This window comes from Micromonospora sp. SCSIO 07396, from assembly GCF_053667945.1.
Genome location: NZ_CM132210.1, coordinates 398,591 through 513,575, shown reverse-complemented (window position 1 = coordinate 513,575; position 114,985 = coordinate 398,591). Strand labels below are relative to the sequence as shown.

The window sequence follows — 114,985 nt, the reverse complement described above, 5'->3', positions numbered from 1 at the left end:
GCGCGCAGAGGTGTTCGGCGTCGGCCCGGTCCAGCCCGGCGGAGGCACCGAGCAGCAGACCGTCGGCGGAGAGGACCACGGCCTGCTGGGCCGCCGGCACCCGCTCCACCAGTTCGTCGAGCAACCAGCCGAGATCGGCGTTCTGCCGTGTCGTGTGCACCACTAGGCGTCCCTCTCAGTCGCGGTCGGATCGGGCGTCGGCACCGGGCCGGCCGACGACGGGGATGCCCCGGCGTCGGACCGCCCCGGGTCGCCGCCCGCGGTCGGGGCGGGTCGGGCCGGCGGGACCGGGTGGACGCCGCTGCTGTCCAGCCGTCCCCGGGTGGTGCCGGCCTGTAGGGCCGACATCTGCCGCCGTACCTCCTCGGGGGAGCGGGTGGTGGTCGGGTCGGGGCCGACCGGCGGGCGCGGCGGACGGGCCACCGGGCCCCGGCGGCGGACCCGGCGGGGCAGGCCGTCGCCATCGACGGCGGCCTCCACCGACGAGGTACGGGCCGGGGCGAACGGCAGCACCGTCTGGTCCGGTCGCTCCCGGGTGGTCCGGGTGGTCCGCGGTCGGGGCAGGGTGGTCAGCCGGGTCACCGACGCGGCCGGACGGTCCCGGGTCGGCGGGGCGATCGGCGGCTCCTCGGTGATCAGATCGGCCGGCAGGCGCACCAGTGCGGTGAGCCCGACCGGCGTCCCGGTCCGCAGGGTGACCTGGACGCCGTGCCGGGCGGCCAGCCGCGAGACCACGAACAGGCCGAGCCGGGCGCTGTCGGCCGGGTCGAACTCGGGCGGGGTGGCCAGCCGCCGGTTGGCGTCCTCCACCGCCTGCGGCGTCATCCCGAGCCCGTGGTCGGTGATCTCGACGAGGTAGCCGTCGACGACCGGCGCCCCGGTCACCTCGACCCGACGCTCGGGCGGGGAGAAGGCGGTCGCGTTCTCGATCAGCTCGGCGAGCAGGTGGATGACGTCGGCGACGGCCCGGCCGAGCAGCCCGGCCGGCCCGACCCGGCCGATGTCCACCCGGTCGTACGCCTCGACCTCGGAGATCGCGCCGCGCAGCACGTCCAGCAGGGCGACCGGCTGCCGCCAGCCCCGGCCCGGTGCCGCCCCCGCCAGGATGACCAGGTCCTCGGCGTGCCGGCGCAGCCGGGTCGCCAGGTGGTCGACGCGGAACAGCTCGGCCAGCTCGTCCGGGTCCTCGGCGCGACGTTCCATCCGGTCGAGCACGGCGAGCTGCCGGTGCACCAGACCCTGACTGCGCCGGGCGAGGTTGAGGAAGACCTCGTTCAGCCCCCGCCGCAGCGTCACCTCGTCGATCGCCGACCGCACCGCCACCCGGCTCACCTCGGTGAACGCCCGGCCGACGTCACCGATCTCGTCCGCACCGTAGGACAGCGGCGGGGCCTCCCTGGCGACGTCGACCTGTTCGCCCCGGCGCAGCCGGGCCACCACGTCGGGCAGCCGGTGCCCGGCCAGCTCCAGCGCGGCGTTGCGCACGGCGGACAACCGGCGGGCCAGCGTCCGACCGACCCGGATGGCGACCAGCAGCGACACCCCGATCGCGACGAGGCCCAGCACCCCGGCGACGCCGAGGCGCAGCAGGATCGTGACGGCGACCGGTACGGACCGTTCGGCCAGCCCGTCGGCCTGGCTGAGTTCGAAGTCACGCAGCTCCTGCTGGACGGCCGCCTGGCTGGCCTGCCAGGCCGCCGGGTCGATCGGCGGGAGGCCGGACGGCCCGGCGCTGAGCAGCTGCTCCTGCATGGTGCGGAGCCGGACGAACGCCTCCCCCTCCACCAGCCGCTGGTAGGCGGCCCGGTCGGCGGCCGGCAGGTCGGCCACCGCCGACTCGGCGAGGAACCGTTCGTTGGCGATGGTCTGCACCAACCGCAGGTGCTCGCCCTCGGTGAACCGGCCGGCGACGAACGCCCCGGCGAGCATCGCGTCGGTCTGGCCGAGCAGTTCGCGGGAGCGGCCGACCGCGGTCAGGGCGAGTGCCTGCCGGTTCAACTCGGCGTCGGGCAGCGCCGCCGTCGCGGCGAACGCCTGGAAGGCCGAGGAGATCATGCCGCTGTACAGGCCGATGGCACCGGCCCGGTCGACCTGCCGGCGGTCGATGAACCCCCGACCGGCCGGCAACGCCTCCAGGGCGGCGCCGAGCGCGTCGAGCCGGGCGTTGAGCAGGTCACCGGCGGCGTCCCGCAGTGCGTCGCCGGCCATCATCCGACGCAGCTCGACGATCGCCTCGTCGGTGCGTCGCCGCTGGTCGGCGAGGGCGGGCAGGGTGCCGGTGCCGGCCAGTTGGATCACCGAGGCCCGCCGCTCCCGTTGCAGCTCGGCCACCACCCGCTCGCCGGGGCGGCCGAAGTCCGACAGCAGGGTCCGGGCGGCGAGCAGGTCGAGTGCCGGCCCGAAGGTCAACGTGGTGGCGAAGATCCATAGCGCCAGGAGGGCGGCCACCGGGGTGACGACCAGGGCGGTCAGCTTGGCGCGGATCGGCCAGTCGCGGGTGTCCATGAGTCCTCGCCCGGGCGGGAGTGTCGGCGGTGTCGCCGGCACCGACCGGGCGGTTCCGGCATCGATGCCGGGCACCGGCACGGCACCTCGGGCAGGATACGTAATCCTGACGCTCAGCACTACCGTGCGTCTCCCGGCGTCACCGCTGCGTCGCTGCCCCGCCCCGCCCCGGCCGGCCGGCACCTGACCTGGCCGCACCCGGGTTGATCAGGCATTGGCGGGGGCCCGCACCGACCCCGGGCCGGCCTGCGGACCGATGGAAAAATGTGACCGGATTTCCACCTGATCGGCCCCGGACGCACGTCGTGGCCCCTTCGTCCCGGTCGGGATCGGCGTGGGCGGAGGAAATTCGCCGGATCGGGATTGGTGATCAGTGCGGGGAGGGAATACCGCAGGGCGAAGGAGGAGCCATGTCGCCCACGCAGATAGTCCTACTGGTTCTCGCCGTACTGGTGGTGGCGGCGCTGGTCGCCGTGGCCGTGGTGGCCAACCGCCGACGCGCCCTGCGGTCCCGGTTCGGCCCGGAGTACGACCGGGTGGTCGCGGAGCAGGACAGCCGCAGCGCCGCCGAGCGGGAGCTGCGCGAGCGGGAGCGCCGCCACGCGGAGCTGACGCTCACCCCGCTCGGCCCGACCGAGCGGGCTCGGTACGCCGCCGCCTGGGAGGAACTCCAGGTCCGCTTCGTCGACGCGCCGGCCGAGGCCGTCGGGGACGCTGACGAACTGGTCAGCCGCCTGATCGCCGACCGGGGCTACCCGACCGGGGAGTTCGCCGAGCAGGCCGCGCACCTGTCCGTGGAGCACGCCCGCACCCTGACCCACTACCGGGAGGCGCACGAGATCCGGCTGCGCAACGAGCGTGGCGAGGCCGGCACCGAGGATCTCCGGCAGGCCGTCGTCCACTACCGCGCCCTCGTCGCCGACCTGCTCGGCGAGGAGCCGGTCGGGCAGCGCCTCCCGCAGCAGCAGCACCCGGACAGCCCGCAGGACGCCACCACCCGCTGAGGAGACACCGCCATGCGCCAGGACGAGCAGCAGTTGCCCACCGACCACTCCGAGGTCGTCCGGTCCACCCCGGTGGCGGTACCGCCGCCGGACGCGGTGGACGCCGAGCCCGTCGGCCGGCACGGCACGGCCCGCGACGACCGGGACCGCGACGGCGTCGACGACCGGGACGCCATCGACCACGACGACGACGGCATCGACGGCGACGGTTTCGACGACCGGGACGGCTTCGACAACCACGACGGCTTCGACGGCCCACGGGCCGACGACGGGTCGCCCCGTGCCCGCCCGTACCCCCGTGACGACGCCGACCTGGCGACCGACCGGGAGACGCCGGCCGGCACCGACCCGGACGGGGACCGGCGGCCGGAGTTCCACGAGCCCGCGCCGCTGCCCACCACCTTCGGGGCGGCCAGCGTGGGCGACGCGGTGGCCGCGTCGGCGCTGGCCGGTGGCCGGCCGCAGGACGAGCGGGACGCCCGGGACGAGGACCTCGCCGTGCCCGGTGACGGTGCGCCTGGGCGGACCGAACCGTTCGACGACGAGCGGGCCGACCCGACCGCGGCGGACCGGATCCACGACCGGGACCACCACTCGACCGGGACCGCCGGGGCGGACGCCGACAGGTCGACGGACGCGAACGTGCCCAGCGACGCGGCGACGCTGTTCGAGGCGGACGCCGCGCAGGGCTTCCGGGACCGTTGGCGTGACGTGCAGCTCCGGTTCGTCGACGACCCCCGGGGCGCGGCCGGCGAGGCGCAGTCGCTCGTCGAGGAGGCGATCACGGCCCTCGCCGAGGCGCTCGCCGCGCAGAAGGAGAAGCTGGGCGGCTGGCAGGGTGCCGACGAGGCCGACACCGAGCAGCTCCGGGTGGCCGTCCGGCGGTACCGCGACTTCCTGGACCGCGTGCTGGGCCGCTGAACCGCCGCGCGGACGGCCCGCCGGCTCCGGACCGGACCACCCACCACCCACCTGTGTCGACGCCCCGGCCGGGCCACTCCCGGTCGGGGCGTCGACGGTTCGCCCACCGATCCGACCCGGACCTCTGGCATGAAAACCCGCACGAGGGGTAATAGCGCGCCCGGCGAGCGCCGACGGCGCATCGGAAGGGTGGCGGACGATGGACGGTGCCGGGCTCAGACTGAACATGAACGTGCTGGATTACGGAATCCTCGCGCTCTACTTCGTCACCGTGCTCGGGGTCGGTTTCGCCGCCCGCCGGGCGATCCGCACCAGCGTCGACTTCTTCCTCTCCGGGCGTTCACTGCCCGCCTGGGTGACCGGCTTGGCCTTCGTCTCGGCCAACCTGGGCGCCCTGGAGATCATCGGGATGGCCGCCAACGGCGCGCAGTACGGCATCATGACCGTCCACTACTACTGGATCGGCGCCGTACCGGCGATGATCTTCCTGGGCATCGTGATGATGCCGTTCTACTACGGCTCCCGGGTGCGCAGCGTCCCGGAGTACCTGCGGCTGCGGTTCAACCGCCCGACCCACCTGTTGAACGCGATCAGCTTCGCGGTCGCCCAGGTGCTGATCGCCGGGGTCAACCTGTACGCGCTGGCGCTGATCATGCAGGCGCTGCTCGGCTGGCCGCTCTGGCTGGCGATCGTCGTCGGTGCGGCGATCGTGCTGGCCTACATCACCGTCGGCGGGCTCTCCGGCGCGATCTACAACGAGGTGCTCCAGTTCTTCGTCATCATCGCCGGGCTGGTGCCGATCACCGTCATCGGCCTGGTGAAGGTCGGCGGCTGGTCCGGCCTGATGGACTCGGTGCGCGACTCCAAGCTCGGCGAGGCCGGGCTGCACGCCTGGGAGGGCACCGGCAGCACCGCCAACCCGCTCGGCGCGCACTGGCTGGGCATCGTGTTCGGGCTCGGGTTCGTGCTCTCCTTCGGCTACTGGACCACCAACTTCGCCGAGGTGCAGCGGGCGCTGTCGGCCAAGAACATGAGCGCCGCCCGGCGTACGCCGATCATCGCCGCGTACCCGAAGCTGGTCATCCCGGTGGTGACCGTGATCCCCGGTCTGATCGCGCTGGTCACCGTCAAGGGACTGGGGGCCGAGTCCGGTGACCTGGTCTACAACAACGCGATTCCGCTGCTGATGCGCGACCTGCTGCCCAACGGGGTGCTCGGGATCGCGGTCACCGGCCTGGTCGCCTCGTTCATGGCCGGCATGGCGGCCAACGTCAGCGGCTTCAACACCGTCTTCACCTACGACATCTGGCAGGCGTACGTCCGCAGGGAACGCTCCGACGAGTACTACATCCGGATCGGGCGGATCGCCACCGTGGGCGGGGTGGTGGTGGGCATCGGCACCGCGTTCATCGCCGCCGGGTTCAGCAACATCATGAACTACATCCAGGCGCTGTTCTCCCTGTTCAACGCCCCACTGTTCGCCACCTTCATCATCGGCATGTTCTGGAAGCGGATGAGCGCGCTGGCCGGTTTCTGGTCGCTGCTGGCGGGCACCCTGGCCGCGCTGGCGACCTACCTGCTCTACAAGGCCGGCGTGGTGGACTTCAACTCCGACCTGGAGGAGAGCTTCTGGGGCGCGGGCATCGCCTTCGTCACGGTCGCCGTGGTCGCCGCGGTGGTCACCCCGCTGACCCGTCCCAAGCGGGCCGAGGAGTTGCAGGGTCTGGTCTACGGGATGGGTGGGATCGACCTGAAGGGCGACGTGCTCGCCGGGGACCAGGTCTGGTGGCGGTCGCCGGTGCTGCTGGGCGCGATCGCGCTGGTGCTGGCCGTGCTCTTCTACATCCCGGTCTTCTGAGGCTACATCCCGGTCTTCTGAGCCCGGTCCGTCACGAGAGGGAGGCGCAGGCGTGGACCAGCACAGCGAACGCGCGAACGACCCGCAGGTCGCCGAGACCGAGAACGAACGCAAGCGGTCCGCCGCCGCCCGGCTGTTCGACATCCGCCGGGTCATCGGTGGTATCTTCGTGGTGTACGGGGTGATCGTCGGCCTGGTCGGTCTCTTCGACTCGGCTGCCGAGATCGACAAGGCGCAGGGCGTCCGGATCAACCTGTGGGCCGGGCTGGCGATGCTGGCCTTCGGGCTGTTCATGCTGGCCTGGCAGTGGCTGCGCCCGGTGGTGCCGCCCACCACCGAGGAGGCCCGGGAGGTCTGATCCGCCCGGCATGGGGTCGCCCGGACGGGGTACCCGGGCGCGGGAAGCGTCTGGGACAGGAGGGCGGCACCATGACCGACCGTGACCCGAACCGACCGTTGGAGGAGCGCCCGGAGGTGGCCGCCGCGGTGGACGACGATTCCACCGTGCCGCGGTTCTCCCGGGGCGGCGCCGGTCCGGCCGATCCGGCTTTCGTCGCGCCGGGTGACCAGTCCGGTGGTGCGACCGAGGAGCTGATCGGTGACCCGTACGCCGCCGGCACCGGGGCCACCGGAACCGGCACCGGGGCCGGTGGGGACAACATCCGCACCGGGGCGGAGCAGCCCTGGGAACCGGAGGACCTGGTCATGGCGCGCGGGCAGGACCTGACCCCGGAGAACCTGGAGCGGGCCCGGCGTGACCTGGCCGAGATGGGTCGGGCCGCGGTGGAACGTACCGTCCCCTGAGGCCGGCGCGACAGCGGCCCGGCACACGGGTGGGCCCCCGGCCCGACCTCTCGGTCGGACCGGGGGCCCGGGTGCGCCCGCCGCGTCAGTGCCTCACTCCAGCCGCGGCGGGCTGGTTCGTCAGAGCGCCGGGTAGGCGTTCTTCATGAGCTCCTGGAACTGCGCGGAGAACCAGGCGCCGGAGATCGGAGCGTTGGGCAGCGCGCCGCTCATGCTGTTGCCGTTGCGGGCGTTACCGGTGTAGGTCGGGTCGCACATCCGGTCGAAGCCCTTGCCCTCGTTGTTCGGGATGAGGGAGCTGGAGCCGTCGGACTCACCCGGGGGCTTCACCCAGACGTAGGCGTCGATGCCCGGCTCGGGGTTGGCCTTCGGCCGCTCGCCGAGACCCGCACCGGCCTGGTTGCACCAGTTGCCGGCGTGGAACCGACGGTCGACACGGCCACCGTTGACGTAGGTGTCGACGCTGGTCGTCGCGCCCGGGCCGGTGGGCCGGGCGGTGCCGCCCCAGCCGTTACGGGAGGTGTCGATCAGCATGCCGATGTTGCTGTTGAAGCCGACCGAGATCAGCTTGGTGCGGAACGCCTGGGCGAACGACAGCTCGTCGACGTAGTAGTTCCAGTCGATCCACTTGGACTGGCGGACGGTCTGGCCGTTCACCGTGTCGGTGATCTTGACGTACGGCTCCTTCAGGGCGGAGTAGTTCGCCGTGTTGGTGATGAAGCCGTGCACGTTGTTCACGGTGCTGCCGGAGGCGACCGCGGCGGTCTTCAGGATGTCGGCGGTCGGGCCGAAGTTGGTGTCCCAACCCAGCCAGCCGTGGTGACCGGCGTCGATGTAGTTGTAGACGTTGCCGATCGGGCCCAGCTTGGCCAGGGCGTAGCCGACGCCGTTGACGTACGCGCCGTTGGCCTTCACCACGTCACACTGCACCGTGCCACCGGCGTTGCCGGAGGTGTTGGTGACCAGGTTCGGCAGCGAGTCGATCTCGATGATGTTGATGATCCGCAGGCTGGCGTACTTGGCCTGGCTCTGGATCGCGGCGATCGGGTCGATGTACTCCGACTTGTAGCGCGGCAGTTCGTCGGCGGCCAGCTCACCGTTGGAGGCGAGCGCCGAGCAGTCCCGGCCGGGCAGGTTGTAGATCACGAACTGGATGTAGCCGGCACCCTGGGCGAGGGCGGCGTCCAGGTGGTCCTTGACGCCCATCGCGCCGTTGGAGCTGCTGTCCGGCGTGCCGTTGATCGCGGCGATCCGGTCCAGCCAGACGGCGGTCGGGTTGTTGGAGACCCGGCTGCCACCGGCCTCGGCGTCCGCCTTGGCCTTCCACTCCGGGTTCACGTAGCCCTTGACCCCGGCGTAGGGGTTGTCCACCTTCTGCCCCGGCGGGGGCGTGGTGGGCGGAGGCGTCGTGGGCGGCGGGGTGGTGGGCGGCGGGGTGGTCGGCGGAGGCGTGGTGGGCGGCGGGGTGGTGGTCGGCGGCGGGGTGGTGGGCGTGACGCCACCGCAGACCACCCCGTTCAGGGTGAACGAGGTCGGCTTGGGGTTGCTGCCGCTCCACGAGCCGTTGAACCCGAGGGTGGTGCTGCCGCCGCGACCCAGCGAGCCGTTGTAGGACTCGTTGGTGGCGGTCACGTTCTGGCCGCTCTGCGACCACTTGGCCGACCAGCCCTGGGTCACCCGCTGGCTGCTGTTGGGGAAGGTGAAGCCGAGGGTCCAGTTGCTGATCGGGTCACCCACGTTGCGGATGGTGACGTTGGCGGTGAAGCCACCGGACCAGTCGTTGGTGGTGTAGTCGATGCTGCACTGGGTGGCGGCCTGCGCCGCGGTGACCGGGATGGTCACCAGCCCGCCCGCGACCAGCACGCTCGCCCCGGTGAGGGCGAACGCCCGGCGTCGGGCGGACAGACTTCTCCACAGATTCATGCCTTTTGCACTCCTTGGGCGAGACCGGCACCACGAGGGGACCGGCAAGTGGCGCGTGAGCGTCCTGGGGTACGGACGACCCCGGCGCCAACGGGACATCTCGGGGGGTGCCCGACCCGGGGGACGGGCGTGGTGGTGGTGAGCTTCACCGGCCCGCACGGACCGGTCGGCGGCGACGTCGTCCGGTGCACCGGTTGCCCTCGACCCCTGCCGTGCGCGGTGTGGCTCCCCGAACCGCGTGCAGCGATTCTTGCATGGGAGCGCTTCCATGGCAATGGCTCGATACTTCGCGGCAACCTGGCCGCAACGCCCGGATCGGCATCCGGGCCGCTACGAGCCTATCTCCGCCCAGCTCGGCCGCGAGCGCCCCGACCGCGCAGCCGGGCGGTAATCCCGACACAAGCGGCCCAGGGGCCTTATGGGTCGCATCATCGGTAAAGCCGAAAACACGAATCTTTCCCCGAATAAGTCGTGAAACCGTCTAACGTCGGTCATAGCTCGACTGTCGTCGGGCTCAGGACAACAGGGGATGGAGTGACGCAGGTCATGGCTAACAAGATGCTCGGGAAGGTTGTCGCGGGTGCCGCTCTCGGTGGCGCGTCCCTTCTGGTGTTCACGCCGGGGATCGCGTTCGCGGACGGTCACCACGACGGCGAGAGCCGGGACGGCAAGGTCTTCGCCAAGCCGCACGTCGTCAAGCCCGGCGAAGAGGTCAAGCTCATCGAGATCTGCCCGGAGGCGCAGGAACACGCCTTCGTCTGGTCCAAGGTCACCGGCAAGGTCAAACTCAGGCCCGCCGACGGCCGCGGCGAGGAACACGGCGGCTGGAAGGACGACGAGGGCCGGGACGAGGACCACGGCAAGGGCGAGGACCACGGCAAGGGCGAAGAGGGCAAGGGCGAAGGCCACGGCAAGCCCGACGAGGGCAAGGGCCCCGACGACAACGGCCCCAAGCCGCAGCCCCCGGCCGAGGGCGGCCAGCCTCCGGCGGACGGCGGTCAGCCCCCGGCGGGCGGCCAGGGCGGTGGCTTCATGGCCGCCGACCAGGGCCCGGACCACGGCGGCAAGCCCGACGAAGGCAAGGGCGAGGAACACGGCAAGCCCGACGAAGGCAAGGGCGACGAGCACGGCAAGCCCGACGAAGGCAAGGGCGACGAGCACGGCAAGCCCGACGAAGGCAAGGGCGACGAGCACGGCAAGCCCGACGAAGGCAAGGGCGACGAGCACGGCAAGCCCGACGAAGGCAAGGGCGAGGAACACGGCAAGCCCGGCGAGGAGTCCGGCGAGCACGGCTGGGACGAGGAGTCCGACGAGGGCGACTGGCAGGGCCACGAGGGCTACGGCCAGGAGGACGAGTACGGCTACGGCAAGGACGAGGGCGGCTGGGAGCACAAGCGGGACTTCGTCTACTACGGCGAGGCCAAGGTCTCCTGGGACGCCCGTCCGGGCCGGTACGAGCTGAACGGCTCGTGCGGCGAGGGCGAACTGGTCGTCCTGCCGAAGGGTCACGTCGACGGCGGTGACGGTGGGATGACCACCACCGACGCCGACCGGGGCATGGTCGCCGGCGGGGCCGGCATGATCGGCGCAGCCGCTCTCGGCGGCATCGTGCTGATGCGTCGGCGTCGGGCCGATGAGCTCGGCTGACCCGACGGCGACACGGGCCGGCGGCCGTCACGGGAGACCGTGGCGCGCCGCCGGCGCGGCCGTCGTCGTCCTCCTCGCCATGGCCGGCTCCGGCCTGATCGGCGCGTCGATCCGGACCACGCCCCCGCCCCGTCCACCGCAGCCGGCGGCCCAGGCCGCGCCGCACACCACCCCGACGGACGCCCCGGCCGGGGACACCGGGCCGGTCGACGACCCGGACGCGCAGGTCCCCGCCGACGCGAGCGTGCCGCCGGGCCCCGCCCCGCTGCCCCGCTCCGCCCCCACCACGATCCTGATTCCCAGGATCGGGGTCGACGCGGGGATCATGCCGCTGGGCACCAACCCGGACGGCACGGTCCAGGTGCCCCCGCTGGACCAGGCCCAGCAGGCCGGCTGGTACGAGCCGGGGGTCAGCCCCGGCGAGACCGGCAACGCGGTGATCGTCGGGCACGTCGACTCGGCGCAACTCGGGCCGGCGGTCTTCTTCCAGCTCGGCTCGCTCCTGCCCGGCGACACCGTCGCGGTGGCGCGGGCCGACGGCAGCACCGCCACGTTCACCGTCGACGAGGTGCGGTCGTACCCGAAGACGCAGTTCCCCACCGACCTGGTGTACGGCCCGAACGACCGTCCCGGGCTGCGGGTGGTGACCTGCGGCGGCCAGTTCGACCAGGCCGCCGGCAGCTACCAGGACAACGTGATCGTCTTCGCCACGCTGACGTCCTGAGCCGGCCCGCGACCGGCCACCACACGATCGCGCCCGTGCCGGGGGTCCCGGCACGGGCGCGATCGGCGTACGGTCAGGCGGCGGCGGACGTCCGCACCAGGGTACGGATCTGCCGTAGCAGCACCGACAGCGAGGCGAGGTCCGCCCGCGACTCGTCGAACTCCCCCATCGCCCGGTGCGCCCGGTGGATCGAGGTGGCGTTCGACTGCTCCCACTGGAGCACCCGCTCCTGCGGCGGCAGGTCACCCGGGGTGGAGTCGAGCACCTCCCCGGTGAGCGCGGCCAGCGCGGCGTACAGGTCGTAGCGCAGCGCCATCCGGGCCAACGTCTGCCAGCGGTCCTCGCGCGGCAGCAGGGAGATCTTCGACAGCAGCGAGTCCACCCGGAACCGGTCGGAGAGCACGAAGTAGACCGAGGCCACCTCGCCGACGTCGCGGCCACTGGTCCGCGCCGTCTCCACCACGTCCAGCAGACCGAAGCTGTACATCAGCCGGGTCGCCCGCCCGGCCAGCTCGGCCGGCAGCCCCCGGGCGGTCATCGCGTCGACGTGCGCCTGCAACGACTCCCGCTCGCTGCCGTGGAACCGGTCCTGGAGGTCGGGAAGCAACCGGGCCACCCCGTCGCGGAGCCGCTCGATCTCGGCGGGCACGTCGATCGGCGAGCGCCGGTTGGTCACCAGCCACCGGACGGCCCGGTCGAGCAGCCGGCGGGTGTCCAGGTAGACGCTGGTCTGCAACTCCGGCGGGACCCGGTTGTCCAGCGCCTCGACCGCGTCCCACAGCTCGCGCAGCCCGAAGACCTCCCGGACCACCACGTACGCCCGGATCACGTCGGCCGCCGACGCGGCCGTCTCCTCGACGACCCGGAACACGAACGAGATGCCGCCCCGGTTGATCGCCTCGTTGACCAGGACCGTGGTGACGATGTCCCGGCGCAGCCGGTGCTGGGCCATCCGGTCGGCGAACCGTTCGCGCATCGGCGTCGGGAAGTAGTTGACCAGGACGTCGGTCGTCCACTCCTCGTCCGCGAGCCCCTCGGCCAGGATCTCCCGCTCCAGCACGATCTTGACGTACGCGAGGAGCACCGCGAACTCCGGCGCGGTCAGCCCGGACTCGGTGCGTACCGCCAGCTCCTCGTCCGGGGGCAGCGCCTCCAGCGCCCGGTCGAGCTGGCCGGCCCGCTCCAGTTCGCTGATCATCCGGCGGTGCACCGGCAGCAGCGAGGCGGCCTGGGCCTGCGAGTTGTTGATCGCCCGTGCCTGGTCGTAGTTGTCCCGCAGCACCAGTTCGGCGACCTCGTCGGTCATCTGGGCGAGCAGTTCGTCGCGGGCGGGCACGTCCAGCGCGCCGTCGGCGACCGCCGTGTTGAGCAGGATCTTGATGTTCACCTCGTGGTCGGAGCAGTCCACCCCGGCCGCGTTGTCGATGAAGTCGGTGTAGATCCGGCCGCCGGTGGACGCGTACTCGATCCGGCCGAGCTGGGTGCAGCCCAGGTTGCCGCCCTCGCCGACGACCCGGCAGCGCAGGTTCTTGCCGTCCACCCGGATCGCGTCGTTGGACTTGTCGCCCACCTCGGCGTTGGTCTGGCTGGACGCCTTCACGTAGGTGCCGATGCCGCCGTTCCAGAACAGGTCCACCGGTGCGGTGAGGATCGCCTTCATCAGCTCCGCCGGGCTGAGCTGGGTGACGTCGTCGTCCAGGCCGATGGCCGCCCGCACCTGCGGGGTGATCGGGATCGACTTGGCCCCGCGCGGGAAGATCCCGCCACCTTCGGAGATCAGCTTCGGGTCGTAGTCCTCCCACGACGACCGGGGGAGGTCGAACAGGCGCTTGCGCTCCTGGAACGACGTCGCGGCGTCCGGGTCCGGGTCGAGGAAGATGTGCCGGTGGTCGAACGCGGCCACCAGCCGGATGTGCTCGGAGAGCAGCATCCCGTTGCCGAACACGTCGCCCGACATGTCGCCGACGCCGACCACGGTGAAGTCGGCCGTCTGGGTGTCGTGGCCCAGCTCGCGGAAGTGCCGCTTGACCGACTCCCAGGCGCCCCGGGCGGTGATGCCCATCTTCTTGTGGTCGTAGCCGGCGGAGCCGCCGGAGGCGAACGCGTCGCCCAGCCAGAAGCCCTGCGCCGCCGAGATCTGGTTGGCGATGTCGGAGAACGTGGCGGTGCCCTTGTCCGCCGCCACCACCAGGTACGGGTCGTCGGGGTCGTGCCGCACCACGTCGGTCGGCGGCACGATGTCACCGGAGACGATGTTGTCGGTGACGTCGAGCATCGCGCCGACGAACTCCTGGTAGCAGGCGACCGCCTCGTCCCGGTCCCCCGGCTTCTGCTTGAGCACGAAGCCGCCCTTGGCACCGACCGGCACGATCACCGCGTTCTTCACCATCTGCGCCTTGACCAGGCCGAGCACCTCGGTCCGGAAGTCCTCCCGCCGGTCGGACCAGCGCAGCCCGCCCCGGGCCACCGGCCCGTAGCGCAGGTGCACGCCCTCGAACCGGGGCGAGTACACGAAGATCTCGAACTTGGGCCGGGGCGCCGGCAGGTCCGGGATGGCCTGCGGGTCCAGCTTGAACGCCACGTACGGCTTGGGCCGCCCGTCGGCGCGCTTCTGGTAGAAACTGGTCCGCAGGGTGGCCTGGATCAGCGTCAGGTAGGCGCGCAGGATGCGGTCCTGGTCGAGGCTGGCCACGTCGTCCAGGGCGACGCCGATCGCGTCGACCAGCTCGGCGCTGCGTTCCCGGCGCTGCTCCGCCTCGCGCCCGTCCGGGGCGAACCGCACCTCGAACAGTTCCACCAGCAGCGCCGCGATCCGCGGGTAGGCGATGAAGGTCTGCTCCATGTACTCCTGGGAGAAGACCGCCCCGGTCTGCCGCAGGTACTTCGCGTACGCCCGCAGCACCACCACCTGCCGCCAGGTCAGGCCACCGCGCAGGACCAGCTCGTTGAAACCGTCCACCTCGGCCTCGCCCCGCCAGGCGGCGGCGAAGGCGTTCTCCACGTGCGGGCGCACCTCGGCCAGCTCCTGGTGCCCCTCGGGCAGGCGCAGCCCGAAGTCGTACAGGAAGACCCGGCCGTCGATCCGGTCCACCTCGTACGGGTGCTCGTCGACCACCCGGACGCCCAGCGAGTGCAGCACCGGCAGCACGGCGGAGAGCATCATCGGCTCGCCGTACCGGTAGACCTTGAACCGGACGTCCATCGCCTCGTCGGCCGGCTGCCCGGCCCGGGACGCCCACTGCTTGCGGAACAGGTGCATCTCCAGCTGGCCGGGCTCCTCCAGCAGCTCCAGCTTGGCCAGGTCCTTCATCGCCTCGTACGGCGTGTGGGTGTCCTTGTAGCCCTCCGGGAACGCGTCGGCGTACCTGGTGAACAGGCGCTTGGACTGCTCGTCGCCGAGCTTGCGTTCCAGCACCAGCCGGTAGTCGTCGTCCCAGAGCCGGGTGGCGTCGGCCAGCTCCTCGGCGAGCAGGTCGGCGTCGATCTCGCCGGGCGGCCGGTTGGGGTCGGTGCGGACGATGAAGTGCACCCGGGCCAGCATCGACTCGGTGACCCGGGTGGTGTAGTCCACCCCGACCCCGTTCAGCTCCCGCAGCAGGATGTCCTGCATGCGCAGCCGGTTCTGGGTGGTGAACCGGTCCCGGGGCAGATAGATCAGGCAGGAGATGAACCGCCCGTACGCGTCGCGGCGCAGGAACACCCGCAGCTGCCGGCGGCCGGCCATCCGCAGCACGCCGACCACCGCGTGGTACAGGTCGTCGGTCTTGATCTGGAACAGCTCGTCGCGCGGGTAGGTCTCCAGGATCTGGAGCAGGTCCTTGCCGGAGTGGCTGCGCTGGCTCAACCCGGAGCGGTCCAACACCTCGGCCACCTTGCGGCGGACCACCGGCAGCTCCCGCACGCTGGTCCGGTACGCCGCGGTGGAGAACAGGCCGAGGAACCGCCGTTCGCCGACCACCGCACCGGAGGAGTCGAAGATCTTGAAGCCGATGTAGTCCAGGTAGGCCGAACGGTGCACGGTGGCCCGCGAGTTGGCCTTGGTGATGATCAGCAGCCGCTTCTCCATCACCTTCTCGTGCGCCTCCGGCGTCATCGACGACAGCGCCCGCGCCTCGGGCGAGTCCGACCGCAGGATGCCCAGCCCGGTGCCGAGCACCGCCTCCAACGCCGGGCCGCCCTGCCCACCGGAGTCGACCAGCCGGTACTCCCGGTAACCGAGGAAGGTGAAGTGGTCGTGGGCCAGCCAGCGCAGCAGCTCCACCGAGTCGGTGATGTCCTTCTCCGGCACCGGCGGGCGGTCGTCCGCCGTCCGGGCCGAGGCCAGTTCGTCGGCGAGCGCCAGGGCCCGCTGGCGCATCTTCGGCCAGTCCTCGACGGCTTCCCGCACGTCGGTGAGCACCCGCTGCAACTCGCGGCGCAACTGGTCCCGCTGGTCGGCGTCGCGGACCGGATCGATCTCGATCCGCATCCAGCTCTCCACCAGGTCGCCGGCGATCGCGTCGTCCGGCTCCACGTCGGCGGAGACCTCGGTCAGCCGGCCCAGCGGCTCCCGCCGGACCACCACCAGCGGGTGGACCAGCAGGTGTACGTCGAGGTGGTGGGCGTTGAGCAGGGCGGTCACCGAGTCGACCAGGAACGGCATGTCGTCGGTGACGATCTCGACGACGGTGTGGTGCTGGTCGGCGTCGGGGGGCAGGATACGCAGCTTCAGCTCGCCCGGCACCCGCTGCTGGGCGAGGTCCCGGTGGGCCCGCGCGGCGTCGAGCATCTCCTCGGCGGTGAACCCGATCAGCTCCTCGTCCGGCGCGAACCGCCAGAACCGGCCCACCAGGGTCGCCGCGTCGTGGTCGTCACCGGCCAGCGCCACCGCCTGCGCCACCAGGCGTTCCGCGTTGGGCACCGGCTCGTCGAGTTCGGCGTCCTCCACGTCCTCGCCGAGCGCCTCCACCGGAAGGCCCAGGTCGTAGAGGGTGTCGATGCTCGAACCGGTCATCCCGGTCACGCCGGTGTCGAGTCGGCCGTAGCCGTCCCCGTCGATCGGCGGGCTGTCCCCGTCGGTCGCCGAATCGAAGCTGTCGTCCCGGCCGGTGTCGCTCTGCCGGAGGTCGGGTACCGGTTTGATCGCCGGACGCCGGTCCATCGGTGCCACTCCCCTCGACGACCCACCGCGTTGTGGGTCACTCTGCCGCCCCACCATAGGCCCTGCCGCTTCGTGCCTCGGTCGGTGGACCAGGGGTGGGACGTCCCGGTTCGAGACTCTGGCCTGGCATCCGTGGCAGATGCCCGATCGGCCGGGTGCCGAGTACCCCGCCTCGGGATGTTCATCACACCTGTGGGTCCACCACTTCGGGCCGCCCGCCGGGGCCGACCCGCTGTGGTCACGGCGGTCGGTCCACGCCCGCGTACGGCCTGGCCGGGCGGCCCCGACGACCGCGCGGGGCGGTACGGGCGGCGACGGCGTACTAGCGTGCAGGGCAGCCCGCCGTCCGGAAGGTGCAGCTCCATGCCCCTGTCGTACCCCTACCGCCACCCCGGCACGCCCCTGCGACGGGGACTCGCGGCCCTGGCCGCCACCGTGCTGGCGGCCGGCGCCCTCGTCGGCTGCTCCACCGACGACGGGCTGGCGGGCAGCGTGGACGCGTTCCTCACCGGCTGGCGCTCCGGCAATCTGGACAAGGTGGGCTTCGTCGACCCGACCGGGACGAGAGTGCCCGCCGGCACCGTCGTCGAGGAACTCAAGGCCCTCTCCGGCGACCTCGCCGCCACCCCACCCGCCCTGCGGCGCGTCGGGGAGGCAGAGGTCACCAAGAACCTCGCCACCACCACGGTCGACATCCGGTGGACGCTGCCGGGCGGGGCGGACTGGGCCTACCAGCGGCCGGTCCGGTTGCGGCAGAACGCCGGCGACGACCGGTGGCAGGTGATCTGGGAACCGCAGGTGCTGCACGAGCAACTGACCAGGGGCGACCGGTTGACGCTGCGGCGGACCGCCGCGCCCCGGGCCGGGCTGCTCGACGGCGCGGGACAGCCGATCGTGACGCCCCGGCCGGTCGTCCGGATCGGACTGCAACCCGGCGAGATCCCGGACGTCGCGGCGCTGGTGGGGCGGCTCGACGCGGCATTCCGGGCGGTCCGGCCGCCGATCAGCCCCCCGGTCGACCTGGCCGACCTGCCGCAGCGGCTCCGCGACGCCGATCCGGACGCGTTCGTCGAGGTGGTGACGTTGCGGGACGAGGCCTACCGGCAGATCCGTTCCCGGATCTACGACCTGCCGGGGACGAAGTTCCGGGCCGAGAAGCTCGACCTGGCGCCGACCAGGGAGTTCGCCCGCGCCCTGCTCGGCACGGTCGACCCGGCACAGGCCGACGACCTCGCCGCCCACCCCGACCGGTACACCAAGGGCGACCTGGTCGGCCACGGCGGCCTCCAGGGCCGCTACGACGAGCGGCTGCGCGGCACCCCCGGCACCACCGTGGAGATCCGCCGGCCCACCCCCGAGGGTGGCAGCACCGTCGTCACCGAGGCGTTCCGGCACGAGCCGGGCCCCGGCCAGCCGGTCCGCACCAGCCTCGACGTGGCCACCCAGAACGCCGCCGACGGTGCGTTGCGGGGCGAGAAGCGACGCTCGGCCCTGGTGGCGGTGCGGGTCAGCGACGGCGCGGTGCTCGCCGCCGCCAACGGCCCCGGGGCGGCCGGGGAGAACCTGGCCTTCACCGCCCAGGTGCCGCCGGGCTCCACGTTCAAGACGGTCAGCGCCCTGGCCCTGCTGGACAAGGGGGCGGTCACCCCGCAGACCATCATCGACTGTCCCAGGACCAGCGTGGTGGACGGCCGCGCGTTCAAGAACTCCGACGACTTCGTACTGGGCAAGGTGCCGTTCCGCACCGACTTCGCGAAGTCCTGCAACACCGCGTTCGTCGCGCTGGCCCCGCAACTCGGCCCGGACGGGCTGGCCGCCACCGGTCGTACCCTCGGCTTGGAGGGCTCGTGGGACCTCGGCGCGGACGTCTTCACCGGCAAGGTCTCCACCGGCGGCGGGCCGACCGAGCAGGCCGCCGCCGCGATCGGCCAGGGCACCACCGTGGTCAGCCCGCTGGCCATGGCGGGAGTGACCGCCGCCGTCGCCCGGGGCCGCTTCGAGCAGCCGAAACTGGTGCTCGACCCGGCCCCTGCCGCGCCCGCCGCGGCCGGTCCGCCGCTGCGGGCCGAGTCGGTGGCGGCGCTGAAGACGATGATGCGCGAGGTGGTCACCGCCGGGACCGCCAAGGCGTTGGCCGACGTGCCGGGTGGCCAGGTGTACGGCAAGACCGGCACCGCCGAGTACGACGACGACCCGGCGCACACCCATGCCTGGTTCGTCGGATGGCGTGGCGACGTCGCGTTCGCCGTCTTCGTCGAGCAGGGCGGATCGAGTACGGCCAGCGCCGTCCCGATCGCCGAACGCTTCCTCCGCGCCCTCCGCTGACGCCCCTCCCCCACCCGCCCTCCGGTCTCGGCGTCCGGTCTCCGGTCTCGGCGTTCGGCCCTTGCGCCCGGTCTCGCGCTCGACGGGGGCGACGTAGCGGTATCCCGGGACCACGCCACATCGGCCCCGTTGCGGGGTCAGGCGGGCCGGGGCACGGTCAGGCGACCGGTTCCTCGGCGCGGCCCGGTGCGTCGACCGGGTCGGGCCCGGCATGGTGCGGCTGGGGTGGCAGCAGCCGGGGCGCGACGGCGTCCGGGGCCACGACCGGGGCCAGCCCGGCGACGACCGTGTTGACGATCTCGGCGGCGTACGCGCCATCCGGGTCGTAGTCGGGGTCGAAGACGGTCAGCTCGACGCCCAGGCAGTGCGGGGTGTCCACCAGCCCGGCGAGCAGGATCTCCAGCTCGGCGAAGGCGATCCCGCCCGGGTCGGGGGCGTCCACGGCCGGCATCACCGCCGGGTCGAGCACGTCCACGTCGATGTGCACCCAGTAGCCGGCGCAGTCGGCCAGCTGCTCGTGCGCCCACTGGGCGCTGCGGGCGGCCCCCTCGGCGCGCAGGGCCGGCACCGGCCGGGTGATGATCCCGGCGGCCTGGAGGTCGAGCCGGTACTCGTCCTGCGCCCGGATGCCGAGCACCACCACGTCGATGTCCCGGAAGTACGGTCGACGCCCCTCGATCGCGGCCAGGTCGGCCTGCCCGCGCCCGGTCACCAGGGCGAGGTCCTCGCCGGCCGCCGCACCGACGTAGGAGGCGTTGCCGGGGTGCCGGAAGTCGGAGTGGCCGTCGACGAAGACCAGCCCGATCCGCCCGCCGACCGCCTCGCCGAGCCGGTGCATGGCCAGCGCCGAGCCGAGCAGCACCGAACAGTCCCCGCCGAGGACCAGGGGGAACTCACCCCGGTCGATGATCGCGCCGATCCGGTCGGCCAGCGCCGTCGAGTAGCCGGAGATCTCCCGGGCGTGACAGACCCCGTCGCCGGGCCGCCAGTCGCCCGGGTCGTACCGGGGGGCGGTGAGGCAGCCGGCGTCGCGGGCCCCGAGCCGGGCGAGCAGGCCGTGGTCCCGTAGCGCCCCGGGGGCCTTGCCGCAGCCGGGGACGGAGGTGGCGGTGGGTGGGCGCAGACCCAGGTTGGTCGGCGCGTCGAGGACGGCGATTCGGCGCATCACAGGCTCCCGTCCTCGATGGTCGGCGGGCCGGCCGGGTGGCCGGCCCGCGCGGTGATGTCAGGGGATCAGAACAGGGCGCTGGCCAGGGCGCGACGGGCGGAGGCCACGGCGGGGTCGTCCGGGCCGGCGATGCTGAACAGCGAGACCAGGTGTTGCCGGGCCCGGTCCCGGTCGTCACCGGCGGTCCGCCGGACCAGCCCGACCAGCCGTTCGTACGCCTGCTCGGCCATGCCGCTGAGCACCTCGATGTCGGCGGCGAGGAGCTGGGCCTCGACGTCGTCGGGGTTGGCCTGCGCGGCGGCGAGGGCGGTCTGCGGGTCGGCACCGGCGACCCGCCGGGCCACCCCGACCTGGGCCAGGCCGGCCTCGGCGGCGGCGTCCGCCGGGGACTCGGCGAGGATCTTGCGGTACGCCTGCTCGGCGGCGTCGAGGTCGCCGCTCATCAACGCGTCGTCGGCCTCGTCGAGGCGCGGGTCCTCCGGTTCGGCGACGGTGACGCCACCGGCCTTGAGCACGGCGGCGAGCCACTGACGCAGCTGTGGCTCGGGGATCACCCCGGGGAAGGCGTCGATCGGCCGCCCGCCGACCACCGCGTAGACGGTGGGGATCGCCTGGATCTGGAACATCTGCGCGATCCGGGGATTCTCCTGGACGTCGACCCGGGCCAGGACCCACTGGCCGGCGCCCTCGGCGGCCAACCGCTCCAGCACCGGGGCGAACTGGTCGCTGTCCGGGTAGCCGGCCGCGCCGAAGAAGACCACCACGGGTGTGGTCATGGACCGTTCGAGCACCCCGGACTGGATGTTCGCCTCGGTCACGTCGAGCACGGCGGCACCGCCACCTGTGGCGGGACCGCCAGGTGCGCCGGTGGGTGCACCGGTCTGGCTCGGTGTGGCGGGACGGGAACTGGCCGGGGCGGTGCCGCGCAGCGCGCTGAGGTCGACCGCGCCGCGGGTGAAGATCGACGAGGTGATCCGTGGGTCGCTCATGGTTACCTAGTCTCGCACGATCCCCACCGTCCCCGGCTCAGCCACAACGCCCACAGTTGCCACTCTCACCTCCCGTTCCTCCCCCCGCCACCCCCGCGCCCCCGCGCCCGCCCTCCACCCGGTCGATCATGGAGTTGTGGTGGGCGTAGCGCCCCATTTGTGGGGCTCTGCCATCACCACAACTCCATGATCGACGGGGGTGGGGGGTGGGGGTGGGGGGTTGGGGGTGGGGGGTGGGGGGTGGGGGGTGGGGGGTGGGGGGTGGGGGGTGGGGGTTAGAAGCGGGGGGGTTCGCGGTAGGTGCCCCATTCGGCGCGTAGGGCGTCGCAGATTTCGCCCAGGGTGGCTTCGGCGCGGACGGCGTCGAGCATGGGCGGGATCATGTTGCCGCCGGTGCGGCTGACCTCGACCATGCGGGTCACCGCCGCCGTCACCGCGGCGTCGTCACGGGCGGCCTTGCGCTCGGCGAGGACCCGACGCTGCTCCAGCTCCACCTCGTGCGAGATGCGCAGGATCTCCAACTCCTTGGCGACCGTGCCGGTGTGACAGTTGACCCCGACGATCTTCTTGTCGCCCTTCTCCAGGGCCTGCTGGTAGGTGAAGGCCGACTCGGCGATGTGGCCGGTGAACCAGCCGTCCTCGATGCCGCGCAGGATGCCGGAGGTCATCGGGCCGATCCGGTGCGGGCCGTCGCCGCCGAGCTGCCGAATCCGGGCGAAGATCTCCTCCGCCTCGGCCTCGATGGCGTCGGTGAGCGCCTCGACGTACCAGGAGCCGCCGAGCGGGTCGGCCACGTTGGTCACCCCGATCTCCTCCATCAGCACCTGCTGGGTGCGCAGGGCGATCTCGGCGGATTCGTCGGTGGGCAGGGCGAGGGTCTCGTCCAGGGCGTTGGTGTGCAGCGAGTTGGTGCCGCCGAGCACGGCCGCGAGGGCCTCCACGGCGGTGCGTACCACGTTGTTGACCGGCTGCTGCGCGGTCAGCGACACCCCGGCGGTCTGGGTGTGGAACCGCAGCCAGAGGGCCTTCTCGCTGGTCGCGCCGTAGACGTCGCGCAACCAGCGGGCCCAGATCCGGCGGGCGGCCCGGAACTTGGCGATCTCCTCGAAGAAGTCCAGGTGCGCGTCGAAGAAGAAGCTGAGCCCGGGGGCGAAGACGTTGACGTCCAGCCCGCGCGAGAGCCCCAGCTCGACGTAGCCGAACCCGTCGGCCAGGGTGTACGCCAGCTCCTGCGCGGCGGTCGCGCCGGCCTCGCGGATGTGGTAGCCGGAGACCGACAGCGGCTTGTAGCGGGGGATCTCGGCGGCACAGTACTCCATCAGGTCGCCGATCAGGCGCAGGTGCGGCTCGGGGTCGAACAGCCACTCCTTCTGCGCGATGTACTCCTTGAAGATGTCGGTCTGCAACGTGCCGTCCAGCTTGGACAGGTCGACGCCCTGCCGCTCGGCGGCGACCAGGTACATGCAGAACACCGGCACCGCCGGCCCGGAGATGGTCATCGAGGTGGTGACGCCGGCCAGGTCGATGCCGTCGAAGAGCACCTCCATGTCGGCGGCGGAGTCCACCGCCACCCCGCAGTGGCCGACCTCGCCGAGCGCCTGCGGGTCGTCGGAGTCGCGCCCCATCAGGGTCGGCATGTCGAACGCGACGGAGAGCCCACCGCCGCCCGCGCCGAGGATCATCTTGTACCGCTCGTTGGTCTGCCGGGCGTTGCCGAACCCGGCGAACTGCCGGATCGTCCAGGCCCGCCCCCGGTAGCCGGTCGGATGCAACCCCCTGGTGTACGGGAACTCGCCCGGCCAGCCGATCCGCTCGAACCCGGGGTACGCGGTGCCCTCGGGGGGCCCGTACACCGGTTGCACGGTGACGCCGGACAGGGTGGTGAAGTCCGCGTCCCGCGTGCGCGCGGCGTCGTACCGGGCCTGCCAGCGTGCCCGTCCGGCGGCGATCTCGTCAGCGTCCATCCGCGGGGCTCCTCCTCGAGTCCTCGACCGAACCCCGAGTGTAGAACGAAAACCTGAACGATCACTAAGGGAACCCACCCGCCCCCACCCCACCCCACGCTGCACCTCGCCCCGACACACGCTGCGTCTCGGTGATCAAGAGGTTTGCGTCATGATCCGACCGAAATCTGACGTAAACCTCTTGATCAACTGACGCAAACCTCTTGATCACCGGGGCAGGCGAGGGGCAGGACGGGTGGCGAACGCCAACGGGTGGGCATCGCCGGCGCCCTGGTCACCAACCCCCGGCTGCTGGTCGACGAGCCCACCGCCGCGCTGGACCGGGTACGCAGCCACGAGGTCGTCGAACTGCTCGCCCGGGAGGCCCGGGAGCGCCGTGTCGCGACCGTCATGGTCACCCACGACCAGGACGCGACACGGTTACGAGATGATTGACGGGAAGCTCACGCCAGCCTGACCGAAGGATCCGCCGGTGCCGAAGATCCAGGCAGCCACCGTCGCCGAGCACCGTGCCCGGCAACGCGCGGCGATCCTGGACGCCGCCCGGTCGATCCTCGCCGAGGGTGGGTCGCAAGCGCCGAGCCTGGCCGCGGTCGCCGCGCGGACAGGCCTGGCGCGGCCGAGCGTCTACCAGTACTTCAACTCCCGTACCGATCTGCTCGACGCGGTCATCGTGGACCTGCTCCCCCGCTGGTCGACGTACGTGACGCAGCGGATGCGCCGGGCCACCACCCCCGGCGACCGGGTCCTCGCCTACGTGGCGGCCAACCTCCACCTGGTCGCCAAGGGCGAGCACCCGGTCTTTCGCGGACTGTCGGCGATCGCCTCCCCGGAAGCGCTCGCCGAACCCAGCCGTCGGCTCCACGAACAGCTACGCGCTCCGCTCGTCGAGGCCCTCGCCGAACACGGCGCACCCGACCCGGCCGGCACCGCCGAACTCATCCAGGCGATCGTCTACACCGCCTCCCACATGATCGAAAACGGTGTCGGGGAGGCCAAGGCCCGTTCGCTCGCGCGCGGGCTGCTGGAGCCGTACCTGCGGCAACCGACCGGCTGACCACACACCACCGGCGGCCAGCGGAATGGCCGTCCCCATTGCGCGCGGGCGCAGTGCCGATCAGGTGTAGAGAACCAGGTGCCAGTGCGGGTTGTGGCTGGCGGAATAGTTGCAGGCGTAGTCGTGGTACCGCGAATTCGGCAGCTCGACCGCATTGCTGCCGGCCTGGTAACAGGAGGTGCTGTTGGTGAACCAACCACCGCTCACCGAGCCTGCGCTCGCGGCGGCCGTCGTCGTCGCCAACGTCAGCGACACCGCGCCGACGACGAGCGCGCCGGAGACGCCGAGCCGGGTGGCTATTGTTCCGATCCTGGTCACGGTATTCCTTCCCTTCCTCGGTTCGGAGACCGCGCCCCGGCCGGCAGAATGCGCCCGGGCCCGAGATCAGTTTCGTGGTTCCTGTATACACGCGTACATCGCGGCATTCAAGAGCAGCAATACGCCGCCCGAAAGGGGCAGGTGGTGTCCGGCCCGCAGGCCCGGTCAGGAGCTGATCTGGGCCAACAGCTCGTCCGCCGCCGCGTACGGGTCCAGCGCCCCCTCGGCCACCTTCGCGGCGAGCGTCGGCAGCTCCGTACCGTCGCGCAGGGAACCGATCCGGGCGCGCAGGGTGCCCAGCGCGATCGCCTCGATCTCGGCGGCGGCCCGCTTCTCCCGGCGGCGGCGCAACTCGTCGTGCTGCTCCAGCCAGGCCCGGTGCTTGTCGATCGCGGCGGCGATGTCGTCGATCCCCTCGCCGCGTGCGGCGACCGACCGGACCACCTGCGGACGCCACTGCCCCGGCCCGCGCTCGCCCAGCGCGATCATGCCCTGGATGTCGCGGACGGTGTTGTCCGCGCCGTCCCGGTCCGCCTTGTTGACCACGAAGACGTCGGCGATCTCCAGGATGCCGGCCTTGACCGCCTGGATCGCGTCACCCATGCCGGGGGCGAGCAGCACCAGCGTGGTGTCGGCGAGCGACGCCACCTCCACCTCGGCCTGGCCGACGCCGACGGTCTCCACCAGCACCACGTCGCAGCCGGCGCCCTCCAGCACCCGGACCGCCTGCGGCGTCGCCGCCGACAGCCCGCCGAGATGGCCCCGGCTGGACATCGACCTGATGTAGACCCCCGGGTCGGTGGCGTGATCCTGCATCCGGACCCGGTCGCCGAGGATCGCCCCGCCGGTGAACGGGCTGGACGGGTCGATGGCCAGCACCCCGACCCGGTGCCCGCCCGCCCGCAACGCCCGTACCAGCTCGTTGGTGGTGGTCGACTTGCCCACCCCCGGAGAGCCGGTCAACCCGACCACCTGGGCCTGCCCGGCGTACGGCGCGAGCGCCGCCGCCACCTGCGGCAGCACCTCGTCGCCGGACTCGACCAGGGTGATCAGCCGGGCCACCGCCCGGGCGTCACCCTCGCGCGCCCGGCTCACCAGCATCGGTACGTCCCGACTGCGACGAACCGGGACAGCGGTCGGGGCGGGGGCGTTCTCGACAGTCACTGGGCCACCTTCGCTCACGACTGCGGGGCTCGCAAACCCCGCTCACTCCTCACGCTCGCCACCGCGCCACCTTCGCTCACGACTGCGGGGCTCGCAAACCCCGCTCACTCCTCACGCTCGCCACCGCGCCACCTTCGCTCACGACCGCGGGGCTCGCAAACCCGGCCGGCAGTCAGTCCTGGATGTCGGTCGGCACGTGGATGATCAGGGCGTCGCCCTGACCTCCGCCGCCGCAGAGCGCCGCCGCGCCGGTTCCGCCGCCGCGCCGCTTCAGCTCCAACGCGAGGGTGAGCACCAGCCGGGCACCGGACATGCCGATCGGGTGGCCGAGCGCGATGGCGCCGCCGTTGACGTTGATCTTGTCGGCACCGACCCCGAGGTCCCGCGCGGACTGGATGCCGACCTGGGCGAACGCCTCGTTGATCTCGATGAGGTCGAGGTCGTCGATGCTCAGGCCGCCCTTCTTCAGGGCGTGCTGGATGGCGTTGGACGGCTGCGAGTGCAGGGAGTTGTCCGGGCCCGCCACGTTGCCGTGCGCCCCGACCTCGGCCAGCCAGGCCAGGCCCAGCTCGTTCGCCTTGGCCTTGCTCATCACGACCACGGCCGCCGCGCCGTCCGAGATCGGCGACGAGGTGCCGGCGGTGATCGTGCCATCCTTGGTGAACGCGGGACGCAGCTTGGCCAGCGACTCGGCGGTGGTGTCCGGCCGGATGCCCTCGTCCTCGCTGATCACCAGCGGGTCGCCCTTGCGCTGCGGGATGACCACCGGGGTGATCTCGTCGGCGAAGTGGCCGTTCTTCTGGGCGGCGGCGGCCCGCTGGTGGCTGGTCGCCGCGAACGCGTCCTGCTCCTCGCGGGTGATGCCGTGCCGTACGCCGAGCCGCTCGGTGGACTCGCCCATCGAGCAGCAGTCCCAGGCGTCGCTGAGCCCGTCGTGGGCCATGTGGTCCTTGACCGTCACGTCACCGTACTTGTAGCCGGCGCGCTGGCCGAGTAGCAGGTGCGGGGCGTTGGTCATCGACTCCATGCCACCGGCCACCACGATGTCGAACTCGCCGGCCCGGATGAGCTGGTCGGCCAGGGCGATCGCGTCCAGGCCGGAGAGGCACACCTTGTTGATGCTCAGCGCCGGCACCGACATCGGGATGCCGGCCTCCACCCCCGCCTGCCGGGCCGGGATCTGCCCGGTGCCGGCCTGGAGCACCTGCCCCATGATCACGTACTGCACCTGGTCCGGGGCGACCCCGGCACGCTCCAGCGCCGCCTTGATCGCGATGCCGCCGAGCTTCGTCGCGGGGAGGTCCTTCAGGTTGCCCAGCAGCCGGCCCATCGGGGTCCGCGCGCCGCTGACGATGACCGATGCCACTGTCTGCCTCCGAGGGGGGTACCGAGCTGTACGCCTTAACGGCTGTTCGGCCAGACTAGCGGCATGGCTGAGAACTCCCCCGTCGAGCCCGCTGCCGACTGCGTCACAGACATCGGGCTGCGCCGTATCGATCACGTCGGGGTCGCGGTGGCCGACCTGGACGCCGCGATCGACTTCTATCAGCGCACCTTCGGGATGCGCTGCATTCACGAGGAGACCAACACCGAGCAGGGCGTACGCGAGGCGATGATGGCGGTCGGCCCGACCGCCGAGGGCGGCTGCGTGCAGCTGCTCGCCCCGTTGTCGCCGGAGTCGACCATCGCCAAGTTCCTCGACCGTAACGGCCCCGGACTGCAACAGCTCGCCTACACCGTCGCCGACATCGACGCCGCCTGCGCGACGCTGCGCGACCGCGGCGTACGGCTGCTCTACGACACCCCGAAGCGCGGCACCGCCAACTCCCGGGTCAACTTCGTCCACCCCAAGGCCGCCGGCGGCGTCCTCATCGAACTCGTCCAACCCGCCGACACCCCCCACTGAGGTTTCCCCCTCCCCCGCCCCGCCCCTCCGTGTTGATCAAGAGGTTTGCGTCATCTTGATCTCCAGACTTGACGCAAACCTCTTGATCACCGGGGCAGAGCGGTCCGGGGTGGGGCGGTTCGGGGTGGGGCGGTCCGGGGTGGGGGTGGCTTTTCGTGGGGTGGTGGGGGCATTGTGCGGGGGTGCCATTGCGGGGTTGGCGGGGAAAAGGTCGGGCGCTGCCGGGATAGCGGGCGGTAGCGGCGGCGGGGCCGCCCGGACCAGCCAAGATCGCCGTTTGGTGTCGGCCGCCGGTACGACCCGGTGGACCATGTAAAGAGGACACGAAAGCTCGGCACCGCTCTTGCGAACGACCCCGGGGGGTCTGCAAGTATGTCCCAATGCCCCAGCAGCAGTCCTCCCCTCTCGCGTTCTTCGATAACGCGAACTCGCAGCCCGACTTCACGGTGGGCCTGCGCGGCTACAACACCCACCAGGTCGATGACTTCCTCGGCCGGATGACAGCCGCGCTGACCCAGTCGGAGCAGGCCCGCGCCGAGGCCGAGCAGCGGATGAACGACGCCCAGCGTCGGCTCCGCCAGGCCGAGCAGCGGCAGGCCGCGCTTGAGCAGAAGCTCACCGACACCAACAAGCAGCTCGAGGAGAACAGCCGGCCGACCCTGTCGGGTCTCGGCACCCGGGTCGAGCAGATCCTCCGGCTGGCCGAGGAACAGGCCAACGACCACCGCAACGAGGCCAAGCGCGAGTCGGAAGGGATCCTCTCCGCTGCCCGGCTGGAGGCGCGGGAGATCACCGACAAGGCGCGCGCCGAGGCCGCCGCGATGAAGGCCACCGCCGAGCGGGAGGCCGGCACCGTCCGCACCGCCGCCGAGCGGGAGGCCGCCGAGGCCCGGGTGCAGGCCCGTCGGGAGGCCGACACGCTGCGCGCCGACGCCGACCGGGAGACCAAGCAGCTGCGTACGGTCACCGCCCACGAGGTGGCCGAGCTGAAGTCCACCGTCGAGCGGGAGGTCGCCACCCTGCGTGCCACCGCCGAGCGGGAGATCACCCAGCAGCGGGCGAAGGCCGCGCGGGAGGCCGAGGAGAAGCGCGCCGAGGCGACCAAGCTGCTCACCGACGCCCGCGACAAGCGGGACAAGGACCTCCAGGCGCTGGAGCTGCAGCTCGCCGAGCGGCGGGAGAAGGCCGAGCGCGAGGAGTCGGAGCGGCACGCCGCCCAGGTGGCGCAGACCCAGAAGCTGGTCGGCGAGGCCGAGCAGCGGGCGCGGGCCGCCCAGGAGCGGGCCAAGGAGATCGAGCAGCGCGCCGAGGCCCGCCGGGTCGAGTCCGAGCGCACCGCCAACGACACCGTCGACAAGGCCAAGGCGTTGGCCGAGAAGACCCTCAACGAGGCCAAGGCCGAGGCGAAGCGGCTGCTCACCGAGGCGCGCACCGAGGCCGACCTGACCACCCAGGCGGCCCGCCGCGAGGTGGAGGACCTCACCCGCCAGAAGGACGCGGTCACCTCGCAGCTCGGCCAGATGCTCTCCGGCCTGGCCGGGATCGTGCCTGGTGTGCCGGCCCAGCAGCAGGCCGCCGCGCCGGCCAAGGCGGAGCCGGCGAAGGCCGACGCCGAGTCCCGGGCGACCGCGGAGACCGCCAGCTGACCGAACGCATCGACGGGGCATGAGTCGCGGCGCGGAGGGACACCGGATGACCGGTGCACCCCCGCGCCGCGCCCGTTCCCGCCCTGTGACACCCTGTCGCGGGACAGCACTGAAACAGCTCCCCACAGCGGCGTCCGTATCGCCCCCGGAGGGCCGGATGCGTGTGAGGATGGGGGCATGTCGCACGGCGAGGAACTGTTCGCTCTCGGCGGGGATGTGACCACGGAGCCCAGCTTCGAGTCCGCTCTGCGGGGATACGACAAACGACAGGTCGACCGGTACGTCGCTCGTGCGGAGCACGAGATCGCCACGCTGACGGGTGAGCGGGAACAGGCGTACACCCAGATCCACAAGCTGGCCGGTCAGGTCGAGCACCTGCAGCGGGATCTCGCCCAGGTGCGCAAGCAGGTCGGGGTGGTGGACCGGGCCTCCTTCAAGCACCTCGGCCCCCGGGTCGAGCAGATCCTCGCTCTCGCCGAGGAGCAGGCTGACGCCATCCTGGTCGCCGCCAACGAGGAGATCGAGGCCCGTCGGGCCGCCGCCGAGCACATCATCGACGAGGCCCGTGAACAGGCTGCCCGGGCGCTCAAGGACTTCGAGATCGCGCTCGCCGCCCGGCGTGCCGAGGAGGAACGGCACACCACGGCCCGCAAGGCCGAGGCGGACGCCGCCGTGCGTACCGCCAAGCAGGAGGCCGCCCGGCTGCGCAGCACCGCCAAGGACGAGGCGACCCTGCTGCGCGCCACCGCCGAGGACGAGTCCAACCGGTTGCGGACCGCCGCCCAGGAGGCCCTGAACCGGGCCCAGCAGGAGGCCACCCAGCTCCGTGACACCGCCAAGGAGATCCACGCCCGGGCCCAGCAGGAGGCCACCAAGCTCCGCGAGATGGCGAAGGCGGCGCTGGCCAAGGCCCAGAAGGAGGCCACCGACCTGCGCGAGGCCGCCAAGGAGGTGCATCTCAAGGCGCAGCAGGAGGCCCGGCGGCTCGTCGATTCGGCGACGGAGACCAGCCGTGCCACCCACGCCAAGGCGCTCCAGCAGGCCAAGCAGGTCACCGACGACGCCGACGGCGCGGCCAAGGCGACCCGGGAACGCGCCCGGCAGGAGGCGCAGCGGCTGACCACCGAGGCGACCGAGGCGGCCCAGCGCAGCCGGGCCGAGGCCGAGGCGTACGTGCAGCGGATGCGCACCGAAACCGAGGCGTACGTGCAGCAGTCCCGCGCCCAGACGCAGCAGGAGTTGGGGGCCTGGCGCGCGGGGGTGGAGCAGGAGGTCAACGGCCGGCGGGAGGCCGCCGACCGGGAGCTGGCCCAGCGCCGGGCCGCCGCCGAGCAGGAGTTCGCCAAGCGCCGCGACGAGCTGGACCGCAAGCACCAGGCCCGGCACGACGAGCTGGAACAGCAGCACGGCACCCGGCAGGCCGAGCTGGAGCGGGAGTGGGCCGCCCGGCGGGACGAGATCGAGCAGGGGGCGGCCGAGATCCGCCGGGCCGCCGAGGCGGACGCGGCGACGCTACGCCGCACCGCCGAGCAGGAGACCGCCGAGTTGCGGCGGCGGGTGGAGCAGGAGACCACCGAGCTGATCGACCGGGTCGAGCGGGAGACCGCCGAGAAGCGTCGCCAGGCCGACGAGCACGTCGCCGCCTCCCGTCGGCAGTTCGACGAGTACGCGGCCACCACCCAGCAGCACCTCGCCACCACCCAGCAGCACCTCGCCGCCACCCAGCAGGAGGCGGCGGCCGGCCGGCAGCAGCTCGCCCGGGTGATGTTGGAGATCGCCCAGGCCCAGCAGCAGCTCGCCGACCTGCGTCAGGAGACCTGGCAGGCGCGGCAGGAGCACGACGAGTTGCAGCGGGAGGTCACCGCCCTGCGGGCGGGCGCCGCGACGCCGGTGGGCGTCGACGCGGTGCTGCCGTCCCCGGACGGCGACCGGCCGGGGACGGGTCCGCTCGGCAACGGCGGGAAGCCGAAGCCGAAGCCGACGCGCACCGCCGACACCCCGGCACCGCAGCCGGTGGGCTCCGCACCGGCCGGCGGCGGTAAGGCCCCCGCCGGCAGCGACGCCGGGAAGGAACCGGCCGTCGCCGGTACGGGCTCGGTCGTGGCCGTCACCAGGCCGGCCGGCGGTCCCGCCACCAACGGTACGAAGCCGACCGGCGGTACGGACGGTGCCGCGAAGCCGAAGGCCGAGCCGGTGACCACGGTGGACGGCGGAACGGCCAGCGCCGGGGTGGACGGCGAGCCGACGGTCGCCGCGGTTCCCGGCACCGCCGGCCGGGACGCCACTCCGACGAAGATCACCAGTACCGGCGAGAACGGCAAGCGGCCCAGCAAGCCGACCACCGATGAGCGCAGCGCCAAGCCGAGCACGGTGACCGTCGAGTCCGAGTGACCACCGGCTCCGAGTGACCCCGGCGGGGTGCCCCGGGTGGCCGGCGGGGCACCCACCCCACTACCCTGCGGGCAGGAGCCCGTACGGTAGGTGGTCGCCGGGTGGGTCGGCTGATCCGCTCCGGTCTGCCATGCCGAGGGCGGAACTGGGGAGGTTCGGTGGCACAGCACGGCCCGGCCCGCGACGACGCGACCCGGGACAGCGCCCCTGCGGGCGTACCGACGGCCCGGACCGGGGCGGAACCGGTGACGGCCCGCTCCGAGCCGCCGCCCGGCACGACCGGAGAGCGCACCACCGGGGCAGAGCCCGCCACGCGCGGAGAGCCCGCCGCATCGATCGGCCGGGCCACCGACGCCCCCACCACGGTGCCGGACGTACCTGCCCACGACGTGCCGGGGGACGGCTCCGCCGGGTCGGTCGCCACCGGCTCGGGGCGGTTCGGTCGACCCGGGCGGCCACTGCGCCGCAGCAGTTTCCTGGTCGGTTTCACCGGGGCCCTCGGCGTGCTGCTGGCGTACACCGTGTTCCTGGGGATCCGCAATGCCGGCGGCATCCTGGTCCTGGTGGTGATCGCGCTCTTCCTGGCGGTGGGGCTCAACCCGGCGGTGGTGCGGCTGCGCCGCTGGGGGTTGCCGCACGGGCTGGCGGTGACGGTGGTGGCGCTGACCCTGGTGCTGCTGATCGTCGCCGGGCTGGTGGCGCTGGTGCCGCCGGTGGTGACCCAGACCGGGCAGTTCATCGACCAGCTCCCCAGCTACGTCGAGGAGCTGCGCCGCAACCGCACCGTCAACGACCTGGTGGTCCGCTACGACGTGATGCAGCGCGTGCAGGCGCTGGCGAACGCGGACACCGTGGGCCGGGCGCTCGGCGGGGTCCTCGGCGGCGCACAGTTGATCTTCGGAACCATCTTCCGGGTGCTCACCGTGCTGGTGTTGACGATCTACTTCCTCGCCTACTTCGACCGGCTGCGCGACCTCGGGTACGCGTTGGTGCCGAGGTCACGTCGGCAGCGGGTCAGCCTGATCGGCGACGAGATCCTCACCAAGGTCGGCGCGTACATGGTGGGGGCGCTGAGCATCGCGGTGCTGGCCGGCGCGACCAGCTTCGTCTTCGCCCTGGTCGTCGGGCTGCCCTACCCGTTCGCGCTGGCCGTGGTGGTGGCGGTGACCGACCTGATCCCGCAGATCGGGGCCACCCTCGGCGCGGTGGTCGTCAGCCTGGTCGGCTTCGCCACCGCGCTGCCGATCGGCATCGCCTGCGCGGTCTTCTTCGTGCTCTACCAGCAGGTGGAGAACTACCTCATCTATCCGAAGATCATGCGGCGGTCAGTGGAGGTCAACGAGGTGGCCGCGCTGCTCGCCGCCCTGCTCGGGGTGGCGCTGATGGGGGTGGTCGGCGCGCTGATCGCCATCCCGGTCGTCGCCGCCCTCCAACTGATCCTGCGCGAGGTGGTGCTCCCCCGCCAGGACCGCCGCTGAGCCGACCGGAAGGGGCTCAGTCGGCGGCGGGCCCCGGCACGGGGGTGTCGGCGAAGGCGGCCACCGTCCGGTCGGCGTACGCGCTGACGTCGCCGGTCTCCATCGGGCCGTCCCAGCTGGTCGGCAGCGGCAGTGGCACTGCCGGGTTCACCAGCCTGACGATCTCGTCGAGCACCCGTTCGGCGTCGCCCACCCACAGGTGCTTGGCCCCGGGCACGCCGACGACCTCGGCCTGCGGCACCGCCGCGAAGCGTTGCCGGGCCTCGTCGGGGCGCAGGTAGTCGTCGAACTCGGGCACCAGCGCGGTCAGCGGCCGGCCCGACTCCGCCCAGACGGCCAGGTCCCCAGGGTTCGAGAAACGCAACGGCGGGGAGAGCAGGATCGCCCCGGCCACCGCCGGATCGCAGCCGTACTTGAGGGTCAGGTCGGTGCCGAACGACCAGCCCACCAGCCAGATGTTCGGCAGCTCGTGAAACTCGGCGTACTCGATCGCGGCGGCGACGTCGAAGCGCTCGCCCACCGCGTTGTCGAACGCGCCCTCGCTGGTGCCCCGGACACTGCTGGTGCCCCGGGTGTTGAACCGGAGCACCGCCAGGTCGGCCAGGGCGGGCAGCCGCCAGGCCGCCTTGCGGAAGACGTGGCTGTCCATCATCCCGCCATGGGTGGGCAGCGGGTGCAGGCAGACCAGGGTGCCCGCCGGGTCCCGGTCGGCCGGGCGGGCCAGCTCGCCGACGAGCCGCAGCCCGTCGGCGGTGTGCAGCTCGATGTCCTCCCGGTGGCCGGGCAGGATCGACGACGCGCGGATCGGTGTGCTCACCGCCCCAGTCTGCCGCGACGTCGGCGCGGACGCGCGCCCGGGGCGCAACCGGGGTGACCCGGATCGCCCGACCAGCCGACCGCCAGGGACCCCGACCACCAGGAACCCCGACCACCAGGAACTCCGCGCGCGGACCGGTCAGCCGTAGCGGGGAGCGCCCCGGCCGCGCAGCAGGTTCGGTCCCCGCCGGTCCCGGGCCCGCCAGCAGCCGTTGTGCCAGTGCCGCCGGTCGGTGAGGTCGCCCGCGCCGTCGGCCGGCCAGGCCACCAGGTGCGCCACCCCGGGTCGGATCTCCTGGTCACACCCGGGGCAGCGGTACGTCTTGACGGACGCCCCGCCGCTGATTCCGCGTACCTGCCACTCGCCGTCGCGCCACTGCTGCACGGACTCCACGCCGTGCCGGGCCCGTTCGGCGTCCAACGGACCGGTGTCCTCACGGCGGGGACGGTTGCGACGGGGGCTCACCGTGCCAAGGTTACGGTCAGCCCGGCGTCCCGGCGGGGTGAGGTCGATCGCCCCGGATTCAGCGTCCGGTGTGCTCGCGGAACCCCCGGCCGGCGGTGACCAGGTGCTCCAGCAGCGGCGCGGGAGCCAGGCCCGGTTCGCGCGATTCCCGGTACAGCGCCCGCTGCACGGCCAGCGTCACGTCGAGGCCGATCGCGTCGAGCAGCGCGAACGGGCCCGTCGGGTAGCCGCAGCCGAGGGTCATCGCGTGGTCGATGCCGTCGGCGGTGGCGTACCCGGCCTCCAGCATCCGCACCGCGTCGTTGAGGTACGGGAAGAGCAGCGCGTCGACCACGAAGCCGGCCCGGTCGCCGCAGACCAGCGTGGTCCGGCCGAGGGCGGCGCAGACCGCACGGGCGGTGGCGGTGGCCTCCGTCGAGGTCCGGACGGTGGTCACCACCTCGACCAGCGGGCGTACCCGCACCGGGGCGCAGAAGTGCAGGCCGAGCACGTCGGCGGGACGGCTGGTGGCCATCGCCAGGTCGATCACCGGCAGCGCGGAGGAGGTGGTGGCGAGCAGCACGCCCGGCTTGCAGACCTCGTCGAGGCGGGCGAACAGCGCCCGGGTGGCGTCCAGCTCCCCCGCCGTCGCCTCGACCACCAGGTCGGCGTCGGCGAGTTGCTCCACCGCGTCCGCCCAGGTGATCCGGGCCAGCGCGGCGTCCCGACCGGTCGCGTCCCGGCGGTCCCGGGTGACGTCCTCGTCGAGCGCGGCCCGGACCGCTTCGGCGGTCCCGGCGGGCCCGTCCGCGCCGACGGCGACCACCTGGTGGCCGGCGGCGGCGAACACCGCGGCGAGATCGGCCGCCGTCGTCCCCGAGCCGACGACACCGACCGTGGCCACGGCCGTGGTGCCCGGCACGTCGTCGGCGGCGGTGGGGGTCGACCCGTCGGGTACGACCTTCGCCGAGCCCGGCTTGTCGTAGGTGTAGAAGCCGTGTCCGGTCTTGCGGCCGAGCAGCCCCGCGGTGACCATCTGCCGGATCAGCGGCGTCGGGGCGTGCCGGCGGTTGCGCCCGCCGTGCCGGTACATGGTGTTCAGGATCTCGTACGCGGTGTCGAGGCCGATCAGGTCCAGCAGGGCGAGCGGGCCCATCGGCAGGCCGCAGCCGAGGGTCATCGCCGCGTCGAGGTCCTCACGGGTGACGTAGCGGGCCTCGAACAGGCCCACCGCCTGGTTGAGGTAGCCGAACAGCAGGGCGTTGGCGATGAACCCGGCCCGGTCGCCGATCGTCACGCCGACCTTGCCGAGCCGGGCACAGAGCGCCTCGGCGTCGTCGACCACGTCGGCGGCGGTGACCACGGTACGGACGACCTCGACCAGCTTCATCACCGGTGCCGGGTTGAAGAAGTGCAGGCCGACGACCTGGTGGGGACGGCCGGTGGCGACGGCGATGTCGGTGACGCTCAGCGAGGAGGTGTTGGTGGCGAGGATGGCGTCGGGCCGGCAGATCCGGTCCAGCTCGGTGAAGATCCGCCGCTTGAGGTCGAGTCGCTCGGGGACCGCCTCGACAACCAGGTCCACCGCGTGCAGCGCGTCCAGCCCGACCTGGAAGTCGACCCGGGCGTGCAGGGCGTCCCGGTCGGCAGCGGCCAGCTTGCCCCGCGCCACCGCCCGGTCGGTCGACCGGGCGAGGGTGGCCCGGCCCCGGGCCAGGGCGTCCGGGGAGATCTCCACCGCGACGACGTCGACGCCGTTGCGGGCGAACACCTCGACGATGCCGGCACCCATGGTGCCCAGACCCACCACGCCCACCCTGGTGAACTCCCGCGCCACGACCGGCCTCCCCTGGTTGATTCCGCCGCTGCCGGCATGAACGAACGCTAAGGTTATCCGCCGGGACCGGCGCGGGGGAGGTCGGTCCCGGATCCGCCTCAGGCGTCGACGCCGCTGGGTGCGGGGACCGGGGCGGCCGGCAGGGCGTCGGCGGGGCCCGGGGCGCGCGACGGCAGGGGCAGGGTGGGCCGGTGGTCCCGACGACCGACGGACCCTCCGGCGAAGCGCAGGCCGACCGGGTCGGTGGTGGCCAGTCCGGGGTCGAAGTAGCGCAGTTCGGTACGGCCGAGCCGGATCACGTCGCCGTCGGTGAGCGGCTCGGCGTCGGCGATCCGCCGGTCGTTGAGCCAGGTGCCGTTCGTCGATCCCAGGTCGACCAGGATCACCCCGTCGTCGGTCAGCCGCACCTCGGCGTGTCGCCGGCTCAGGTGCGCGTCGGCGACCGCGATGTCGGCGGTCGGCGCCCGGCCGATCACCTGCGGCTGGGGCCGGACGCGGAAGCTGGCCCCGCGCATCGGGCCAGCGGCCACCGTCAGCAGTGGCATCAGTTCCGGATGATCCTGCATGGACAGTCAGCTCCCCACCCACCGTCGCCCCGCGGTCAGCCTGCCAGCTCCGCGTGACCAGCTCACCACCCGCCCGGCCATCTCCGCGACCCCTGCCGGCCATCCGGTGTCCACCGAACAGGCGGCGACGGAGCGATAGCTGAGCGGTGTTCACAACTACCAGCGGGTAGCCTCCGGGTCTAGACTGCCGCCATGACGGCTGTGCAGGTCCCGGGGGTCCCGGTCATCTCCGCCGGTCGGCTGGTCTCGACGAGCCCGGCCACCGGCGACGAGGCCGGCAGCGTGCCGGTCGCCACCGCCGAGGAGGTCGGCCACGCGGTCGCCCGCGCCCGCACGGCCGGGCAGTGGTGGGCCGGGCTCGGCTTCACCGGTCGCCGCACCCGGCTGCTGCACTGGCGGGCCCTGCTCGCCCAGCGGGTCGAGGAGCTGGCCGAGCTGATCCACGTCGAGGGCGGCAAGCCCGTCGGGGACGCAGTCGTCGAGGTGCTCACCGCCATCGAGCACATCGACTGGGCGGCCCGCAACGCCCGCCGGGTGCTGGGGCCCCGCCGGGTCCGCTCCCGGCTGATCCTCGCCGAGTTCTCCGGCCACCTCGAATACCAGCCGCACGGCGTGGTCGGGGTGATCGGCCCGTGGAACTACCCGGTCTTCACCCCGGTCGGATCCGCCGCCTACGCGCTGGCCGCCGGCAACGCGGTCGTCCTCAAGCCCAGCGAGTACACCCCGGTCGTCGGGCAGTGGCTGGTCGACGCGTTCGCCGAGGTGGTGCCGGAGCAGCAGGTGTTCACGGCGGTGCACGGCCTGGGCGACGTCGGCGCGGCGCTGTGCCGCTCGGGCGTCGACAAGGTGGCCTTCACCGGTTCCACGGCGACCGCCCGCCGGGTCATGGCCGCCTGCGCCGAGTCGCTGACCCCGGTGCTGCTGGAGGCCGGCGGCAAGGACGCGATGATCGTGGACGCCGACGCCGACCTGGACGCCGCCGCGGAGGCGTGCGTCTGGGGCGCGCTCACCAACGCCGGCCAGACCTGCATCGGCATCGAACGGGTCTACGCGGTGGCGGCCGTGCACGACGAGTTCGTCGGCAAGGTGGTCGCCCGCGCCGAACGGCTGACCGTCGGCGCGGATGGGGCCGATCTCGGCCCGATCACCATGCCGAGCCAGCTCGACGTGATCCGCCGGCACATCGACGAGGCCATCGCCGCCGGGGGGCGGGCCGTGGTGGGTGGTCCCGCCGCCGTCCAGCCGCCGTACGTGCACCCGACCGTGCTGGTCGACGTCCCCGACTCCGCGTCGGCGATCCGCGAGGAGACCTTCGGCCCCACCGTGACCATCACCCGGGTCGCCGACGCCGACGAGGCCGTACGCCGCGCCAACGCCCTGCCGTACGGCCTGGGGGGTTCGGTGTTCGGTAGGCGCGACGCGGTGGCGATCGCCCGGCGGCTGCGCTCGGGCATGGCGTCGGTCAACTCGGCGCTCACCTTCGCCGGCATGTCCACGCTGCCGTTCGGCGGGGTGGGTGACTCGGGCTTCGGCCGGATCCACGGTGAGGACGGGCTGCGCGAGTTCGGCCGGGCCAAATCGGTCACCAGGCGACGGGCCCGTTCGCTGCTGCCCGCGATGACCTTCGAGCGGACCCCGGCCGACGTGGCCCGGATCGTCAAGGTCACCAAGGCCCTGTACGGCCGCCGCTGACCCCGCCCGTAGGCGCGGCCCGCCGGGCGGATGGTCAGAAGAGGGTCAGTTCGTCGCGCACGATGCCGCGCAGCCGGTCGTAGTCGACCACCACGCAGCGGATGCCCCGGTCGGTGGCGAGGACCCGGGCCTGCGGCTTGATCTCCTGGGCGGCGAAGACACCGCTCACCGGGGCGAGCAGCGGATCGCGGTTCATCAGTTCGAGGTAGCGGGTGAGCTGCTCGACGCCGTCGATCTCACCGCGTCGCTTCACCTCGACGGCGACCGCGCCGGCGTTGGCGTCCCGGCAGAGCAGGTCGACCGGGCCGATCGCGGTCATGTACTCCCGCCGGACCAGGGTGAAGCCCTCCCCCAGCGTCTCCGGGTTGGCGGCCAGCAACTCCTGCAGGTGCGCCTCGACGCCGTCCTTGCGCAGCCCCGGGTCGACGCCCAGCTCGTATGAGGTGTCCTGGAAGACCTCCTCCAGGGTGATCCGCAGTTCCTCGCCGGCCTTGTTGACCACCCGCCACACGCCGGGGGCCTCCTCCAGCCGGCAGGGCGGGCTCATCCAGTTCAACGGCTTGTACGCGCGGTCGTCGGCGTGGATCGACACCGACCCGTCCGCCTTGACCATGAGCAGGCGGGTGGCCAGCGGCAGGTGCGCCGAGAGCCGTCCGACGTAGTCCACCGAGCACTTCGCAATCACCAGACGCACCCGACGAGGGTAGCCGAGGACCGGCCGGTCACCGTCGCGCGGCACTGGCGTGCCGGTGCGATGCTGAGATGGTGTTCGAAGTCCTCACCGGTACCGGGCTCGCCGCCTCGGCGGGTCTCAACGCCTACATCCCCCTGCTCACCATGGGTCTACTCGCCCGCTACACGAGCCTGATCGACCTGCCGAGCGGCTGGCAGTGGCTCAGCAACGGCTGGGTGTTGGCGATCCTCGCAGCGCTGCTCGCGGTCGAGGTCGTCGCCGACAAGGTGCCCGTGGTCGACCACGTCAACGACGTCGTGCAGACGGTGGTCCGCCCCACCGCCGGCGGGCTCGCGTTCGGCGCGGGGTCGGGCTCGGAGACGGTGACGGTCAGCGACCCGGGCGGGTTCTTCTCGTCCCACCAGTGGGTGCCGGTGGCCGCCGGGGTCGCCATCGCGCTCGGGGTGCACCTGTTCAAGGCGGCGGCCCGGCCGGTGGTCAACGCGACCACCGCAGGCTTCGGCGCACCGGTCGCCAGCACCGCCGAGGACGCCACGAGCGTGCTGATGTCCCTGGTGGCGATCATCCTGCCGGTGCTGGTGCTGGCGTTCCTACTGGGCATGGTGGCGTTCGTGGTCTGGTTCCTGCGCCGACGCCGGGGCCGTCGCCAGGAACGCGAGGCGGCCCGCGCCGCCGGCTACCGGGTCTGACCCCCGCCACGTACGCCGATGGCCGGCACCCCGGGCGGGGTGCCGGCCATCGTGTCGTACGTGGGTCAGTTGTTCCAGTGCTGGGCGACGAGGTCGGCGGCCTGCTGTTCCCACTGGGCGTAGTGGTCCGGGTACGCCGACACCTGCACCGTCTGGGCGGCCTTGGTCAGCGGCATGTCCTGCCAGCCGTCGACCTGCTTGAGGCCCTTGAGGAAGGCGAGGGTGGCGTATTCGGGGTCGGTGATCTGCTCCACGGTGCCCCAACCACTCGACGGGCGCTGCTGGAACAGGCCCTGGGAGTCGTGGTCGTTGCGGTCGCCGAGGTGGCCGAGGTTCTCCAGCTTCGACTCCTGCAGGGCGGTGGCGATCGACACCACTGCGGCACGCTCGTCCATGCCGGCCTTCTTCGTCGCCGCGATGATCGCCTTGACGTTGCCGGTCTGCTCGTCGTTGAGGTCGATGCGGGACTGGTCGCCCTGCACACCGTGCGGGATCAGCGTGGCCTTGTCCACGGCGGGCTTGTCTGCCTGGACCACGGCCACGGTGTGGTCGGTGGCGGTCGACCCGGCGGTGCCGTGGTTGAGCGGGCCGGCGGCCAGGCCACCGGCGACGGCGAGACCGGCGATACCGAGAACACTCTTACGCAGCATGGTGGTCGTCATGGGGGATGCTCCTTCGAGGGGGTCGACGCCACCCGACCGGTCGGGGGACCGGGGCCACCGGCGGAGCCGGCGGTGGGGGCGTAAGCACCACGACGAGGCGCTCATGAGGGAAAGTCGGTAGGTCTCCGGCGGGCCCTGCCGCTCACGCCGGAACCCGATGTAACGACCGGGGGCCCCGCATCATTCCGGGGCACTGCCCACCTGCGGACCTGCCGGGCGGGGCGCTCCTACGGTCGTACGAAGGGTGTAACGACCACGGGCCGGCCGGGATTCCGCCGTCGGGGTGCCGCCGGTCACGGGACGCCCCACCCCGGCGACCCCGTACCGGACACCGGTGACGATTCACCCACACCAAACGGGATATGTCCGGCAGAAGAGACGCCTTGCGCGCCCACTCGACCCACCAGCCATGTCGGGCCCAGCCAGCGTCCGGTCGGCCCCGTCCGGCCGACCTGATGCGTACCGGCCCACCCGGCCCGCGCCGGTGATCAAGAGCTTTACGTCGCGATCAAGAGCTTCGCGGCGCGATCAAGAGCTTCGCGGCGCGATCAAGAGCTTCGCGGCGCGATCAAGAGGTTTGCGTCACTGAGAGCGCTCTCCCTGCCCGCAATTCTCTTGATCACCGAGTCGAAGCGGGGTGGGGGCGGGCAGGGAAGGAGGGGCGGGGCGGGGGTGGGGGCGGTTTCGGTGGGTGGATTCGGTGGAGGAACGGCCCGCGCCCACCGGAGCAATGCCTATCATTTGTGGCATATCTACCGAAAGCGAGGTTGTCATGACCGCAGCGCTGGAAATGCCCCGGGTTCAGGAGTGCGCGGCCTCGTCCTGCGCCTACAACCACACCAACGACTGCCACGCGTTCGCCATCACCATCGGCAGCACCGACCACGCGCACTGCCACACCTTCGTGGAGCTGCCGGTACGGGGCGGTCTCGACCGGCTCATCGCCCAGGTGGGCGCGTGCAGCCGGGCCGACTGCCGGCACAACGCCGAGCTGGAGTGCCGCGCCCCGGCGATCACCGTCGGCCCCGACAACGACCTGGCCGACTGCATGACCTATCAGAGCCGCTGACCGACCGACCACCACGGGGGCCGGGGCCACACGCCCCGGCCTCGCCGCCCGACCCCAGCCCGGCCCAGGCCCAGCCCCAGCCCCGACCAGGCCCAGCCCGGACCGGCCCAGCCCCAGCCCCGACCAGGCCCAGCCCGGACCGGCCCAGCCCCAGCCCCGACCAGGCCCAGCCCGGACCGGCCCAGCCCCAGCCCGGACCAGGCCCAGCCCGGCTCAGCCCCAGCCCTGGCCCAGCGGACCTGGCCCGGTCCTGGCCCCCGTGCCCGGCACCGCCGAACAACCCCTGGCAGCGAACATCTCAGGCACCTCCGAACATCCCCGGCACCGCCGGACGTCCCCGGTTGTGCAACACCTCACAGGCCCTGGTCGGGGACGACCGGGCCGCCGCGACGCGACCCGGCCGAGACCGGCACACCCCGGGCCGCCGCGCCGCACGGCCTGGTCGCACACTGGACGGCATGGAAGACGAGCTCGCGATCTCCGTACGGGGACTGCGCAAGGCGTACGGCGACAACGTCGCGGTGGCGGGGGTGGACCTTGACGTCCGCCGGGGCGAGGTGTTCGCCCTGCTCGGCCCGAACGGCGCGGGCAAGACGACCACGGTGGAGATCCTGGAGGGCTACCGGCAGCGCGACGCCGGTGAGGTGAGTGTGCTCGGCACCGACCCCGGTCTCGTCCTCGGCTCCCGCCCGCGCGGCCCACGGGCGGGCGCACCGCGCACCTCCCGGGGTCAGGCCGCCGACTGGCGGTCCCGGGTCGGCATCGTGCTCCAGGGCACCGGCGAGTTCGACGAGCTGACCGTCGCCGAGGTCGTCAGGCACTTCTCCGGGTTCTATCCCGAGGCGGACGACCCGGACAGGGTCGTCGAACGGGTCGGGTTGGGCGCCAAGGCCAACGCCCGTACGCACACCCTCTCCGGCGGGCAGAAGCGCCGCCTCGACGTGGCGCTGGGCATCATCGGCCGCCCCGAGCTGCTCTTCCTCGACGAGCCCACCACCGGCTTCGACCCGGAGGCGCGGCGCGAGTTCTGGGAGCTGATCCGCCACCTGGCCGCCGCCGGCACCACTATCGTGCTCACCACCCACTACCTGGACGAGGCGGAGTCGCTCGCCGACCGGGTCGGGGTGATCGCCGCCGGTCGGGTGATCGAGGTGGCCCCACCGGACCTGCTGGGCAACCGTCAGGACGCGCTGGCGACGGTCTCCTGGCGTACGCCTGACGGGACGTTGGAGACGGCGCAGAGTGCGACGCCGACGGCGCTGGTGGCGGAGCTGGCCGCGCGCTTCGGCGGTGAGGTGCCCGGTCTGACGGTGACCCGGCCGACCCTGGAAGACGTCTACCTGAGCATGATCGGACACTGATGACCACCACTACGAAGCCGGCGCCCCCGTCCACCACCGGCCGCCGGCGGGTCGGGCCGGGGGCGCTCGCCCTGCGCCAGGGCCGGCTGGAGATCACCCAGTTCCTGCGCAGCCGGGAGTCCGTCGTGTTCACGATGGGCTTCCCGATCATCATGATCCTGATCTTCGCGTCGATCTTCGACGGGACGATCGGCGGCGGGGTCAAGTTCACCCAGTACTTCATCACCGGCATGATCGCGACCGGGCTGATGACGGTGAGCTTCCAGAATCTCGGCATCTGGATCCCGATCGAGCGGGACCGGGGCGTGCTCAAGCGCTACCGGGGCACCCCGATGCCGAAGTGGGTCTGGTTCGCCGGCAAAGTGATCATGGTGGTGGCGATCGGCATCGCCGAGACCGCGCTGCTGCTGGCGGTCGCCGTGGCGCTGTTCGACCTCGACCTGCCGGCCACCGCCGCCAAGTGGTTCACCTTCGGCTGGGTCGCCGTGCTCGGGGTGACCGCCTGCACCCTGTGCGGGATCGCCATCTCGTCGCTGGCCCGCACCGCACGCAGCGGCTCCGCCGTGGTCACCCCGGTCTCCCTGGTGCTCCAGTTCATCTCCGGGGTGTTCTTCGTCTTCACCGACCTGCCCACCTGGATGCAGCAGGTGGCGGCGTTCTTCCCGCTCAAGTGGATGTGCCAGGGCCTGCGCGCGGTCTTCCTGCCGGAGAGCTTCGGCGCGCAGGAACCCGGCGGCTCCTTCGAGCTGGGCCGGGTCGCCCTGGTCCTCGCCCTGTGGTGCGTGATCGGCCTGGTGCTCTGCCTGACCACCTTCCGCTGGACCACCAAGCGCGACGGCTGACCCGCCGGGCGCGAGCGACACGTTGCGCCGGTGCTGCGGTGTCCGCCGGTGGGGACACCGCAGCACCGGCGACGTCGGCCGGGCTCAGTACGGGTAGAAGCCCTGGCCGGTCTTGCGGCCCAGGTCGCCGGCGGTGGCCATCCGCTGGAGCAGCTCCGGCGGGAAGAACTTCTCGTCGGCGGTGTCGGTGTAGATGTTCCTCGTGGCGTTCAGCAGGACGTCCACGCCGGTCAGGTCGACCGTGGCCAGCGGGCCCATGGCGTGACCGAAGCCCAGCTTGCAGGCGGTGTCCAGGTCCTCGGCCGACATCACCCCGGACTCGACCAGCTTGACCGCCTCCATGGCCAGCGCGCAGATCAGCCGGGTGGTGACGAAACCGGCGATGTCCCGGTTGACCACCACCACCGTCTTGCCGATCTCCTCGGCGAACGACCGGGCGGTGGCCAGGGTCGCGTCGCTGGTCTTGTAGCCGCGCACCAGTTCGCACAGCTTCATCATCGGCACCGGGGAGAAGAAATGGGTGCCGACGACCGACTCCGGGCGCTGCGTGGCGGTGGCGATCTGGGTCACCGGGATGGCCGACGTGTTGGTCGCCAGCACCGCGTCCGCCTTGCAGATCTTGTCCAGCGCGCGGAACACCTCGTGCTTGATCTCGATCTTCTCGAAGACCGCCTCGACCACGATGTCCGCGTCGGCCGCCGCCTCCAGCTCGGTGGTCGGGGTGATCCGGCCCAGCGTGGCCTCGACCTCGGACGGGTCGATCTTCCCCTTCTCGGCGAACTTCGTCAGCGACTTCCGGATGCCGTCCACACCGCGCTTCGTGGCCGCGTCGTCGATGTCCCGCAGGGTCACCTGCCAGCCCGCCTGCGCCGCCACCTGGGCGATGCCGGAACCCATCAGCCCGGCCCCGACGACCGCGAGTCGACCCGCCATCTGTTTCTCCCTCGCCTGCGATTGAGTGTCTGCCAGCACCCTAGTCGGCGAGCCTGAACGACCGCTAAGCCCCGGACGGTCGGACCGGCGACGGGAGCGGCGGGCGGGTCAGATGGTCAGCTCGGGGGCCTCCGGAACGGTACCCCGCTCCACCTCCACCCCGAGCGCACGCAGGTCGGCCACGAAGTCCGGGTAGCCCCGGTCCACGTGGTGCACGTGGGACACCTCGGTGACCCCGTCCGCGCAGAGCCCCGCGATGATCAGCCCGGCACCGGCTCGGATGTCGGTGGCCCGGACCGGCGCACCGGAGAGCCGGTCGCGGCCCCGGACCACGGCGTGGTGCCCGTCGGTCTTGATGTCGGCACCGAGCCGCACCATCTCGTTGGCGAACATGAACCGACCGTCGAAGATGTTCTCGGTGATCAGTGACGCCCCCTCGCTCACCGCCGCCAGGCCGATCGCCATCGGCAACAGGTCGGTGGCGAACCCCGGGTAGGGCAGGGTCACCACGTCGACGGCGGCGGGGCGGTCGTCGGCGCGGACCCGGAAGGCGTCTCCCCGGGTCTCCACCAGCGCGCCGGCCGACACCAGCTTGTCCAGGGCGACCTCCAGGTAGGCCGGGTCGATCCCGGTGACCGTCACGTCCCCCCGGGTCATCGCCGCGCCGAACGCCCACGTCCCGGCGACGATCCGGTCCCCCACCGTGGCGTGCCGCACCGGGCGCAGCGCGGGCACCCCGGCGATGCGCAGCGTCGAGCTACCGCAGCCGGAGATCCGGGCACCCATCCGGTTGAGCATCGTGCAGAGGTCGACGATCTCCGGTTCCCGGGCCGCGTTGTCGATCGTCGTCACGCCCCGGGCCAGCACCGCCGCCATCACCAGGTTCTCGGTGGCGCCCACGCTGGGGAAGTCCAGCACGATCTCGGCCCCCCGCAGCCCGTCCGGGGCGGCGGCGATGACGAAGCCGTGCTCACCGGAGACCTCCGCGCCCATCCGGGCCAGCCCGGCGATGTGCATGTCCAGGCCCCGGGAGCCGATCGCGTCCCCGCCCGGATGGGCCACCCGCACGTACCCCCGGCGGGCCAGCAGCGGGCCGAGCACGCAGATCGACGCCCGCAGCCGACGTACCAGGTCGTAGTCGGCGTCCGCGCCGGGCTGCTCGGGCACGTCGATGACGACCGAGCGGGACCGGGCCTGCCCGCCGTACCCGACCATCGGGTCCACCGGGTCGTCCGCCGCGAAGTGCACCGCGCAGCCGAGCCGGCGCAGCACCTCGCCCATGATGGCGATGTCGGTGATCCGGGGCACGTTCGTGATCACCGTACGCCCTGGTGCCAGCAGCGCCGCCGCCATCAGCTTCAACGCCGAGTTCTTCGCCCCGACGACGTGCACCGTGCCGGCCAGCCGGGCGTCGCCACCGACCCGGATGACGTCGACCGCGTCGACCGCCGGGTCACCGGCGTCACCCGGCCCCACCTCCACCGGCCAACCGGCCGGGGCGGGCCGTGCCGGGATCGTCAGGTCCGGTATCCGTAGGCTGTGCGTCATGGCCGTCCACCTCACGCGCATCTACACCAAGGCCGGCGATGCCGGCATGACCAGGCTGAGCAACAACGAGCAGGTGCCGAAGACCGATCCGCGGATCGCCGCGTACGCGGACGTCGACGAGTGCAACGCCGCGCTCGGCGTGGCGCTCGCCCTGGGGCAGCTCGACGACGAGCTGCGGGCCGTGCTGGAGTCGATCCAGAACGACATGTTCGACGTGGGCGCCGACCTGGCCACCCCCGTCGAGCCGGACCCGGCGTACCCGCCGCTGCGGGTCACCGAGGAGTACGTCGAACGCCTCGAAGGCTGGTGCGACGAGTACAACGGGCGACTGGGCAAGCTCGACTCCTTCATCCTCCCCGGCGGCACCGCTGGCGCGGCGCTGCTGCACGTGGCACGGACGATCGCCCGGCGCGCCGAACGGGCGGCCTGGGCCCTGGTCGCCCACGATCCGGATCGCACCAGCTCCCTTCCGGCAAAGTATCTCAACCGCCTCTCCGACCTGCTGTTCATCCTGTCAAGAACGGCCAATCCGGGCGGCGATGTGCTATGGGTGCCGGGCGGCAGGCGCTGAGCACGGGCGGGCTGCACCACGTCGAGGTCTGGGTACCCGACCTGGCCGCCGCGAAGCGGAGCTGGGGTTGGCTGCTCGGTGAGCTGGGCTGGACGTCGTACCAGGACTGGCCGGCCGGCTGTTCCTGGCGGCACGGCCCGACGTACCTGGTCGTCGAGGAGTCCCCGGCGCTCACCGGGCGGACCCACGACCGGCGCGCCCCGGGCCTCAACCACCTGGCCTTCCACGCCGGTCCGCCGCACGCGGTGGACCGGCTGGTGGCCGACGCCGCGGCCCACGGCTGGACGCTGCTGTTCGCCGACCGGCACCCGCACGCCGGCGGCCCGGACAGCTACGCCGCCTACCTCACCGACCGGCAGGGCTACGAGGTCGAACTGGTGGCCGCCGTCGCCGCACCGTGACCGCCAGCGGCCGGGTGGGTAGGCGGGCCAGGCCGGGTCAGGCGGCGGGCCAGTCCTGGGAGGCCATACGCGGCGAGGCCGCCCCGGGCGGGGCGGCCTCTAGCCAGGAGGAGAAACCGGTCACCGTGGATCGGGCCATGGCGATCTCGACCGGCGCGTGTTGACTGGTACAGCGGAGGATCACCCAGTCGGATGGCATGGAGAGCCGTTCCTGGCCCTCGGGCAGCCGCCGTCGCTCCACCACCAGCTCCTTGCGGGAGAGCACCCGCTTGGGCCGCAGGGCGAAGCTGAACATCCGGTACCAGCGAAGCTGGTCGCCGACGAACCGCGCGAAGCCCGGTGACCAGCCCCGGCCGTCCAGGACGGTGGTGACCCGCACGCTCAGCCGGATGATGCCGCCGCTACGGGTGACCAGGGCCCGCCGGACGAAGAGGATCAGGAGCGCGGCGAGGATCACCGCGATGCCGATTCCGATCCCTTCGACGATCTCCATCGGCGGGTGGGCTCAGCGGGCCGGAGTGGCCGGGGTGGCGCTCTCGGCGAGCACTGTGACGCTCTCCGCGCCGACCGACAGGAACCCGCCGGTGATGTCGTAGGCGACCTGCTGGCCGCCGGCCTGCTTGATCCGGACCTGGCTGGGCTCGGCGAGCTGGCCGAGCAGCGGCGCGTGCCCCGGCAGCACACCCAGCTCGCCTTCGGTCGTGCGGGCGACGACCATCTCGGCCTCGCCGGACCAGACCTTCTCCTCGACGGCTACGAGGTCGACGTGAAGCTGCTGTGCCACGCTGTCTCCTTGCTGCGGCGACGGATTGCCGAAAGTCTAGTCGGATCGCCGTCGCCGACCCAACGCGGGTGCCGAGACCTGCACCACCCTCCGGCGTGTCGGCTGGCCGGAGGGGGGTGTCGACATCCCGCAGGGATCACTTGACCTTGTTGCGGAACTCCGGATGCTCCAGCAGGAAGGCGTCCAACTGCTCGTTCTTGAGGGCGGCGAAGAAGTCGTCGGCGGCGGGCAGCAGCCGCTCCCCCCGGTAGGCGTTGCCGGTGCCGATGCCCTCCCCGGGCAGCTTGATCAGCTCGACGTTCTCCGAGCGGAGGCCCTTGAGTGCGATGGCGAAGTCGACCACGCTGTTGCCCCGGCCGTTGAAGGTCAGCGACTGGCCGGCGGCCCGGATCACCCGGTCCAGCTTGATCGGGTTGGTCACCACGTCGGCGCTGAACGCCTGGCTGATCATCGCCTTGATGAACTGCTGCTGGTGCCGCTGCCGGCCGTAGTCGGCGTCCGGGACGCCGTTGCGGGGGTAGCGCTGCCGGACGTAGTCCAGCGCCTGCCAGCCTCTGAGGTGCTGGTTGCCCTTCTTGTAGACCGCCTGCGGCCCGATGTACCCCTCGCCGTACGGGTTGCCCTTGCGGTGCTTGCCGTTCGGCTCGCGGTGCTCGGACTTGACGTCCCGCTCGATGTACATGTCGACGCCGCCCATCGCGTCGACGATCTTCTGGAACCCGGTGAAGTTGATGATCGCCCCGGCGTCGAACCGGGTGATCCCGGTCGCCTTCTGCACGGTCTTGGCGAGCAGTTCGAAGCCCTGTGCCGCGCTGGGGTTCTTGCCCTCGACGATGCTGCCGTGTGACATCGCTCCGTTGATCTTGCCGGAGCCGCCCCGGTAGCCGGCCTTGTCGAACTTGGGGATGTCGACGTAGAGATCACGCGGAATCGAGAAAATGTACGCCCGATCCAACGACTCCGGCACGTGCAGCACCATGATCGAGTCGGCCAGCGGCGGGGTCTTGGCGTCCCGCGGATCGATGCCCACCAGCAGGATGTTCAGCGGACCCTTGACGTTGCTCTTGCGTTCCTGCGCCCCGGCTGCCTTGTCGCCGAAGAGGTCGGCCTTGCCCACCGAACCCTCGTAGCGCGACAGCAGCGTCTCGTAGCCCACCAGGACCGCGCCGCTGAGCATCAGCAGCACGACCCCGAAGACGGTGCATACGCGCGCCCAGCGGGGCACCCCGGACCAGATCGACCGTCTGCCGCTCCCGCCGGCCTTACCGGCCTTACCGTCCCCGCCGGCCTTGCCGGCCTTACCGTCCCCGCCGCTCTTGCCGGCCTTACCCACCAGCAGCTCCATTCGTCGCGCACAGGGACTCGTCACGAGGATTCGTCACGCCCATGAAGAGGAGACGGGCGGACCGGGCCCAAAAGTTGCACACATCGACACCCGAACCCGAGAGTCGTTCTCGAAACGGTACCGCGCCCGGCGAACGGACGCTCGCCCGGCAACCCGACACCGACCCCCACCAGCAGGAACGGCCGAAGGCCACCCCGGTCGGCCGGGGTGGCCTTCGGCGAACAACTGTCGGGAGACTCAGCCCTCCGACATCAGCTCCTTCGCCTTGCGCTCCAGGTCCTCCAGACCGCCGCACATGAAGAAGGCCTGCTCGGGGAAGTGGTCGTACTCGCCCTCGCTGATCTTCCGGAACGCGTCGATGGTCTCCTCGATCGGGACCGTCGAACCCGGCACGCCGGTGAACTGCTCGGCGGCGTAGGTGTTCTGGGAGAGGAAACGCTCGATCCGGCGGGCCCGGCCGACGGTGAGCTTGTCCTCTTCCGAGAGCTCCTCGATACCGAGGATGGCGATGATGTCCTGGAGGTCCTTGTAGCGCTGGAGGATGCGCTTGACCTCGGTGGCCACCGCGAAGTGCGCCTCGCCGACGAACTCCGGGGCGAGGATCCGGGACGAGGACGCCAGCGGGTCCACGGCCGGGTAGATGCCCTTGTCGGAGATCGACCGCTCCAGGTTGGTGGTCGCGTCCAGGTGGGCGAAGGTGGTCGCCGGCGCCGGGTCGGTGTAGTCGTCGGCGGGCACGTAGATCGCCTGGAGCGAGGTGATGGCCTGGCCCCGGACGGAGGTGATCCGCTCCTGGAGCTCTCCCATCTCGTCGGCCAGGGTCGGCTGGTAACCCACCGCGCTCGGCATCCGGCCGAGCAGGGTGGAGACCTCGGAACCGGCCTGGGTGAAGCGGAAGATGTTGTCGATGAAGAGCAGCACCTCCTGCTTCTTGACGTCCCGGAAGTACTCGGCCATGGTCAGCGCCGACAGCGCCACCCGCAGCCGGGTGCCCGGCGGCTCGTCCATCTGGCCGTAGACCAGCGCGGTCTTGTCGATGACGCCGGACTCGGTCATCTCGGCGATGAGGTCGTTGCCCTCACGGGTGCGCTCACCCACGCCGGCGAAGACCGACGTACCACCGAAGTTCCGGGCCACCCGGGTGATCATCTCCTGGATGAGCACCGTCTTGCCCACGCCCGCGCCGCCGAACAGGCCGATCTTGCCGCCCTTGACGTACGGGGCGAGCAGGTCGATGACCTTGATGCCGGTCTCCAGCATCTCGGTCTTCGGCTCCAGGTCCGCGAAGGCCGGGGCCTTGCGGTGGATGCCCCACCTGTCGTCCGCGTCGAGCGTCTCGCCCTCGGTGAGGTTGAGGCACTCGCCGATGGCGTTGAAGACGTGGCCCTTGACCGCGTCGCCCACCGGGACGGTGATCGGCGAGCCGGTGTCGACCACCTCGGCGCCGCGGACCAGACCGTCGGTCGGCTGCATCGAGATGGCGCGGATCAGGTTGTCACCCAGGTGCTGGGCGACCTCCAGGGTCAGCGTCTTCGCACCGCCGGAGAGGTTCACCTCGACGTTGAGCGCGTTGAACAGGGTCGGCATGGCGTCGCGCGGGAACTCGGCGTCGACGACCGGGCCGATGACCCGAACCACGCGACCGGTGGCCGTACTGGTCTCTGCCGGTCCCCCGGCAACTGCGGATACAGTCATCACACTTCACTTCCCGACGCGGCCAGCGCGTTCGCGCCGCCGACGATCTCACTGATCTCCTGGGTGATCCCGGCCTGGCGGGCCGAGTTCATCTCACGCGTGTACTTCTCGATCATCTCTTCGGCGTTGTCGGTGGCGCTCTTCATCGCCCGCCGCCGGGCCGCCGACTCGCTCGCCGCCGACTCCAGCAACGCCGCGTAGATCCGCGTGTTGATGTACTTCGGCAACAGCGCGTCGAGCAGCGACTCCGCCTCCGGCTCGAACTCGTACGCCGGCAGCAGCCCCTCGGAGCGCGGCCGGTCCTCGACCTGCATCGGCCCGATGATCTTGGTGACCGGGTTCTGCGTCATCAGGCTGTGGAACTCGGTGTAGACGATGTGCAACTCGTCGATGCCGAGCACGCCGTCCGGCCCGGCGTCGCCGTCGGTGTCGTCGGCACCGGCGGTGAACGCCGCGATCAGCGTCTCGCCGACCTCACGGGCGTCGGCGAAGGTGGGCTGCTCCGAGAAGCCGGTCCAGTTCGCCGCGATCTGCCGGTTGCGGAACCGGTAGAACGTCAGGCCCTTGCGTCCGATGACGTAGAGCACCGGCTCCTTGCCGTCGGCGGTGAGCCGGGCGATCAGCGACTCGGCGGTCCTGATCGCGTTGGAGCTGTACCCGCCGGCCAGGCCCCGGTCGGAGGTGACCAGCAGGACGCCCGCCCGCCGCACCCGCTCGCGCGGGGTGAGCAGCGGGTGGTCGATCCGGGCGTTCGAGGCCAGCGCGGTGAGCACGCCGGTGATCGCCTGGGCGTACGGCAGCGACGCCGTCACCCGGGCCTGGGCCTTGGCGATGCGGCTCGTCGCGACGAGCTCCATCGCCTTGGTGATCTTCTTCATCCCCTTCGCCGAACGGATTCGCTGGCGAAGAACGCGTACCTGGGCCGCCATGAGTCAGCCCTACTCCTTCTCGGCGTCGCCGCCGGCGTAGCGGGTGACCGTCTCCCGGTCCGACTCGCCCTCCAGCGGCTTGGCCGGCGCGTCGTTGACCCGGCGCTCGTCGGCCTTGCCGAGGAAGACCTGCTTGAACTCGCCGATGGCCGAGTCGAGCGAGGCGGAGATGTCGTCGCCCCACGTGCCGTCCGCGATCGAGGCCAGCACACCCTCGTGCTTGTGCCGCAGGTACTGGAGGAACTCGGACTCGAAGCGACGGATCTCGCCGACCGGGACGTCGTCCAGCTTGCCCTCGACGCCGGCCCAGACCGAGACGACCTGCTCCTGCACCGGGTACGGCGAGTAGTTCGGCTGCTTGAGCAGCTCGACCAGCCGGGAACCCCGGTTCAGCTGGGCCTGCGAGGCCTTGTCCAGGTCGGAGGCGAAGGCGGCGAACGCCTCCAGCTCACGGAACTGGGCCAGGTTGAGCCGCAGCGAGCCGGAGACCTTCTTCATCGGCTTCATCTGCGCGGCGCCACCGACCCGGGAGACCGAGGTGCCGACGTTGATGGCCGGCCGGACGCCCTGGTTGAACAGGTCGGACTCCAGGAAGATCTGACCGTCGGTGATGGAGATGACGTTGGTCGGGATGAAGGCCGAGATGTCGTTGGCCTTCGTCTCGATGATCGGCAGGCCGGTCATCGAGCCGCCGCCCAGCTCGTCGGAGAGCTTCGCGCAGCGCTCCAGCAGGCGGGAGTGCAGGTAGAAGACGTCACCCGGGTACGCCTCACGGCCCGGCGGGCGGCGCAGCAGCAGCGACACGGCCCGGTACGCCTCGGCCTGCTTGCTCAGGTCGTCGAAGACGATCAGGACGTGCTTGCCGCCGTACATCCAGTGCTGCCCGATGGACGAGCCGGTGTAGGGGGCGAGGTACTTGAAGCCGGCCGGGTCGGACGCCGGGGAGGCCACGATGGTGGTGTACTCCAGCGCGCCCGCGTCCTCCAGGATGCCCTTGATCGAGGCGATCGTGGAGGCCTTCTGGCCGATGGCGACGTAGATGCAGCGGACCTGCTTCTTCGGGTCGCCGGAGCGCCAGTTGTCCCGCTGGTTGAGGATGGTGTCCAGCGCGACGGTGGTCTTGCCGGTCTTCCGGTCGCCGATGATCAGCTGCCGCTGGCCCCGACCGATCGGGGTCATCGCGTCGATCGCCTTGATGCCGGTCTGCAGCGGCTCGTCGACCGACTGCCGGGACATCACGTTGGGGGCCTGGAGCTCCAGCTCGCGGAAGCCCTCGTCGGCGATGTCGCCGAGGCCGTCGATCGGCTGGCCGAGCGCGTTGACCACGCGGCCGAGGAAGGCGTCGCCGACCGGTACGGAGAGCACCCGGCCGGTGCGCTTGACGCGCTGCCCCTCCTCCAGCTTGGCGGAGTCACCGAGAACGACGACACCGATCTCCCGCACGTCGAGGTTCAGCGCCACGCCGAGCGTGCCGTCCTCGAACTCCAGGAGTTCGTTGGTCATGGTCGAGGGCAGGCCCTCGACGTGGGCGATGCCGTCACCGGTGTCGGCGACGGTGCCGACCTCCTCGCGGGAGACGTCGGTCGAGTAGGAGGAGACGTAGCGCTCCAGGGCGCCGCGGATCTCCTCCGTCGAGATGGTCAGCTCGGCCATCCTCTGCTTCCTTAAGTATCAGGGGCCCGGGATACCTAGTACCGACCGGTCCGAATGGCGTCGATCAAAGGGGCGGCGAGGCCGCTGGTCAGCGCTGCACGAGCGCGTTGCGGGTCTCGTTGAGGCGGCGCAGGACGGTGCCGTCGTACAGGTCGGAACCGACCCGCACGCTCACCCCACCGAGCACCTCCGGGTCGACCGTCTGCTTGACGGAAACCTCTCGACCGTACATCGCGGAGAGGCGGGCACCGAGCCGTCGCTCGTCGGACTCACTCAACGGAGCCGCCACGGTCACGTACGCGACCTGACGGTCCCGCCGGTCGGCGGCCAGCTCGACCAGCCGGGTGAGCGCCCCGGTGAAGGAGCGTCCCCCGAACCCGCCGAGGGCCACCTCGACGAGGCGGACGGTGACCGGCCGGGCCTTGCCGGCGAGCAGTTCCCGGGCCAGTGCGGCCCGCTGCCCGGCCGGGGCGATCGGGTCGGCCAGCGCCGCGGAGAGCGCGGACTGGCCGGCGACCACCTGGCCGAAGCGGAACAGCTCGTCCTCGACCTCACCGAGGTCGCCCGCGGCGTCGGCACTGGCCAGCAGCGCCTCCACCCCGAGCCGCTCGGTGCCGTCGAGCAGCTCCGACGGCGTCGACCAGCGACCGGCGACCAGCCCGGACAGCAGGTCGAGCGCGTCCGCGCCGATCTTGCCGGTCAGGATGCCGGTGAGCAGCGCCGCACGGTCCTCGCCGCTGCGGGCCGGGTCGGACAGCGCCCGGCGCAGCCGCGGCTCGCCCCGCAACAGGGCGGCGACGGAGAGGACGTCGTCGGCGGTGGTCGCCACCGCCGACGGCTCCGCCCCGCGGACGTACGCGTCGAGGCGCTCGGCCGCGACCGCGTACGACTCCCGGCTGGCGGCCTGCATCAGCGGGCCCCCGTGCTCTCGAGGTTGCTCAGGAACCGGTCGACGGTGCCCTTGCGACGTGCCTCGTCGGCCAGCGACTCACCGACGATCTTGCTGGCCAGGTCCACCGCGATGGTGCCGACCTCGGCCCGCAGCTCACGCACGATGGTGGCCCGCTCGGCGGCGAGCTGCTCCTTGCCGGCCGCGATGATCCGGTCGGACTCCTCCCGCGCCTTGCCGAGGATGTCCTGCCGGATGCCCTCCGCGTCGGCCCGGGCGTCGTCCCGGATCTTGGCGGCGTCGGTACGCGCCTCGGCGAGCTGCGCGCGGTACTGCTCGAGGAGCTGGTTGGCCTCGGCCTGGGCGGCCTCGGCGCGCTTGATCCCGCCCTCGATCGCGTCGACCCGGGCCTGGAACGTCTGCTCCATGCGGGGGAAGACGAACTTCATCAGCACGAAGCAGAGCACGGCGAAGGCGACGCTGCCGACCACGATCTCCTGCCAGAGCGGAATGATCGGGTTGTGCGTCGACTCACCACCCTCAGCGGCGAGGAAGTACATGGATGACCTCCCGGTCTGCAGGGGCCGGGTCAGCCGGCCCAGATGAAGCCGAAGGCGATGCCCAGCAGCGCGAGCGCCTCGATGACGGCGAAGCCGATCCAGACGTACGGCAGGGTCATCCGGGACGACTCCGGCTGGCGGGCCGTCGACTGGATGTAGGCGGCGAAGACCAGGCCGACGCCGATGCCCGGGCCGATGGCGGCGAGGCCGTAGCCGATGGCGGCGGTGCTGCCGGTGACCTCGGCGAGAACGCTAGCGTCCATGGGTGTGGTTCCTCCTGGGTATCTCGCGTGACTCTCACGCGGGACGACAACGGGTTGATGCGGTGGACCGGTGCTCGCGAGCGAGCCCCGCCCGTGGACCAGTGCTCGCTTTCGAGCCCCCGCCCGGTTGGATCAGTGCTCGTCGGCGAGCGCGCCCTGCACGTAGCTTGCGGTGAGGACGGTGAAGACGTAGGCCTGCAGGCAGATGACCAGGAATTCGAGGAAGGTGAGCGCGATGGTCATCACCCAGGACAGCACCGAGACCGGCGCGAGCCAGGCGTTGGCGCTGAGCATCGCGAAGCCGCCGAGGGTGAAGACCAGCAGCAGCATGTGCCCGGCGAACATGTTGGCGAAGAGACGTACGGCCAGCGAGAACGGCCGCACGAGGAAGGTCGAGAAGAACTCGATCGGGATCAGCAGCGGCAGGATGTACCAGGGTGCCGGCGGGATCAGGGAGTTCTTGAAGTACTTCACGAAGCCGTGGTGCCGGATGCCGACGTAGTTGAACATCAGGTAGCTGATCACGGCGAGGATCGCCGGGAAGGCGATGTGCGAGTTCGGCGAGATCTGGAACAGCGGCACGATCGCGAAGAAGTTGGTCAGCAACACGAAGCAGAACAGCGTGGTGAAGTACGGCGCGAACCGCACCCCCCGGTGCCCGATCATGTCGACCGCGATGTTGTTCCGCACGAAGCCGTAGATCGACTCGGCGAGCCACTGCTTCTTGGTCGGGACCAGCTGCGGCTTCCGGTAGGTCGCCAGGAAGAAGATGATCAGGATGCCGACGGCGACCCAGACCATCGCCGTGATCTTGGTGAACCAGTACGAGTCGTGCGCACCCCAGGGCAGGATGCTGGGCAGGTAGAAGTCCTCCACGCTGGGTGGGAATGCCGCCTGGCCCGCTGCCAGGACGTTCGCCTGTCCGAACACCGCGTCCCTTCCTATGTAGGCGTGCCGAGCCGGCGGACGACCAGGATGATCCCCCCGGCCATGCCGAGCACGACACCGATCCCGGTGGCGATGCCGCCGGAGTCGAGCCACTGGTCGACCAGCCAGCCGATGAAACCCCAGACGAGCATGCCCCCGATGAGGTACGAGAGCGCGGTCCAACCCTGACCGGCGCCGGTCGGAACGTCGCCCGGACCGCCGGTGGGTTGGGGGGTTTGGTCATCAGCCATGACGGGGCGAACGATATCAGCCGGAGAGACGAGGCTGTGCCTCACCCCCCGCACAACCGTCGTTGTGTGGGCGTCTGGCGGGCTCCATCGTCTGGGGGCACGCTACTCCCCTTCCGCCAGTGAGAGAACGACCGCACGCGGACAGTCGCCCGCCCGCCCACCATGTGGGACGGTCCGCACACCTATCGACGGGAATACACCCTGGTCAGCCACCAGATGTGCACTCCGGTCCAGACCACCACGCCGGCGGCGATGCCGACACAGAGTGGAACCAGCCCACCCCAGCCGGTCGACGCCACCGCCACCATCACCACCCCCAGCAGGGTGAACTTGGCGATGTAGAGGCCCAGCCCGAGGGGCAGCACCAGCTGCGGGTTGACCGCGTCGGCCCGGGCCAGCACCACCGTGGTCAGGCTGTAGCTGACCACCGTCACCGCCACCCCGGCCGCCGCGCCGAGGGCCGCCACACCACCGCCGGTCACCGCACCGACCAGCGCGGCGACCACCCCCAGCACCGCCGAGGCGGCCAGCAGCACCGGCAGGTGGCGCAGCCGCCACCCCTGGTCGTCGGCCACCGCCGGCCCACGCGCCCCGGGCTCAGCCACGCGGGTCCGCCGGGCCGTCGCCGAGCGGCACGGCCCCGACGGGCCGCCCCGGGTCCGGCCCCCACCAGGTGCGCTTCACGTTCTCCACAGCGAAAGAGTGTACGGAGCCGCACACTGGTGTCCGTGAGATGCCTCGTCACCGGCGCGACCGGATACATCGGCGGACGGCTCGCGCCCCGCCTGCTGGCCGAGGGCCACCAGGTGCGCTGCCTGGCCCGCAAGGCGGGTCGGCTGCGCGACGTGCCCTGGGCCGCGCAGGCCGAGATCGTCGAGGGGGACCTGCGCCGGCCGGAGACGCTCCCGGCCGCCTTCGCCGACGTCGACGTCGCGTACTACCTGGTGCACTCCCTCGGGCAGGCCGGCTTCGAGGCGGCCGACCGGGAGGCCGCCACGAACTTCGCCCGGGCCGCCGCCGCAGCCGGCGTACGCCGGATCGTCTACCTCGGTGGGCCGGAGCCGGCGGCCGGCGGCACGGCCTCGCCGCACCTGCGGTCCCGGGCCGAGGTGGCCCGGATCCTGCTCGCCGGCGAGGTGCCCACGGTAGTGCTGCGGGCCGCCGTGATCATCGGTTCCGGGTCGGCCTCGTTCGAGATGCTGCGCTACCTCACCGAGCGGCTGCCGGCCATGATCACCCCCCGCTGGGTCCGCAACCGGATTCAGCCGATCGCCGTCCGGGACGTGCTGCGCTACCTGGTCGGCTGCGCCGACCTGCCGCCGGAGGTGGACCGGGCCTTCGACATCGCCGGCCCGGACGTGCTCACCTTCCGGGAGATGATGCAGCGCTACGCGCAGGTCGCCGGGCTGCGCCGCCGGATCATCGTGCCGGTCCGCCCGCTGACCCCGGCGCTGTCCTCGCACTGGGTGGGGCTGATCACCCCGGTGCCGAACGCCATCGCCCGCCCGCTGGTGGAGAGCCTGATCCACGAGGCGGTCGCGCACGAGCACGACATCGCCAGGTGGCTACCCGACCCGCCGGGCGGGCTGACCGGCTTCGACGACGCCGTGGCGCTGGCCCTGAGCAAGGTGCGCGACGCCCAGGTGGAGACCCGCTGGTCGAACGCGAGCGGCCCGGACGCCCCGGCCGAGCCGCTGCCGTCGGACCCGGACTGGTCCGGTGGGACCGCGTACACCGACGTCCGGGAGCAGGAGGTGGCCGCCCCGCCGGCCGCGCTCTGGCGGGTCATCGAGGGCGTCGGCGGCGAGCACGGCTGGTACTCGTTCCCGCTCGCCTGGTCGGTGCGCGGCTGGCTGGACCGGCTGGTCGGCGGGGTGGGGCTGCGCCGGGGCCGGCGCGATCCGCACCACCTCCAGGTCGGCGAGGCGCTGGACTTCTGGCGGGTGGAGGAGATCGTCCCCGGCGAGCTGCTGCGGCTGCGCGCCGAGATGCGGCTCCCCGGCCGGGCCTGGCTGGAGCTGCGCGCCGAGCCGGCCGGCGACGGCCACAGCCGGTACGTGCAACGCGCCGTCTTCCTCCCCCGGGGCCTGCCCGGCCACCTCTACTGGCTCTCGGTGGCCCCCTTCCACACGATCATCTTCGGCGGCATGGCCCGCAACATCGCCCGACACACCCCCACCCCCTAACCCCCACCCCGCCCTCGCCCCACCCCCACCCCCGCCCAGGCTCCTGTCGATCATGGAGTTGTGGTGGACGGATCAGACCGCTTTGACCCGTTCTGCAACCACCACAACTCCATGATCGACGGGGCGGGAGGGGTGAGGGGCAGGGAGGGGTGGGGGGCAGGGAGGGGTGGGGGGCGGGAGGGGCAGGGGGCAGGAGGGTGGGGGTGGGGGGTTAGTTGCCGGTGCGGGGGGTGGGGGTTAGGCGGTAGGTGATGGACTCGTTGGGCGGGACGAAGTCCCGGACGGGGGTGTCGGCCAGGGCGGCGGCGAGGATGCGGCCCACCGCGTCGACCATCCGGGACTGGACGGCGGCCCCGACGGCGTCGCGCGGATCGTCGGGGTTGGCGGCGATCTGGGCCACCGCGAGCTGCGGGGTGAACGCCACCACCGACTCGGTCTCGTTCCGTTCCGAGCTGCCGGTCTTGCCGGCCACCGGACGACCCAGCCCCGGGCGGAGCTGCTCGGCCGTGCCGCCGTCGCACCGGCGGTACATCGATTGGTCACCGACCGGGCAGCGGGCTGCGTCGGCGGCGGCCCGGGCCACCTCGGTGTCGATCACCTGCCGGCAGTCGGGCTGACCGGCGGCCACCTCCTTGCCGGCGCTGTCGGTGATCGACACGACAGGCGACGGCGCGCACCAGGTCCCCTCGGCGGCCACCGTGGCGTACGCGTTGGCCAGGTCGAGCGGGGTGGTGGAGGAGACGCCGAGGGTGAACGCCCCCCAGTCGCGCGCCCCGGAGCGGGCCAGCTCGGCGTCGTCGGGGGCGCGGAACCTGATGCCCAGCCGCTCGGCCATCTCGACCACCCGGTCCGCGCCGATCCGCTCGGTGAGCCAGGCGAAGTAGGTGTTCACCGAGCGGCCGAACGCGGTCCACATGGTGCGGTAGCCGTCCATCCACTCGGGGGTGGCATTGACCGGGCACCACCGGCCGCCGCAACTCGACCGGGGGTCGTCGGTCGGGAACCGGGTCACGATCCGGCTCGGCGCGACGAAGGCGGTCTCCAGCGGCAGCCCGGACTCCAGGGCGGCCAGCAGGGCGAACAGCTTGAACGTCGAGCCGGCCTGGTAGCCCTCGATACCGTTGCCACCGGCGACGAGCTGGTTGACCGTGTTCGGGTAGTTCCGCTGCCCGGCCGGGTTGGGGTCGACGCTGTAGTTCCGGTTCACCGCCAGGGCCAGCACCCGCCCGGTGCCGGGTTGGACCACCGCCACCGGCGCCGCCCGCCTGTCGTCCACGTCGTAGATGCCTGTCGCCTGGCGTACGGCGGCCCGCTGCACCGCCGGGTCGAGCGAGGAGACGATCCGGAAGCCGCCCCGGCGCAGGGTGTCCTGCCGTTCGGCGGCGGTCGCGCCGAAGGCGGGCTGGTCGCTCCACCACTGGGTGAACCAGTCGCAGAAGAAGCCCCAGTCGTTGCGCTGCTCGGGCACGGCGGTGCAGTCGTTCGGCGTCCGGCTGGGCCGTAGCGTCAGCGGCTCCTCGCGGGCCTGCGCCGCGTCGACCGGCCCGGTCTGGCCCAGCGCCACCATCCGGTCCAGCACGTACGACCGGCGGGTCAGCGCCGCGTCGGCGTCGCCGTTGATCGGGTCGTCGGTGTCCGGGGAGCGGACCAGCCCGGCCAGCAGCGACGCCTGGGCCAGGGTCAGCCGGGCCGGGGTGGTGGAGAAGTAGCGCTTGGCCGCGGCGGCGATCCCGTACGCCCCGGCGCCGAAGTAGGCGATGTTCAGGTAGCGGGTGAGGATCTCGTCCTTGGTCAGCTCGCGTTCCAGGGCCAGGGCGTACCGCATCTCCTGGAGCTTGCGGGCGGTGCTGATCTCGGTGGCCTTCTGGCGCTGTTCCTTGGTCAGCCGGGGGTCGTTGCTGAGCACGTTGCGGACGTACTGCATGGTCAGCGTGGAGGCGCCCTGCCGGGCCTGGCCGTCGCGCTGGTTGACGGTGAACGCCCGGACCACGCCCCGCACGTCGACACCCCGGTGCTGGTAGAACCGGGCGTCCTCGGCGGCCACGATGGCCTGGCGCATCACCGGGGCGACCTTGGCCAGCGGCACGTCCACCCGGTCCTCGGTGTAGAAGGAGGTGATCAGGGTGACGCCGTCGGCGGCGTACAGGGTGGACCGTTGGGCGGTGGGTGGGGTGCGCAGGGTGTTGGGCAGTTCGGCGTAGGACGAGGCGATGCCGCCGAAACCGAGGCCGAACACCAGGGCGAGCGGGAGCGCCGCCCCGGCCAGCACCAGGCCGGCGAGGACGCCGGCGAGCAGCACGGTGAACGCCTTGTGGAGGGCCCGGATCATCAGTACTCCCCGCAGGAGCCGTCAGGACCCGTTCAGCATGACCCGCAAAACCACCCGAACTCTCATCTTTCCCCGAAACCGGAGCAAGTTCGCGGGACGGACACGGCGCGCGGAACGGGACACGCCGCGCCGGTCACCCGGACGGGGTCGCCGGCCAGCCTGGCGGGGTCGCCGGCCGGCCGGCGGCGGTCACGGCAGCAGGGCCGAGGTGAGCGGGTGCACCGTCTCTTCGATCTCGTCGGCCACCCGGCTGAAGCACTGGTCGCCCCGGCCCCACGGATCGTCCAGGTCGTCGGAGTGCAGCGCCGCCGCCCCCTGCCGGGCCGCGTCGACCGCCGCCACCAGGGCCACCCCCCGGGCGTGCACGGCGTCCGGGGTGGTGCCGGTGGGCGGCAGGGCGGCGGTGTCCAGCGCGCCGAGCAGCCGGCCGAACTCGCCCAGCACGAACGTGCGCGACGCCGCGTCCGGGCGCAGCGCCACCACGTACTCCTGCTGGTCGGCGGTGGCGGTGAGGACCAGGTCGGCGGCGTCGATCAGGTCGGAGCGCAGCTTGCGGGCGGCGAACCCCTCGACGTCACCGCCGCGACCCAGCACCTGCCGGGCGGCCGGCGGGTTCATCTCCTCCCCCGCGTGCCATCCGCCGGTGCCGGCGCTGTGGCTGTGCAGCAGCGCGTCCGCCCCGGCCGGGTCGACGCCGAGCCGCTCCAGCCGCTCACGGACGGCGAGCACCAGCAGCCGTTCGGCCATCGGGGACCGGCAGATGTTGCCCATGCAGACGTGCAGGACGGTGAACGGCGGCACTCAGGCTCCCCGCCCGTCGAGGAGGTCCGGCGCGACGTCGCGGAGCTGGTCGAGGGTGATCGCGCCGGCCCGCAGCAGCCGGGGCGTCTCCCCGGTCAGGTCGACGATGGTGCTCGGCACCGGGTCGGGGCACGCCCCGGCCTCCAGGTAGACCCGCACCGAGTAGCTGAGCTGGTCGCGGGCCGCCTCGGCGGTCAACGACGGCGGCTGGCCCACCTTGTTGGCCGCGGCCACCGCCATCGGGCCGGTCTCCCGCAGCACCTCCAGCGCCACCGGGTGCAGCGGCATCCGGACCGCCACCGTTCCGTCGGCGTCGCCGCCCAGGTCCCAGGCGAGGCTCGGCGAGTGCTCCACCACGATGGTCAGCGCACCCGGCCAGAACGCCTCGACCAGGTCACGGGCCGCGCGGGGCAGCGAGAAGACCAGGCCGTCGAGGGTGTGCCGGGAGCCGATCAGCACCGGCGGCGCCGCCTGGCTGCCGCCCCGGGCGTCGGAGAGGGCCTTGACCGCGTACGGGGTGAACGCGTCCGCGCCGATCCCGTAGACCGTGTCGGTGGGGAGAACGACCAGCTCGCCGTTCTTGACCGCCTCGATCGCCGCGGCGATGCCGCGGTCCCGGTCGGCAGGTGACCGACAGTCGTAGAGCATCACGAGGAGCCAGTCTGCCACGCCGACGCCCCGACGGCGTGCGGGCCGTCCGACCGGCGGGACGCGGTGGCGAACCGGGGCCGCCCGGCCAGGTCACGGTGCGCCCGCACCGCCGTGTACCGGCCGTCGGCGGTCAGCAGCGCCGGCACCGCACCGCCGTGCGTGTCGTCGTGCTCGACGCCCAGCTCGCCGTCGGGTCGCAGCAGCTCGGCCGCCCGGCGCAACACCGGCCGCAGCACCACCAGTCCGTCCGCCCCGCCGAACACCGCCTCGTCGGGGTCGTGCCCGGCCACCTCCGGCGGGACCGGCACCGACCGTGGCACGTACGGCGGGTTGCACAGCAGCACGTCCACCGCGCCGACCAGATCGGCCAGCAGCTCCGGGTCGGTGACGTCGGCGGCCACCACCTCGACCGGCCGGTCCCCGGCGGCGGCCCGCTCGGCGGCGTTGCGGCGCAGCCAGGCCAACGCGGCCGGGGACCGTTCCACCGCCACCACCCGGGCCGCCGGCACCTCCTGGGCCACCGCCAGCGCGATCGCCCCGGAACCGCTGCACAGGTCGACCACCACCGGGGCGTCCCGGGTCGACGCCCGGTCGATGCCCCAGCCGGCCAGCAGCTCCGTCTCCGGGCGGGGCACGAAGACCCCCGGCCCGACCGCCAGCTCCAGGTGCCGGAAGCCGGCCCGGCCGGTCAGGTGCTGCAACGGCTCGCGGTCGGCCCGCCGGGCCACCAGCGTGTCGTAGCGGGCCCGCTGGGCGGCCGTGAAGCCGTCGGCCAGGGCCAACCGGCCCCGGGGCACCTCCAGCACGTACGCGGCGAGCTGCTCCGCCTCGGACCGGGCCGACGCCACCCCGGCGTCGGCGAGGGTACGGGCGGCGCGGGCCACCACGGCCGAGGTGCGCTCGCGTTCTGTCCCTTCGGACGGGTGGCGTGGGAGTGAGGTCACGCCATAATCATGAGGCGTCGTCGGCCCCGCCACGAGTGGGTGCGGCCGGGCGCACACCGACGGGAGGTTCGCCAGGTGGGGTGGCTCGACCGGGTCGATGACCAGGTTGACGCCCTCACGCATGCCCGCGACCTCCAGGAGGTGAGCCGCTCGGCCGAGGCGGTCGGCGTCCTCGACCGGGTGCTGCGCACCACCGCCGACCCGTACACCCGGGCGGACGCGCTGGTGCAGCGGCTCTGCGCGTTGATCAACCTGGGCCGGACGGCCGAGTTCACCCGGGCCATCGAGGAGGCCTCCGGGGCGGTGCGCGACCTGCCCGAGCCCTACCTGCACGGGCACCTCAACGCGCTGGCCGCGCTCGCCGCGCACCACCAGGGTGCGCTGGACCGCTGCGTCACCCACCTGGTCCGGGCGGCGCGGGCGCTGGGCGCGGCGGAGGACCGGGACCGGGACACCGCCTGGGGCTGGCACGACCTGGCGATGGCCTACTCCTACCTCAGCTTCCACGGCTACGCGCTGGGCGCGATCGAGCGGGCCCGCCAGCACGGCGCCGCCGCCGGCATCCCCGAAGAGACCTTCGCCGCCCCCGGCATCCGGCTGCGCAACGCCGTCGCGCTCGACCACAACGGCGACAGCGACGGCTGCCTGCGGGTGCTCCGCGACATCGCGGCCGACCTGGCCCGGTTCGTCGACGACGGGCGGGCCGACCGGCTGCGGCCGAGCAGCCTCGCCGCGTACGGCTACGCGGCGGTCCGCCGGGCGGCGCTCGGTGACGCGACCCCGGTCGGCCCGGAGCCGGCCCGGCTGCTCGACCACGGCGGGGACAGCGCCCGCGCCCGGGACATGCGCCAGCTCGGCCACGTCTGCCTGGCGGTCGCCGACGGCCGCCCGATCGAGGCGATCACCCGGCTGGACTCGGCCCGGGTGTCGGCCGAGACGCTCGGCGCGGCGGAGTTGTCCCGGTTGCGCAGCATCGCCTTCTCCCGGGCCGGTGACCACGCCGCCGCGCACCGCGCCGACCGGATGGCGTTCCGGCTGGCCGCCCAGCGCAACGACCGGCTGCGCGACGTCTACATCGACGGCATCGCCGCCCGCATCGACCACGAGGAGATGCGCCGGGAGGCCGCCCGCTACGAGGGTGAGGCGCTCACCGACCCGTTGACCGGGCTGCCCAACCGGCGGCGACTGGAGCGCTACATCGGTTCGGTGGTGTCCCGGGGTGAGCGGGTGGTGATCGGCGTCTGCGACCTCGACGGCTTCAAGGCGGTCAACACCCACCACGGCCACCACTCCGGCGACCTGGTGCTGCAACGCATCGCCGGGGTGATCAACCGGGTGATGCGGCGCGGCGACTTCGTGGCCCGCTACGGCGGCGACGAGTTCGTGGTGGTGCTCTCCGGTGCCGGCATGACCGAGGCGGCCGAGGTGGCCCGCCGGATCGACGCGGCGGTGCGCACCGAGGACTGGGAGTCGCTGGTTCCCGGCACCCCGGTCGGGGTGAGCATCGGGTTCGCCGAGGTCGCCGGCACCGGCACCGGCACCGCGCTGCGCGACGCCCTCGGGCTCGCGTTCGAGATCGCCGACCGGGAGATGCTGCGCGCCAAGGCCCGCTCCCGCACCTCCTGACCCGTACCCCAGGGTTTTCCCCGCCGGCCGGCCACGACGCCGTCAGGCCCGCGGAGGCGGGCCGCGTCGGGCCGGCGCGGAGCGGGTCAGCGGCGGGTCAGCTCGGTGTCGCCGGCGAGCCGGGCGGCCCGGTCCGCCTCGGCGAGGGCGTCCAGGACGCCGTCCAGTTCCCCGGCCAACGCCAGGTCGAGGTTGTACGCCGTGTAGCCGATCCGGTGGTCGGTGATCCGGTTCTGCGGGAAGTTGTAGGTGCGGATCCGCTCCGAGCGGTCCACGGTGCGCACCTGGGCCTTGCGGGCGTCCGAGGCGGCGGCGTCGGCCTGCTCCTGGGCCACCGCCAGCAGCCGGGCCCGCAGGATGCGCATCGCCTGTTCCCGGTTCTGCAACTGGGACTTCTCGTTCTGGCAGGAGACCACCACGCCGGTGGGCAGGTGGGTGATGCGCACCGCCGAGTCGGTGGTGTTCACCGACTGGCCGCCCGGCCCCGACGAACGGAACACGTCGATCCGCAGCTCGTTCGGGTCGATGGTGACGTCGACGTCCTCGGCTTCGGGCAGCACCAGGACACCGGCCGCGCTGGTGTGGATGCGGCCCTGCGACTCGGTGACCGGGACCCGCTGCACCCGGTGCACCCCGCCTTCCCACTTCAACCGGGACCAGACGCCGTTGCCGCCGTCCGGGACCCCCTTGGTCTTGATCGCCAGCGAGACGTCCTTGACCCCGCCGAGGTCGGAGTCCTGTGCGTCGATCACCTCGGTCAGCCAGCCGTGCCGCTCGGCGTAGCGGGTGTACATCCGCAGCAGGTCCCCGGCGAACAGCGCGGACTCCTCGCCGCCCTCGCCGGCCTTGATCTCGATGATCACGTCCTTGGCATCGTGCGGGTCCCGGGGGATCAGCAGCTCGGCCAGCCGTTCCTCCAGCGCCGGCAGGGTCGCCGCGAGCGAGTCCGCCTCCTCGCCGAACGCCGGGTCCTCGGCGGCCAGTTCGCGGGCCGCGACCAGGTCGGCGCGGGCCTGTTCCAGCTCACCGGCGGCCTTGTGCAGCCCGACCAGTTCGGCGTAGCGGCGACCGACCCGGCGGGCGGTGTTCTGGTCGGCGTGGATGGCCGGGTCGGCCAGCCGCTTCTCCAGCTCGGCGTACTCGTCGAGGAGGGCGGCCAGGCGCTCGCTGCTCATGCGGGGGGTGCTCCTTCGACGGGTCCGGCGACGGTGGAACGGGACACGGAGGTCACAGGGGGGCGCAACGGACGACGCCCGCGTCCGGCACGGGGCCGGACACGGGCGTCGTCGGTGGAGCTACTTGGCCTTCTTCGCCTGGACCTTGGCGTACTTCTGCTGGAACTTGGCGACCCGGCCCGCGGTGTCGAGGACGCGCTGCTTGCCGGTGTAGAACGGGTGGCAGGCGCTGCAGGTCTCGACGCTGATCGAGCCGCCCTTGGCGGTGCTGCGGGTCGTGAAGGAGTTGCCGCAGGAGCACTTGACCTCGGTCGTCGTGTACTCCGGGTGGATGTTGGGCTTCATGTCGCCTCGGTCCTTTCGTCAGGTGGTCGCCGGGTCGCCGCTGATCCCCCGCCGCCTGGTGCGCGACGGACTCGGGCGTGAACCGGAACCGGTGGCCGATTGACCAGTGTGCCATGGGCGTGAGCCGACCCGACGGGCGGGCCGCACGATCGGTCCGGCAGTGGTAACGCCCGTCCCGCCACCCGCATTCCCGCCGCTGCGGCCCCGCATTCCTCGCCCGGTGGGGCGGACCGGACCGGGTGGGCTCCTCCCCCAGGTTCAGAAGCCCACCCGGCCGGGCCACCGGGCGACGGACGCCTCCCCAGGTTCCCCTCCGCCGCCCGTCGGTGGCCGGGCCCGGCCCGCTCGGCCGGGAACCCCCGCCCCCCAGTCAACCCGGCCGCGCACAGAATTTTCAAGAGCTGCCCGGCCCAGCGAAAGAAAAGTCCACCGACGCAATTCCCGGGTACGACGAAGGGCACGGCCGCTGCGGCCGTGCCCTTCGTGGCGGTCTCACCCGGAGCGGGTCACTCCCCCGGTGTCGACTTGGCGATCTGCATCAGGAACTCGATGTTGGTGCGGGACTGCTTGAGCCGGTCGAGCAGCAGGTCCAGCGCCGCCTGCGAGTCCAGCGAGTGCAGCACCTTGCGGAGCTTGTGGATGATGGCCAGCTCCTCCGGCGCGAGCAGGATCTCCTCCTTGCGCGTGCCCGAGGCGCTGACGTCCACGGCCGGGAAGGTCCGCTTGTCGGCGATCTTCCGGTCGAGCTTCAACTCGGCGTTGCCGGTGCCCTTGAACTCCTCGAAGATGACCGTGTCCGCCATCGACCCGGTCTCCACCAGCGCGGTGGCCAGGATGGTCAGCGAGCCACCGTTCTCGATGTTGCGGGCCGCACCCAGGAACCGCTTCGGCGGGTAGAGCGCCGTCGAGTCGATACCACCGGACATGATCCGGCCGGAGGCCGGCGCCGCCAGGTTGTACGACCGGCCGAGCCGGGTCACCGAGTCGAGCAGCACGACCACGTCGTGCCCCAGCTCGACCAGGCGCTTGGCCCGCTCGATCGCCAGCTCGGCGACGGTGGTGTGGTCCTGCGGCGGACGGTCGAACGTGGCCGCGATGACCTCGCCCTTCACCGAGCGCTGCATGTCGGTGACCTCTTCGGGCCGCTCGTCGACCAGCACCACCATCAGGTGGCACTCCGGGTTGTTGTGGGTGATCGCGTTCGCGATCGCCTGGAGCACCATGGTCTTGCCGGCCTTGGGCGGCGACACGATCAGCGCCCGCTGCCCCTTGCCCAACGGCATCACCAGGTCGATCACCCGGGTGGTCAGGATGTGCGGCTCGGTCTCCAGCCGCAACCGCTCCTGCGGGTACAGCGGGGTGAGCTTGTAGAACTCGGGACGACGGCGGGCCTCGTCCGGCTCCATGCCGTTGATGGTGTCCAGCCGGACCAGCGGGTTGTACTTGTCCCGCCGCTGGTCGCCGCTGCCGCTGTCCCGGGCCGCCCGGACCGCGCCGGTGATCGCGTCGCCCCGGCGCAGGCCGTACTTCTTGATCTGCGACATGGAGACGTAGACGTCGTTCGGGCCGGCCAGGTAGCCGGTGGTCCGCACGAAGGCGTAGTTGTCGAGCACGTCGATGATGCCCGCCACCGGGACCAGCACCTCGTCCTCGCCGACCTGCGGCTCGCGGCCGCCGCCGGTGTCGTTGCCGCCCTCGGCCCGGTCACCCCGGCCCCGACGACGGTCCCGGAACCGGCTGCGCCGGCCCCGCCGGCCGCCGTTCTCGTCGTCGTCGGAGTCGTCCCGGTTGTCGCGGTTGTCGCGGTTGTCGCGCTGACCACGGTCGTTGCGGTCGGCCCGCTCACCCCGGTCGCTGCGATCGTTGCGGTCGCCCCGGTCGCTGCGCTCGGCCCGGTCGTTACGCTCGGCCCGGTCGTTACCGGCCCGCTCGCCCCGGTCGTTACCGGCCCGGTCGGCACGCTCGCCCCGGTCGTTACCCGCGCGCTCGGTCCGGTCGTTGCGGCCGGCCCGGTCGTTGTCCGTCCGCTCGGCCCGGTCGTTACCGGCCCGCTCGGCCCGGTCACCGCCGGTCCGCTCGTTACCCGTGCGCTCGGCTCCGGTGCGCTCGCCACGGTCCCGGCCGGTACGGCCCTCGGCCCGCTCGGGACGCTCACCGGCCTCGACCGGCGGCTCCTCGGTACGGGTCTCGACGACCCGTGCCTCGGCAGCCGGCCGCGCCTCGGCGGTGCTGGCCCGGCTGCGCCGGGTCCGGGTCCGACCCTCGGGCTCGGTGGTGACGGCAGGGGTGGCCGACGCCGGCTCGGTGGCACGCTCCGGGGTCACCTCGGCGTGCACCTCCTCCCGGACGGGGGCAGCCGCAGCCGCCACCTCGGCCCGCGGTCGAGGGGTGCCGGTCGCGGCGCCGCCCTGCTGCCGCTCGGAGATCGCGCTGATCAGCTCGCCCTTGCGCATGCGAGCAGTCCCGGAGATGCCGAGCGACGCGGCCAGGCTCTGCAGCTCCGGCAGCAGCATCGCCGACAGACCGGTACCGCTGCGCCGACGGCGGGTGGGGGCGGCGGTGGTGGCATCGCCAGCGACGTTGGAAACATCCGACGTCACGTCGGTGGTGTCGCTCAATGGATTCCTTCCCTCGATAGGCCGGGACTGCCCGGGATCGACAAGCAAGGTGGCCGGGCGGCCTCGGTGCACCCGCCTCGCATGACGCGTCGCGGGAGTCTGTGGCACAGCAGCCGGGCGGTTTCCCAACTCACCAACGTCGGTGAGCAGGTCTCGCCGTCTGCGGCGACCTGCGGAAACTGCGGTGCGGCGTGGGCCTTGGCAGGGGTGACGGGCTGACCGCCGAGAGCTTCGGGGTGCGCCGACCCGCAGAGAGATCGCGTGCTTCGCGGCTGTGCTGAGTCTAGAGCGTAATCAACTCTTCCGACCTGCGGCAACAGGGTCCCGCTCGGCGTGTCCCAGTCTACCCCGTGCGAGCGTCGCTCCGCGCACCTCTACCGGCAACCGCCAGACTTCCCATTCTGTTCCCGGGTCGAACCCGTCGGGCGGCGCGGTGAACGCCAGCACCGTCGGGCCCGCCCCACTGACCACGGCGGCCACATCCGCCGCACGCAACTCGCTGACCAGGGCGGCGGTCTGTGGCATCCCGGCCGCGCGGTAGTCCTGGTGCAGCCGGTCGACGGTGGCCGGCAGCAGTAACTCGGGCGCGGCGGTCAACGCGTGCACCAGCAGGGCCGACCGGCCCGCGTTCAGCGCCGCGTCCCCGTGCGGCACCGTCGCCGGCAACGCCGCCCGCGCGGTGGCCGTCAACCCCCGCTCGGCCGGCACGAAGACGGTGGGCGAGATCCCGGCCGCGACCGGCAGCGACACCGCCCGCCCGCCGGTCGGCTCCGTCCAGGCGACGGTGAACCCGCCGAGCAGGCACGGCGCGACGTTGTCCGGATGGCCCTCGATCTCGGCTGCCAGCCGCAGCACCGCCTCGTCGTCGAGCCGCTGCGCGCCGTCGCTGACCAGACCCCGGGCCAGCAGCACCCCGGCCACGATCGCCGCCGAGGAGGAACCCAGACCCCGGGCCTGCGGAATCCGGTTCACGCACTCCAGGGCCAGCCCCGGCGGCTGCGCGCCGAGCAGGTCGAAGGCGGCCCGCATCGCGACGACCACCAGGTGCCGGTCGTCCGGCGGCAGGTCGCCGGCGCCCTCGCCGGTCACCGCCACCCGGACGCCGGCCGGGGTCACCTCGGCGGCCACGTCGTCGTGCAGGGCGAGGGCGAGCCCGAGGGCGTCGAACCCGGGGCCCAGGTTGGCGCTGGTCGCGGGCACCCGCACCCGCACCGGCCCGGAGGTGAAAATCGTCGGCACGGGATCATGCTAGGGCCCGGGACCGACGTCGCACCGCCTCGCCCGGAGGGTGGAACTGGATCAACTCGGTTAACCTGACGCCGATCCATCGACCGGTCGGGAGGCGACGTGGCAATGCTCGGTTACCGGCTCACCCAGGTGCTGGGGCACCTGCCCATCCTGCTGACCCTGCTCACCGTTCTGGTGCTCGGCGTCACCGCCGGCCGCCGGTTGCCCGGCCGGTCCCGGTCGTTCCTGCTCGCCGGGGCCGTCGTCCTGCTGCTGCTGGAGCTGTTCACCACCGCCTGGGTCGCGGCCCTGCCGGACCTGATCCGCTCCGGCGGGATACGGCAGTATCAGATGTGGAGCCTCGCCGTCAGCGCGGTCGGCTGGATCGGCTACCCGATCGGCCTGGGCCTCATCGTCGCCGCCGTCTTCGTCGGCCGCCGGGCCGCGGCCCCGTCCCCCGTGCCCGGTCAGCCGTGGGGCACCTGGACGCCCCCGGGCGGTGGCACCCCGACCGGATACCCGGGTGGCCCGCCGCCCGGGTACGCCGCCGGTCAGGCCACGGACCACCCGGGTCAGGCCACGGAGCACCCGGGTCGGGACGCCTGGGGCGGGAGCGACCAACCGCCGGACGCGCCACCCCCGGTCGACCGCGCCGACTGAGCCCCCCACCACGGGTCGGCTACGCCGGCTGAGCCCCCCCAGCACGGGTCGACCGCGCCGACTGAGCCGCACCGCCCGCCGTGGTCAGCGGGCGGTCAGCGGGTCACCGCCGGTGGCCGGGTCGGTGAGCGAGAGCCGGCGGGTGGCGATCCGCCAGCCCACCGCGTACACGACGGTGACCAGGCCGCAGCCGGCCAGTACCACCCGCTCGTCGACCAGGTCGACCACGCCGGCCACCACGAGCTGACTGACCGAGATCGCCAGGGTCGCCAGCATCATGTCGGTGGCGAACACCCGACCGCGCAGCCGGTCGGGCACCTCGCCCTGGAGGGCGAAGTTCGACAGCACCCAGTTGCTGCCGCCGCCGAAGTGCGCCACGAAGACCAGCAGCAGCACCAGCGGGAACCAGCTCGCCACCGCCGCGCCCAGGTAGGCCAGGCCGTACAGCGACATCGACAGGGCCAGGCCGGGCAGCAGCCAGGCCCGGTTGGTCAGCACCCGGCTCATCAGAATCGGTCCCACCAGTGCCCCCGCCCCACGCGCCGCGAAGAGCAGGCCGGTGCCGACCGGCCCGGCCCCGTACACGGCGGCCAGCAGGGGGAAGACGGTCAGCACGCCGTTGCCCAGCCCCACCGCCGACTTCACCGTGACCAGCGCCAGCACCCGGGGCCGGTGCCGGATGTGGCCCAGCGCCTCGCGGATCGCCGTCCAGGTGCGCGGGGTCGTCCGGTCGGCCTCCCGGGGTGCCTGCAACGGCCGGCGGATCAGCGCCGCCAGGCCCGCCGCCGCCACCAGGCCGACCACCCCCACCCAGAAGCAGGCGTACGGCCCGACGGCCGCGGTCAGCACGCCACCGAGGGACGCCCCGACCACCGTCATCGTCCCCCAGGCGGAGCCGGCGACGGCGTTGCCGACGGCCAGGTCGGCCGGATCGAGCACGTTGGGCAGGGCGGCCTGCGCGGCCGGCGAGTAGAACGCCTTGCCGACCGCCACCGCGGTGATCGCCACCATGGCCAGCCAGGCCGTACCGGCGTCGCGGACGCCGAGCAGCAGCAGCACCCCGAGCAGCGTCACGCCGTTCGCGGCCATCATGACCTTCCGGCGGTCGAACCGGTCGGCGATGGTCCCGGTGTACGGCAGCAGCAGCGCCAGCACCCCGGTGTCCAGCGCCAGCACCAGGGCGCCCCACACCCCGCTGCCGGTCAGTTCCGGCAGCAGCACCAGCAGCGGCACCATGACGAACCAGTCGGCCCCGAAGACCACCAGCTCGGCGAGGAAGAGATTGCGGAAGTCCCGGTTGCGGGCGAGGACGGAGAGCGGAGAGGACACGTGCCCGGACCCTACCCCCCGGTGCGGGAGCCGGTCGGGTGGGCCAGCAGCTCGGAGACCGTGACGAAGGTGTAGCCCCGGTCCTGCAGGGCGGTGATCATCGCGGCCAGCCCGCGCAGCGCCACCTGACGGTTCTCCGGGCCCGCGTCGTGGGCGAGCAGGATGGTGCCCGGCACGACGTCGGACACGATCCGCCGGGCGTGCCCCGCCGGGTCGTCCGGGTACTCCCCCTCCACCATCTGCAACGACCAGAGCACGACCCGGTAGTCGAGGCGTACGGCGGCGTGCAGCACCCCGCCGCCCAGGTGCCCGTACGGGGGCCGGACCAGCCGGGGCGGCATGCCGGTGACCTCGGCGATGGTCTCGTGCGAGCGGCGCAGGTCGTCGTGCACGGCGGCGGCGGCCAGCCTCGCCAGGTCCCGGTGCCGCCAGCTGTGGTTGCCCACCTCGTGCCGGGCCAGCCGCCCCCGGATCAGCCCGGCGTGCCGGCGCACCCGTTCCCCGACCAGGAAGAAGGTCGCCGGCACCGCGTGCGTGTCCAGGGTGTCCAGCACGGTCGGCGTCCACTGCGGCAGCGGGCCGTCGTCGAAGGTCAGCGCGACCAGCCGTCGCGTGGTCGGGACGTGCCACACCACCTGGAGCCCGCCCGAGCCGACGTCCTGCCGCCGGTTGCCGACGGTGGCGCTGGCGGGGCCGCCGGACAACGGCAGGTGCCGGTCGGCCAGCCAGGTTCCCCGGGACATGCCGGTGGCCCCCAGCGCGACGCCTCCGGCCAGCAGCGCCCCGCCGCCGAGCACCCGTCGCCGGCCCCACCGCCCGCCGCCCGGGCCGGTCGGCTCCGCCCCGTCGACGACCATCACCCAGGGTGGATCGGAGATGGCCGACAGTAGCGGAGCATGGGGTGACCGTACCCGGTGGCAGGTCTGCTGTCCCGGGTGCGCCACGACGCGCCCCCGGCCCGGTGACCCCGGACCGGGGGCGCGTCGTGGCGCGACGGCGGCTCCGCCCCCGACCCGGTCGCGGCGGGTCGGGGGTGGCCGGTGCGACGCGGCGGGGACGGACTACTCGGTAGGTGGCAGCGGCGACCGGCGGCTCTTCGGCAGCCGCAGCACCTCGAACTGGTCGGTGCCGTCCACCAGCGCCGCCGACGGGGTCGGTCGGGCCGACGGTTCACCCGACGCCTCGGCCGCCGGGGCACCCACCGGCGTCGGCACCTCCGCGGCCGGCTCGGCGGGCGTCCCGGTGGGGCCGCCCTCGTCGGAGGCCCGCCCCCGCCGGCCGGCCCGCCGCTCGCGCAGCGACTCCTTGGTGCGTTCCACCATCGTGTAGAGGGTCGGCACCAGGACCAGGGTGAGCAGGGTCGAACTGAGCAGCCCACCGATCACCACCACCGCGAGCGGCTGGGAGATGAAGCCGCCCTCGCCGGTCAGCCCGAGGGCCATCGGCAGCAGCGCGAAGATCGTCGCCACCGCCGTCATCAGGATCGGCCGCAGCCGACGCCGGCCGCCCTCGACCACCGCCTCGGTGATGCCCATCCCCTGCGCCCGGTACTGGTTGATCAGATCCAGCAGCACGATCGCGTTGGTCACCACGATGCCGACCAGCATGAGCACGCCGATCAGCGCCGGCACACCCAGCGGGGTCCCGGTGACCAGCAGCAGGGCGATCGCGCCGGTCGCCGCGAACGGGACGGAGATCAGCAGGATCAGCGCCTGGGTGATGCTCCGGAACGTCGCCACCATGATCAGGAAGACGATCGCGATCGCCGCCAGCACCGCCAGGCCCAGATCGCCGAAGGCGTCCTCCTGCTGGGCGCTCGCGCCACCCACGGCGATCGTCGCCCCCGGCACGTCCAGATCGTCCAGCCGCTTCTTCAGCTCGGCCGTCGTCGCACCGAGGTTGGAGCCGGTGGCCGTGCCGGTCACCGAGACGCTGCGCTCACCGTCGATCCGGGTGATCTGCTGCGGCCCCTCGCCCCGGGTGACGTCGGCGATGTCGTCGAGCTTCACCGGGCCCACCGGCAGCGCCCGCAACTGCTCCTCGGTCAGCGGCGGGGCCGCCGTCGTCCGCAGCACCACGTCCTGCTGGCCGCCGTCGAGGGTCACCCGGCCCAGCGCGCTGCCCCGGTACGCCTGCGACACCAACTGCCCGACCGCGGCCTCACTGAGCCCCACCCGGGCCGCGGCGAGCCGGTCGACCGTCACGTCGACCCGGGGCACCCGGTCGGCCAGGCTGGTGGCGACGTCCTCGACGCCGGGGGTGCCCGCCATCGCCGCCCGGACCTGGTCGGCGGCCCGGTTCAGGGTGTCGGTGTCGGCGGCCTGGACGACCACCTCCAACTGGCTGCCGGACGTGGCACCCTGCCCGTTGCCGAAGCTCAACTCGCCGGCCCCGGACCCGAGCCGGTCGAACTCCCGGCGCAGGACCTCCTTCATCTCCTTGGCGTCGGTGTCCCCACCGAGCGCCACCGACCACTGGGCGGTGTTGTTGCCCCCGCCGCCCAACCACGGCTGGTCGTTGCCGCCCGCGCTCACCTGGTAGGTTTCGACCCCGTCGGTACGTGCCAGCACCCCCTCGACCAGGCGGGCCGCCGCGTCGGTCGCGGCCAGCCCGGAGCCGGCCGGTAGCTTCTGGCTGATGTTCAGGGTGTCCTGGCCCGAGTCGTCGAGGAAGTTGGTCTCCAGCTTCTGGGCCAACCCGAACGTGCCGAACAGCAGCAGGATGCCCACCGCCACGGTGATCCACCGGGTCCGGCGGGTCCGGGTGGCGAACCCGATCGCCGGCAGGTACGCCCGCTGCAACGGGCTGCGCAGTTCCTTGGCCTCGGCGGCCCGGCGCACCGCCTCGTCCGCCCCGTCCCGCGGCGGCTTGAGGAACCAGTACGCCAGCACCGGGATCACCGTCAGCGACACCAGCAGCGAAGCGAGCAGGGCCACCGTGACGGTGATCGCGAACGGCGCGAAGAGCTGCCCGACGAAGCCACCCACCAGGGCGATCGGCGCGAACACCGCGACCGTGGTGAGCGTCGACGCGGTCACCGCCCCGGCCACCTCGCGGACGGCGGCGACGATCGCGTCCCGCTTGGGTTCGCCGTACTCCAGGTGGCGTTTGATGTTCTCCAACACCACGATCGAGTCGTCCACCACCCGCCCGACCGCGATGGTGAGCGCACCCAGGGTGAGCAGGTTGAGCGAGTAGTCGCCGATCCACAGGGCGAGCAGCGCCACCACCACCGACAGCGGAATGGAGACCGCGGTGACCAGGGTGGACCGGACCGACAGCAGGAAGACCAGGATCACCACGACCGCCATCAGCAGGCCGAGCAGTCCCTCGGTGGTCAGGCTCTCGATCGACTTCTCGACGAACGGGGCCTGGTCGAACACGATGGTCAGCTCGGCGCCGGAGGCGGACCGCAGGTCGTCCAGCCGGTCCCGGATGTCGTGCGAGATCCGTACGGCGTTGCCGTCCTGCGCGGCCGTCACCTGGACGCCGATGCTCTCCTTGCCGTTGGTACGGGTGATCGCGGTGGCCGGGGCGAGCTGCTGCTCGACGGTCGCCACGTCACCGAGCCGGACCGGAGCGGCCTTCGGCGCGGTCGGGGTGAGCGCGATGCCCCGCAACTGGTCGAGTGTGGTGACCGGGGCGCCCACCTGCACCGGCAGCGCGGTGGTGCCGTCGACGACCGCGCCGGCCGGGACGGCGATGCCGTTGGACTTCAGCGCGGTGGCGATCGCGGTCGGGGTCAGCTTGGCGGCGGCGAACTTCGCCGGGTCCGGCACGATCGTCACGACCTGCTCGCGGGTGCCGGTGACGGCGACCGTGCGGACCCCGTCGATCCCCTCCAGCTCCGGCACCACCGTGTCGCGCAGCTTGGCGGCGAGGGCCTGCTCGTCGCCACCGCCGGTGGCCGCCAGCACCACGGCCGGCAGGTCGTCGGTGCTGCCGGTGATGACCTGCGGGTCGACCTCCTCGGGCAGTTGCGCGTCGACCCGGCTCAGCGCGGTCTGCATCTTGTTGGCCACGTCGTCGATGTCGGTGCCGAAGACGAACTCCACCGCGATCGTCGCCGACCCCTCCCGCGAGGTGGAGGTGACCTTCTCCAGGCCGGGAATGCTCCGGAGACTGTTCTCGATCGGCTCGGCGACCTGCGCCTCGACGATCTCCGGCGAGGCGCCCGGGTAGACCGCGACGACGAACGCGCCGGGGAACTCCAGCGAGGGCAGCAACTGCTGCTTGAGCGAGGGGACGGCGAACGCCCCGAACGCCGCGGTCACCACCGCGATCAGGGCGACGAGCCCCCGGTTGGCGAGGCTGGATCTGGCGAGCAGCGACATCGGCGTGGCTCACTCCTGGGAGAGGGGACAGCGTGAGGAAAGTCTGCCCGACCCGGTCTCCCCCACCTGTCACGGGGTGGTCACCCGACGGCCCGGTCGACGGGGGACGGCACCGTCGCCCGGCGCGGGGCGGGAATCAGGCCAGGTCGAGGGAGCGGGCCGCGGTCAGGGCGTCGTTGGCGATGGTGATCGGGGCGGGGGCGGTGGAGATCGCCCACTCGGGGTCCTTCAGGCCGTGGCCGGTGACCGTGCACACCACCGTCGACCCGGCCGGCACCCGACCCTCGGCCCCCTGCTGGAGCAGCCCCGCCACGCTGGCCGCGCTGCCCAACTCGACGAAGACCCCCACCTCCCGGGCGAGCAGCCGGTAGGCGGCCAGGATCTCGCGGTCGGTCACCGCGGCGATCAGCCCCTGCGAGGTGTCCCGGGCGTCGAGCGCCTTGGTCCAGCTCGCCGGGTTGCCGATCCGGATGGCGGTGGCGATGGTCGACGGCTCCGGCACCACCTGGCCGCTGACGATCGGGGCCGCCCCGGCGGCCTGGAAGCCATACATCTTCGGGGCGCGGGTGGCGTTGCCGGCGCGCAGGTCCTCCGAGTAGCCCATCCAGTAGGCGGAGATGTTGCCGGCGTTGCCGACCGGCAGGCAGTGGATGTCGGGGGCGTCACCGAGCGCCTCGACGATCTCGAAGGCGGCCGTCTTCTGGCCGTGCAGCCGGTCCGGGTTGACCGAGTTGACCAGGGCCACCGGGAAGTCCTGGGCGAGCTTCGAGGCCAGCGCCAGACAGTCGTCGAAGTTGCCCTGCACCTGGAGCAGCTTGGCCCCGTGCACCAGCGCCTGGGCCAGCTTGCCCAGCGCGATCTTGCCCTGCGGCACCAGCACCGCGCAGGTGATCCCGGCCCGGGCCGCGTACGCCGCGGCGGAGGCGCTGGTGTTGCCGGTGGAGGCGCAGATGATCGCCTTGTCGCCGGCCTCGACCGCCTTGGAGACGGCGACGGTCATCCCCCGGTCCTTGAACGAGCCGGTCGGGTTGGCCCCCTCGACCTTCAGGTAGACGTCCGCGCCGAGCCGGGCGGAGAGCGCCGGCGCGGGCAGCAGCGGGGTGTTCCCCTCGTGCAGGGTGACCACGGGCGTGGCGTCGGTGACCGGCAGCCGGTCCCGGTACGTCTCGATCAGGCCCCGCCACATGTCGCTCTCCTCGCCTCTGCCGCCCCGGTCGCGCCGGAGCCCCTGCCAGCCTGGACCAGCCTCGCCCATCGCGCCCCGGCACACCCACCGATAACCATCAGGCGAGACGCCCGGTCACGCCCCGCCCTCGACCCGCAGCACGCTGGCCACCGACCGGACGATGTCCAGCCCGCGCAGCTCCCGTACCGTCGCGGCGAGCGCGGCGTCCGGGGCGACGTGGGTGACGATGACCAGGTCGGCGTCCTCGCCACGGCCGGCCGGACCGCCACCGGCCGGCCCCTGCCGGACGGTGGCGATGGACACGTCGTGCCTGGCGAACACCCCGGCCACCGCCTGGAGCACACCCGGCCGGTCGACCACGTCGAGACTGATGTGGTAACGGGTCAGCGCCTCGCCCATCGGCCGGACCGCCAGGTCGGCGTAGGCGGACTCGCTGGCCGCATGGGCGCCGGCGAGCCGGTTACGGGACACCGCGACCACGTCGCCGAGGACCGCGCTGGCCGTCGGCGCACCACCGGCCCCCCGGCCGTAGAACATCAGCTGCCCGGCCGCCTCGGCCTCGACGAAGACCGCGTTGAACGCGTCGCCGACGCTGGCCAGCGGGTGGGTCAGCGGGATCATCGCGGGGTGCACCCGGACGCTGACCGTCTCCCGGCCGGCGGCGTCGGTGCCCCGGGCGGCGATGCAGAGCAGTTTGATGGTGCAGCCCATCGCCTTGGCGCTGGCCATGTCGGCGACGGTGACCTCGGTGATGCCCTCACGGTGCACGTCGGCGGCGGTGACCCGGGTGTGGAAGGCCAGCGAGGCCAGGATGGCGGCCTTCGCGGCGGCGTCGAAGCCCTCCACGTCGGCGGTCGGGTCGGCCTCGGCATACCCCAGCTCGGTCGCCTCGTCCAGCGCCTCGGCGAAGCCGGCGCCGGTGGCGTCCATCGCGGAGAGGATGAAGTTGGTGGTGCCGTTGACGATGCCGGTGACCCGGTTGATCCGGTCGCCGTGCAGCGACTCGCGCAGCGGGCGCAGCAGCGGGATCGCCCCGGCGACGGAGGCCTCGTAGTAGAGGTCGGCCGCGCCCTCGGCCGCCGCGTCGTGCAGGGCCGCGCCGTCCTCGGCGAGCAGCGCCTTGTTGGCGGTGACCACGCTCTTGCCGGCGCGCAGCGCCTCCACCAGCCAGCTCCGCGCCGGCTCGATACCGCCGACCACCTCGACGACGACGTCCACGTCGTCGCGTTTGATCAGGCCGAGCGGGTCGGTGGTGAACAGCGCCGGGTCGACGGGGAGGCCACCCCGGTCCCGGCCGAGGCGGCGCACGGCGATACCGGCGATCTCCAGCGGAGCACCGATCCGGGCGGCCAGGTCGGCGGCCTGCTCGTGCAGCAGCCGGACCACCTCGCTACCGACCGTTCCGCAGCCGAGCAGAGCCAAGCGCACAGGTGACGTCATCCCACATCCAAAGCGAGCAGGTCTTCTTCGGTCTCCCGCCGTACGATCAGCCGGGCTCGGCCGTCACGCACCGCTACCACCGGGGGGCGGGGCACATGGTTGTAGTTGCTGGCCATGCTCCGGCAGTACGCCCCCGTGCCGGGGACCGCGACAAGATCTCCGGGCTGCACGTCGGCGGGCAGGAATTCATCCTTCACCACGATGTCCCCGGACTCACAATGCTTTCCCACCACGCGGGCCAGCAGTGGCTCGGCGGTCGAGGTCCGGCCGGCCAGCGTCGCCGAGTACGAAGCGTCGTAGAGGGCGGTCCGGATGTTGTCGCTCATCCCGCCGTCCACGCTGACGTACGTGCGCAGCCCGTCGACGTCCTTGACGGTGCCGACCGTGTAGAGGGTGAACACGGCGGGGCCGACGATGGCCCGGCCCGGTTCGATCGACAGGTGCGGGACGGCCAGGTTCTCCGCCGCGCACTCCGAGTCGACGATCCTGCGGAGCCGCTTGGCCAGTTCCGCCGGGGTCGACGGGTCGTCCTGGGTGGTGTATGCGATGCCGAAGCCGCCGCCCAGGTCCAGCTCGGGCAGCTCCACCCCCCGGGCGTCGCGGATCTGCGCCTGCAGGGCGAGCACCCGGCGGGCGGAGACCTCGAAGCCGCTGGTGTCGAAGATCTGCGAACCGATGTGCGAGTGCAGCCCGCGCAGGTCCAGCACACCCTCGTCGATGACCCGGAAGGCCGCCGCGGCGGCGGCCCCGCCGGCCAGCGAGAACCCGAACTTCTGGTCCTCGTGGGCGGTGGCGATGAACTCGTGGGTGTGCGCCTCCACCCCGACGGTGACCCGGATCAGCACGCCGGGGCGGACCCCGCGTTCCCGGGCCAGCGCGGTGAGCCGGTCGATCTCGGTGAACGAGTCGAGGATGATCCGCCCCACCCCGGCGTCCAGCGCCCGGGTCAGCTCGGCGACGGACTTGTTGTTGCCGTGGAAGCCGATCCGCTCGGCGGGCATCCCGGCCGACAACGCGGTGGCCAGCTCGCCGCCGGAGCAGACGTCCAGGTGCAGGCCCTCCTCGGCGATCATCCGGACCACCGCCCGGCAGAGGAACGCCTTGCCGGCGTAGTAGACGTCCACGTCGGGGAAGGCGTCCCGGAAGTCCCGGGCCCGCGAGCGCAGGTCGTCCTCGTCGAGGACGTACGCCGGGGTGCCGTACCCGGCAGCCAGTTCGCGGACGTCGAGGCCCGCGACGGTCAGCGCGCCGCCCGCGCCGCGCTCGACCTGGCGCGGCCACAGCTGCGGGACCAGGGCGTTGACGTCGGCCGGCGAACGCAGCCAGCCCGGCCCCCGGTCTCCGATGTCGCCGTGCAGGGCACCGGCTTCGTGGGCACGCATCAGGGCTACATCCTCTCCGGGGCGGTGACGCCGAGCAGGCGCAGCCCGTTGGCGATCACCGTGCGGGTGGCGTCGTTGAGCCAAAGCCGGGCCCGGTGCAGGTCGGTGACCTCCTCGTCGCCGCGCGGCAGGACCCGGCAGTTGTCGTAGAACCGGTGGTACGCCCCGGCCAGGTCCTCCAGGTAGCGGGCCACCCGGTGCGGCTCGCGCAGCTCGGCGGCGGCGGCGACCACGGCGGGGAACTCGGCGAGCGCCTTGAGCAGCTCGTTCTCCTTGTCGTGGTCGAGCAGCTCGGGATGGAACCCGGTCCCGTCGCCCCGACCCAGGCCGACCTCGGCGGCGTTGCGGCCGACGCTGGCCGTGCGGGCCGCGACGTACTGCACGTAGTAGACCGGGTTGTCGCGGGTGGCCCGGGTCCACAACTCGACGTCGATGTCGATCGGGGAGTCGCTGGAGTAGCGGGCCAGCGCGTAGCGGGAGGCGTCCACCCCGATCGCGTCGACCAGGTCCTCCAGGGTGACCACGGTGCCCGCGCGCTTGCTCATCCGCAGTGGTACGCCGTCGCGGACCAGGTTGACCAGCTGGCCGATGAGGATCTCCAGGTTGACCGCCGGGTCGTCGCCGAAGCAGGCGGACATCGCCTTCATCCGCCCGATGTAGCCGTGGTGGTCCGCGCCCAGCATGATCACGACCCGCTCGAAGCCGCGCTCCCGCTTGTCCAGGTAGTAGGCGCAGTCGGCGGCGAAGTACGTCCACTCACCGTTGGACTTGCGCAGCACCCGGTCCTTGTCGTCACCGAAGTCGGTGGTGCGCAGCCAGGTCGCCCCGTCGGCCTCGTACAGGTGGCCCTGCGCGCGCAGCCGGTCCAGGGCGAGGTCCAGCTCACCCCGGTCGTGCAGGTCCTTCTCGTTGAAGTAGGTGTCGAACTCCACCCCGAAGCCGCGCAGCGAGGACCTGATCTCGGCGAACATCAGCGTGACGCCCTCGACCCGGAACACCTCCTGGGCCTCGCCGTCGGGCAGGTCGAGCACGTCCGGCCGGATCGCCCGGACCTGCTCGGCGATCTCGGCGATGTACGCCCCGCCGTAGCCGTCCTCGGGGGCCGGCTCGCCCTTCGCCGCGCAGAGCAGCGACCGGGCGAACCTGTCGATCTGCGACCCGGCGTCGTTGAAGTAGTACTCGGTGCCGACGTCGGCGCCGGTGGCCCGCAGCAGCCGGCTGAGCGCGTCGCCGACGGCCGCCCAGCGGACCCCGCCGATGTGCACCGGGCCGGTCGGGTTGGCCGAGACGAACTCCAGGTTGATCCGCTGGCCGGCGAGCCGGTCGCTGCGGCCGTACTCCTCGCCGGCCTCGACGATCACCCGGGCGAGCTGGCCGGCGGCGGCGGCGTCGAGCCGGATGTTGAGGAAGCCGGGGCCGGCGATCTCCACCGACTTGATCCCGGCCGCCCGACCGAGCTGGTCGGCCAGCGCGGCGGCCAGCTCCCGGGGCGGGACGCCGACCTTCTTGCTGAGCTGGAGGGCCAGCGTCGAGGCGTAGTCGCCGTGGTCGGGGTTACGCGGTCGCTCCACCGCCGTACGCCCCGGAAGCGCGGCGGGGTCGAGCCCGCGCTCGGTGAAAACGGCGTGGGCTGCGGAGAGGACGACCTCGGCCAGTTCTGCGGGAGTCACCGAACCATGTTATCGGGGGTAGACTCGGGCACTCGGCGGCGACCCTGAGCGTCACCCGGCCCGCCAGTTCCCCTGACCGACCGACCTGACGAGGGACGATGAGCATCAGCACCCCGGGCGGCCCGCAGCGCCGTCCGACCGTGGTCAGCACCGGTAAGAAGCCGGCGGCGGGCCGGCCCGCCGCCGGCGCCAGCAAGCCCGGGGCCGCCAAGTCCACGGGCACCCCCCGGCAGACCTCGGGCGGCAAGGGCCCGCGCAAGCCGATCACCCCGGTGAAGGTGAGCCAGGGCCGGTCCTGGGGCCCGATCGCCCTGTTCGTCGCCGTGGGCGTGCTCGCTGTCTCGATCATCGGTTACGGCGCGTACGCGGCCTTCCAGGGTTCCAAGTCGTGGGAGCAGCGGGCCGCCGACATCGACGGCATCGTCAACTTCCGGAAGAACGACCCCAAGCTCGTCCAGGGCGGCCAGCACCAGCAGGGCGCGATCAAGTACGACGTGCTCCCGCCGGTCGCCGGCCCGCACAACCCGGCCTGGCAGAACTGCATGGGCGACGTCTACGACGCCCCGATCGCCAACGAGCACGCGGTGCACAGCCTGGAGCACGGCACGGTGTGGATCACCTACCGTCCCGACCTGCCGGCCGACCAGGTCAGCAAGCTGCGCAGCAAGGTGCAGGGCGTGGAGAAGGCCATGCTCAGCCCGTTCGAGGGGCTGGACAAGCCGATCTCGCTCCAGGCGTGGGGCTACCAGCTCAAGGTCGACAACGCCGACGACAGCCGGATCGACGAGTTCATCAAGACGCTGCGGGTGAACGCCTCGGTCGAGGGCCCGAACGCCAACTGCGGTCAGGGCATCACGGCCACCGGCACCGCCCCGCGCGACAACGTCCCGCAGCAACAGCAGCAGCCCACCCAGTGAGGACGTGGCGATGACCGCTCCCGCGACGACCGACACGCCGCCCGTCGAGCCCCCGGTCACCCCCGCAGGTGACCGGCGGCCCGCCGGCCGTTACGGCGTGCTCGTGCTGGCCGCCGCCGTCGTGGTCGGCCTCCTCCTCGGGTACGCCGGCGGCCTGCTCACCCCGACGTTGACCCGGCCTGGCGACAGCTCGGCGGAGGCCGGCTTCGCCCGGGACATGAGCACCCACCACGCCCAGGCGGTCGAGATGGGGCTGATCGCCTTCGACCGGGGCACCGACCCCGAGGTGCGGCAGATCGGCGGTGACATCGCCACCGGCCAGCAGGGCGAGATCGGCACCATGCAGACCTGGTTGCGGTCGTGGGGGCTCGACCCGACCGGCAGCGAGCCCCGGATGGCCTGGATGCCCGACGGGGCCACGGTCGAGAACGGTCTGATGCCGGGCATGGCGACGCCTGAGGAGATGGCCAAGCTGCGCGTCGCCCAGGGACGCGAGCTGGACGTCCTCTTCCTCCAGATGATGATCAAGCATCACCTCGGCGGCATCCACATGATCCAGGGCATCCTCGACGCCGGCAGCGACGACGACGTCCTCAAGGTCGCCCAGATCATGAAGAACACCCAGCAGACCGACCTGACCAACCTGCAGAACGCGCTGAAGCGCCTGGGCGGCTGACCCGCCCGACCTCCTGGGAGGCACGCGTACCGCCCCGGCGGACGCGGGCCTCCGCGCATCCACCGACCCGGTGACGGGATATGGGTGATTTGCATCTTTAGCGTGCTGCGCACCTTTGAGCCCCTACGAGAGCTTTCTACCCACATATCGTGACCAGTTGCGATTAGTGCTCGTTGCGTAGGACGTGGGGGTTGCACTCAGAGACGCGCGGCGCTCGGTCACCAGTTGGTGCCGACGCCACACCATCGGCGGTGACGGAGCGGTGGCAGCCGCCCGTCGCGGACACCGGCAGGGCGAGTCGGGAGCGCTCAGCCGGCAACAGGAACTCGAACTGATCGACGTACTGCGCGGCGTCCACCCCGACGGGTTCGGGCTGGACGAGGAACTCTGGACGCGCCAGAGCCTCGCCGCGCTCATCCAACGCCGCTTCGACCTCACCATGGACGCCGGCACCGTCGGGGCGTACCTGCGGGCCTGGGGGCTGGGCCCCCGGGAACCACGCGAGCGGGCCTGCGGGCTCTGCGTCGGTGCGGTCGAACGCTGGGTACGTGGCGAGTACCCGGCCATCACCCGGGCCGCCCAGGAACACGACGCGGAGGTCTACTGGATCGGCCGGGTACGCCTGCGCGGCACCATGCCCGCCGCCGAGGTGATCTCGGCGGTGTCGTCCCGGGGCCGGGTCCGGTTCATGGTCACCACGCCGAGCGTGGACCCGCCGCTGCCCCGCGACTTCGTGCTCCGGCTCAGCGGCGTCGACCAGCACCCGGTGCACCTGATCGTGGACGGCTCCTGGCCCCGCAACGAGTGGCCCCGCCGGCTGCCCCGGCGCATCGTCCTGCACCCGCTGCCGAGCTGCGGACGCACCCTGGCCGCCGCCTGAACAGCCCGCCCGACGTCACGGTCGCCCAGGTCAACGGGGAGAACCGGGGGGTGCCGGGTGGCGATTCGGTGATCCGGAAGGGGGTTTGCTACTCTTCTCAGGTCGCTGAGCCCCCGTAGCTCAGGGGATAGAGCACCGCCCTCCGGAGGCGGGGGCGCAGGTTCGAATCCTGCCGGGGGCACCACGGACGACCAGCACGATAAGGCCGCTGAGCAGGGGAAACCCGATCAGCGGCCTTCATCGTGTGTCCGGCTGTGTCCGGCCGTCAGCGGCCCGTGGCGGGTGTCTGTGCCACCGCGCTGGCCGACTCGATGTCGCCCCCGTGCCGTTGTCACGGCTCGGCGATGCCGCTCGATCACCTCCGGGCCGGGCAGGCACCCATGGGAGCCGGTCACCGCCGGGTGGGACAGCCGCCTCCGGAGCCGGTCACCGCCCATCCTGGGCCGGCGGGGGGTCAGGGGTTTCGCGGCGGGCCCGGGCGCGGCGTTTACCCTCGTGCATGGCCTGCACCCGGGGCACCGGGATGGTCCGCCCCTCGGCCACCAGGCCGGCCGGGAGCCGCTGCGGTGCGGGCATCGCACCGGCCCACGGGTCGCGGTCGCCGAGCATCGCCGGGACGGTCCGCACGGTGAAGTCGGCCGGGGTGACCCGGTCGAGCTCGTCCCAGGCAACCGGGAAGGAGACCGGCAGCCCGGGGCGCATCCGGGGGCTGTACGCGGCGACCACCGTCGCCCCGCCGGCCCGGGTGGGGTCGACGAAGACCCGGCCGCCCCGGTCCTCCCGGATGAACGCGGTGGTCGCTGTCTGCGGGTCGAGACGCTCGGTGTGTACGGCGAGCGCCCGGGTCGCGGCGGCCACCTCCTCGGCGGTGGTGTCCGGGTGCACCGGTACGAAGACGTGCAGTCCCTTGGCGCCGCTGGTCTTCACCGCGCCGGCCAGCCCGACGTCGGCCAGCGCCCGGCGGACCGCCCCGGCGACCCGGGCCACCGTCGGGAAGGCGTCCCCCTCGGGCGGGTCGAGATCGAGCACGAGGTGGGTGGGCTGCTCGGGGCGGGTCGCGGTGACCAGCGCCGGGTGGTATTCGATGGCCCGCTTGTTGGCGAACCAGAGCAGGGTGCGCCGGTCGTCGCAGAGCGCGTACGACACCTGGCGGTGCGAGGTCTCGGCCCAGATCGCGGTGCGGCGTACCCAGTCGGGGGTGTATTTCGGCAGGTTCTTCTGCATGAACGGCTCCTGCCCGCGCAGCAGCCGGACCACCGACAGCGGCCGGTCGCGCAGGCCGGGCAGGATGCGGTCGCGTACGGCGTCGAGGTAGTCGACCAGGTCCCGCTTGGTCAGGTCGCTCCCGGCGAGCAGCGGCTGGCCCAGATTGGTCAGGCCGACCCCGTCCCGTGTCTCCTCCGCCCCACCCATCCGCCCACCCTCCCGGGCGTGCCGGCCGGGCGCAACCCCGACACGGGTCGACCGCCGGCCCCGTCGTCGGGGTGTCCGTCTGTGACCATGGCACCGGCGGAAGGAGACCCCTCGTGTCCCGGGAACACAGCGACGGCCACACCGGCGGGCAGCAGGACGGCGACGAGTGCGACGGCGGCGGGCGAGACGGCGACTGCACCCTGCGGGAGGCGCTGGACCGGGTGGGCGGCAAGTGGGCGATCGGCATCCTGCTGGCCGCCTCCCCCGGCCCGGTCCGCTTCTCGGAGCTGACCCGGCAGGTCGAGGGGATCAGCCGCCGGATGCTCACGTTGACCCTGCGCAACCTGGAACGGGACGGCCTGCTGCACCGCCGGGTGCACCCGGGCGTGCCGCCGAGGGTGGAGTACCGGGCCACCCCGATGGCGTTGGAGCTGTACGAGCCGTTGCTGGCGCTGACCGCCTGGGCGCAGCGGCACCGTACGGCGATCAGCGAGGCGCGGGCCGCGTACGACCGGGGGCACGGCCGGGGGTGAGGGGCACCGCCCTGTGGTGAACGCCACCGACTTCCTCTGACCGATCGGTCAGTGTCTGACCGATCGGTCAGGCATGCTGGAACGCATGATCCGACGCACCCCCCGTACGCACGGCGAGATCCTCGCCGCAGCGGCCCGGCGGTTCGCGGTGACCGGCTACAAGGGCACCTCGTTGCAGGACATCGCCCGCGAGGTGGGCTGTTCCAAGGCGGCGGTGCTCTACCACTTCGCCGGCAAGGAGGCCCTGCTCGCCGAGCTGATGGCGGGACCCATCGCGGCCCTCTGCGAGCTGGACGAGCGGATCTCGGCGCTGACCGGCGCGGCGGCGCAACGCGTGGCGGCGGAGGGCTTCGTCGACCTCGCGGTGCGGTTCCGGGGTGAGATCGCGCTGCTGCGCGGGGAGTTCCCGGAACTGCTCGCCCAACCGGCCTTCGCCCACATCCAGCGCATCTCCGAGCGACTGATCGAGGCGATGACCGGCCCCGACGGCGGGCAGGACGCGCGGGTCGCCGCGCTGGTGCTGCTCGCCGGCATCGCCGAGGGGTGCGGCGCGTTCGCCGACATCCCCGACGAGGAGCTGCGCCCCGCCCTGCTGGCCGTCGCCCAGCGGGTGCTCGTCACCCCCACACCGCCGCCACCACGGCCACCTCTCGACCACCAACACCAGGATTGAGGACAAGGATCTGATGGCGACCCTGCTGTACCGGCTAGGCCGGGCATCGTTGCGCCGCCGGCGACTCGTCATCGCCGTCTGGCTCGTCGTACTCGTCGGCCTCGGCATCGCCGCCGCCACCCTGAGGGGCCCGACGGCCAGTAACTTCACCATGCCCGGCACCGAGTCGCAGCAGGCGTTGGACCTGCTCGCCGAGCGGTTCCCGGCAGCCAGCGGCGCCACCGGCACCATCGCGGTGAAGGCACCGGCCGACGGCCAGTTGACCACCCCCGACGGGCAGGCCGTGGTGAAGGGGGTCGTCCAGGAGGCGGCCACCCTGCCCGGCGTGGTCGGCGCGGTCGACCCGTACCAGTCCCAGGCGATCACCCCCGACGGCCGCTACGCGCTGATCCAGGTGCAGTTCGCCACCGGCGCGGACGACGTCACCGACGACCAGCGGACGGCGTACGAGAAGGTCGGCGCGCAGGCCGAGGCGCAGGGGTGGCAGATCGCCCCCGGCGGTGAGGTGCTCAACTCCGAGCCGGAGGTCGGTTCGACCGAGGCGCTGGGTGTGCTCGTCGCCGCGATCGTCCTGATCATCACGTTCGGTTCGCTGGTCGCGGCCGGGATGACCATGCTGAACGCGCTGATCGGCGTCGGGGTCGGCATGGCCGGCCTGTTCGCGCTCAGCAGCGTGGTCGAGCTGACCAGCACCGCGCCCATCCTGGCCCTGATGCTCGGCCTGGCGGTCGGCATCGACTACTCGCTGTTCATCACCTCACGGCACCGGCAGCACCTGCTCGAGGGGCTCACCCCGGAGGAGGCGGTCGGCCGGGCCGTCGGCACCGCCGGTTCCGCCGTGCTCTTCGCCGGCGCCACCGTGGTCATCGCGCTCGCCGGCCTCGCCGTGGTCGGCATCCCGTTCCTCACCGTGATGGGTCTCGCCGCCGCCGGCACGGTCAGCGTGGCGGTGCTGGTGGCGATCACCCTCGCCCCGGCGCTGCTCGGGTTCGCCGGTCGCCGGGTGCTGCCCCGCAAGCTGCGCAACGCTCCGCCGGCCGGGGCCACCGAGGCCGTCGACGCCGTGCCGACCGCCGAGGACCGCTCCGGCTTCGGGTTCCGCTGGGCGCAGTGGGTGACCCGGCTGCGTATCCCGGTGATCCTGGTCGGCCTGCTCGGTCTCGGGCTGCTCGCCCTGCCCGCCCAGGACATGCGGATCGCCCTGCCGGACGCCAGCACCGCCCCGGTGGGCAGCCCGGCCCGCACCAGCGCCGACCTGATCCGGGAGGGCTTCGGTCCGGGCTTCACCGGCCGCCTCGTCGTGGTGGTCACCGCAGACTCGCCACAGGACACCGCAGCCGCCGTGCCGCAGGTCGCCGCGCTGGTCCAGCGTACGGAAGGGGTGCTGGCGGTGGCCCCGCCGCAGCTCGACCCGTCAGGCCGCACGGCGCTGATCGGGGTGATCCCGAAGAGCGGGCCGACCGACGCGGCCACCGAGACGTTGGTCCACGACATCCGGGACCGGGTGGGTTCGATCGGCAACGCCGAGGTGCTGCTGACCGGCGTGACCGCGATCGGCATCGACGTGTCCGAGAAGCTGTCCGACGCGATGCCGGTCTACCTGCTGCTCGTGGTGGGGCTGTCGATCCTGCTGCTGATGCTGGTCTTCCGGTCGATCCTGGTGCCGGTGAAGGCCGCGCTGGGCTTCCTGCTCACGGTGGCCGCCACCTTCGGCATCACCGTCGCGGTGTTCCAGCAGGGCCACCTCGCCAGTCTGGTCGGCCTGGACAGCCCGGCCCCGCTGATCAGTTTCCTGCCGATCCTGCTGATCGGCATCCTGTTCGGCCTGGCCATGGACTACGAGGTCTTCCTGGTCTCCCGGATGCGGGAGGACTTCGTGCACGGCGACACGGCCCGGCAGGCCACCATCAACGGGATGGGGCACGGGGCACGGGTGGTCACCGCCGCCGCGCTGATCATGATCTCGGTCTTCGGCGGCTTCGTCTTCCTCGACGACCCGGTGATCAAGTCGATGGGCTTCGCGCTCGCCGTCGGTGTCGCCATCGACGCCTTCGTGGTCCGGATGACCATCGTCCCCGCCGTGATGTCCCTGCTGAACACCAGGGCCTGGTGGCTCCCCCGCTGGCTCAACCGGGCCCTCCCCAACGTCGACATCGAGGGCGAAAACCTCCGCGCCCACCTCGACAAACAGCCGGTCAACGCCTGACCCCTGCCGATCATGGAGTTGTGGTGCCCGATCTGGGGGCTTTCGCCCCTTTCGTCCGGCACCACAACTCCATGATCCACGCAGGAGTGGGGTCAGAGGCCGGTGGGGTAGGTTTCTAGTTCGCCTACGGTGGGGTGGGTGGGTAGGGGGTGCAGGGCGGTGGAGTGGTCGCACCAGATGAGGGCGTCGTAGCGGTCGGCCAGCCGGGTCGGCACGTAGTTGCCCCAGCGTTCGAAGGTCGGGTCGTAGACCACCCCGATGGCCCGGTGCTCGACGGTGCCGGTGACCCAGTCGGGCTGGTCGGGGCCACCGAAGACGAGCACCGCCCGCTCCGGCAGCAACCCGTGCAGCCGCCACTCCACCGAGCCCTCCCGGGCCGGCGGCACCGTCATCACCTCGGCCGGTGAACCCCAGTGCGGGGCGGCGACCACGGTGCCCCGGTAGCCGCCGAAGCCGATCAGCGTCACCGCGTCCCGGCCGAGGCGTTCCCGGGCGAGCTGACCGATGTTGACCATCCCGTCGCCGGCCATGTCGGTGGCACGGGCGTCCCCGATGTGGGTGTTGTGCGCCCAGACGATCCCCCGTGACCCCGGGCCGTACCGGGTGAGCAGCCGGTCCAGGGTGTCGGCCATGTGGATGTCGCGCACGTTCCAGGAATCCGGACCGCCGTGCACCATCGCCCGGTAGTACCGCTCCGCGCCGGCCACCACCTCCGCGTTCTGCCAGGCCGCGAACGCGTCCGGGCCGTCCGAGGCGACGTGTGCCCGGGTACGCGACAGCAGCCGGATCACCTCCTCCTCGCAGCGCGCCGAGACGAACCGGCTGGCCGCGCCGTACTCCTCGACCCGCCGCCCGTACGGCTCGAAGCACCGGTACGCGTCCTGCGCCGCCTCCATCGACTTCGGGTCCTCCTCGCCGAGGTAGTCGAAGATGGCCTGCATGGACTCCCACAGGCTGTAGACGTCGAGCCCGTGGAAACCGGTCCGGTCCCGCTCCGGGCGCTCCAGGTTCCACGCCCGCAGCCAGTGGCAGAACCGGTCCACCTCGGCGTTGGCCCACATCCAGGTCGGCCAACGGGTGAACCGGCCCAGCGCGGTACGCGGGTCCTGCGCGCCGCCGGGCGCGCCCACCACCGACCGGTGCACCCGGTCGCAGTCCGGCCAGTCCCCCTCCACCGCCACGAAGTCGAACCCCTGCTCGGCGATGAGGCGTCGGGTGAGCTGTTCACGCAACCGGTAGTAGTCGTAACTGCCGTGCGTCGCCTCGCCGATCATCACCACCCGGGCGTTCCGGGCGCGCTCCAGCAGCGGGTCGAAGTCGCTCGGCGTACCGAGCCGCTGTACCAGCATGGGCGGGGCTACCCGGCAGGGTCGGCGGACAAACCGCCGTCCGGTGCGCGGCGGCCGGTGTGTCGGCGGGTGGAACGGGTAGCCGGCGGCATGACCGTCACCGGGATGCAGTTGCAGGAGTACCTGGCCGGGCTCGACTACCCGGTCTCCCGTGAGGACCTCATCCGCTGGGGTCAGGAGAACGGTGCCAGCACCGAGCTGCTCCAGATGCTGCGGGCGCTGCCCGCCGGGCAGTTCGACGACCCGGCCGAGCTGAACGAGGCCCTCGGCACCCTCGCCTGAGCCGCCGCCCGGCCCACCCCCGCCCCGGTCGGTCACCACCGGCGACCACCGGCGCGCCGCGGTGCCGTCGGGGCGTGCAGCAACCGGAACAGCACCAGCCACTGCTCCGGCCAGACCAACCCGACCGGGGTCGCCGGGTCGAGCCGCGCCGCCCGCAGCGCGCCGTCGACCCGCCGGCCCGGATGGGCCGCGCGCAGCGAGGCCGCGAGCGACCCGCCGGCCCCGCCGAACCCCAGCTCCACCATCCTGCGGTACGCGGGCAGCCCGGCCGGGTCCAGCAACGCCGCCGGCCGGCGTTCGATCCGCAGGATGCCCCCGTCGACGCCGGGCACCGGGCGGAACGCGGTCCGGGCCACCCGGCCGGACAGCCGCCAGTGGTACTCCGGCCAGGTCAGCACGGTCAGCCGGCTCCACCGGCCGAGGTCGCCGGTCCGCTTGCGGGCGTACTCCCACTGGGTGAGCAGGGTGGCCGCGCGCAACCGGGGCGCGGCGAGACACCAGCGGACCACCGCCGCCGTCAGCGACCAGGGAACGTTTCCGACGACGGCGAACGGCTCGTCGGGTGGCGCGGCGGTCAGGAAGTCGGCCTGCCGGTGCTGCACGTGCGGCAGCGTCGCGCACATCGCCGCCAGGGCGGGGACGACGCCCGGGTCGACCTCGTAGGCGATCAGCCGGCCGCACCGCTGCGCCAGCGGCCGGGTCAGCTGGCCACGCCCGGCACCCACCTCCAGCAGCAGGTCGTCCGGGCCGGTGCGGGCCGCCCGGACCATCCGGGCCACGGCGGCCGGGTCGGCGAGGAAGTTCTGGGACAGTACGCGACGGGACCGGTCGCGTGCGGTGGTGCGGTCGGGGCGGGGCGTCACGGGGCTCGTCCTGTCTGTCGCCGTTCGGCGACGGTACGGACAGGCGCAGCACGCTGCCGGGCCTGTCCGAGTGGATCGGGACTCGGACGGCCCTGGAGAGATCGGCGGGGACGCGACGCGAAGAGAGCGCAGCCGGTGGCAGGCCGGGGTGGTGCTTCGGGTCAGGCGCGGTGGGCGTCCCGGCCGGCCAGGGCCGGACGCCGGACTCGCGGGCGGGCCACCAGGAGGGGGCCCCGCGCGGCCGACGTGACGGCCACGGTGATCAGGGCGTGCATACACATGGCGGCCACGCTAGCGCACACCCCACGGTGCGCAACGCGTTTTCCGGCGTTCCACCACGACCTCGCCGGCCGCCGATCCGGCCAGCCCCCGCGTGGCCCGCACATCTGGCGGGGTGAGCCGGTCGGGACCAGCCGTTCCGTCGGCGAGCGAGCACCGATGTCGGCGACCGGTGACCCGTGGTCACCTCGAACCCGTCACCGACACGCCGGCCGACGCCCCACCTGACCACCGACCGGCCTGACCGGGGGCGGCAAGGGGCGGGGCTCAGGGCTGGAGGTCGACCGTACGGGCCTCGGCGCGGGCGGTCTCCGCAGCCGCCAGGACCGCCACCACCTCCCGGCCGAACCGGACGTCACACAGGTGGTCCCGGTCACCCGAGTCGACCTGCCCCAGCAGTTGGTCGACGGCCGTACCGAATGCGGTCAGCGCGTTGCCGTCGCCCGGCGGTACGGCCTCGACACCGTCGTCGCCGTAGAGGACGACGTCCCGGGTCAGCGCAGCCGGCGGCGCATCCAGGGTCAGCGACAGCGCACTCGTCGCACCGCCGTCGTGGGTGAGCAGCAGGTGCACCATCCCACCGGGGCCGTCCAGCGCGGCGACCCGGGTGACCTGGCCGAGCACCGGCACCACGATCGAGAGCGCGTGCGGTCCGATGTCCCACAGCGCCCCCTGCTCCCGCCGCCAGGAGGAGCCGGCGTACGGGCTGCCGGGCTGGTAGATCGAGGCGAACAGGGTGGCGCGGGCGTGGTGCCAGCCGCCGGCTGCGGCGGCGGCGGTGAGGAAGCCGTCGACGTTCGGGTGGAACCGCTGGGTGAAGAAGACCACCGAGGCCACCCCGGCGGCCCGCACCGCCGCGACCAACCGGTCGGCGTCGGTGAGGGTCAGCGCCAGGGGCTTGTCCAACAGCAGGTGCCGGCCGGCGGAGGCGGCCCGGACGGCGATCCCGGCCTGCACGTCCGGGGGCAGTGCCACGGCCACCGCGTCGCAGGCGTCGAGCAGCGCGTCGACGTCGTCGAAGGCCGGGACGCCGTGCCGGGTGGCCAGCGCGGCGGCCTTCTCCGGGTCGCGTCCCCAGACCCCCACCAGCTCGGCGCGGGGATGCGCATCAAGCCCCGCGCCGTGCGTCTGTGCCGCCCAGTGACCGGTGCCGAACAGGCCGAACCGCAGCACGAGGTACCCCCGGTCTCGTCGGGCCACGCGACACCGTGGCCGTCACCCACGCTAGCCGCCCCGGCCGGGCCACGCAGCCGGGACCGGGCCGGGAGCGCCGGGCGACGCAGCCGGGACCGGGCCGGGAGCGCCGGCGTCCGCGTGGCGACCGGCCGTCTACACCGCCCACTCCGGTGGGACCGGTTCGCCGGACCGGGACCGGGGCATTCGGGACGGGGACCGGGACGACGGCGATTACTACGCCGGTTAGTAGGCTGTGCCGGTGACCGAGACACCGATCGGATGGCGGCGATGACCGGCGCGGCGGCGGCCGGTTCGCCGGTGGACGGGGTGCTCGCCACCGTGACGATCGGGCTGTCGCTCGTACTCGCGCTGTGGGCGCTGGTGGCGGCGGTCCGGCACCGGCCGCCGGACCTGGTGCAGTCCGTCGGCCTGGGCCTGCTGGAGGTGGCGCTGCTCGCGCTGACCGTGCTGGCCCTGGTCGCCGTCACCGGGGGTGAGCGGCCGGGCGAGCCGGGCGCGTTCTTCGGCTACCTGGTGACGCTGGTCTGCCTGCCCCCGCTGGCCTGGGTGCTGGCCCGGATGGAACCGACCAGGTGGGGGTCGGCGATCGTCTGCGCCGTCTGCCTGGTCCTGCCGGTGGTCGTGGTCCGGCTGCAACAGACCTGGGAGGTCGTCGGTGGCTGACACACCGACGGCGCGACGCGCCACCAACGCGGGGCCGGGGCGGCTGCTGATCGCCGTCTACATCCTGTTCGCCATCGCCGCCACCTCCCGGGCCGGGCTCCAGATCGCCACGAAGTTCGACGAGGCACCGGTGGCGTACCTGCTCTCGGCGCTGGCCGCGCTGATCTACATCGTGGCGGCGGTCGGGCTGGCCCGCGCCGGGCACACCGGTCGCCGGGTCGCGCTGGCCTGCTGCTCGGTGGAGCTGGTCGGGGTGGTCGGCGTCGGGGTGCTCAGCCTGGTCGACCCCGAACTGTTCCCCGACGAGACGGTCTGGTCCGGCTTCGGCAGCGGGTACGGCTACATTCCGCTGGTGCTGCCCGTGCTGGGCCTGCTCTGGCTGTGGCGCACCCGCGACGCCGCCGACGCCTGACGCGGACGCCTGACGTCGGCGCCCGGCGCGGGCGCACCGGCCCCGGTCAGTCCTTCGGGCCGCCCGCGACGTAGATGACCTGGCCGGAGACGAAGGACGCGCCCTCGCTGACCAGGAACGAGATGGTGTGCGCGACGTCCTCCGGGCGGCCCGGACGGCGGACCGGGATCTCGGCGGCGGCGTGCTTCTGGAGGTCGTCGAAGTCGACCTTCATCCGGGCGGCGGTGGCGGCGGTCATGTCGGTGACGATGAAGCCGGGGGCGACCGCGTTGACCGTCACCCCGAACGGCCCCAGCTCGATCGCGAGGGTCTTGGTGAAGCCCTGGAGGCCGGCCTTGGCCGCCGCGTAGTTGGCCTGGCCCCGGTTGCCCAGCGCGGAGGTGCTGGAGAGGTTGACGATCCGGCCGTACTTCTGCTCGACCATGTGCCGCTGGGCGGCCTGACTGAACAGGAACGCGCCGCGCAGGTGCACCCCCAGCACGGTGTCCCAGTCGGCGTCGGTCATCTTGAACAGCAGGTTGTCCCGCAACACCCCGGCGTTGTTGACCAGCACGGTCGGCCCGCCCAGTTCGGTGGCGACCCGCTCGACGGCGGCCTCGACCTGGTCCCGGTCGGCGACGTCCGCGCCGACGCCGAGGGCCCGGCCACCGGCGGCGGTGATCGCCTCCACGGTCGGCCCGGTCGCCGCCTGGTCGATGTCGACCACGGCCACGGCCATGCCGTCGGCGGCCAGCCGACGGGCGGTGGCCGCGCCGATGCCGCGCGCGGCTCCGGTGACGATGGCGACGCGGGACTCCTCCGACATGACTACCTCCCGGTAACTTCTGGCTCGACCGAGGAGCCTACCCGCCCCGACGCCCGTCGGCGTCCCGGCCGGGACGCCGACGGGCCTGCCGGTCAGTAGGTGGTGGAACGGCAGAGCCGGATCCAGCGGTAGCCGTGCCCGCCCAGCTTCAGGCTGTCCAGCTTGCCCACGTCGCCGTAACCCCGGTCGGTCAGGACGTCTATCGGCAGGTCCGCCTCGGGGGCCACGCTGCTCAGGTCCACCTCCACGTCCTCGGTGCCGAGGTTGTGCAGGAAGACCATGGTGCCGGTGGGGCCGTCGGCGCGGTGCGCGAGCACCCCGGCCGGCATCGGCACGTCGATGTGCGTGGTCGAGCCGGAGCCGATCTCCGGGGCCTCCCGCAGCGTACGGATCATCCGCTCGAACCAGGCCAGCAGCGACGTCGAGTCGCGCCGCTGGGCGGTGACGTTGACCTTCTGGTAGCCGAAGTCACCCTGGTCGATCACCGGGCGGATCAGCTTCTCCGGGTCCGCCGTGGAGAAGCCGCCGTTCTCCTTGTACGACCACTGCATCGGGGTACGGATCGCGTCCCGCCCGTCCAGCGCGAGGTTCTCCCCCATCCCGATCTCCTCGCCGTAGCGCAGCACCGGCGTGCCGCGCAACGAGAACTGGAGCGCGTACGCCAGCTCGATGTGCCGCCTGTCGTTGCCGAGCATCGGGGCGAGCCGCCGCCTGATGCCCCGGCCGTAGAGCTGCATGTTCTCGTCCGGGCCGAACTTCGCCAGCACGTCGTTGCGCTGGTCGGCGGTGAGCCGGGACAGGTCGATCTCGTCGTGGTTGCGCAGGAAGGTGGCCCACTGGCCGCCGGTGGGCAGCTTCGGGGTGTCGCGCAGCGCGTCGATGATCGCCTCCGGGTCCTCCCGGGCGAGGGCGAGCATCAGCCGGCCGTTGAGCATGAAGTCGAAGAGCATGTGGATCCGGTTGCCCGAGCCGCTGCCGTCGCCGAAGTAGACCGGGAGCTGGTCGGGTTCGACGTTCGCCTCGGCCAGCAGCACCGCGTCGCCGCGCCGCCACTGCACGTGCTGCCGCAGGTCGGTGAGGAAGTCGAAGTCCTTGGGCGCGTCCGGGTTCCCCGGCTCGGTCCGCTCGATGATGAACGGCACCGCGTCCATCCGGAACCCGGAGACGCCGAGCTGGAGCCAGAACGAGGTGATCTTCTTGATCTCCTCGCGGACCTTCGGGTTCTCGATGTTCAGGTCCGGCTGGAACTTGTAGAAGCGGTGGTAGTACCACGCCTTGGCGGTCCGGTCGTAGCTCCACGTCTCGTGCTGCTCGCCCGGGAACACCATGCCCTGGTGCCGGTCCGCCGGCTCGTGGTCGGCCCAGACGTACCAGTCACGGTACGGCGAGTCGGGCGAGGACCGGGCGGACTGGAACCACGGGTGCTGGTCGGAGGTGTGGTTGACCACCAGGTCGATGATGACCCGGATGCCCCGGTTCTGCGCCTGGTGCAGCAGCTCGGCGAAGTCACCGAGAGTCCCCAGCCGCGGGTCGACGTTGTAGAAGTCGGTCGCGTCGTATCCGTCGTCCTGGTTGGGCGAGGGATGGATCGGGTTGAGCCAGAGGCAGGTCACCCCCAGCCGCGCCAGGTAGTCGAGCCGGCCGATCAGGCCCCGGAAGTCACCGACCCCGTCACCGTCGGAGTCCGCGTACGTGTCGACGTCGAGGCAGTAGACGACGGCCTCGGAATACCACCTGTCACCCATGCCCGCCTAATGTCTCCGGTGCGCCGCCGCCGCAAACGCGAGCCCCGTTCCGACCCCGACCCTGCGGGGGTACGGTCCGGGCATGGCTGCGCATCCGACGGACGGCTCCCGCACGCTCGACTGGGACGAGGGCCGGTGGCTGCACCCACCGGTACGGGTGGACCGGACCGACGACGGCGCGCTGCTGGTGGAGCCGGCCGCCAACAGCGACCTGTGGCGGCACACCGGCTACGGCTTCGTCCACGACGACGGGCCGGCGTTGCTCGCCCCGCTGCCGGCCGGTGGCGCGGTCGAGGTGGACTTCCTGCTCGACTACACGGAGCAGTTCGACCAGGCCGGCGTGCTGGTGCGGGTGGACGAGCGGAACTGGATCAAGGCCGGGGTGGAGGTCAGCGACGGCCTGCCGCAGGTGGGCGCGGTGGTGACCAGGGAGTTCTCCGACTGGTCGGTGGCCCCGGTGCCGGACTGGCAGGGCCGGGAGGTGACCGTGCGGGCGAGCCGCGACGGCGACGCGCTGACGGTCCGGGCCCGGGTCGCCGACGGGCCGTGGCGGCTGGTCCGGCTCGCCCCGCTCGACCCGGACGCGGTGGCGTTGGCCGGGCCGTTCTGCTGCGCGCCCACCCGGGGCGGGCTGACCGTCCGGTTCACCGGCTGGCGGCAGGGGCCGGCGGACCGGGAACTGCACCCCTGCGACTGATCCCCGGCTCAGCCGGCGGCGCCGCCCGGTCGGCACGACGGCGCAGGTCGCAGCGCCCGGGCGGGCGCGGACGGGGTGGGCTCACTCACCCGCAGGGTGTAAGTGGCGGTCGGCTGGGTACCACTGTCCGATCCCGCCGGCCCGCTGGAAGGACGCCCATGGCTCTCGCCGAGAACGTCGACCCGAACCAGTTCACCGGGCTGACCGGATGGGTGGCGGGCGTCATCGACTCCCTCGGCGCGGTAGGCGTCGCCTTCCTGGTGGCGTTGGAGAGCATCATCCCGCCGATCCCGAGCGAGATCGTGCTGGCCATGGCCGGTTACCTCGCCGCCGAGGGCCGGTTCAGCCTGGTGCTGATCATCGTCGCCGCGACTGTCGGTTCGCTGGTCGGCGCGCTGGTGCTCTACTGGCTCGGCGCGGCGATCGGCGAGGAACGGCTCAAGCACTGGCTGGACCGCATCCCGCTGGTCGACCGGGACGACCTGGAGAAGGCCGACCGCTGGTTCGAGCGGCACGGCCGGTGGGCGGTGCTGATCGGCCGGCTGGTGCCGGTGGTGCGCAGCCTGGTCTCCGTCCCGGCCGGCGCGAACCGGATGCCGATGGGCGAGTTCGTGCTGCTCACCACGCTGGGCAGCGGGGTGTGGAACGCGCTGGTCGTCGGTCTCGGCTACACGTTGGGCTCGCGCTGGCAGGACGTGGAGAAGTACAGCGACTGGTTCAACTACGCCATCTTCGCGGTCTTCGCCGTCATGGTCGTGAGCTGGGTGAGCAAGAAGATCCGCTCCCGCCGCGACCGGGACGACCGCCGATCGGTGACCGCCGACCGCTGACCGGACCACCGCGCCGCCCGACCGGCACAGATCACCTGCCCGGGGGAACGCGAGATCGGGAGACCGTCGGCCCGGGAAACCTCAGGGCCGGGCTGCGTGTCGGGCCAACCACGCCAAGCAGCAGGCCGCCAAGTGACCACTGACATACTCGCGGCGTTCGATCGGTTCAAGGCGCAGGTCGATCAGGCGTATGGGGCGGCGAGGGACTGCCTGGTCGATAGCGACCTCACCGGCGCTCAAGCCCTGTTATCACGCGTCGGAGAGGTCAACGCCCGAGCCGCCTTGCTCCTAGCGGTGCCCGACCGGCGCGGGGGCGGATCGTCGTTGGATGAACAACCCCGCTGGCTGCACGAATATCGACCGTCGGGCCACCGCGTCGCCCCGGGCGTCAAGCTGATACCCGTCCAGCCACACCCACCCATCGTAGGTAGGCCAGTCGAGCACGCGGATCACTCGGAAGTGGATGGGCTTGATGAACTGGACGCTGGCCGCGCGGGTCACCTGGATCAGGTCACCCGCCGCAGGCAGAGGCGCCCTCATCGCAGGTCCCTTACTTGCCGCAAGGGATTCCCCGACCTCGACCCGTGGTCACCCTGAAGATGGGCCGCGTCTGGGATGGCAAGGCGGTCCGAGCCTGGATTGCAAAGCACCGCCCCAGCCCCGCCGACGAGGACCGACCCAACCGGGACCACAACACAGAGCGCCCCCGGCACGAAGGTTCCGCACCGGGGGCAGCTCCGTCAGATCACCAGCGGCTGTACGCGCCGGTCCCGGTGTAGTCCACGATCGGAGCCGAAGCGGCGTTCGACTTGACCGACTGCGCGGCGCTCTGCGCGTCGCTCTTGTTGTAGTAGGTCTCCGACGTGGCGAGCACCTGGCCGTTGCTGGCGACGATCCGCCAGTAGTACCGCTGGTTGCCCTGGGCCTTACGGATTTGGAACTCCATCGACCTATCTCCCTGCGCCCACCGACTGAGCAGCGGATACGCATGAGGCGAGCCATCCGTTAACAGGAATGTGATCGGGGTCGGGACCCGGTCCAGCCAGTCCAGTTGTAGAGTTCAAGTGCAGCCGCCAAAGTTGCACTGAGCCCCGGACGGATGTCGAACCTCGGCATCTGGCCGGGGCTCTTCTCATCTCGTAGCTCACAGTAGGGGGAGATCTCGATGTCGTCAAGCCGAACCACATCTGCGTAGTTACTAGATGTTGTGCATGTCCGGCATTCGGACCACGGTATCTAGTGGGAAGAGAGGGTTGCACCGACGCACGGGCGATCATCGCCCTCACGTTCTTCGCAACACTATGTAGTCGCCCAACTGGCAACGACGACTCAAGATCGCTTGACAGGCAGCACCGACCGGCGGACCGCTAGGTCCACGCCTCCAGCTCCGCACTGAAGAAGCTCCCCCGTAACTCGCTCTTCGAACGATCCTCCTGAACGCCAGAACCTTCCACCCTCAACCCCGGCAACGCGCGTCACGCGCTACCCCCAGCCAAGCAGCCAGTCCGCCCCGAGAGGTCGAGCCCCAAGGGTACCGCACACCCCAGACACCCCGGCGACAACAAGCGCACCAGGCACCCTCAGAGCCACGCTGACGGCCGAAACCAGCGAAAGGGTGGGTGGATGTACCCCCTAGGCAAGGTGAGTGGTCTGACGCCGCAGCCAAGACGAGGAATATTCAGACTCCCAACTCTTAGCCAGCCAGAGGGCCCTGGTTCGTCACAGCCTGCACCAAGGTTCTTGCGCGCTGAAATGTTCCGACTCGCACGGGTGGTCCGCGTCTCTGCGGCGATCTCAAGCACCCTTCGCGCGGTCATCGCGAGTGTGGCACCGGCCGGGTACACTTCATCCAGACCACCCAAGCCGCGATGGCTGGGTGCTTAACCCTCATTCCAGCGTCCGGGATGGACGCAAACGGCGCGATGCCGGGTACGAGGAGGGCTCTCTGTGCTCCGGCGGCAGAGTAGCCAGCGTTTGACCCATACCAAGTGGTAGGTGGCACCATCGGAAAGACCCGAGAGGCGAGTGCTCCTCGGTACTGAGATCCACGATCGCCGGAACGCGGACTCAGCCAGACCAGTGTTGACGCACTGGCCGGGCTGGGTTTATGCACCCTCGCCCGACCAGGGAGGAGGGTAAGAAGTGTGGATCGCCAACCTTGAGCCAGTCATGGGCGCTGGGCCTTGGGTCATCGCTGTGATCATCAGTGTGCTCGTCGCAGGGAAGCTCATCGCTCTAGCTCTCGCCACGCGGGGCGCCGAGCCGAAGGACCGGCCCGGCATCATCAAGGCCGTGGCCGAGCTGTTCAGGTGGCGTCGTTGACGGTCAGCGCTGCGTGATGCAGGCCAATGGCGAGTAACCGCAGCTCAAGCCAAGCCTCTTGTCTGCCGCAATGCGCCGGACCGTGGCACGTACGTCAGGATCGGTGAGGTCTTCAAGCACAACCAGTCCGTCCTCGACCCGCACAGCCTCGTCGCGCTTCCGCTGGAGACACGGTGGGTTGCCCGGTCGGGTCTGCGGTGGTCGCATTCGGGTGTGGCTCGGCGGCCTGTGCGAGCCCGCCCGCATCCCGGCACCGCTTACGGGCAGCGCTGGTGAGCGGGTGGTCGCAGTGTGAGTGATAGGCCTTCGGCATGGCTACCTCTGGGCCTGCATGGCGTCGAGCAGGTCGGCCAAGTGCTGCCGCTCGTACTCCCGCTCCTCGGCGGGTATGGCCGGTCGTACCAGGGGCTTAGAGGTGCCCCCTGTCGCGCCACCACCCGTCCAGGGGCCCACTGCCCACTACCCGGTGGGGTCCGCCGGAGCGGCCGGCCCCACCGGGCGGTGCTCAGAACCTCGCGGTGATCGAGGTGAACTCCCAGGTGCCCTGGCTGATGCCGGAGCAGTTGGCGACCACTCCCCCGTCCGGGCAGGCCCGGTCCCGGTTGACCGACCAGAAGGTGAACCGGGACAGCCCCCGGGCCTTGGCCCAGTCCCGCAGCTGCGTCCAGGTGGCCGGCGAGGTCAGCTCCCGCTGGTCGGACAGGCCGTTCATGCCGCTGATGCCCATGTGCGTGTACGCGGTGGCGTCGGACCAGCCGAACGCCGACTTCAGGGTGGCCTTCAGCCCCTCGGCGGCGTTGACGCTGTTCTGGTACATGTTCGCCCCGCCACCGAAGTCGAACGGCATGATCGTGAACGTGTCGATGTTCGCGCCGAGCGCGGCGGCCTGGTTGATCAGCCGGGTGCCGTAGTACGACGGCCCGGTGGTCGAGGTGCCGAAGGTGATGATCGTTTTGATCCCCGGATTGTTCTGCTTGACGATCTTCAGCGCGCCGAGGATGCGGTCCTGCACCACCTCGTTCTCGAACTCGTCGCTGTTCTCGATGTCGATGTCGATCGCCTTCAGGCCGTACGCGTTGATCACCTGCTGGTAGGCCCCAGCGAGGGCGCTGGCGGACGCGCAGTTCGGGCCGAGCTTGTTGCCGCTCCAGCCGCCGAACGACGGGATGACGTCGCCGCCGGCCGCCCGGATCGCGGCGATGGTGTTGGCGTGGGCGCCCCCGGTGAGCGGCCCGGAGCCGTCCCAGGCCGGGGTGCAGCCACCGCCGGAGAGCACGAACGCGATGGTGAACCACTTCACCCCGGTCGCCCCCATCACCGTGGCCGGCGCGGGCGGGTCGCCCCAGCCCGGGTAGAGGTAGGGGGCGGCGGCCATCGTGCCGTTACCGCCGGTGCAGCCGGTGGTGGTGGCCGACACCGCTGCCGACTTCGCCGACTCCCCTGCGGAGTTGTACGCGGTGACGGTCCAGCTGTGGGTGGAGCAGGCGGCCAGCCCGGAGACGGTGGTCGAGGTGCCGGTGACGGTGGCCTTCACCGTGCCGCCCTCGTAGATCCGGTAGCCGGTGACCGTGCCGGAGACGGCGTTCCAGGCCAGCGTGGCCGACGACGCGGTGGTGCCGGTGACCCGCAGCCCGCCCGGGGTGGCCGGGCCGGTCGGGTTGCCGGGGCCGCCGCCGGTGCAGGACGCGCCGTTGACCGTGCAGTTGGTCGGGTCGCCGGTGCCGGCGACGACGAAGCCGAAGGTGGTGCTGGCACCCGGCGCGAGGCTGCCGTTCCAGCTCTGGTTGAGGGCGGTGACGCGCTGGCCGGAGCTGCTCAGCCGGGCGTCCCAGAACGAGCCGACGGTGCTGCCCGAGGGCAGGTCGAACACGACGGTCCACGAGCTGATCGCGGTCGAGGTGTCGTTGGTGACGGTGAACTTGGCCTCGTACCCGCTGCCCCAGCTGGCGGTGCGGACGAAGGCGGCGGTGGCGGCGGACGCGGCCGGCGGGGCCACGAGCGTGCCGGTGACCAGGGCGGCGGCGAGTGCGACGGCGAGGGTGGCCGCGCGGGGGGAGCGGAGTCTCACGGGTGGCCTCCAGTGGACCGGGGGTGGGGGCGTCAAGGGGGGTGACCGGTCCGGGTGCGCGGGCCGGTGGACGCGGTCCGGGGGTGGGACCGCCGGGACGACATCCACCGTCGTCCACGTCCGCGCCTATTATTAGGACTCTTAACTGTTAATGTCCAGAGCCCACCGGCGCGGGGCCCGCGCCACACCGGCACGGACCCCCGCGCGGACCGCTCAGCGGCGGAAGGTGAACCAGTTGACGTTGACGAAGTCGGCCGACTGACCACTGCTGAAGGTGAGGTAGACGGTGTGCCGCCCGGTCACCGCCGACACGTTGCCCGGCACCGACCGCCAGCTCTGCCAGCCGCCGGTGTTGGCCACGGCGAAGCTGCCGATCGGGGTGGCGGTCGGGCTGTCCACCCGCACCTCGACCAGGCCGCTCACCCCGCCCGCCGCGCCGGAGGCCACCCGGGCCAGGAAGTCGCGCGGACCGCTGGTGCCGAAGTCCACGTTGTCGTAGCGGGCCCAGTCACCGTTGCGCAGGGCGGCGATGTTCTGGCCACCCTCGGCGCAGGTCTCGACGGCCACCCCGTTCTGCCCGGAGAACGCCTCGGCCTGGATCGTCGAGTAGGCGTCCACGGTGCCCGACGGCGGCGGCGTGGTCGGGGCCGGCGTGGTGGGGGTCGGCGTCGGGGTGGAGCCACCGCCCCGGCGGTAGACCGCCACGTAGTCGACCAGCATCGGCCGGCCGGAGACGGTCGAGCCGGTCGGCGTGACGGCACCGGCCACCCCGTCCGGGAAGGAGCCGCCCATCGCCACGTTGAGCAGCAGGAAGTAGCCGCCGTGGCCGGTCATCTGCGCCCAGTAGGTGGCCCCGACCTGGGTCTGGGTGACGGTGTGGAACAGCTGGCCGTCGACGTACCAGCGCAGTTGCTGCGGGCTGACCGAGGTGTCCCACTCGGTGCGGTAGGTGTGGAAGGCGGCCTGGCAGGCGCTGCCGGGGCAGACCCGGGTCGCGCCCAGCCCGCTGAACTCGTTGCACGGGCCGCCGGGGGCCACCCCGCAGTGCAGCGCGCCCCAGACCTGGTTGAGCCCGTTGACGTTCTCCATCACGTCGATCTCGCCGATGCCCGGCCAGTTCTGGTAGTTGCCCCGGTACGGCGAGCCGAGCGCCCAGAACGCCGGCCAGTAGCCGGCCGCCTGGGCACCGGTGACGTTGGGCATCTGGATCCGCCCCTCGATCGCCAGCACCCCGCCCGACGGGGGCTTGAAGTCGGTGCGGACCGTCTCGATCCGGGCCGAGGTCCACCGACCGCCAGAGTCGCGCAGCGGGGTGATCCGCAGGTTGCCGGACCCGTCGTGGGCCAGGTTGGCGGTGCTGCCGGTGTACGTCTGGATCTCGCCGGTGCCCCAGTTGGCCGGGCCACCCGGGTAGCTGGTGCCGGTGTCGACGATCCAGTTGGCCGAGGACGGCAGGGTGCCGGCCGCGCCGGTGAAGTCGTCGCTCCACATCAGGCTCCACCCCGACGGCGGCGTCGGGACGGCGGCCTGGGCGGCGACCGAGACGCCGGTCAGCGCGGTGGCAGCGGCGAGCGTGACCGCCAGGGCGAGCCGGCGGCGGGGCCGGCGCGGGGCGGTGGGGGCGACCGGAGCCGCCGGGACAGCGTTCATCGGGATGCCTCTCTGGGGGGACGGGAGCAAGAGAGCGCTCTCTGAGCGGCTTTCTACGCTCCCGCCCCACCACTTGTCAACGCTCGTCGATGGCGTCGACCGGCACGGGTTGCGGTCGACGCAGCAGCACGTGCTCGGCCACCGTCCACGCGGTGGTGGTGACCAGGTAGAGCACCGCCGCCAACGGCACCACCAGCGCCAGCAGCACCGTGCCGTACGGCAGCAGCGGCAGCACCCGGGCCAGCAGCGCCGCCCCCGGCTGGTCGGCCGGGACGGCGGCCGACGCCGCCGCCCGCCGGGACAGCACCGTGGCCAGACCGGCCAGGGCCGCCAGCAGCACCCCGAAGACCAGCAGCACCGACGGGGTCAGCCCGTCGCCCAGGTGCCAGCCCAGCGGCACCCCGGCCAGCCGCGCGTCGAGCAGCCCGACCGCACCGTCACCGGTGCCGAACAGCCGGTACATGACCAGGAAGAACGGTGCCTGGAGCAGCGCCGGCAGGCACCCCGCCACCGGCGACGCCCCGGCCGCGCGGTAGAGCGCGAACAGCTCCGCCTGCAACGTCGCCGGATCGGCCGCGTACCGCTGCCGGAGCTGGCGCAGCTGCGGGGCGAGCGCCGCGCGACGCCGCTCCGCACGGACCTGGGCGACGGTGAGCGGTGAGATCAACAGCCTGACGGCGATGGTGAACAGCACGATCGCGGCGGCGGTGGCGGCCCCGCCGGCCAGCGGCGTCAGCAGCCCGGCGAGCCAGCCGACGGCGGAACCCGCGGCGGCAGCCGCGTCGTGCACAGGTGAGAAGGCGAGCATGGGGAACCCCTCGGTCCGATTCCGGAGGTCCGCACGGGACGGCGACCGGCCGCCGGTCAGGGCGGTCGGGGCGGTCCACCGTGGGACGGATGACGACGGAACCGGTCGGGGTCGGCGGCGCGCGGGATCAGCCCGCGACCGGGGACCACCCGACCGGGAGGGAACCCCCGGGTGCCCGGGGGCGGGGTCGGCCCGCCGCGTCCGGATCGACCTGCCGGGGTACGCGTCGACGCCGGGCCCGGTCGCGTAACCCGGCCGCCCGCCGCCCCGTGCCGGGGCCGGAGGCCGGCCGGGAACGGGTGGTCAGCAGGGTGACGAGCAGCAACGCGGCCACCACCGCCGCACCCGCCAGCAGGTCACCCGGCCGGTCCGCGAGCAGGGTCAGCCCGACGAGCGCGTACGCCCACAGACCCGTCACCACCCGCAGCCCCGACATGCCGTCAGCCTAGGACCCGCTGTCACGTCGGAGGGCCGCGACGGCCTCGACCACCGTCTGCGGCAGGTCCACGTGCAGCAGGTGCCGGGCGTCCCGCAACACCTCCTGCCGGCCGGCAGGGAAGCTCGCCGCCAGCGCGGCGTGTCCGGCCCGCCACGCCGCCCGACCGGCCGGGGTGGGCACGTCGCCGAGCGCGGTCAACACCCGCACCGGCAGCGTCGGTGTCGCCGTCACCGCCCGCAACGCCACCAGCTCCGCCGCCACCGCCGGGTACGCCAGCCACTGCACCAGCGCCCCGACCAGCACCGATCCGCAGCCGTACGCCGCCGCGGCGGTCGGGTCGGGCGGGCGGACGCTCATCGGGCGCACCGCCCGACGCCAGGCACCCGGGCCGTACCGGCGGGCCAGACCGGACCGGTCGAGCGCCCCGGCCAACACCGACGCCCCGGCCGCCACCGTGCCGGCCGTCCGCGCCGACCACCACCGCCACCGGGCCGCCCCGTCCGGGTCCACCAGGCTCGGGTCCACCAGCACCAGCCCGGCGAGCCGCCCCGGATACCGCCTGGCGTACGCCTCGGCGGGCAACGCCGCCGCCGAGTGCGCCACCAGCACCGGCCGGTCCAGCCCGGTCACCGCCGCGTCGAGGCGGGCCAGTTCGGCGGTGAGGGTGGGCACCCGGGCGTCGTCCGGCCGGTCCAGCCGGCGCACCAGGTAGCCGGCGGCGGTCAGCGGCGGGACCAGCCGGTCCCAGGTCGCCGCCCCCTCCCCCAGCCCCGGGCAGAGCAGCACCCCCGGCCCGCCGGCCCGCGACCCCGGGTCGGGGGTGGGCGGGCCGGTCACCGCTGACGCTCCGGGCCGGGGCCCCACCGGGCGACGGCGGCGGTGAGCAGCAGCCAGCCGGACAGGCCGGCGAGCTGGACCCGCTGCCACAGGCCCAGCCCCCACTCGGGGTGCAGGGTGGCGACCAGCGTGCCGACCGTGCCGACCGCCAGCACCACCGCCACCGAAAGCCCCGCCCGGCGGCGGGCCGGACCGCGCAGCACGGCGAGGACCGCCACCGCGCTGAGCAGCGCACCGGCCACCGCCACCGACGAGGTGACCGTGTGCGCCTGGTGCCGCCAGGACAGCTCGCCCAGCTCCTCCAGCCGGGCGCAGCGGTCATCGATCGAGGGGGCACAGTCCATCGAGGTGTACCCGCCGTCGACGGCGGTGGCCACACCGAACACCAGCAACCCCCACCAGGCCGGCCGAGGCACCTCCCGGGCCACCCGGGCCAGCAGCAGCCCGGCCGCCGTCGCGCAGAGCCCGGTCGTCACGTCGCCGAGCTGGAAGACCAGGTGGTACGGCTGGTCACGGGCGGCCAGCTCACTCAGGTAACTCTCCACCGGCCGCAGCCCCGGGTTGAACACCGGGGCGAGCAGCCAGGAGGCGTAACAGACCGCCGCCGCCGCCAACGCCACCGCCGCCCCGGTCCGGGCGGCCAGGTGTCCGCCGCCCCCACGGGCCGCCGGGTCCGGATCACGGTGCGGGCGGGTCACGACGACTCGCGGACCATCGGGAACGGCAGCGTCTCCCGGATGGATCTGCCGGTCAGCAGCATCACCAACCGGTCGACCCCCAACCCCAGGCCACCGGTCGGCGGCATCGCGTACTCCAGCGCGGTGAGGAAGTCCTCGTCCAGCTCCATCGCCTCCGGGTCACCGCCCGCCGCCTTGAGCGACTGGGCGGTCAACCGCCGCCGCTGCTCGGTCGGGTCGACCAGCTCCGAGTACGCGGTGCCCAGCTCCATCCCGAACGCCACCAGGTCCCACCGTTCGGCCAGCCGGGGATCGGCCCGGTGCTGGCGGGTCAACGGGGAGACCTCGGTGGGGAAGTCCAGGTAGAACGTGGGCACGTCGGTACGCGCCTCGACCAGCCGCTCGTACAGCTCCAGCAGCAGCTCGGCGCACTGCCACCCGGGGTCGTACGGCACCCGGGCCGCGTCGGCGCGACGGCGCAGGGTGGCGGCGTCGGTGTCGACGGTCACCTCCTCGCCCAGCGCCTCGGAGACCGCCTCGTGCACCGTACGCACCGGCCACGGCCCGTCGATGTCGACCAGCTCCCCGGTGCCCGGTCGACGGGCCAGCGGAGCCCCGTGCACCGCCACCGCCGCCGCGACGATCAGCTCCCGGGCCAGCTCCCGCATGTCGTGGTAGTCGGCGTACGCCTGGTACGCCTCCAGCACGGTGAACTCCGGGTTGTGGCTGAAGTCGACGCCCTCGTTGCGGAACACCCGGCCCAGCTCGTACACCCGCTCGACGCCGCCCACGGCGAGCCGCTTGAGATACAGCTCGGGGGCGATCCGCAGGGTCAACCGCAGGTCGTAGGCGTTGCTGTGGGTGACGAACGGGCGGGCGTTGGCGCCCCCGTGCACCCGTTGCAGGATCGGCGTCTCCACCTCCAGGAAGTCCCGCTCCACCAGGGTCCGCCGGAGGCTGGTCAGGGTGGCGCTGCGGGCACGCAGCAGGTCCCGGGCCTGCGGGCTGGTCGCCAGGTCCAGGTAGCGGCGGCGGACCCGCGCCTCCGGGTCGGCCAGGCCGTGGTGCTTGTCGGGCAGCGGGCGCAGGCACTTGGCGGTGAGCCGCCAGTCGGCCACCCGGACCGACACCTCGCCGCGCCGGGTGGCGTACACCTCGCCGGTCGCGCCGACGTGGTCGCCGATGTCGACGGTCGCCCGCCACCGGTCCAGCTCCTTCTCCAGCACCAGTTGCAGGTCGCCGCTGCCGTCGCGGACGGTGACGAAGCAGACCCGGCCGTGGTCGCGGACCAGCAGCACCCGCCCGGCCACCGAGACGGTCTCCCCGGTGCCGGTGTCCGGGGCCAGCCCGGCGTGCCGGGCCCGCACCGCCGCGCAGTCGTCGGTACGCGGCCACCCCACCGGGTACGGATCGACGCCCTGCGCCCGCAGCCGGTCCAGCTTCGCCCGCCGGACCCGCACCTGCTCGGGCTGCTGCCCGTGCGCCGGCTCGGGGCTGACCGCGTGCACGGTGGCCGCGTCCGGTGGCACGAACCCCACCCCGCCACCGGCCGGAGGTGCCCCGTGCAGCGGGGACGGCCGGCCGCCGGGCAACGCGACGAAGCCCTCCGCGACGGCGGCGGCCAACCCGACCCGGGCCAACTCCCGCCGCTCGCCGAAGCACAGGTACCGGGGCGTCCAGTGCGGCTGGTACTTGGCGTTGGACAGGTACAGCGACTCCAACTGCCACCAGCGGGAGAAGAACAGCAGCGTACGCCGCCACAGCCGGATCACCGGGCCGGCGCCGATCCGGGCGCCCTGCTCGAACACCGACCGGAACACGGCGAAGTTCAACGACACCCGTTCGACGCCCAGCCGGGGGGCCGTGCCGAGCAGCGAGGCCACCATGAACTCGGTGACCCCGTTCTCGGCGGTGCGGTCCCGACGCATCAGGTCCAGCGACAGCCCGTTGCCACCCCACGGGCTCAGCGACAGCAGCGCCCGTACCCGGCCGGTGTCGTCGCGGGCCTCGACCAGCACGCAGTCGCCGTCGGCCGGGTCGCCGAGCCGGCCCAGCGCCATCGAGAAGCCGCGTTCGTGTTCGGTGTCCCGCCAGCGGGTGGCCAGCGCGGCGAGGGCGGCCAGTTCGTCCGGCGGGATGTCGGCGTGCCGGCGTACCCCGGCGGTGTAGCCGGCCCGCTCGACCCGGTGCACCGCCTGCCGGACCGGGCGCATGTCCCGCCCGCCCAGGTCGAACTCCCGGGCCAGCAGGATCGCCTCGTCGCCCAGTTGCAGCACCTTCAGCCCGTGCCGGTGGTAGGCGCGCGCGCCGGCCTCGCTGGCCCCCATCACCGCCGGGGTCCAGGCGTACTCCCGGGCCTGGTCCAGCCACGCGGTGATGGCCGGACCCCACGCCTCCGGGTCGCCGACCGGGTCGCCGCTGGCCAGGCTCACCCCGTTGACCACCCGGTAGGTCAGCGCCGCCTTCCCGCTGGCCGAGAAGATCGCCGCCTTGTCCCGTCGGGTGGCGAAGTAGCCGAGCGAGTCCTGGTCGCCGTAGCGGGCCAGCAGTTCCCGGATCCGCTGCTCCTCGTCGGGGTGCAGCACGGCGGCGGCGCGCTGGGAGCGCAGCAGGGTGAACAGGCCGGCCAGGAAGGCGACCGCGCCCATCCCGCCGAGCAGCAGGTTGACCCAGCCGGGGGCCTGACCCTGCCGGGTGACGTCCAGGGTGATCGCGCCGCCGAAGACCTTCTCGATGGCGTACCCGACCCGGTCCAGCCAGCTGTGCAGGCTGCCGGGCACGGCGGTGAGCAGCAGGTAGCCCAGCCCGACGGCCGCCGTGGCGAGGCCGAAGAACACCCCGAGGGCGCGTCGGGTGCTGCCGCTGCGCACCCGGGCGTAGAACTCCCGCCGGGCGGCCCGCAGCAGCGCCAGCGCGACGGCGGCGAAGCCGATGCCCACCCAGACGCCGACGGTCTCGACCAGGGTGAACAGCCGTCGGCCGGCGTCGTCGGTGAGCTGGTCCGCGCCGACGGTCACCAGTAGCAGGCCGGTCAGCACGCCGACGACCAGGCTGAGGATGAAGTAGACGACCAGCACCCAGTACGCCAGTCGCTTGTGGCGCAGCACCGCCGCGGCGAGGGTGCCGAGGAACACCGCGTACGCCAGGTTGGCCGGGGCCGGCACCAGCAGCGTGTCGATGGTGGTCCGGATCGGCTGGAACTCGGCGTTGGCCGCGCTGCTGACCGCCGCCAGCGCGCAGATCGCGGCGATGAACCACAGCAGCGCCGCGAACGTCCGGGGCACCTGCCGCCGCCAGTCCCGCCCGGGTGGCCGGGCCGGATGGCCGGGCCGCCGCGCCGGGGTCGGGGGCGTCACCCGGGGCGTCGTCGTCGGGGTCACCTGGCCTCCCTCACGCTCCCGCCCCGACCCGCTCCAGGTCGGGGCGGGGGTGCGGCACGGCACCGGTCGGCGGGACCGGGTCATGGTAAGCATCCGGCGCGATGACGCGCCGTGTCGCGTTTTCTCCGCCGGACACCGCGGGTAATGGGCGGACAGCACCGCGGCGCTCCCGCCGCGGCGGGACGGGACGGACGGTGATGGCGATGACCAGTGGGGTGGCGGCCGGGGCGGTGGCTCCGGAGCGGACCGGGCCCGACCGGCTCACGGTGGGCGTGGAGGAGGAGTTCCTCCTGGTCGATCCGCACACCGGTGCCGCGGTGCCCGCCGTCGACCTGGTCATGGAGCAGGTGCCGGCCGAGCTGCGCGGGCAGGTGGAGCGGGAGTTCCAGACCAGCCAGATCGAGATCGGCAGCCCGCCCGGGTTGGACCTGGGCTCGATCCGGCACTCGCTGGGCGTGCTGCGCGGCGCGCTGGCCGACGCCGCCGAGCGGGCCGGCGTCCGGGTGCTGGCGATCGGCACCGGGCCGGTGGCGGGACCGGTGCCGCCGGTGGTGGACAAGCCCCGCTTCGACCGGATGATCGACCGGTTCCGGCTGCTGGTGCCCGGCCCCGGCAACAACGGCATGCACGTGCACGTGGGCGTGCCCGACCCGGACACCGGCGTGCAGGTGCTCAACCACATCCGGCCGTGGCTGCCGGTGCTGCACGCGATGACCACCAACTCGCCCTTCTCCGAGGGGGTCGACACCGGCTACGCGAGTTGGCGGTCCGTCGAGTGGGAACGCTGGCCGTCGGTCGCGCCCACGCCCTACCTGGAGTCGTACGAGCACTACGAGCGGCTGATCAGGCAGCTGATCGCCAGCGGGGTGATGCTCGACGAGGGGATGCTCTACTGGTACGCCCGGCTGTCGGCGAAGTACCCGACGGTGGAGGTCCGCATCGGTGACGTCTGCCCGTCGGTGGACGACGCGGTGCTGGTGGCGGGGCTGGTGCGGGCGCTGGTCGCCACCGCCATGGACGACGTGGCGGCGGGCCGTCCGCCGGTGAACACCGACCACCACCTGCTGGTCGCCGCGCACTGGCGGGCCGCCCACGACGGGTTGGAGGGCGACGGCGTCGACCTGGCCAACGGCGAACTGCGCCCGGCCTGGGAACTGGTCGACCGGCTGGTCGAGCGGGTCCGCCCGGCGCTTGCGGCGCACGACGACCTGGCCGAGGTGACCGAGCTGCTGGCCACGCTGCGCCGGCACGGCACCGGGGCGGCCCGGCAGCGGGCCGTGTTCGCCCGCTCGGGCCGGCTGGAGGACGTGGTCGCCGAGGTCGCCCGGCAGACCCGTGGCTGACCGGCCCGACGCCGGCCGGCCGGTCGACGGCCGGCGGGCCACCCGCCGGGCCGCCGCCGCCCGGCCTGCCGCTGGCCGGCCCGGGGGCGGCCGGCGCGTGGAAGACTGGGCGTCGTGACGGAGCGGCTGATCGTGGTCGGTGGGGACGCCGCCGGGATGGCGGCGGCGTCCCAGGCCCGTCGCCGCCGGGGCGTCGACGACCTGGAGATCGTGGCGTTCGAGCGGGGACACTTCACGTCGTACTCGGCGTGCGGCATCCCGTACTGGATCAGTGGGCTGGTGCAGGAGCGGGACGCGTTGATCGCCCGCGACCCGGCCACCTTCCGCGACGACTTCGCCATCGACGTACGGCTGCGCACCGAGGTCACCGGCATCGACCTCGACCGCCGCGAGGTCACCGCCCGCCGGCTCGACGACGGCGGCGAGGTCCGCGAACGCTTCGACACCCTGATGTACGCCACCGGCTCGGTACCCAACCAGCCCGACTGGGCCGACGGCGACGTCGACGGCATCTTCGGCATCCAGACCCTGGACGACGCGGCGGCGCTGCGGGAATGGCTGGACGCCGACCCGACGCCCCGACGGGCGGTGGTGGTCGGCGGCGGCTACATCGGGGTGGAGATGGCCGAGGCGCTGATCCAACGCGGGCTCGCCGTCACCCTGGTCGAGCGGGCCGAGCAGCCGATGGCCACCGTCGACGAGGACATGGCCGGCCTGGTCGCCGAGGCGATGCGTGGGCTGGGCGTCGAGATCCGTACCGGTGTCACGGTCAGCGGGGTCGAGCAGCGCGACGGGCGGGTGTCCGCGGTGGTCACCTCCGCCGGCCCGGTGCCGGCCGACGTGGTGGTCCTCGGCCTGGGCGTACGCCCCAACACCGCGCTCGCCGCCGCCGCCGGCCTCCCGCTGGGCGCGTCCGGCGGGGTACGGGTGGACCGGCGGATGCGGGTGGCCGGAGTGCCCGGCGTCTGGGCGGCCGGCGACTGCGTGGAGACCCTGCACCGGGTCACCGGCATGTCGGTGCACATCCCGCTCGGCACCCACGCCAACAAGCAGGGCCGGGTCGCCGGGATCAACATCGGCGGCGGGTACGCCACCTTCCCCGGGGTGATCGGCACCGCCGTGACGAAGGTGTGCGACCTGGAGGTGGGGCGTACCGGGCTGCGGGAGCGGGACGCCACGGCGGCCGGGTTCGAGTTCGTCTCGGTGATCGCCGAGTCGACCAACCGGGCCGGCTACTACCCGGGGGCCCAGTCGATGACGGTCAAGCTGATCGCCGAACGGCCCACCGGTCGGCTGCTCGGCGCGCAGATCGTCGGCCGTTCCGAGGCGGCGAAGCGGATCGACGCGCTGGCCGTGGCGCTGTGGAACGAGATGACGGTGGACGAGATGACCGCCCTCGACCTCGGCTACGCCCCGCCGTACGCGCCGGTGTGGGACCCGGTGCTGATCGCCGCCCGCAAGGCCGTCGACGCCCTCGGCCGCTGACCCGCACCGCCTACCGCCTACCGCCCACCCCCACCGACCACCCGCGCCACCCCGCCCCGCTCTGCGCCGCACCGCCGCGCAAGGCGCGCCGTACCGCTCCACCGTGCGCCGCACGCCGCACCATCGCGTGACGGTGCGTCGGCACGCGTCCCTTTGTGGAGAGTTGTTGTCGCTGGGGCGACAACAACTCTCCACAAAGCATGGTCTGCTCGTCGGATGCGGATGCCCGGCGACGACGATGCCGCCGCCCTCGACTGGCTGCTCTTCACGCAGGCCGGGGTGGTGAGCTGGGCACAGGCCACCGCCGAACTCACCCCTTCCCGGGTCCGCCACCTGCTGGCCACCGGTCGGTGGGAGCGGGTGTGCCGGGGCATCCTGCGGGTCGGCGGTAGCCCGGTGACCGTCGACCAGGCACGCTGGGTGGCGGTGCTGGCCGCCGGTGCCGACGCCGTCCTGGCCGGTCTCGCGGCGGCCCAGGCGGGCGGTCTGCACGGACGCTGGCGCCACGAGGCGGTGGACGTGCTGATCCCGTACCAACGGCAGGCCCCCGACCTGCTGCGCCGGCTGCCGCTCGGCATGCCGGCGGTGCGGGTACGACGGACCCGGCACCTGGGCGACGAGGACCGGCAACGGGGGCGGCCGGACCGCACCACGATGGCCCGCTCGCTGATCGACGCGGCTCAGTGGATGCGCAGCGACGACGACGCCCAGGCGGTGCTGGCGGCCGGCTGCCAGCAGCGCCGGGTCACCCCCGGGGAACTCGACGCGGTGTCCCGTCGGCTGCCCCGCCTGCGCCGGTCGACTCTGATCCGGCACACCGTCGCCGACCTGGCCGGCGGCGCGGAAGCGCTGTCCGAGATCGACCTGGTCCGGCTCTGTCGCCGGTACGGGCTGCCCCGGCCCGAGTTGCAGGAACGGCGACTCGACGCCGACGGGCGGACCCGCTACCTGGACGCCTACTGGCGGCGGTGGGGGCTGCACGTCGAGGTCGACGGGGCGCACCACATGGACGTCCGGCACTGGGCGGCGGACCTGCGCCGGCAGAACGGGGTGTGGATCTCCGGGGACCGGATCCTGCGGTTCACCGCGTTCGACGTCCGCCACCGCCCCGACGGGGTGGCGGCCCAGCTCCGCGCCGCCCTCACCGCCGCCGGCTGGCACCCCTGACCGGCCCCGGCGCATCCGGTCGTCGCGTTCTGTGTGGAGAGTTGTTGTCGCCAGGGCAGCAACAACTCTCCACGGTCGCCACAATGGGGCGGTGGAGATTCCGGCGGGGTTGTCGTGGGTGCGGCAGACGCC

98 protein-coding genes, 1 tRNA gene and 2 pseudogenes (2 of these 101 cut by a window edge) are annotated in these 114,985 nt (G+C 72.6%); 41 read left to right on the top strand and 60 right to left on the bottom strand.

The window, feature by feature from the left end; all coding sequences use genetic code 11:
• Positions 1-163, bottom strand: the 5' end (the start) of a protein-coding gene (locus ACWCHM_RS02345) for a roadblock/LC7 domain-containing protein (protein ID WP_145921424.1). 257 nt of this gene lie to the left of the window's left edge; the window shows 163 of its 420 coding nt (coding positions 1-163); it begins with the start codon at positions 161-163; its stop codon lies off the left edge, out of view.
• Positions 163-2,505 (bottom strand): sensor histidine kinase, encoded by a 2,343-nt coding sequence (locus tag ACWCHM_RS02340; RefSeq protein WP_454221384.1) that lies wholly within the window; start codon positions 2,503-2,505, stop codon positions 163-165. The genes ACWCHM_RS02345 and ACWCHM_RS02340 overlap by 1 nt, the downstream gene beginning before the upstream one ends.
• Positions 2,506-2,915: 410 nt before the next feature.
• Here ACWCHM_RS02340 and ACWCHM_RS02335 point away from each other — a divergent pair, with 410 nt between their 5' ends.
• The 5 genes from ACWCHM_RS02335 to ACWCHM_RS02315 all read left to right on the top strand — a co-directional run bounded on the left by ACWCHM_RS02335 (position 2,916) and on the right by ACWCHM_RS02315 (position 7,092).
• Positions 2,916-3,509, top strand: a complete 594-nt coding sequence (locus ACWCHM_RS02335) for a hypothetical protein (protein ID WP_204958036.1) — start codon at positions 2,916-2,918, stop codon at positions 3,507-3,509.
• 12 nt (positions 3,510-3,521) lie between these two features.
• Complete coding sequence (locus ACWCHM_RS02330) at positions 3,522-4,430, top strand: hypothetical protein (RefSeq protein ID WP_454221383.1); 909 nt, start codon at positions 3,522-3,524, stop codon at positions 4,428-4,430.
• Between the two features lie 199 nt (positions 4,431-4,629).
• Positions 4,630-6,288, top strand: coding sequence for a sodium:solute symporter family protein (locus tag ACWCHM_RS02325; RefSeq protein WP_421490223.1), 1,659 nt, complete (start codon positions 4,630-4,632; stop codon positions 6,286-6,288).
• A gap of 52 nt (positions 6,289-6,340) precedes the next feature.
• Positions 6,341-6,646, top strand: a complete 306-nt coding sequence (locus ACWCHM_RS02320; protein ID WP_454221382.1) for a hypothetical protein — start codon at positions 6,341-6,343, stop codon at positions 6,644-6,646.
• A gap of 71 nt (positions 6,647-6,717) precedes the next feature.
• A complete protein-coding gene (locus ACWCHM_RS02315) occupies positions 6,718-7,092 on the top strand; it encodes a hypothetical protein (protein WP_421490222.1) in 375 nt (124 codons plus the stop codon).
• Positions 7,093-7,212: 120 nt separating this feature from the next.
• On the opposite strand, the gene ACWCHM_RS02310 is transcribed toward ACWCHM_RS02315, so the two are convergent.
• Positions 7,213-9,015: a glycoside hydrolase family 6 protein gene (locus ACWCHM_RS02310; protein WP_454221381.1), complete on the bottom strand. Its 1,803-nt coding sequence runs from the start codon at positions 9,013-9,015 to the stop codon at positions 7,213-7,215.
• A gap of 546 nt (positions 9,016-9,561) precedes the next feature.
• Between ACWCHM_RS02310 and ACWCHM_RS02305 the strand changes: the two genes are divergently transcribed.
• A complete protein-coding gene (locus tag ACWCHM_RS02305; protein WP_454221380.1) occupies positions 9,562-10,662 on the top strand; it encodes a hypothetical protein in 1,101 nt (366 codons plus the stop codon).
• Positions 10,649-11,386, top strand: a complete 738-nt coding sequence (locus tag ACWCHM_RS02300) for a class F sortase (protein WP_454221379.1) — start codon at positions 10,649-10,651, stop codon at positions 11,384-11,386. The genes ACWCHM_RS02305 and ACWCHM_RS02300 overlap by 14 nt, the downstream gene beginning before the upstream one ends.
• A 73-nt stretch (positions 11,387-11,459) precedes the next feature.
• Here ACWCHM_RS02300 and ACWCHM_RS02295 read toward each other — a convergent pair whose 3' ends face one another.
• On the bottom strand, positions 11,460-16,526 hold the full coding sequence (locus tag ACWCHM_RS02295; protein ID WP_454221378.1) for an NAD-glutamate dehydrogenase: 5,067 nt from the start codon (positions 16,524-16,526) through the stop codon (positions 11,460-11,462).
• Positions 16,527-16,889: 363 nt separating this feature from the next.
• Between ACWCHM_RS02295 and ACWCHM_RS02290 the strand changes: the two genes are divergently transcribed.
• Positions 16,890-18,851 (top strand): penicillin-binding transpeptidase domain-containing protein, encoded by a 1,962-nt coding sequence (locus ACWCHM_RS02290; protein ID WP_454221377.1) that lies wholly within the window; start codon positions 16,890-16,892, stop codon positions 18,849-18,851.
• A gap of 232 nt (positions 18,852-19,083) precedes the next feature.
• Here the strand turns inward: ACWCHM_RS02290 and ACWCHM_RS02285 are convergent.
• The 3 genes and pseudogenes from ACWCHM_RS02285 to ACWCHM_RS02275 all read right to left on the bottom strand — a co-directional run.
• Positions 19,084-20,019: pseudogene (locus tag ACWCHM_RS02285) on the bottom strand (arginase family protein); the annotation flags it as partial.
• A 65-nt stretch (positions 20,020-20,084) separates the two neighbouring features.
• Positions 20,085-21,008 carry a tetratricopeptide repeat protein gene (locus ACWCHM_RS02280; protein WP_204958026.1) on the bottom strand — a complete coding sequence of 308 codons (924 nt, stop codon included), beginning with the start codon at positions 21,006-21,008 and terminating at the stop codon, positions 20,085-20,087.
• Between the two features lie 275 nt (positions 21,009-21,283).
• On the bottom strand, positions 21,284-22,972 hold the full coding sequence (locus ACWCHM_RS02275) for an acyl-CoA mutase large subunit family protein (protein ID WP_454221376.1): 1,689 nt from the start codon (positions 22,970-22,972) through the stop codon (positions 21,284-21,286).
• A 252-nt stretch (positions 22,973-23,224) separates the two neighbouring features.
• On the opposite strand from ACWCHM_RS02275, the gene ACWCHM_RS02270 reads away from it, so the two are divergent.
• Positions 23,225-23,407 carry a hypothetical protein gene (locus tag ACWCHM_RS02270; protein ID WP_454221375.1) on the top strand — a complete coding sequence of 61 codons (183 nt, stop codon included), beginning with the start codon at positions 23,225-23,227 and terminating at the stop codon, positions 23,405-23,407.
• 37 nt (positions 23,408-23,444) lie between these two features.
• Positions 23,445-24,029, top strand: a complete 585-nt coding sequence (locus ACWCHM_RS02265) for a TetR/AcrR family transcriptional regulator (protein WP_454221374.1) — start codon at positions 23,445-23,447, stop codon at positions 24,027-24,029.
• A 60-nt stretch (positions 24,030-24,089) separates the two neighbouring features.
• On the opposite strand, the gene ACWCHM_RS02260 is transcribed toward ACWCHM_RS02265, so the two are convergent.
• The 3 genes from ACWCHM_RS02260 to ACWCHM_RS02250 form a co-directional block, all read right to left on the bottom strand.
• Positions 24,090-24,347 (bottom strand): hypothetical protein, encoded by a 258-nt coding sequence (locus tag ACWCHM_RS02260; protein WP_204958023.1) that lies wholly within the window; start codon positions 24,345-24,347, stop codon positions 24,090-24,092.
• A gap of 165 nt (positions 24,348-24,512) precedes the next feature.
• Entirely contained in the window at positions 24,513-25,448 is a 936-nt protein-coding gene (gene meaB / locus ACWCHM_RS02255; protein WP_239485213.1) for a methylmalonyl Co-A mutase-associated GTPase MeaB, read from the bottom strand.
• Between the two features lie 235 nt (positions 25,449-25,683).
• Complete coding sequence (locus tag ACWCHM_RS02250) at positions 25,684-26,877, bottom strand: acetyl-CoA C-acetyltransferase (RefSeq protein ID WP_454221373.1); 1,194 nt, start codon at positions 26,875-26,877, stop codon at positions 25,684-25,686.
• A gap of 63 nt (positions 26,878-26,940) precedes the next feature.
• Here ACWCHM_RS02250 and mce point away from each other — a divergent pair, with 63 nt between their 5' ends.
• The 4 genes from mce (at position 26,941) to ACWCHM_RS02230 (ending at position 32,932) form a co-directional block, all read left to right on the top strand.
• Positions 26,941-27,417 (top strand): methylmalonyl-CoA epimerase, encoded by a 477-nt coding sequence (mce, locus tag ACWCHM_RS02245; protein ID WP_204958020.1) that lies wholly within the window; start codon positions 26,941-26,943, stop codon positions 27,415-27,417.
• 380 nt (positions 27,418-27,797) lie between these two features.
• Positions 27,798-29,063 carry a DivIVA domain-containing protein gene (locus tag ACWCHM_RS02240; protein WP_088642764.1) on the top strand — a complete coding sequence of 422 codons (1,266 nt, stop codon included), beginning with the start codon at positions 27,798-27,800 and terminating at the stop codon, positions 29,061-29,063.
• Between the two features lie 177 nt (positions 29,064-29,240).
• Positions 29,241-31,454 carry a hypothetical protein gene (locus ACWCHM_RS02235; RefSeq protein WP_454221372.1) on the top strand — a complete coding sequence of 738 codons (2,214 nt, stop codon included), beginning with the start codon at positions 29,241-29,243 and terminating at the stop codon, positions 31,452-31,454.
• Between the two features lie 389 nt (positions 31,455-31,843).
• Entirely contained in the window at positions 31,844-32,932 is a 1,089-nt protein-coding gene (locus ACWCHM_RS02230; protein WP_204958222.1) for an AI-2E family transporter, read from the top strand.
• Positions 32,933-32,948: 16 nt separating this feature from the next.
• Here the strand turns inward: ACWCHM_RS02230 and ACWCHM_RS02225 are convergent, their stop codons facing one another.
• The 4 genes from ACWCHM_RS02225 to ACWCHM_RS02210 form a co-directional block, all read right to left on the bottom strand.
• Positions 32,949-33,749, bottom strand: a complete 801-nt coding sequence (locus tag ACWCHM_RS02225; RefSeq protein ID WP_204958018.1) for an alpha/beta hydrolase — start codon at positions 33,747-33,749, stop codon at positions 32,949-32,951.
• Positions 33,750-33,887: 138 nt separating this feature from the next.
• Entirely contained in the window at positions 33,888-34,214 is a 327-nt protein-coding gene (locus ACWCHM_RS02220) for a hypothetical protein (RefSeq protein WP_281894711.1), read from the bottom strand.
• A gap of 58 nt (positions 34,215-34,272) precedes the next feature.
• A complete protein-coding gene (locus ACWCHM_RS02215; RefSeq protein ID WP_454221371.1) occupies positions 34,273-36,030 on the bottom strand; it encodes a 3-hydroxyacyl-CoA dehydrogenase family protein in 1,758 nt (585 codons plus the stop codon).
• A 98-nt stretch (positions 36,031-36,128) separates the two neighbouring features.
• On the bottom strand, positions 36,129-36,596 hold the full coding sequence (locus ACWCHM_RS02210; protein WP_204958016.1) for an FHA domain-containing protein: 468 nt from the start codon (positions 36,594-36,596) through the stop codon (positions 36,129-36,131).
• A gap of 192 nt (positions 36,597-36,788) precedes the next feature.
• Here ACWCHM_RS02210 and ACWCHM_RS02205 point away from each other — a divergent pair, with 192 nt between their 5' ends.
• Positions 36,789-38,288, top strand: a complete 1,500-nt coding sequence (locus tag ACWCHM_RS02205) for an aldehyde dehydrogenase family protein (RefSeq protein ID WP_454221370.1) — start codon at positions 36,789-36,791, stop codon at positions 38,286-38,288.
• A gap of 34 nt (positions 38,289-38,322) precedes the next feature.
• Here the strand turns inward: ACWCHM_RS02205 and nucS are convergent, their stop codons facing one another.
• On the bottom strand, positions 38,323-38,982 hold the full coding sequence (gene nucS / locus ACWCHM_RS02200; RefSeq protein ID WP_204958014.1) for an endonuclease NucS: 660 nt from the start codon (positions 38,980-38,982) through the stop codon (positions 38,323-38,325).
• Positions 38,983-39,053: 71 nt separating this feature from the next.
• On the opposite strand from nucS, the gene ACWCHM_RS02195 reads away from it, so the two are divergent.
• Complete coding sequence (locus ACWCHM_RS02195; protein ID WP_204958220.1) at positions 39,054-39,671, top strand: DUF4126 domain-containing protein; 618 nt, start codon at positions 39,054-39,056, stop codon at positions 39,669-39,671.
• A gap of 65 nt (positions 39,672-39,736) precedes the next feature.
• Here ACWCHM_RS02195 and ACWCHM_RS02190 read toward each other — a convergent pair whose 3' ends face one another.
• On the bottom strand, positions 39,737-40,333 hold the full coding sequence (locus ACWCHM_RS02190) for a hypothetical protein (RefSeq protein WP_454221369.1): 597 nt from the start codon (positions 40,331-40,333) through the stop codon (positions 39,737-39,739).
• Positions 40,334-41,105: 772 nt separating this feature from the next.
• On the opposite strand from ACWCHM_RS02190, the gene ACWCHM_RS02185 reads away from it, so the two are divergent.
• The 3 genes from ACWCHM_RS02185 to ACWCHM_RS02175 all read left to right on the top strand — a co-directional run bounded on the left by ACWCHM_RS02185 (position 41,106) and on the right by ACWCHM_RS02175 (position 43,605).
• On the top strand, positions 41,106-41,402 hold the full coding sequence (locus ACWCHM_RS02185; protein ID WP_204958012.1) for a DUF1540 domain-containing protein: 297 nt from the start codon (positions 41,106-41,108) through the stop codon (positions 41,400-41,402).
• A gap of 458 nt (positions 41,403-41,860) precedes the next feature.
• Positions 41,861-42,763: an ABC transporter ATP-binding protein gene (locus ACWCHM_RS02180; protein ID WP_454221368.1), complete on the top strand. Its 903-nt coding sequence runs from the start codon at positions 41,861-41,863 to the stop codon at positions 42,761-42,763.
• Positions 42,763-43,605 (top strand): ABC transporter permease, encoded by an 843-nt coding sequence (locus ACWCHM_RS02175; protein ID WP_204958010.1) that lies wholly within the window; start codon positions 42,763-42,765, stop codon positions 43,603-43,605. The genes ACWCHM_RS02180 and ACWCHM_RS02175 overlap by 1 nt, the downstream gene beginning before the upstream one ends.
• Positions 43,606-43,689: 84 nt before the next feature.
• Here ACWCHM_RS02175 and ACWCHM_RS02170 read toward each other — a convergent pair whose 3' ends face one another.
• On the bottom strand, positions 43,690-44,538 hold the full coding sequence (locus ACWCHM_RS02170; RefSeq protein ID WP_204958009.1) for a 3-hydroxyacyl-CoA dehydrogenase family protein: 849 nt from the start codon (positions 44,536-44,538) through the stop codon (positions 43,690-43,692).
• 108 nt (positions 44,539-44,646) lie between these two features.
• The gene (murA, locus tag ACWCHM_RS02165) at positions 44,647-46,086 is read right to left on the bottom strand and encodes a UDP-N-acetylglucosamine 1-carboxyvinyltransferase (protein WP_454221367.1); all 1,440 of its coding nucleotides are present in this window, start codon (positions 46,084-46,086) and stop codon (positions 44,647-44,649) included.
• Here murA and ACWCHM_RS02160 point away from each other — a divergent pair.
• Both ACWCHM_RS02160 and ACWCHM_RS02155 read left to right on the top strand, forming a co-directional pair.
• The gene (locus tag ACWCHM_RS02160) at positions 46,085-46,657 is read left to right on the top strand and encodes a cob(I)yrinic acid a,c-diamide adenosyltransferase (RefSeq protein WP_088642777.1); all 573 of its coding nucleotides are present in this window, start codon (positions 46,085-46,087) and stop codon (positions 46,655-46,657) included. The genes murA and ACWCHM_RS02160 overlap by 2 nt on opposite strands.
• A complete protein-coding gene (locus ACWCHM_RS02155; RefSeq protein WP_454221366.1) occupies positions 46,633-47,058 on the top strand; it encodes a VOC family protein in 426 nt (141 codons plus the stop codon). Before ACWCHM_RS02160 ends, ACWCHM_RS02155 begins: the two co-directional genes overlap by 25 nt.
• A gap of 37 nt (positions 47,059-47,095) precedes the next feature.
• Here ACWCHM_RS02155 and ACWCHM_RS02150 read toward each other — a convergent pair whose 3' ends face one another.
• The 12 genes from ACWCHM_RS02150 to ACWCHM_RS02095 all read right to left on the bottom strand — a co-directional run bounded on the left by ACWCHM_RS02150 (position 47,096) and on the right by ACWCHM_RS02095 (position 56,959).
• Positions 47,096-47,551, bottom strand: a complete 456-nt coding sequence (locus ACWCHM_RS02150) for a DUF2550 domain-containing protein (protein WP_088642779.1) — start codon at positions 47,549-47,551, stop codon at positions 47,096-47,098.
• A 12-nt stretch (positions 47,552-47,563) separates the two neighbouring features.
• Positions 47,564-47,842, bottom strand: coding sequence for a F0F1 ATP synthase subunit epsilon (locus tag ACWCHM_RS02145; protein WP_067312863.1), 279 nt, complete (start codon positions 47,840-47,842; stop codon positions 47,564-47,566).
• A 136-nt stretch (positions 47,843-47,978) separates the two neighbouring features.
• Positions 47,979-49,211 carry an LCP family protein gene (locus ACWCHM_RS02140; protein ID WP_454221365.1) on the bottom strand — a complete coding sequence of 411 codons (1,233 nt, stop codon included), beginning with the start codon at positions 49,209-49,211 and terminating at the stop codon, positions 47,979-47,981.
• A gap of 213 nt (positions 49,212-49,424) precedes the next feature.
• Entirely contained in the window at positions 49,425-50,882 is a 1,458-nt protein-coding gene (gene atpD / locus ACWCHM_RS02135; protein ID WP_204958005.1) for a F0F1 ATP synthase subunit beta, read from the bottom strand.
• A complete protein-coding gene (locus ACWCHM_RS02130) occupies positions 50,882-51,811 on the bottom strand; it encodes a F0F1 ATP synthase subunit gamma (protein ID WP_088642782.1) in 930 nt (309 codons plus the stop codon). The genes atpD and ACWCHM_RS02130 overlap by 1 nt, the downstream gene beginning before the upstream one ends.
• A 9-nt stretch (positions 51,812-51,820) precedes the next feature.
• Positions 51,821-53,464 carry a F0F1 ATP synthase subunit alpha gene (gene atpA, locus ACWCHM_RS02125; RefSeq protein WP_204958003.1) on the bottom strand — a complete coding sequence of 548 codons (1,644 nt, stop codon included), beginning with the start codon at positions 53,462-53,464 and terminating at the stop codon, positions 51,821-51,823.
• Between the two features lie 88 nt (positions 53,465-53,552).
• Positions 53,553-54,374: a F0F1 ATP synthase subunit delta gene (locus ACWCHM_RS02120; RefSeq protein WP_204958002.1), complete on the bottom strand. Its 822-nt coding sequence runs from the start codon at positions 54,372-54,374 to the stop codon at positions 53,553-53,555.
• Complete coding sequence (locus ACWCHM_RS02115; protein WP_088642785.1) at positions 54,374-54,913, bottom strand: F0F1 ATP synthase subunit B; 540 nt, start codon at positions 54,911-54,913, stop codon at positions 54,374-54,376. The genes ACWCHM_RS02120 and ACWCHM_RS02115 overlap by 1 nt, the downstream gene beginning before the upstream one ends.
• 29 nt (positions 54,914-54,942) lie before the next feature.
• Positions 54,943-55,176, bottom strand: a complete 234-nt coding sequence (locus ACWCHM_RS02110) for an ATP synthase subunit c family protein (protein WP_067312849.1) — start codon at positions 55,174-55,176, stop codon at positions 54,943-54,945.
• 132 nt (positions 55,177-55,308) lie between these two features.
• Positions 55,309-56,106 carry a F0F1 ATP synthase subunit A gene (gene atpB / locus ACWCHM_RS02105; protein WP_204958001.1) on the bottom strand — a complete coding sequence of 266 codons (798 nt, stop codon included), beginning with the start codon at positions 56,104-56,106 and terminating at the stop codon, positions 55,309-55,311.
• A gap of 11 nt (positions 56,107-56,117) precedes the next feature.
• A complete protein-coding gene (locus tag ACWCHM_RS02100; RefSeq protein ID WP_204926928.1) occupies positions 56,118-56,354 on the bottom strand; it encodes an AtpZ/AtpI family protein in 237 nt (78 codons plus the stop codon).
• A 182-nt stretch (positions 56,355-56,536) separates the two neighbouring features.
• Entirely contained in the window at positions 56,537-56,959 is a 423-nt protein-coding gene (locus ACWCHM_RS02095; protein WP_454221364.1) for a hypothetical protein, read from the bottom strand.
• Positions 56,960-57,082: 123 nt separating this feature from the next.
• On the opposite strand from ACWCHM_RS02095, the gene ACWCHM_RS02090 reads away from it, so the two are divergent.
• A complete protein-coding gene (locus ACWCHM_RS02090; protein WP_204957999.1) occupies positions 57,083-58,540 on the top strand; it encodes an SDR family oxidoreductase in 1,458 nt (485 codons plus the stop codon).
• 211 nt (positions 58,541-58,751) lie between these two features.
• On the opposite strand, the gene ACWCHM_RS02085 is transcribed toward ACWCHM_RS02090, so the two are convergent.
• The 4 genes from ACWCHM_RS02085 to prmC all read right to left on the bottom strand — a co-directional run bounded on the left by ACWCHM_RS02085 (position 58,752) and on the right by prmC (position 63,265).
• Positions 58,752-60,869, bottom strand: coding sequence for a transglycosylase domain-containing protein (locus ACWCHM_RS02085; RefSeq protein ID WP_454221363.1), 2,118 nt, complete (start codon positions 60,867-60,869; stop codon positions 58,752-58,754).
• A gap of 189 nt (positions 60,870-61,058) precedes the next feature.
• Complete coding sequence (locus ACWCHM_RS02080; protein WP_204957997.1) at positions 61,059-61,670, bottom strand: arsenate reductase/protein-tyrosine-phosphatase family protein; 612 nt, start codon at positions 61,668-61,670, stop codon at positions 61,059-61,061.
• Complete coding sequence (locus ACWCHM_RS02075; RefSeq protein ID WP_454222996.1) at positions 61,671-62,318, bottom strand: L-threonylcarbamoyladenylate synthase; 648 nt, start codon at positions 62,316-62,318, stop codon at positions 61,671-61,673.
• The gene (prmC, locus tag ACWCHM_RS02070) at positions 62,318-63,265 is read right to left on the bottom strand and encodes a peptide chain release factor N(5)-glutamine methyltransferase (RefSeq protein WP_281894679.1); all 948 of its coding nucleotides are present in this window, start codon (positions 63,263-63,265) and stop codon (positions 62,318-62,320) included. Before prmC ends, ACWCHM_RS02075 begins: the two co-directional genes overlap by 1 nt.
• Before the next feature lie 75 nt (positions 63,266-63,340).
• Here prmC and ACWCHM_RS02065 point away from each other — a divergent pair, with 75 nt between their 5' ends.
• On the top strand, positions 63,341-64,891 hold the full coding sequence (locus ACWCHM_RS02065) for a GGDEF domain-containing protein (protein WP_204957995.1): 1,551 nt from the start codon (positions 63,341-63,343) through the stop codon (positions 64,889-64,891).
• An 86-nt stretch (positions 64,892-64,977) separates the two neighbouring features.
• Here the strand turns inward: ACWCHM_RS02065 and prfA are convergent, their stop codons facing one another.
• The 4 genes from prfA to thrB all read right to left on the bottom strand — a co-directional run bounded on the left by prfA (position 64,978) and on the right by thrB (position 70,268).
• A complete protein-coding gene (gene prfA / locus ACWCHM_RS02060; protein WP_204957994.1) occupies positions 64,978-66,066 on the bottom strand; it encodes a peptide chain release factor 1 in 1,089 nt (362 codons plus the stop codon).
• A gap of 120 nt (positions 66,067-66,186) precedes the next feature.
• Positions 66,187-66,411: a 50S ribosomal protein L31 gene (gene rpmE / locus ACWCHM_RS02055; protein WP_088642795.1), complete on the bottom strand. Its 225-nt coding sequence runs from the start codon at positions 66,409-66,411 to the stop codon at positions 66,187-66,189.
• 506 nt (positions 66,412-66,917) lie between these two features.
• Positions 66,918-69,029: a transcription termination factor Rho gene (gene rho, locus ACWCHM_RS02050; RefSeq protein WP_454221362.1), complete on the bottom strand. Its 2,112-nt coding sequence runs from the start codon at positions 69,027-69,029 to the stop codon at positions 66,918-66,920.
• 294 nt (positions 69,030-69,323) lie between these two features.
• Entirely contained in the window at positions 69,324-70,268 is a 945-nt protein-coding gene (gene thrB / locus ACWCHM_RS02045) for a homoserine kinase (protein ID WP_421490200.1), read from the bottom strand.
• 108 nt (positions 70,269-70,376) lie between these two features.
• Between thrB and ACWCHM_RS02040 the strand changes: the two genes are divergently transcribed.
• A complete protein-coding gene (locus ACWCHM_RS02040; RefSeq protein WP_454221361.1) occupies positions 70,377-70,916 on the top strand; it encodes a hypothetical protein in 540 nt (179 codons plus the stop codon).
• Positions 70,917-71,000: 84 nt separating this feature from the next.
• On the opposite strand, the gene ACWCHM_RS02035 is transcribed toward ACWCHM_RS02040, so the two are convergent.
• The 7 genes from ACWCHM_RS02035 to argS form a co-directional block, all read right to left on the bottom strand.
• Complete coding sequence (locus ACWCHM_RS02035) at positions 71,001-72,245, bottom strand: MFS transporter (RefSeq protein WP_204957990.1); 1,245 nt, start codon at positions 72,243-72,245, stop codon at positions 71,001-71,003.
• 11 nt (positions 72,246-72,256) lie between these two features.
• Complete coding sequence (locus ACWCHM_RS02030) at positions 72,257-73,189, bottom strand: polysaccharide deacetylase family protein (protein ID WP_454221360.1); 933 nt, start codon at positions 73,187-73,189, stop codon at positions 72,257-72,259.
• Between the two features lie 117 nt (positions 73,190-73,306).
• On the bottom strand, positions 73,307-76,579 hold the full coding sequence (locus tag ACWCHM_RS02025) for an efflux RND transporter permease subunit (protein WP_454221359.1): 3,273 nt from the start codon (positions 76,577-76,579) through the stop codon (positions 73,307-73,309).
• A 136-nt stretch (positions 76,580-76,715) separates the two neighbouring features.
• The gene (thrC, locus tag ACWCHM_RS02020) at positions 76,716-77,765 is read right to left on the bottom strand and encodes a threonine synthase (protein WP_204957988.1); all 1,050 of its coding nucleotides are present in this window, start codon (positions 77,763-77,765) and stop codon (positions 76,716-76,718) included.
• A gap of 114 nt (positions 77,766-77,879) precedes the next feature.
• Entirely contained in the window at positions 77,880-79,193 is a 1,314-nt protein-coding gene (locus ACWCHM_RS02015) for a homoserine dehydrogenase (protein WP_454222995.1), read from the bottom strand.
• A gap of 8 nt (positions 79,194-79,201) precedes the next feature.
• Entirely contained in the window at positions 79,202-80,587 is a 1,386-nt protein-coding gene (gene lysA / locus ACWCHM_RS02010) for a diaminopimelate decarboxylase (protein WP_454221358.1), read from the bottom strand.
• A gap of 5 nt (positions 80,588-80,592) precedes the next feature.
• The gene (gene argS / locus ACWCHM_RS02005; RefSeq protein ID WP_454221357.1) at positions 80,593-82,257 is read right to left on the bottom strand and encodes an arginine--tRNA ligase; all 1,665 of its coding nucleotides are present in this window, start codon (positions 82,255-82,257) and stop codon (positions 80,593-80,595) included.
• A gap of 98 nt (positions 82,258-82,355) precedes the next feature.
• Between argS and ACWCHM_RS02000 the strand changes: the two genes are divergently transcribed.
• From ACWCHM_RS02000 to ACWCHM_RS01985, 4 genes are all read left to right on the top strand, one after another.
• Complete coding sequence (locus tag ACWCHM_RS02000) at positions 82,356-83,174, top strand: DUF3105 domain-containing protein (RefSeq protein ID WP_454221356.1); 819 nt, start codon at positions 82,356-82,358, stop codon at positions 83,172-83,174.
• A 10-nt stretch (positions 83,175-83,184) separates the two neighbouring features.
• Complete coding sequence (locus ACWCHM_RS01995) at positions 83,185-83,850, top strand: DUF305 domain-containing protein (protein WP_454221355.1); 666 nt, start codon at positions 83,185-83,187, stop codon at positions 83,848-83,850.
• Between the two features lie 184 nt (positions 83,851-84,034).
• A complete protein-coding gene (locus ACWCHM_RS01990) occupies positions 84,035-84,730 on the top strand; it encodes a winged helix-turn-helix domain-containing protein (RefSeq protein WP_454221354.1) in 696 nt (231 codons plus the stop codon).
• A 109-nt stretch (positions 84,731-84,839) separates the two neighbouring features.
• Positions 84,840-84,914: transfer RNA gene (locus ACWCHM_RS01985), tRNA-Arg, on the top strand.
• Positions 84,915-85,156: 242 nt separating this feature from the next.
• On the opposite strand, the gene ligD is transcribed toward ACWCHM_RS01985, so the two are convergent.
• Positions 85,157-86,143, bottom strand: coding sequence for a non-homologous end-joining DNA ligase (gene ligD / locus ACWCHM_RS01980; RefSeq protein WP_454221353.1), 987 nt, complete (start codon positions 86,141-86,143; stop codon positions 85,157-85,159).
• Between the two features lie 200 nt (positions 86,144-86,343).
• On the opposite strand from ligD, the gene ACWCHM_RS01975 reads away from it, so the two are divergent.
• The 3 genes from ACWCHM_RS01975 (at position 86,344) to ACWCHM_RS01965 (ending at position 89,555) form a co-directional block, all read left to right on the top strand.
• Positions 86,344-86,676, top strand: a complete 333-nt coding sequence (locus ACWCHM_RS01975; RefSeq protein ID WP_239485203.1) for a winged helix-turn-helix transcriptional regulator — start codon at positions 86,344-86,346, stop codon at positions 86,674-86,676.
• A gap of 85 nt (positions 86,677-86,761) precedes the next feature.
• Positions 86,762-87,349, top strand: coding sequence for a TetR/AcrR family transcriptional regulator (locus ACWCHM_RS01970; RefSeq protein ID WP_204957980.1), 588 nt, complete (start codon positions 86,762-86,764; stop codon positions 87,347-87,349).
• 13 nt (positions 87,350-87,362) lie between these two features.
• Positions 87,363-89,555, top strand: coding sequence for an MMPL family transporter (locus tag ACWCHM_RS01965; RefSeq protein WP_454221352.1), 2,193 nt, complete (start codon positions 87,363-87,365; stop codon positions 89,553-89,555).
• A gap of 92 nt (positions 89,556-89,647) precedes the next feature.
• On the opposite strand, the gene ACWCHM_RS01960 is transcribed toward ACWCHM_RS01965, so the two are convergent.
• Entirely contained in the window at positions 89,648-90,904 is a 1,257-nt protein-coding gene (locus tag ACWCHM_RS01960) for an erythromycin esterase family protein (RefSeq protein WP_454221351.1), read from the bottom strand.
• A gap of 90 nt (positions 90,905-90,994) precedes the next feature.
• On the opposite strand from ACWCHM_RS01960, the gene ACWCHM_RS01955 reads away from it, so the two are divergent.
• Positions 90,995-91,186: a DUF2795 domain-containing protein gene (locus ACWCHM_RS01955; RefSeq protein WP_204958215.1), complete on the top strand. Its 192-nt coding sequence runs from the start codon at positions 90,995-90,997 to the stop codon at positions 91,184-91,186.
• 32 nt (positions 91,187-91,218) lie between these two features.
• Here ACWCHM_RS01955 and erm read toward each other — a convergent pair whose 3' ends face one another.
• Together erm and ACWCHM_RS01945 are read right to left on the bottom strand one after the other, a co-directional pair.
• The gene (gene erm, locus ACWCHM_RS01950) at positions 91,219-92,049 is read right to left on the bottom strand and encodes an ErmE/ErmH/ErmO/ErmR family 23S rRNA (adenine(2058)-N(6))-methyltransferase (RefSeq protein ID WP_454221350.1); all 831 of its coding nucleotides are present in this window, start codon (positions 92,047-92,049) and stop codon (positions 91,219-91,221) included.
• 546 nt (positions 92,050-92,595) lie between these two features.
• Positions 92,596-93,501: a Gfo/Idh/MocA family protein gene (locus tag ACWCHM_RS01945; protein ID WP_454222994.1), complete on the bottom strand. Its 906-nt coding sequence runs from the start codon at positions 93,499-93,501 to the stop codon at positions 92,596-92,598.
• Positions 93,502-93,783: 282 nt separating this feature from the next.
• Here ACWCHM_RS01945 and ACWCHM_RS01940 point away from each other — a divergent pair, with 282 nt between their 5' ends.
• On the top strand, positions 93,784-94,188 hold the full coding sequence (locus ACWCHM_RS01940; RefSeq protein WP_431915589.1) for a hypothetical protein: 405 nt from the start codon (positions 93,784-93,786) through the stop codon (positions 94,186-94,188).
• Positions 94,181-94,674, top strand: a pseudogene (locus tag ACWCHM_RS01935) (hypothetical protein). The gene ACWCHM_RS01940 and the pseudogene ACWCHM_RS01935 overlap by 8 nt, the downstream one beginning before the upstream one ends.
• On the opposite strand, the gene fabG reads toward ACWCHM_RS01935, so the two are convergent.
• Both fabG and ACWCHM_RS01925 read right to left on the bottom strand, forming a co-directional pair.
• Entirely contained in the window at positions 94,647-95,405 is a 759-nt protein-coding gene (fabG, locus tag ACWCHM_RS01930) for a 3-oxoacyl-ACP reductase FabG (RefSeq protein WP_204957974.1), read from the bottom strand. The pseudogene ACWCHM_RS01935 and the gene fabG overlap by 28 nt on opposite strands.
• 92 nt (positions 95,406-95,497) lie before the next feature.
• Entirely contained in the window at positions 95,498-97,150 is a 1,653-nt protein-coding gene (locus ACWCHM_RS01925) for an alpha-amylase family protein (RefSeq protein ID WP_454221349.1), read from the bottom strand.
• An 82-nt stretch (positions 97,151-97,232) separates the two neighbouring features.
• On the opposite strand from ACWCHM_RS01925, the gene ACWCHM_RS01920 reads away from it, so the two are divergent.
• Together ACWCHM_RS01920 and ACWCHM_RS01915 are read left to right on the top strand one after the other, a co-directional pair.
• Positions 97,233-97,847, top strand: coding sequence for a DUF1349 domain-containing protein (locus tag ACWCHM_RS01920; RefSeq protein WP_421490192.1), 615 nt, complete (start codon positions 97,233-97,235; stop codon positions 97,845-97,847).
• Positions 97,848-98,005: 158 nt separating this feature from the next.
• Positions 98,006-98,677, top strand: coding sequence for a DedA family protein (locus ACWCHM_RS01915; RefSeq protein WP_454221348.1), 672 nt, complete (start codon positions 98,006-98,008; stop codon positions 98,675-98,677).
• Positions 98,678-98,965: 288 nt separating this feature from the next.
• Here the strand turns inward: ACWCHM_RS01915 and ACWCHM_RS01910 are convergent, their stop codons facing one another.
• Together ACWCHM_RS01910 and ACWCHM_RS01905 are read right to left on the bottom strand one after the other, a co-directional pair.
• Entirely contained in the window at positions 98,966-99,217 is a 252-nt protein-coding gene (locus ACWCHM_RS01910) for a hypothetical protein (RefSeq protein ID WP_454221347.1), read from the bottom strand.
• Between the two features lie 205 nt (positions 99,218-99,422).
• A complete protein-coding gene (locus ACWCHM_RS01905) occupies positions 99,423-99,623 on the bottom strand; it encodes a YegP family protein (RefSeq protein ID WP_387008824.1) in 201 nt (66 codons plus the stop codon).
• Between the two features lie 1,196 nt (positions 99,624-100,819).
• Here ACWCHM_RS01905 and ACWCHM_RS01900 point away from each other — a divergent pair.
• Complete coding sequence (locus tag ACWCHM_RS01900; RefSeq protein ID WP_454221346.1) at positions 100,820-100,999, top strand: hypothetical protein; 180 nt, start codon at positions 100,820-100,822, stop codon at positions 100,997-100,999.
• Positions 101,000-101,504: 505 nt separating this feature from the next.
• On the opposite strand, the gene ACWCHM_RS01895 is transcribed toward ACWCHM_RS01900, so the two are convergent.
• From ACWCHM_RS01895 to lysX, 7 genes are all read right to left on the bottom strand, one after another.
• A complete protein-coding gene (locus ACWCHM_RS01895) occupies positions 101,505-103,067 on the bottom strand; it encodes a cellulose binding domain-containing protein (protein ID WP_454221345.1) in 1,563 nt (520 codons plus the stop codon).
• Between the two features lie 213 nt (positions 103,068-103,280).
• On the bottom strand, positions 103,281-104,717 hold the full coding sequence (locus ACWCHM_RS01890) for a carbohydrate-binding protein (protein ID WP_454221344.1): 1,437 nt from the start codon (positions 104,715-104,717) through the stop codon (positions 103,281-103,283).
• A gap of 76 nt (positions 104,718-104,793) precedes the next feature.
• Entirely contained in the window at positions 104,794-105,525 is a 732-nt protein-coding gene (locus ACWCHM_RS01885) for a YidC/Oxa1 family membrane protein insertase (protein ID WP_454221343.1), read from the bottom strand.
• A gap of 127 nt (positions 105,526-105,652) precedes the next feature.
• Positions 105,653-105,961: a DUF6412 domain-containing protein gene (locus tag ACWCHM_RS01880; protein WP_307821117.1), complete on the bottom strand. Its 309-nt coding sequence runs from the start codon at positions 105,959-105,961 to the stop codon at positions 105,653-105,655.
• Positions 105,962-105,970: 9 nt separating this feature from the next.
• Entirely contained in the window at positions 105,971-106,801 is an 831-nt protein-coding gene (locus ACWCHM_RS01875; RefSeq protein WP_454221342.1) for an alpha/beta hydrolase, read from the bottom strand.
• Positions 106,798-107,499, bottom strand: a complete 702-nt coding sequence (locus tag ACWCHM_RS01870) for a DUF998 domain-containing protein (protein WP_454221341.1) — start codon at positions 107,497-107,499, stop codon at positions 106,798-106,800. Before ACWCHM_RS01870 ends, ACWCHM_RS01875 begins: the two co-directional genes overlap by 4 nt.
• Positions 107,496-110,858, bottom strand: a complete 3,363-nt coding sequence (gene lysX / locus ACWCHM_RS01865) for a bifunctional lysylphosphatidylglycerol synthetase/lysine--tRNA ligase LysX (RefSeq protein WP_454221340.1) — start codon at positions 110,856-110,858, stop codon at positions 107,496-107,498. Before lysX ends, ACWCHM_RS01870 begins: the two co-directional genes overlap by 4 nt.
• A 203-nt stretch (positions 110,859-111,061) precedes the next feature.
• Here lysX and ACWCHM_RS01860 point away from each other — a divergent pair, with 203 nt between their 5' ends.
• The 4 genes from ACWCHM_RS01860 to ACWCHM_RS01845 form a co-directional block, all read left to right on the top strand.
• Positions 111,062-112,201, top strand: a complete 1,140-nt coding sequence (locus ACWCHM_RS01860) for a carboxylate-amine ligase (protein WP_281894624.1) — start codon at positions 111,062-111,064, stop codon at positions 112,199-112,201.
• Between the two features lie 114 nt (positions 112,202-112,315).
• A complete protein-coding gene (locus ACWCHM_RS01855) occupies positions 112,316-113,686 on the top strand; it encodes an FAD-dependent oxidoreductase (protein ID WP_454221339.1) in 1,371 nt (456 codons plus the stop codon).
• Positions 113,687-113,902: 216 nt separating this feature from the next.
• A complete protein-coding gene (locus ACWCHM_RS01850; RefSeq protein ID WP_454221338.1) occupies positions 113,903-114,853 on the top strand; it encodes a hypothetical protein in 951 nt (316 codons plus the stop codon).
• A 91-nt stretch (positions 114,854-114,944) separates the two neighbouring features.
• On the top strand, positions 114,945-114,985 hold the start of the coding sequence (locus ACWCHM_RS01845) for an aminoglycoside phosphotransferase family protein (protein WP_454221337.1). Its footprint extends 826 nt past the window's final position; the window shows 41 of its 867 coding nt (coding positions 1-41); the start codon lies at positions 114,945-114,947; the stop codon falls past the right edge of the window.

What these genes read in the sequence shown, in the direction of transcription:
- ACWCHM_RS02340 (WP_454221384.1), bottom strand. Translation starts at nt 2,505, where the DNA reads ATGGACACCCGCGACTGGCCGATCCGCGCCAAGCTGACCGCCCTGGTC.
- ACWCHM_RS02335 (WP_204958036.1), top strand. Translation starts at nt 2,916, where the DNA reads ATGTCGCCCACGCAGATAGTCCTACTGGTTCTCGCCGTACTGGTGGTG.
- ACWCHM_RS02330 (WP_454221383.1), top strand. Translation starts at nt 3,522, where the DNA reads ATGCGCCAGGACGAGCAGCAGTTGCCCACCGACCACTCCGAGGTCGTC.
- ACWCHM_RS02325 (WP_421490223.1), top strand. Translation starts at nt 4,630, where the DNA reads ATGGACGGTGCCGGGCTCAGACTGAACATGAACGTGCTGGATTACGGA.
- ACWCHM_RS02315 (WP_421490222.1), top strand. Translation starts at nt 6,718, where the DNA reads ATGACCGACCGTGACCCGAACCGACCGTTGGAGGAGCGCCCGGAGGTG.
- ACWCHM_RS02310 (WP_454221381.1), bottom strand. Translation starts at nt 9,015, where the DNA reads ATGAATCTGTGGAGAAGTCTGTCCGCCCGACGCCGGGCGTTCGCCCTC.
- ACWCHM_RS02305 (WP_454221380.1), top strand. Translation starts at nt 9,562, where the DNA reads ATGGCTAACAAGATGCTCGGGAAGGTTGTCGCGGGTGCCGCTCTCGGT.
- ACWCHM_RS02300 (WP_454221379.1), top strand. Translation starts at nt 10,649, where the DNA reads ATGAGCTCGGCTGACCCGACGGCGACACGGGCCGGCGGCCGTCACGGG.
- ACWCHM_RS02295 (WP_454221378.1), bottom strand. Translation starts at nt 16,526, where the DNA reads ATGGACCGGCGTCCGGCGATCAAACCGGTACCCGACCTCCGGCAGAGC.
- ACWCHM_RS02290 (WP_454221377.1), top strand. Translation starts at nt 16,890, where the DNA reads ATGCCCCTGTCGTACCCCTACCGCCACCCCGGCACGCCCCTGCGACGG.
- ACWCHM_RS02280 (WP_204958026.1), bottom strand. Translation starts at nt 21,008, where the DNA reads ATGAGCGACCCACGGATCACCTCGTCGATCTTCACCCGCGGCGCGGTC.
- ACWCHM_RS02275 (WP_454221376.1), bottom strand. Translation starts at nt 22,972, where the DNA reads ATGGACGCTGACGAGATCGCCGCCGGACGGGCACGCTGGCAGGCCCGG.
- meaB (WP_239485213.1), bottom strand. Translation starts at nt 25,448, where the DNA reads ATGCTGGTGAGCCGGGCGCGCGAGGGTGACGCCCGGGCGGTGGCCCGG.
- mce (WP_204958020.1), top strand. Translation starts at nt 26,941, where the DNA reads ATGGCTGAGAACTCCCCCGTCGAGCCCGCTGCCGACTGCGTCACAGAC.
- ACWCHM_RS02240 (WP_088642764.1), top strand. Translation starts at nt 27,798, where the DNA reads ATGCCCCAGCAGCAGTCCTCCCCTCTCGCGTTCTTCGATAACGCGAAC.
- ACWCHM_RS02235 (WP_454221372.1), top strand. Translation starts at nt 29,241, where the DNA reads ATGTCGCACGGCGAGGAACTGTTCGCTCTCGGCGGGGATGTGACCACG.
- ACWCHM_RS02210 (WP_204958016.1), bottom strand. Translation starts at nt 36,596, where the DNA reads ATGCAGGATCATCCGGAACTGATGCCACTGCTGACGGTGGCCGCTGGC.
- ACWCHM_RS02205 (WP_454221370.1), top strand. Translation starts at nt 36,789, where the DNA reads ATGACGGCTGTGCAGGTCCCGGGGGTCCCGGTCATCTCCGCCGGTCGG.
- ACWCHM_RS02190 (WP_454221369.1), bottom strand. Translation starts at nt 40,333, where the DNA reads ATGACGACCACCATGCTGCGTAAGAGTGTTCTCGGTATCGCCGGTCTC.
- ACWCHM_RS02185 (WP_204958012.1), top strand. Translation starts at nt 41,106, where the DNA reads ATGACCGCAGCGCTGGAAATGCCCCGGGTTCAGGAGTGCGCGGCCTCG.
- ACWCHM_RS02180 (WP_454221368.1), top strand. Translation starts at nt 41,861, where the DNA reads ATGGAAGACGAGCTCGCGATCTCCGTACGGGGACTGCGCAAGGCGTAC.
- ACWCHM_RS02175 (WP_204958010.1), top strand. Translation starts at nt 42,763, where the DNA reads ATGACCACCACTACGAAGCCGGCGCCCCCGTCCACCACCGGCCGCCGG.
- ACWCHM_RS02170 (WP_204958009.1), bottom strand. Translation starts at nt 44,538, where the DNA reads ATGGCGGGTCGACTCGCGGTCGTCGGGGCCGGGCTGATGGGTTCCGGC.
- ACWCHM_RS02160 (WP_088642777.1), top strand. Translation starts at nt 46,085, where the DNA reads ATGGCCGTCCACCTCACGCGCATCTACACCAAGGCCGGCGATGCCGGC.
- murA (WP_454221367.1), bottom strand. Translation starts at nt 46,086, where the DNA reads ATGACGCACAGCCTACGGATACCGGACCTGACGATCCCGGCACGGCCC.
- ACWCHM_RS02155 (WP_454221366.1), top strand. Translation starts at nt 46,633, where the DNA reads ATGGGTGCCGGGCGGCAGGCGCTGAGCACGGGCGGGCTGCACCACGTC.
- ACWCHM_RS02150 (WP_088642779.1), bottom strand. Translation starts at nt 47,551, where the DNA reads ATGGAGATCGTCGAAGGGATCGGAATCGGCATCGCGGTGATCCTCGCC.
- atpD (WP_204958005.1), bottom strand. Translation starts at nt 50,882, where the DNA reads ATGACTGTATCCGCAGTTGCCGGGGGACCGGCAGAGACCAGTACGGCC.
- ACWCHM_RS02130 (WP_088642782.1), bottom strand. Translation starts at nt 51,811, where the DNA reads ATGGCGGCCCAGGTACGCGTTCTTCGCCAGCGAATCCGTTCGGCGAAG.
- atpA (WP_204958003.1), bottom strand. Translation starts at nt 53,464, where the DNA reads ATGGCCGAGCTGACCATCTCGACGGAGGAGATCCGCGGCGCCCTGGAG.
- ACWCHM_RS02120 (WP_204958002.1), bottom strand. Translation starts at nt 54,374, where the DNA reads ATGCAGGCCGCCAGCCGGGAGTCGTACGCGGTCGCGGCCGAGCGCCTC.
- ACWCHM_RS02115 (WP_088642785.1), bottom strand. Translation starts at nt 54,913, where the DNA reads ATGTACTTCCTCGCCGCTGAGGGTGGTGAGTCGACGCACAACCCGATC.
- ACWCHM_RS02110 (WP_067312849.1), bottom strand. Translation starts at nt 55,176, where the DNA reads ATGGACGCTAGCGTTCTCGCCGAGGTCACCGGCAGCACCGCCGCCATC.
- ACWCHM_RS02100 (WP_204926928.1), bottom strand. Translation starts at nt 56,354, where the DNA reads ATGGCTGATGACCAAACCCCCCAACCCACCGGCGGTCCGGGCGACGTT.
- ACWCHM_RS02085 (WP_454221363.1), bottom strand. Translation starts at nt 60,869, where the DNA reads ATGATCCGGGCCCTCCACAAGGCGTTCACCGTGCTGCTCGCCGGCGTC.
- ACWCHM_RS02075 (WP_454222996.1), bottom strand. Translation starts at nt 62,318, where the DNA reads ATGCTCTACGACTGTCGGTCACCTGCCGACCGGGACCGCGGCATCGCC.
- prfA (WP_204957994.1), bottom strand. Translation starts at nt 66,066, where the DNA reads ATGAGCAGCGAGCGCCTGGCCGCCCTCCTCGACGAGTACGCCGAGCTG.
- rpmE (WP_088642795.1), bottom strand. Translation starts at nt 66,411, where the DNA reads ATGAAGCCCAACATCCACCCGGAGTACACGACGACCGAGGTCAAGTGC.
- ACWCHM_RS02025 (WP_454221359.1), bottom strand. Translation starts at nt 76,579, where the DNA reads ATGTCGCTGCTCGCCAGATCCAGCCTCGCCAACCGGGGGCTCGTCGCC.
- thrC (WP_204957988.1), bottom strand. Translation starts at nt 77,765, where the DNA reads ATGTGGCGGGGCCTGATCGAGACGTACCGGGACCGGCTGCCGGTCACC.
- lysA (WP_454221358.1), bottom strand. Translation starts at nt 80,587, where the DNA reads ATGCGTGCCCACGAAGCCGGTGCCCTGCACGGCGACATCGGAGACCGG.
- ACWCHM_RS02000 (WP_454221356.1), top strand. Translation starts at nt 82,356, where the DNA reads ATGAGCATCAGCACCCCGGGCGGCCCGCAGCGCCGTCCGACCGTGGTC.
- ACWCHM_RS01995 (WP_454221355.1), top strand. Translation starts at nt 83,185, where the DNA reads ATGACCGCTCCCGCGACGACCGACACGCCGCCCGTCGAGCCCCCGGTC.
- ligD (WP_454221353.1), bottom strand. Translation starts at nt 86,143, where the DNA reads ATGGGTGGGGCGGAGGAGACACGGGACGGGGTCGGCCTGACCAATCTG.
- ACWCHM_RS01970 (WP_204957980.1), top strand. Translation starts at nt 86,762, where the DNA reads ATGATCCGACGCACCCCCCGTACGCACGGCGAGATCCTCGCCGCAGCG.
- ACWCHM_RS01965 (WP_454221352.1), top strand. Translation starts at nt 87,363, where the DNA reads ATGGCGACCCTGCTGTACCGGCTAGGCCGGGCATCGTTGCGCCGCCGG.
- ACWCHM_RS01960 (WP_454221351.1), bottom strand. Translation starts at nt 90,904, where the DNA reads ATGCTGGTACAGCGGCTCGGTACGCCGAGCGACTTCGACCCGCTGCTG.
- ACWCHM_RS01955 (WP_204958215.1), top strand. Translation starts at nt 90,995, where the DNA reads ATGACCGTCACCGGGATGCAGTTGCAGGAGTACCTGGCCGGGCTCGAC.
- ACWCHM_RS01940 (WP_431915589.1), top strand. Translation starts at nt 93,784, where the DNA reads ATGGCGGCGATGACCGGCGCGGCGGCGGCCGGTTCGCCGGTGGACGGG.
- fabG (WP_204957974.1), bottom strand. Translation starts at nt 95,405, where the DNA reads ATGTCGGAGGAGTCCCGCGTCGCCATCGTCACCGGAGCCGCGCGCGGC.
- ACWCHM_RS01925 (WP_454221349.1), bottom strand. Translation starts at nt 97,150, where the DNA reads ATGGGTGACAGGTGGTATTCCGAGGCCGTCGTCTACTGCCTCGACGTC.
- ACWCHM_RS01920 (WP_421490192.1), top strand. Translation starts at nt 97,233, where the DNA reads ATGGCTGCGCATCCGACGGACGGCTCCCGCACGCTCGACTGGGACGAG.
- ACWCHM_RS01915 (WP_454221348.1), top strand. Translation starts at nt 98,006, where the DNA reads ATGGCTCTCGCCGAGAACGTCGACCCGAACCAGTTCACCGGGCTGACC.
- ACWCHM_RS01910 (WP_454221347.1), bottom strand. Translation starts at nt 99,217, where the DNA reads ATGAGGGCGCCTCTGCCTGCGGCGGGTGACCTGATCCAGGTGACCCGC.
- ACWCHM_RS01905 (WP_387008824.1), bottom strand. Translation starts at nt 99,623, where the DNA reads ATGGAGTTCCAAATCCGTAAGGCCCAGGGCAACCAGCGGTACTACTGG.
- ACWCHM_RS01890 (WP_454221344.1), bottom strand. Translation starts at nt 104,717, where the DNA reads ATGAACGCTGTCCCGGCGGCTCCGGTCGCCCCCACCGCCCCGCGCCGG.
- ACWCHM_RS01885 (WP_454221343.1), bottom strand. Translation starts at nt 105,525, where the DNA reads ATGCTCGCCTTCTCACCTGTGCACGACGCGGCTGCCGCCGCGGGTTCC.
- ACWCHM_RS01880 (WP_307821117.1), bottom strand. Translation starts at nt 105,961, where the DNA reads ATGTCGGGGCTGCGGGTGGTGACGGGTCTGTGGGCGTACGCGCTCGTC.
- ACWCHM_RS01860 (WP_281894624.1), top strand. Translation starts at nt 111,062, where the DNA reads ATGACCAGTGGGGTGGCGGCCGGGGCGGTGGCTCCGGAGCGGACCGGG.
- ACWCHM_RS01850 (WP_454221338.1), top strand. Translation starts at nt 113,903, where the DNA reads ATGCGGATGCCCGGCGACGACGATGCCGCCGCCCTCGACTGGCTGCTC.